This window comes from Psychroserpens ponticola, from assembly GCF_023556315.2.
Taxonomy (GTDB): domain Bacteria; phylum Bacteroidota; class Bacteroidia; order Flavobacteriales; family Flavobacteriaceae; genus Psychroserpens; species Psychroserpens ponticola.
In genome coordinates this window covers 576,716-692,058 of record NZ_CP116221.1, presented here as the reverse complement: position 1 = coordinate 692,058, position 115,343 = coordinate 576,716, and the positions used below count along the sequence as shown (strand labels likewise).

Sequence of the window (115,343 nt, the reverse complement as noted above, 5' to 3'; positions counted from 1 at the left end):
TTTCTAGTCGATAAAAGTCATTTTATCAAACTGTTTCTTTTGCAACTGATAAAGTGTTTACGATTCTGCTTGTAAACTTAATTCGGTCTTCACGACGTCATCTTGTGTAAGGTTCTCATTGACATCTAAAGAGTCATCTTGAGAGAACAGCAGAGTAGCGAACATTAAAGCAGCCACACTAAGTAGTAACTTTTTCATTTTTACAAAAATTGATTAATAGCACTACAAACTTAATCAATTATGCAGCTTAAAGTTAGGTGTTAACATCTTTTTCGATTAGTTGTAAAAATAAGGCGTTGAAATACCTCTTTTTTCCTACAAATAGGGTAGAATTACGTACATAAGCCTACTGTTTTAATACAAAAAAACCTACAAAACAATATAAATATATGGTCTTGTAGGCTGTGTTTAACTGAACGTTTTTTTTATTCAATCAATACATTCCAATAGGATTTGAATTAATAATACTTGATTGGTTTTTCTTAATTTTCTTTGGTGAGGATGAATTCTTATTCCCGAAATAAAAGTGTAATCCTAATAGAGCATTATAATATAAATGATCTGCGTCTTGCATAAGTTGAGACCCTTTTTGTTCATCATAAATATAATTAGCTTCAATTGAACCTGTAATCGCAATTTTATCAGTTATTAAATAATCTAAACCAAATCCTCCTTGAGTTTTATAGTTTTGATCTTTAAAATTATTTGAAGCAAGAATTCCTGCACCAAGATACATATATGGTGTCAATTTATTTTTTGGAAACACATACCATTCTAAATTTAAATCCCCAGAAAGAAACCCTTTGGTTTCAAAACCATAATCTTTGATATCAAATTTTTTGAAGTTTCCGTTAATATTTAAATTTGGAGTAATAAAACGTTTTAATTGAATTTGAAGGAAATTTTCAAATTCAGGAGAATTAGCATCTCCATTAAGAAGTGTACTACCTGCACCAACCATTATTATATTCTTGGTTCTTAAATTTGACTTTGAAATTGAATCTGAAGCTGGTCTTTCTCCAACGGTTACTAATTCTTGTGAGAAACTTTGCATTGAGAATAATAATATAACACTCAATATTACATAATTCATTGTAGTAGGTTTAATCATAATCACATTTTAGTTTGCATGCAATAACACACAAGTTATAAGGTTTAACTTTTAAAATGGATTAATTAAAAAAGAAGCAAATGTGTTGTTGAAATTGCAATACTCTCATTGAAAATCAATTATAGGGATGAGTATTACAAAACAATTGCAAGTCAAATAAATACAATTCTTTAACAGAATTAGTTATAAACTCGATTACTCGTTTAAAAAATAGTTGAAATGTGATTTTTCCACCAAAAAAGAAGCTCTATTTTGTAAAAAGAAGCTCTCTGTATTTTGTTAATGGCCAAAGTTCGTCATCAACTAAAAGCTCTAATTTATCACAATGGTACCTAATATCCTCAAATAAAGGTTTTACGATATTGCAATACGTAGTGGCCTTTTTTTCTAGATCTTCAATAACATTTGCTGTTTTACGCTCTTCTGTCATTTTTGTAACATTAGAGTTAATACCTTCAATATGATTAGAAATTTGCTCAATAAGATTAAGCTGTTCTTTTGCTAGTTTTTTAAAACCAGTTCCATAAATTTCCTTGAGCCCTTTTACATTATCAATTAAAATATTTTGATAACGAACAGCAGTAGGAACAACATGGTTTCGAGCAATATCACCTAGAACACGACCTTCAATTTGAATTCTCAACACATATTCTTCTACTTCAATTTCATAGCGAGATTCAGATTCAACTTTATTCATGACATTCATCTCCTCAAAGAGGCGAATTGCTTTTTTAGACACCTTAGCTTTTAATGCTTCAGGAGTTGTTTTATTATTACTCAAGCCTCTCTTTTTAGCTTCTTTTTCCCAAGCTTCTCCATAACCATTTCCTTCAAAAAGGATGTGTTTTGATTTTTTAATATATTCTCTTAGCACATTAAATATAGCATCGTCTTTTTTCATTGTTTTTTCAGAAATCAAGCCTTCAACTTCACCTCTAAAATCTACTAATTGTTTAGCTACAATAGTGTTTAAAACAGTCATTGGGTTAGCACAATTTGCAGTTGAACCTACTGCTCTAAATTCAAATTTATTTCCAGTAAAGGCAAAAGGAGAAGTACGATTTCTATCTGTATTATCTAATAATACATCTGGAATTTTACCTACAACATTTAACTTTAAATCTGTTTTTTCTTGAGGCGATAATTTACCATTGGTCACATTTTCTAACTCATTTAAAGTATGTGTTAGTTGCTCACCAATAAATACTGAAATGATTGCTGGTGGTGCTTCATTTGCTCCTAAACGATGATCATTACTAGCTGAAGCTATAGCTGCTCTTAATAATTCTTCGTTTTCATAAACCGCCTTAATTGTATTGATAAAGAAAGTTAAAAACTGAAGGTTACTCATTGGTGTTTTCCCTGGACTCAATAAGTTAACTCCAGTATCAGTGCTTAAACTCCAGTTGTTATGTTTTCCTGAACCATTTACACCTGCGAATGGTTTTTCATGAAATAAAACTTTAAAATTATGACGCTCTGCTACTTTATCCATTACATCCATCAACAATGAATTATGATCGACTGCTAAGTTAGCTTCCTCATAAATAGGTGCTAATTCAAATTGATTTGGAGCAACTTCATTATGCCTTGTTTTTACTGGAATTCCTAATAACATACATTCGGTTTCCAAATCGCGCATATAAGCCATTGCTCTGTTAGGAATGGTCCCAAAATAATGATCGTCTAATTGCTGACCTTTAGCTGGTGAATGTCCTAGAAGTGTTCTCCCAGTCAATGTAAGATCTGGTCTAGACATGGCTAAACCACTATCAATTAAGAAATACTCTTGTTCCCAACCTAAGGACGCATTTACTTTTTTAACATTCTTATCAAAATATTTACAAACAGCAACAGCTGCATTATCTACAGCTTGTAGTGCTCTTAACAAAGGTGTTTTATAATCTAGCGCTTCGCCTGTATAAGACACAAACACTGTTGGTATACATAAAGTTGTACCATATATAAAAGCTGGAGAAGTAGGATCCCAAGCAGTATACCCTCTTGCCTCAAATGTATTTCTTATGCCTCCATTAGGAAAACTGGATGCATCAGGTTCTTGTTGCACTAATTGACCTCCACCAAATTTTTCAATTGCTAAACCATTTCCAATAGTTTCAAAAAAAGCATCATGCTTTTCAGCAGTTGCTCCAGTTAAAGGCTGAAACCAGTGTGTATAATGTGTTGCTCCTTTTGAAATTGCCCACTCTTTCATACCCGTTGAGATGTGGTCGGCAACAATTCTATCAATTTTAGAACTTTTACTAATTGCATTCATGACACTTTCAAATGCTTCTTTTGTTAAATATTGGCGCATTGTTGTTTCATTAAAAACATTAGCACCAAAAATTTCAGATCGTCTAACATTCTCATCAACAAGAACTGGCTTATGGTTAAATACTTCTTTTAAGGCATGAAATCTAAGTGTGGACATAACAATTATTATTTATATAATTTATCAGGGCAAATTTAACCATTATTTGCATTAAATTCATTTTTACCCCTAAAAAAATAGGGCTTAAACAATTGTTAATAACATTTCATCTAAAAACCCCCTATTTTTTTTGACCAAAACATAAAAATCACAATATTTGTGTTTTAAATTAAAAAACTTAAAACAGCATGAGCAAATCAAAGCTAGAGTACATTTGGTTAGATGGTTACAAACCAACTCAAAACATGAGAAGTAAAACTAAGGTAGAAAATGACTTTAGTGGAAAATTAGAAGATTGCCCAATTTGGTCTTTTGACGGTAGTTCAACGAAACAAGCTTCAGGAGGAGCTTCAGACTGCCTACTTAAACCAGTAGCAATTTATCCAGATCCTGCAAGAAAAGATGGTTATTTAGTAATGACTGAAGTTTTAAATGCTGATGGAACTCCACACGAGACTAATGGTAGAGCAACTATTGATGATGATGATAATGATTTCTGGTTTGGATTTGAACAAGAATACTTCATTATGGATACACACACACAATTACCTTTAGGATTTCCTATTGGTGGTTATCCTGGTCCACAAGGAATGTACTACTGCTCTGTTGGAGGAAGACACACACACGGAAGAACTTTTGTTGAAGAGCATGCTGATTTATGTATCGCTGCAGGATTAAATTTTGAAGGCATTAACCAAGAGGTTGCTTCTGGACAGTGGGAATATCAATTATTTGCAGAAGGCGCAAAAAAAGCAGGAGATGAAATTTGGATCTCACGTTATTTATTAGATCGCTTAACTGAGCAATATGGTTACTATATTGAGTATCATCCAAAACCTGTAAAAGGCGATTGGAATGGTTCTGGAATGCACGCTAACTTTTCGAATTCAGTCTTAAGAACTTGTGGTTCTCAAGAAATATATGAAAAAATATGCGAAGCATTTAGACCTGTTGTAGATGAGCACATGGCTGTTTACGGAGAATTTAATGATGAACGACTAACAGGATTACATGAAACTGCTCACGTATCCGATTTCTCATATGGTATTTCAGATAGAGGCGCTTCAATTCGAATTCCTATAATTACAGTAGAAAAAGGCTGGAAAGGATGGCTAGAAGATCGTCGTCCAGCTTCAAATGGTGATCCTTATAAAATTGCAGGTCGCATTGTTAAAACTGTAAAATCTGCTAACATTAGCTAGATTATAAAATATTGTTTTGTTCAAAACGTCTTCTTAATTTACAAAGAAGGCGTTTTTTTTTCTTATGATTTAAAAGCAAAGAAGATAAATAAACCGTAAGCAACTACCAACAACAACCCTTTGTATCTTGATATATTCATTCGTTTAGGAATAATTATTAAGGGAATTAATATCGCAGAAAAGGCTAACATCCAATAAATATCACGAGATAAAATGGATGCATCTGTCACTTCAATAGTTTTTATAATTGAGGTTAAACCTAATACAGAACCAATATTAAAAATATTAGAACCTATTAAATTACCAAGCGACAAAGCTTTCTCTTTTTTTACAGCTGCAATAACTGAAGCAGCTAATTCTGGCACACTTGTTCCAATTGCAATAACCGTTGCAGCTATAACTGCATCACTAACTCCTAATGCAGCAGCTAATTCTTTAGCTCCATCTACCAACCAAACTGAACCAAAATATAATGCTATTGCACCAATAAGTAACCAAACAACTATTTTAAAATTTGAAACTACAGCAAGACTATCATCAACTTCTTCTAATACTTTTTCTTTTTTAGCCGCTTTAATTAATAAGATTAAAAACAAAATTAATGAACCAAATAAGACACCACCTTCAATAGATGAAAGCTTATTATCGTTAGCTAAAAAGTAATACAATGCCATTGAAAACAACATCATCACTGGCCAATTGAGCTTATAGAAGCTTTTATCTACAACAATTGAACTTACTAAAGCTGTAATACCTAAAACCAAACCTATATTTGCAATGTTTGAACCTATTACATTATTTAAAGCAATTGCAGGAGAACCAGTTAATGCAGCATTCAAGCTTACTAAAAGCTCTGGAGCTGATGTTGCGAAACTTACAACTGTCATTCCAATTACCATTTTAGAAATGTTCAGCTTAAAAGATAAAGCAACTGAAGAACGTACTAAAAACTCTCCTCCTACAACCAAAAGCATCAATCCTAAGATGATCCAAAGTAAACTCATGAAATCTATTTTTTGCGAAGATAGTACTTCATTTGATTAATCATAAAATTAGTTCTGAAAACTTAAGTTTTAGTTAAATAACTAAATTAATAGTTGTATAACTATAAAAATAGTTATACATTTGATTAAGGACTAATTAAAAAACAATCAGCGTGCAAAAACTCACTAACAAAGAAGAAGAGATCATGCATATTTTATGGAAGCTTGAAAAAGCATTTGTAAAAGATGTTTTAGTAGAGATTAAAGATGATAAACCACACTACAATACCTTATCAACTATAATAAGAAATTTAGAAGAGAAAAATTATGTAAGCTATAATGCTTATGGAAAAACACATCAATATTTCCCTATAGTAAGCAAAGAAGCTTATAAAGAGCGATTTATGAACACAGCTATTGAAAGCTATTTTAATAACTCATATAAAAATGTGGTTTCCTTTTTTGCTAAAGAAGAAAAAATTAGTGTTGATGAGTTAAAAGAGATTATTGCATTAATAGAAAAAAAGAAATAATTATGGATTATCTATTAAAATCGTCTGCCATTCTATTTATATTTTATGCGTGTTATAAATTGTTTTTACAACGAGATACTTTTTTTGAGTCTAACCGTTGGTTTTTGTTAATAGGAATAATTATTGCTTCAATCATCCCTTCAATAATCATCCCAATATATATTGAATATACACCTGTTTCTATTTCAGAATTTACTATCTCAAATACTAGTGAAATTACTTCTCCAATTATAAATGAACAGTTTAATTATTTACAATTAATAGTTTGGATATATGTCATTGGACTACTATTTTTTATTGGAAAATTGATAATTGAATTATTATCTCTTAAACGAATTTTAAAAAAAGGAAGTAAACAGTCTTTTGGGAAATTCAAACTGATCGAAACCAATAAGGAAATCGCTCCTTTTTCATTTTTCAACTACATCGTTTATAATCCAAATCAATTAAATGATACAGAATTACAACATGTGATTAATCATGAAAAAGCACATTCACAGCAGTTACATTCGATTGATACAATAATTGCGCAAATTGCCTCTGTAATACTTTGGTTCAACCCCTTTATCTGGTTATATAAAAGTGCTTTACAACAAAACCTAGAGTTTATTGCAGATAAAAAAGCACAGCACATTTCTAATTGCAAAAAAAGCTACCAAACTGTATTATTAAAAGCTAGCATAAAAAATCATCAACTCGTATTTACAAATAATTTTTACACTTCATTAATCAAAAAGCGAATTATCATGTTACACAAATCAAAATCAAAAAAACTAAATCAATTAAAGCTTTTTATGGTACTGCCTCTATTAGCCATTTTCATTATGAGTTTTAATACTGAAAACATATATATAGAAACAACTACAAATGAAAGCGAGGATACTAATCAGGTTGAAGATTCAGAAAAAAACATAGAGATAATCATCACAAAAAACACTAGTAAAGAAGATTTAAAATCAATTAAAGAAAAGTTAAAAAGCAATGGTATCCTTTTTAATTACAATAATGTAAAACGAAATTCAGAAGGCGAAATTACAAGTATAAATACCAAATTCAAGAATGACAAAAACTCTTCGAACTATAACATATCAGGAGAGGAAGGAATTAAATCATTCCATTTTAAAAGTAGTAAAGACACCTTTAGCGTTGGCACAATAGATAAAAAAACGTTCGTTTATGAAACAAAAGATGGCAATGTGAAACTGAAATCAGCAAAAAAACCAGGAAAAATAATTGTTATTGAAGAGGACAATAATGGCACATCTACAGTAGATGTTAGAGTTTTAAAGAATAATGATTCCGTATATTTTACTAAGTACAATAAATTTACATTTTCTACAGATGATAAAAACTCAAATGTTTTCATATCAGAATCTGAAGACCCTATATTTTTCATTAATGGTAAACAAGTTGAAAAATCTCTTTTTGAAGATGTAGATTCTGACGACATCAAATCCGTATTTATTTTAAAAGGTGAAAATGCTATAGAAAAATATGGTGCTGAAGGTAAAAACGGCGTCATAGTTATGACAAAAAAAGGGACTAAAAATTTATTATCTGAAGATAAAGACAATATCATATTTAACTCTAAAAATGTGTTTAAATACGAAACAGATAGAGAAGAGCCTATTTACATTTTAAACGGAAAACTTATTGACAAAAATCACATCTCAGAAATAAGTCCGAATGACATTGACAAAGTAGAAGTCTTAAAAGATGAAAGCGCTATTAAACTTTACGGCAAAGAAGCAAAAAATGGAGTGATTATAATTAATACAAAAATTGGTCGTCCTGTTGAAGTTAAAACCGAAATAACTCATGTTACATCAGAAGATGATAATGGTGAAGTAAATGTAGAATTTTTCATTTCAAAAAACTCAACTGATGCACATCTAAGCAAACAGAAAAATGATTTTAAAGCACATGGAATTGACGCAAAATTCACAAAAATAAAACGCAATAAAGCTGGAGAGATTACAAGTATTAAAATTTCATTAGATGATAATAATGGAAGAAAATCTAGTGCAAGTTGGAAAGAAAAAAGTCAAGCCATTCCAGATATTATAATGGGAATAACTAAAAGTAGCACGCTATTTATAAAAGCAATTGAAAATTAAAATAAAAAAGCCCAAATTTAGATTTGGGCTTTTTTATTAGTACTAATTAATAATTATCTTTTTGACGACCTGTTTATTATTTGAATACAGATTGAGCAAATAAATTCCGCTTGACAATTCTAAATCTATAAATGCATCATTTTGTAAATTGAAAGTTTTAATCTTGCGACCTTCAATGGATAACACTTCAATTTTAGTTTCATTTTTCAGGCCTTTTATAAACACACGATTTGATGTTGGATTAGGAAACACAGTAATACTAGTCATATCAAATTCAGAAACACTTAATTGCTGATCCCAATCCATACCAACTTGTGTTCCCCAAATATATTCAACTAAATCGGGTTGATCAATAAATGGATTTCTATTAAACTGCCATGTATACACCACATTATTTCGATTCATTTCATAATCATCTGGTGGATCATTTCTATGCCAATCTAGTAAAATTTCTAAGTCACCTAATTCTCCTGGATAGTCTTCTATATCTGATGGTATCACAGGATAACCACTAAGAACTGATAAATTATTATACCTTATAGCCATATATAAAACGCTTCTTGCGACATCGCCATAGAAACTGCCTGAAGTAGCTACAGGACCATCATAGGCTCCAAAAGCTGGATCACCATAATTTTTGTTGTTACGCGTACTGTTTTCTATAGCATCTGCTGGACGAAGTGCGTGAGCATCTGAATTCCCATGACGTGTTGAATCTGCTTTGGTTGTCCAAAAAACATCTCTTCCATCAGCTATATCATCTCCTTCAATATCACCAAAATTCCCTCTAGATCTTGGATAAGTATGTTCTCTATTCCATTTTTCAAAATTATCAGAATTGGTTTGCACGTCTAATTTTGAACGCCCTATTTCCTTATACACTAACCAAACTTGATTACTATGCAATGGATTTTCATCTGCTTCAACTAATATATCTAAGACATCAGCATAAGTTTGTGCTCTTACAACACTTGGATCAGCAATAATATCTTGTAAAGCTTGCCTTAACTCGTCATCTGCTAAGCCATCAAGTGAATCGTAGTAACCATTAGGCTGTGTACTTGCAACATTTCCATAGGTAGGCTCCAAAGGAGTTCCAAAACCAGCCATTGTAAAATCATTATCTACAATACGAAGTATTAAATTATTATTAAGAGCTAAATATTGAGAGGGCAAACTTTCAAAACGAATATTTGTTAGCTCATCGCCTTCATCATCAGAATCATCAACTAAAGTAATGGTTGTAGTAGCCGTAGTTTGGTTTAAAGGGATTGTAATAGAAGTGTTTCCTGTAAAATCTGTAGTATTAAATCCAAAATTATCGAGTAATATATTAAAATTCAATTCTTCTAAAACAGGAACTTCCGAAGTAAACGTAATATCAAAAGTATCAAACTCATCATACTGTTCTTGTGCAATTGACATACTAATACCATTAAGCATTACACCACTTCCATCATTTAACGCTCTTGGAGTTGGAGTTGTTGATGTGTAAGTTACTATTCCTTCCGTATCTACAAATCGCTGAATAGAATTTGAATTGTTTGCTGAACCTTCATTGATTTGTTGAATATTAGCAAACCTTGGATCATCATTAAAAATATCGATCATATCTATATCATCAGAATCTGAAGTATCATAAAGCAAAACATCTACGAGATTATCAATAGTTGCAACGGTTTCTTCAGGAAAATCAAAAAAACTTCCTTGATATATCGCAACAGCATCTGCTCCATTTTGAATGACATTCTCTCCAATCAAATATTGAGGGACAGGACTTACTGAATTACTACCTATCAGTAATAAGCCGTTTATATCTGTAACATAACCATCAAGATCTACGGTGAAGTAACTTGAATTGCCACCAGATGTAGAACCATTAAAAAACACAACTACATAACCATCTAATGGAAAGTTTGGAGTATCTGATAATAACTCTAAAAATTCATGTTTATCAAAATTGTCACCTTCAAAAGAAGTGTCACAATCTAATTCATTGATAACAACTTGAGAGAATAATGGATTTACCATTATAGCTAAAAAAATAAAAAGTATAAAAGATTTCATTTATAGTCTGTTTTACACAAATGTAATCATCAATTTAAGTATAATCGATTTTTAGGATTATTAAATGAATAATTTTAACAATAAAATCACCAAAACCACCCATCTCGAAAAATAAGTATTATTCACATTTTTAATTTTAAAAAAGATGAAATTGTTTAAAAAGGCCATTTTCAATAAAAAACTTCCCTTGGTTTACAAAAACACCACTAAAAAGCCCCTTGAATTATTACAATTTAAAACAAATAAACATTTTTTAAGTTTTAATTTAAAACCTTTTCAAAGACAGTCACATAAATAATGAAATATATTACGTCTTTTTAGTTGTAATATCATATTCAATTTTATGAATTTTAACAAAAACGTTTGGTTAAAGGTTTCTCAAGGTTATATATTGAAAACTCAATCAAAAAAATTAACCTTTAAAACCTTAAAATCATGATGACAATTGCAAAACTTATTATCGATATAATCTTTTCTATTTAATCGAATGAATCAATCCAAAACAATCAATACTAATCTTTAAAACCAAAAAATTATGATGACACTTGCAAAATTAATTATCGACTTAATCTTTTCTATTTAATAGAAATAAAGAAGAATTAAAATCAATCAAAAAACAATCAATCAAAAAATGTAAAACTTAGTCTAGATTAAGTTTTACATTCTCATTTAAGCACCAATTTGGTGGCCGTTTACAAAAGCTGTATTTTTAAGTTTCCATACAAAAACTCTTAATGAAGAAAGAGCTATTTAAAATATTAGCAAAAATCAACAAAACAGTCTTACCTAGTTATACAAAACGTAACTTAGACCTTAGTAAAGCAAGTAAGATCCAATTCGCAATTATTGGTTGGAGAGTTTACGTAACCAAACGCGCATTGGATTGAACCAAAAACTCTTAGCTTCATATTTAAATAAAAAAATAAGTGAAAACAATATTTTTAACAAAACCATAAAAACAAAAGAATGGGACTATTTGACCAATTTATAAAAAAACCAGAAATTAAAGACATCAATTATAAACCTCTTTCGGATTTTGAAGCTTGGATCGGAATCCTATATGCCTGCATGTCTTCAGACGGAGTTGTAAGTGATGTTGAAATTGATTCACTTTCTAGAATGATTGTACATAAACAAAAATTTTCAGGAATAGATATCGCACCACTTTATGATACAGTAGCAGAAGCTAAATTAAAAATCGGAGGAATTGGCTTGATTGAAGCTTGCTCTGAATTTGTTAATGAAAGCGATAAAGACACTTTATTTTCAATGGCAATAGAAATTGTATTAGCGGATGGAATTCTTGACATAGATGAACAAAAAGTGATAGAATTGATAGCTGACCGAATGAAAATCGACACGGAATTAGTTGAAAAAATAATACAGGTAATGTTAATTAGAAATAGAGGCAATGTTATAATTGTTGATTAAACACACAGCTAACAGCTTTTATTTTTAATTGATTACAAAGGCAAACCAACCATACAATCACAAGATTGACTTCGTCTTTCCTTGAATAAGCTCCGCTTTGAAAATAGTTTAATAAGAAAAAACGCTCAAGCTAGCTTTGGAAACTGAGAACTTTATATTTTACAAGATTGACTTCGTCTTTCCTTGAATAAGCTCCGCTTTGAAAATAGTTTAAACAAAAAAACGCTCAAGCTAGCTTTGGAAACTGAGAACTTTATATTTTACAAGATTGACTTCGTCCTTCCTTGAATAAGCTCCGCTTTGAAAATAGTTTAAACAAAAAAACGCTCAAGCTAGCTTGGCGTTTTTTCTTATTAAACTATTTATTCGTGACCTCGACAAGATTCAAACTTGTAACCTCTTGAGCCGTAATCAAGTGCGCTATTCAGTTGCGCCACGAGGCCTTTTTTGTGGATGCAAATATACTACATTTATTAAGTTAATACCAAACTATTTATTTCAAAATTTATACTTAAGGCTATTAAGACAACTATTTTAACAAAAATCACAAAGCAAATCAAAAGCTCTATCTATATTTGCATAAATTAAATCCGCATGGAACACTTATTACAGCCTTGGCCTTGGTACATTTCTGGTCCACTCATAGCATTAATCATGTTTTTCTTAATTTACTTTGGAAAAACATTCGGAATGTCCTCCAACCTGAGAACATTATGTGCAATTGGTGGCGCAGGAAAAAAAACTAAGTTTTTTGATTTTAATTGGAAAGCACAACGATGGAATCTTATCGTAGTATTAGGTGCTGTGATTGGAGGATACATTGCGCATCACCTTCTATCTGTACCTACAAATATAGAGTTAAATCCAAAAACAATTGAAGGTCTTTCTCAATTAGGATTCGAAAATCCAGGACAAACATTGTTGCCTGCTGAACTTTACAGTTGGGAAGCTGCTTTGAGTTTTAAAGGCTTTTTGATTTTAATCATTGGTGGATTTTTAGTAGGCTTCGGCACACGATATGCTGGAGGATGCACTTCTGGTCATGCCATAACTGGATTAAGCAGTTTACAACTCCCTTCCTTAATTGCTGTTATTGGCTTCTTTATTGGTGGACTTATAATGATTCACTTACTATTCCCTATAATATTTGGTTAATATGAAGTTTATAAAATTTTTACTTGTTGGAATTATTTTCGGAATTGTATTGGTCAAATCTGAAGCCGTATCATGGTATCGTATTTATGAAATGTTCAAGTTTGAATCGTTTCATATGTATGGAATTATTGGAACAGCAATTGGAACTGGAGTTATTTTACTCTTTTTAGCAAAAAAATTAAAACTAAACAATTTAGAAGGGCATCTAATGACTGTCCCAAAAAAAGATAAAGGTCTTTTTCGTTATATTCTTGGAGGAACACTTTTTGGATTAGGTTGGGCTTTAGCAGGCGCTTGTCCAGGACCTATGTATATTCTAGTTGGCACAGGAGTCTTTTCAATACTTATTGTTATAGCTGCAGCTCTATTAGGCACTTATGCATATGGTGTTATAAAAGACAAACTTCCACATTAGTAAAACCTGATTTATGTCAGATAACAAAAACGAAATACTTATTATCTTTGCAACATGTTTAAAACTCGACATTATAAATTTAAATGTCAAAACTAAATTGAAATTATTATGAAAATTGAACAAATATATACAGGCTGTTTAGCACAAGGTGCTTATTATATTGAATCTGAAGGTGAAGTTGCAATTATTGATCCTTTAAGAGAAACACAAGCTTATGTTGATAAAGCTCTTGCTAATAATGCAAGCATTAAATATATATTCGAAACACATTTCCATGCTGATTTTGTTTCTGGTCATGTAGATTTAGCTAAAAAAACAGGAGCCACAATTATTTATGGTCCTGGAGCAGAAACCACTTATGACATTCATTCTGCAAAAGACAATGAAGAGTTTAAATTAGGCAATATTACTATTAAAGCACTACATACTCCTGGTCACACTTTAGAATCTACAACCTATTTACTAATTGATCAAAACGGAAAAAATCACGCTATATTTTCTGGTGACACTTTGTTTTTAGGCGATGTAGGTCGTCCAGATTTAGCTATAAAATCAGATTTAACAAAAGAAGACTTAGCTGGCATGTTATTCGATTCTCTTCGTAACAAAATTATGCCACTTGCTGATGACATTATTGTATATCCAGCTCATGGAGCAGGTTCTGCCTGCGGAAAAAATTTAAGCAAAGAAACTGTTGGTTCAATTGGTGACCAAAAGAAAACCAACTACGCTTTAAGAGCAGATATGACCAAAACGGAATTTATTGAAGAAGTATTAGATGGCATTGCTCCTCCTCCACAGTATTTTGCAAAAAATGCCATGATGAATAAAACAGGTTATGATAGTTTTGAAACCGTTTTAAAATCTGGCGATTCTCCTTTAAGCCCTGAAGACTTTGAAGCTATGGCAAATCATGAAGAAGCTCTAGTTCTCGATGTGAGACCACAAAGTGATTACATTAAAGCGCATATACCGAACTCAATTTTCATAGGACTAAATGGACAATTCGCTCCTTGGGTTGGTGCATTAATTACAGACTTAAAACAACCTATTATTTTAGTTGTTCCTGAAGGAAAAAGCAAAGAAGCTGTAACTCGACTTTCTCGAGTTGGTTATGACAACACACTTGGGTATTTAGAAGGTGGTTTAGATGCTTGGATTACTTCTGGAAAAGATACAGACACTTTAGAATCTATTTCTGCTGAAACATTTGCTGATCGAGCAAAAAAAGAAGACCTTAACATTCTTGATGTTCGGAAAGATGGCGAATATAGTAGTTCACATATAGAAAATGCTCAACATTTCTCATTAGACTTAATCAATACTAATATGAATGAAGTTTCAAAAGACAAAACCTATCATATCCATTGTGCTGGTGGCTACCGAAGTGTGATTGCTGCTTCCATATTAAAAGCTAGAGGATTCCATAACTTAGTTGATATTGAAGGTGGTTTTGGAGCTATCAAGAAAACGGATTTACCAATGACAGATTTTGTGTGTCCATCAACTTTATAAATTATGGAAAGGACTTTAAATATTCAAAATTTAAAATGTGGTGGTTGTGCAAACACAATTACAACTCGTTTGGAAGCATTGGAAGGAATTTCTAATGTTTTCGTTAATAACGACACGAATTCAGTAGCATTTAGTTACTCTGAAACCAACGAATTAGAATTAGCTAAAACAGTATTATCTACACTTGGTTATCCTGTTGAAGGCGAATCTAACCCTGTAAGTAAAAAAGCGAAATCTTTTGTTAGTTGTGCTATTGGAAGACTAAACAATTAAATTATTTCGGCACTTAAACCTGCTTCCAACAACATAGAACAACGAGGTTCCAATTCTTTATACGCACCTGTTTTGACAGTACATTGTCCTTTATAATGAACTATAATTGAACATTGTTCAGCTTGTTCTGGTGTATGATCACATGCATAAATTAAGGTATCTATGACATGATCAAATGTATTGACATCATCATTATACACAACAATCTCATTAAGAGGCTGTTCTAGTGTATCGACTTGAACATCTTCTTTTGCTTTTTCTTTGGTACTCATTATTTGATGCATTGCAATTTATTTAATGAGGTTGGTTCGTTTTTATTAGTATAAATTTAAAGATTATTTTTCAAACTTTAAAGCTACCCAGTTATTTCTTTCTAGAGTCTCAACGTGTTTTAAACCGTATTTATTACACTCAGCTTCAATAATTGGAATGTCTTCATTATAAAAACCACTTAAGAATAGAGATCCATTTTCATTCAATGTATCTGTATAAGTTTTCAAATCATTAAGTAAAATGTTTCTATTAATGTTCGCAATTACAATATCATACTGTCTTCCTGGCAATAGATTTGCATCGCCTTCTAAAACGGTAATATGCTTAGCGTTATTTCGTTCAACATTCTCTAAGCTATTAAGGTAACACCAATTATCATAATCGATAGCATCGATAGGTTTTGCTCCTTTCTTTTCAGCAAGAATTGCAAGAACTCCAGTTCCGCAGCCCATATCTAGCACTGATTTACTAGTAAAATCATTTTTAAGTATATGCTGAATCATCATGTGTGTGGTTTCATGATGACCTGTACCAAAACTCATTTTTGGCTCGATAACAATATCAAAATCAGTTTTTGGTTTCTCATGAAAAGGCGCACGAACCGAACATGTATTGTCAACTACAATAGGATTAAAGTTCTTTTCCCATTCTGAATTCCAATTGGTTTGCTCGATCTCTTCTGAAGTAAATGTGATCTCAAATTCGTCAGAGTTTAAAATCTGAATATCTTCTAAAATAGTCTCATTCCATTCTTCTTTTTGAATGTAAGCAGTAACACCTTCTTCCGTTTCTACAAAACTTTCAAAACCTGCATAACCTAATTCTGCGATTAGAATTTCAACAGCTGGCTGAAGTGGTTTTACTTTAAAATAATAGCCTAAGTATATTGTGTTTGACATGGAACCTGATTAGGTTACAAAGATACGAGTCTAAATATTAAAGCAGTTGTTTTTCGATGGCAATCTTAATAATACCAACGCTATTTTTTGCACCGAGTTTACTCATAATATTCATACGATGCGTTTCTACCGTTTTAGGGCTAATGAATAGTTTTTCTGATATTTCTTGTGTGGTTAACTCTTCTGAAATTGCTACTAACACATCATGCTCTCTTCTTGTGAGTTTAGGGAGTAATCCGTTATTTGTTGCCTTTTTAGAAGTTTGATTGAATAGTTTTTTCTGAATATCCTTTTGCAAATAAACATCTCCAGAAAGTACAGTTTTTGTTGCTTCGATAAGTTCCAACTTATCAGTGTTTTTCAATAAATAACCAAGAACACCATTTTTAAGCATTCGTTTTACAAAAGTGATATCTTCAAAATTTGTAAGGGCGACAATCTTTAAATCAGGATACTTTTTAAGCAATTGTTTACTCAAATCGATTCCATTAATATCTGGCAGATTAATATCTAAAAATAACACATCTGGAAGATTTAAAGCTAAACCTTCGAGTGTTTCTTCACCATTATTGTATTCTCCAATAATTTTGATTTCAGGAGTGCTTTCTAATAATGAAACAATGCCTTTAAGCACCATAACATGATCGTCTGTAATGGCAATTTTAGTTGTTGTCATTTAATTTATTTATATCCATTTCGATGGTATATGATGTTCCATCTTCATTAGATAGTACATCCATAATTGCTTGTAAATAATTGACTCTAGATTGTATATTATTTAATCCAATTCCCTTTGATTTAACAGTCTTTGGGTCGAATCCAATTCCGTTATCTTCTATTGATAAAGATAACTGATTCTCATGACAACTTATCTGAACATTAATTTCATCTGCTTCTGCGTGTTTAATACTATTAGAAACCAATTCTTGTATAATTCTAAAAATATTAATTTCTGAACTCTTAGAAACACTAAAAGAATCTCCTAAATGCTGAAATACAATTTCTTGGGTATGCATTTCATTTAAATTAAAACAATAATCTTCTGCAGCCTCAATTAAGTTAAAATTATCTAATGTTGGAGGCACTAAATTATGTGAAATCGCACGTACTTGCCTACAAGAGTCATCAATCATTGAAACAGCTTCTTTTATAACCTTATTATTCATTTCTAATAAAGAGGATAGCTTGAGTTTAATTGCAGACAAATCACCATTAACACCATCATGCAACTCTTTTGCAATGCGCAACCGTTCTTTCTCTTCACCTTGCATTAAGCTTTCTAAAGTGCTTATTTGATGCTCTCTCTTTAGTGCAACAATTTCTTGACTTTTTCGTTTGTTTTTTTGTTGGTAAATTAACCACGTTAAAAGAGAAGCTACCAATAAAAACAACGAAATACCATATAATAATGTCATTTGATTATTCTTTTTTTGAATTTCATTTTCTTGTTTTTGTAATGCTAATTTCTGCACAAGAAGTTCTTTATCTTTCTTTTCGCTCTTATACTTTCTATCTGCTTGCGCTAGTAATGTTCTGTTTTTGGACAATCGAATGGAATCTCCAAAAGCGACATATTGATTTAGTAACTGATTCGATTTTCTATAATTACCTATTTTTCCTTCAGCAAGTGATCGGTTTTTATAAAAAATATTGGCATACACTATTGTTTCAATATCAAAAGAATCAATGTTTATAGAATTAAAAATTTGAGTCGACTTTTTATAATTATCTCTTTTAAATTCTAAATTTCCCAGTAGTATTTCACTTGCAATAATATCGTATTTTATTTTACGTTGGAGTGCAAATTCTTTTGCTTTTAACAAAGAGGCTTCAGCACCTTCAAAATTATCTATTTCTGTAAGTAACATTCCCGATGCCATATACATGTGATGACAAATTTCTGCAGAACTCATTTGTTCACATATCTCCTTACCTCTTATTAGATATTTTTTCGCCAATTCATATTCTTTATCATTTATAGCATAATAAGCAAGTAACTGCACTGAATAAGCCTCTATTCTAAACTCATTAGATCTTTCACTAATGTCCTTGGCCAACTTTAAATAATGTAATCCTTCGTCATGAAACCCTGCAGACTCATATATTAAAGAATGGTTATAATATAAAAAACAAAGCTCGACATCATTTTCTTTATTTAAATCGATTGCTTTTAAGCTATATTCTAATTGTTTTTCAAAATCATTTGACCTCTCATAAGAGGTTGAATAATTACCATAAATAAGACCTCTTAATGTTTTATTTTCTTTAATAGCCAATTCACCTAGCGCTTTTTCAAAATAAGCTCTTGCTTCTATATCCTTTCCGTTATTTAATTCACAAACACCTAGATTAGTATAAATATCTGCCAACTTATAATTTTGTGATTTTAGAGAATATTGTAATGCATCATTACCATACTTTGTAGCCATTTTTAAATCAAATTCAGAATAATTTGAACTCAATAAAAGATTTAAATTAACTTTTACAGTATCAATTTTCGTTTTAGCTAATTCAACTTTTAAACTATCAATTGTACTCGTTTGCGCAAAAGTGCTTAAAAAGAAAACTAAAAAAAGTAGTATAGAAAATGTCTTTTTCAAAATAATGATTGGTTTTACCCTCTAATTTAACAATAATCTTAGTCCTTTTTAAAAAGCGCCTTAATTTCTTCTATTTCCAGTCTAATAGCCTTTAATTCTTCTTTTTGAGCTTCAATAATAACTTGTTGCTCTTGCATTGCTTTCACCAATGGCACAACAAACTCTGAATAACGCAAAGCATAAGTGCCATCACTATCGTAAGGTTTAACGATTCCATGAAAATCGAAGCCTACTGCTTGTGCCGCAGCTTCAACTTCTTGAGCGATAAATCCCGTTTGTATTTCTTTTGCTTTTAATTGTTCTGCATCTCTTAGACGCAAACTGTCAGGTGTTTTCTCAAAACGAGCAATAGCTTCCATATCTAAATTGTAACTCACTGGACGCAATTTTTTTATAAAATCTAAACCTACAATATCTTCTTTGATATTGGTTTTTAATCGGCTATCTGAAAAGTTAGACCAATTTGCATAACCACCAATTACAGCAACACTTGCATTACCTAATCTAACTTGGTTTGGAGAATTGGGAGTAGCTCCAGCACCAATTGCTGAAGTATTATAAAAATTAGCAGCTAATGCTGTTGCTCCTTGACCAATAGCTGTATTACTACTTCCCGTAGTTATTATATAAGATGCAGCTCCACCAATAGCCACATTAGAATCTCCTGAAATATTATTTTGTAAAGCATGATAACCCATTGCGACATTATTACCTCCAGTACTATTATCTAACATAGAACGATAACCTATGGCCACATTATTGTCTCCATTGGTGTTTGATGATAAGGCTTGATTTCCTAAAGTCGTATTGCCATCACCATTTGTATTGCTTTGAAGTGCAATATAGCCAACTGCAGTATTATATCTTCCTGTATTTAGTTCCAACGTTGCATATCCAACTGCTGTATTTTGATTACCTACAATTGTTGAAAAAAGTGCCTTATTACCAATTGCAACATTATAATCAACCCTATTGTTTTGCAAACTCTGATACCCAATAGCTGTATTATTAGTTCCACTTAAGTTATCTTCCGAAGCCTGATATCCTATAGCCACATTTCTATTATCTGCACTATTATCTGTTAAGCCTGCATTGACACCTATAAAAATTGATGAGCCATTATTTGAACCATCGCTATCTGATTTACCATCTAATAAATCATCTATACGCTCAATGGTGCTCAATTTTTTCCAAGAATTAGTGCTGTTTCTCCAAAAATAAAACGTATTATCTGTATTTAAAAATACAAGCATTCCATTTTGAATTGCTGTTGGATTAGTCGCAGGAAAAGCATCAACTCTAGGGATTAAAATACCATCTGTATTTGTTGGTGTTGCGCTATTGGTTGCTTCAATATCCAATAAGGCATCTGGTGCAGTATCATTAATCCCTACTTTTCCATTCTTAAGCCAAGTCATGCGTTCTCCTTCATTACCTGTAAAAGTCCTTGACCATAAACTAAGCTTATCATCTGAACCAGTGTATAAAAATTCAAATCCATAATCGGCACCTTCCACTAAGGATAAAGAAGAAGAATTACCATCATTTGTTTTTACTTTTAAACTGGAATTGGTTGTTTTCACAATTTCTAAATCTCCGTTTACTCTCAATAAATCGTTATCAAACTCTCCGTAAACTAAGGGCGAAGTTGAAGATGAATTTTCAATATATAACCTGTTGCTATTTAATTCTGAAAAACCAGACTCATATCCTATAAACACATTATTACTTCCATTAGAATTCCAACCTGATCTTGAGCCAAGACCAACATTCCTACTCCCAGTTGTATTCATTCTAAGAGCTCGATTTCCAAATGCTGAATTATTACTTCCAGATGTATTGTCTGTTAACGCAGAGATACCAAAACCCGCATTATAGTTGTTAGTTTCATCATCATTAACTCCAGAATTAATTCCTAAAAAAATGGAAGATCCATTATCTGTGCCATCATTATCCGATTTTCCATCTATTAAATCATTAATTTTTTCAATGGAATTAGCTGCAATGGAAACCCAAGTTGTAGTCATATTATTCCAATAATAGAATCCTTTTACAACACTTCCGCTTCCCGTAACATATACTAACATTCCATCTTGTACAGAAGTTGGATTAACAGAAGGATAATCATCTATTTTAGGAATTAGAATGCCATCAGTATTATTTGGTGCTGCAGCATTTGAAGAGCGAATATCTAAAGATGCATTTGGAGACGTGGTATTGATACCAACTTGAGCATTTAAAAAGCAGGTTGCTAAAAGGGTAAAAAACAGAACTAGCTTGAACATTTTCATAACATCAACATTTTAGATGTATAACTATATGCAAGCTAACTACAAGCTAGAAAAAAAAAGTAAGGGCATTCCTTGATTTAAAAAAAATCAGGGAATACCCTTAGATATTTCGTTTAGTATATTTTTTAGCTAGAAAGCATTAACAATGGCATAAAAATCTTCAGCTTTTAAAGCAGCTCCACCAATCAAACCTCCATCAACATCTGGTTTTGAGAAAATCTCTTTTGCATTTCCTGGTTTTACACTTCCACCATAAAGAATCGTCATGTCATCAGCAACTGAATTCCCATATTTACTTTCTAGAGTCTTTCTAATAAATGCATGCATGTCTTGTGCTTGCTCTGGACTTGCCGTTTCTCCTGTTCCAATTGCCCAAACAGGCTCATAAGCCAAAACGATATGTTTAAAAGCTGACGCTTCTAGATGGAATAAAGCATTCTTAATTTGACTCTCAACGACTGCTTCATGGTTTCCCGATTTTCTATCAGCTAATTCTTCTCCAAAACAAAAAATAGTTCGCATATCGTTTGCTAATGCAGCATCAACTTTTTTTGCCAGAGATTCGTCTGTTTCATTGAAATAAGCACGTCGCTCACTATGACCTAAAATCACTGTTTGAATGCCGATACTTTTTAACATTTCGGCACTGATTTCACCAGTATAAGCTCCATTTTTAGAAAAGTGCATGTTTTGAGCAACTACTTCAATATCATCATGTCTTGTTGCTTCAAAAGCATGCCACAAATTTGTAAATGTTGGCGCAATCATGACCTCTGCATTAGAGGTTTTAGTTTGTTGTTTTAGTTCTGAAATTAATGACTCTGTTTGAGCTAAATCATTATTCATTTTCCAATTTCCTGCTACTATATGTTTTCTCATGTCTTTGCCTGCAAAAGCAGGAATATTTTAAGTTATACTTATTTTAATGTTTTTATAATTAAAGGATCGTCTGCTTCTATCGCTTCAAATAATTCTATTCGTCCATTGGAATTAACGATCATATATCTTGGGATCCAATCAATATCTACAAATCTCCCTAACGAACCTTTTGTTCCATTAAGCATAAAATAATGTTCACCTTCAATATTATGTTTTTTAATGGTACGCTTCCATGTCTTTAAATTTCTATCAGCAGATAAAAACAAATACACAACATCTGACTTTTCAGTTTGCAAGGCTCTTAATTCTGGTAAGCCAATAATACAATCTCTACACCAACTTGCCCAAACATCAATAACGATTTGTTTTCCTTTATGACTTGATAGAATATCTCTAAATGAAATTGAATCGCCTTCTAAACTCAAATATTCTTCATTTAAAACCTCTTCTGAAAGTTGTGTTTGAACCTCTTTTGAACAGCTTACAAACACCAGACAACAAACAAGAATGTAAGTTAATGATTTCATCTGTTATTATTCTAATTTCACTTTAGGATCAAGCCAACCATAAATAACATCTACAAAGATATTGATAATGATAAACAAAAGTGCTATTACTAACACAGAACCCATTATTACAGGCAAATCTAAAGTATTAAGTGAATTCACAATTTCCTTCCCTAAACCATTCCAACCAAAAATATACTCTACAAATACTGCTCCTGCTAACATAGAAGCAAACCAACCTGAAATTGCAGTCACAACAGGGTTTAATGCATTTTTAACAGCATGTCGCGTTATAATTTGGAATTCACTCAAGCCTTTTGCTCTGGCAGTTCTTATATAATCTTGATTAAAAACTTCTAATAAAGAGTTTCGCATTAACTGAATCACAACAGCTAATGGACGAATCCCTAATACGATTGCTGGCAGAATTAAATTCTTCCATTTGATTTGCATTTTTTCACCAAAATTATCAAGCTCGTATAAACTTCCTGTCATTTCAAGACTTGTATATTCATGTAAGATATACCCAAAAAACCAAGCAAATAAAATTGCGCTAAAAAACGAAGGAATACTCATACCAAGCGTACTAAATATTTGAATGGTTTTATCTAACCATCTGTCTTTAAACAATGCAGAAATTATTCCAAGAAAAATGCCTAAGACAATCGCTATAACAATTGCAGACACTGCTAAAACGGCTGTATTAGGAAGCGTCTCACCAATAACCTGAGACACTTTCTTTCCTTGTTTGGTAAAGGATTCTCTTAAATATGGAAATTTAAAAACGGTCGTAGTTGAACCAATCGTAAACAATGAGCTTGCACTATATTTCCCATCTTTTAGATGGGTATAGTCTTCAGAATTTGTAGAATGAAATGACAGAGGCGATACATCATTAAGGTAATATAAATACTGGGTTGAAATGGATTTGTCAAAACCATATTTTGCTCTAACAGCAGCAATCTGTTCGCTGTCTTCATTTTGTCCTAGCATCATTTGTGCAGGATCACCAGGCAATACATTAAATAAAAAGAAAATAACAGTGACTACTCCAAATAATGTGAGTATAGCGTAAAAGGCTTTATTTAGAATGTAGCTTATCAGATGGTATATGTTAGTTGTTAAAACTCTAATTCATCAATATCGTTCCAATGTACTTTTTGAGTAACGGTTCCTTTTTCAAGAACCACAACTCCTGGATTTGCACGAACAATGGTTTTGAGCACTTTTTCATCGCAGAGATAGAACTCAACATCTAAGTTATAAGTCTTTTGAATTTCTAGTTTCTTATCTGCTCCAGAAGCTGTTAAACCAATTACTGTGTATCCATTTTTTATAGCTTCATCTGCCATAGCTTTAAGTTTTATCATGCCATCAGATTCTGCCTTATCTAAATTATAGGATACAATCATGACTAACTTTTCGGTTTCTAAAAACTGTTGTGTTACATCCTCATCTTCAGATTCTATAGAAAAATCTTGAATTTTAGGCACATCACCTTCTTGTATGGTTTCCGTTTCAACTCCAATAATCTTATCATAAGTTTTTGGTCCACGACCACGATCTGTAATTACTTGTTCTTTACCATCCAATGTGTAGGTCCAATGGTAATCTATAATAGCATCTTTTGCATCAGCTGGTAATTTCATATTCTCTTGAAAATTGTCTCCAATCTTATAAGCTCTAAAATCAAACGTTGGCAAATGCATCAAAACATGATATCCAAACCAAAGGCAAACGATAAAACTCAACATCGCAGTAATTGTCAATCCCAATTTACTCAGAATTGGTTTTATATGTTTCTGACCAACAAATAGAATCAGAATTAAAAATAATAATATCAAATCTTTAGAAAATGATTCCCATGGCGTTAGCTTTAAGAAATCGCCAAAACACCCACAATCTTTTACTTTTTCAAAATAGGCAGCATAAAAGGTTAAAAATGTGAAGAATACAATCATTCCTAATAAGCTCCAAACCGTAAATTTGGGTTTATAGCCTATCAATAAAAACACACCTAAAACAACTTCAAAAACCACCACAAATATCGAAATTCCTAATGCATAAGGCATCAATACTGGAAGGTCTAATACGTCGTAACTAAAATATTCCTGAAGCTTATATGAAAATCCTAAAGGGTCATTCAGTTTTATAAATCCTGAAAAAATAAAAAGTGCTCCGACTAAAATTCTGCTAATATTTACGATAAACTTCATAAACTTCGTTTTGATTGTTATTCACTTAAATGAATCATTGCAAACACCGAGTAATTAATCATATCTTGGTAATTAGCATCAATTCCTTCACTTACAATTGTTTTGCCTGCATTGTCTTCAATTTGTTTAACGCGTAACAATTTTTGGATGATTAAATCTGTCAAACTACTCACTCTCATATCTCTCCAAGCTTCACCATAATCATGATTTTTATCCATCATTAATTGCTTTGTCGTAGCAATTTTATCATCGTAAAGTACTGTTGCTTCATCTACAGATAAATCAGGTTGTTCAACGACACCTTTATCCAATTGAATTAAAGCCATTGTGCAATAATTGATAATGCCAATAAACTCGCTTACTTCACCTTCATCAACTTTACGCTCATTATTTTGTTGCAATCCTCTAATGCGTTGCGCTTTGATATAAATTTGATCAGTTAACGATGGTAATCTTAAAATGCGCCATGCACTTCCATAATCTTTCATTTTATTAATAAAAAGACTTCTGCATTGCGTGATGACATCATCATATTGTTTTGAAGTATCTTGCATTTAAAACATTTAATTTTCCGTAAATTTCGCATAAATTAATCAGATTTAAAAACTTTAACCATACTATATAATTTTGAGCAAAACCATCAATTGTAAAGGGCAGATAATAGACCTCAGTCAGCCAAAAGTTATGGGCATTTTAAACGTGACACCAGATTCGTTTTATGATGGTGGTCGCTTTAGAAATTCGTCTGCAATAATGCGACAGGTGGATCAGATGTTGGAAGAAGGAGCAACCTTTATAGATATTGGAGCATACAGCTCAAAACCTAATGCAGAAGATGTAAGCGAAGCTGAAGAACTGCAACGTATTTTACCAATAGTTGATCTCATTATTAGAAATTTTCCTGACGTTCTGCTGTCTATTGACACCTTTAGAAGTAAAATAGCTAAACAATGTGTCGATGCTGGAGCGTGTTTGATTAATGATATTTCGGCTGGACATTTAGATAAGAATATGTTGAAAACTGTAGCAAAACTGAATGTTCCTTATATCATGATGCACATGAAAGGGACTCCAAAAACCATGCAACAGCAAACCAATTATGAAGATTTAGTAAAAGACATTCTCTTTTATTTTTCGAAGCGCATTGTAAAAGCTAGAGCCATAGGAATTATAGATTTGATTATCGATCCAGGTTTTGGATTTGCTAAAACTTTAGAACAGAATTTTGAACTTCTGAATAAATTAGAACTTTTAAAAATAACCGATTTGCCTATTTTAGCAGGTATGTCTCGAAAATCTATGATTTATAAAACACTTGACACTTCAGCAGAAGAAGCGCTAAACGGAACGACTGTTCTCAATACAATTGCACTACAGAAAGGTACGAATATTTTGCGTGTACATGATGTTAAAGAAGCAATAGAGTGCATAAAATTAACGCAACAATTACATAACTAATGAAACAGTTTTACACCATCATATTTGTGCTTTTACTTGTATCTTGCGGACAAGAGAAATCGGTATTATTACCTGAAATAGAAAATGCAAAAATCACAGAAATCCTTGATGTTTCTCCTGCATATCTTTTTTATGATGACACACAACCAGATAGCCTAGAACTCAATCGCAAAAACTTAATTGGCACGACTAATTGGTTATTTAATGTGGATAAGCGTCTAACTTTAAAACAAGCCATTCCAAAAATTAAATTTCTGCAAGAAAAAAAGCGTAATGCACAAATGCATAAAAATGAGAATGCAAAAAACTACTATACCTGTAATGATACGAGTATTAAAAATTTAGGCTTTATTGAATTTACTGATATTCATTATTGGGACGAAAAAGCCACAGATTTTTACAAAAAATCTTCTGATTTAACTTTTGTTGGAAGACATCGCATTTATATTGATTTTATTGATGAAAATCAAATTTCTGTAAACATTATGGAGTTACCAATAGACAATGAGAGTATGGATTTAAAATCGATTGTTAAAAACACCAATTTTTCATTTAAAGAGTATACAACTATTGAGTTTTCAAATTTTCTGAAATCATTTAAAAAAACTCCAACAATCGTACATTGCAGTTTCAACAAAAAACTAACTTTTCAAAATTACATCAGTTTTAAATCACTAATTGAAAAATTTGAGATTGAAGGCGTTGAAATAGACAACAACGAATTCATATATTAAGCATATTTTGTTAAATTTACAGAAACACCTTTGCATTGGATACATTCAAATTTTGGGATTTTGGAATTATAGATTTTATCGACGTTTTTCTCGTCGCTATCTTACTCTACTATATCTATAAGCTTGTAAAAGGAACCGTTGCCATCAATATTTTTATTGGAATTATTATCATTTATCTGGTTTGGAAAGTCACCGATTTGATGGAAATGCAAATGCTACACAATATTTTTGATGGCTTTATGAAGGTTGGTATTATTGCTTTGATTGTTGTCTTTCAGCCAGAAATAAGGAAGTTCTTATTGATGGTTGGATCTACAAACTTAAGTGGCAGAGGCAAACTTTTCAGTAAAATGAAATTCCTAAAAAGCGATATTGAAACAGAAACAAATGTAGATGATATTGTTGCTGCATGTCATAAAATGGGAAGCACAAAAACTGGAGCACTTATTGTTTTAGAACGCAATAACAACTTAGATTTCTTGGTAACTACTGGAGACGAAATGAATATTAAAGTCACACAACCAATAATAGAAAGTATTTTCTTTAAAAATAGTCCGTTACATGATGGAGCTATCATCATTGATAATAATATTGTTAAAGCGACACGTGTTATTCTACCTGTAAATAATGAAAAAAACATTCCGCAACGATTTGGTTTGAGACATCGAGCTGCTGTTGGTATTACTGAAAAAACAGACGCAATTGCCTTGGTCGTTAGTGAAGAAACTGGGCAAGTTTCTTATATTAAAAATGGGGAATTCGTCATGTTTGAAAACATAGATGAATTACTTAACCTTTTAAAAGCAGATTTGGTATAATATGAACTGTAAAAACTGTAATACCTCACTAAGTAAACTTATAAATTATTGTCCGTTATGTGGCGCAAAAATTGTAAAAAAGCGGCTGACATTTAAAAATCTTTCGGTTGATATCACAGAACAGTTTTTAAATATTGATAATAAATTTCTAAAAACCTTTTTACATCTATTTACAAAACCAGAACTTGTAATTGACGGTTTTATTAGTGGCACTCGAAAAAAGTATATTAATGTCATTCAATATTTTGCTGTTGCATTAACATTAGTTGGTGTACAAGTATTTTTAATGAACAACTTCTTTTTAGATGCGATGGAACTAGATAATGAATTTTTAAAAAAAGCGTTAGAAAACCAGTCTAATCAAGAAAATAACCCTTTTAGTTCTTTCTCATTCGAGGATTCTAATAATTATCAAAGTATCATATACATTTTAAGTGTTCCGATATCAACTATATCAACTTGGATAGCCTATTATGTAATTGGAATACGTCACTATAATTTCACAGAACATTTGGTTATTAACTTATATTATTCTGCACAAATTATTATCGTTTCAGCCGTTTTGAGTATTTTATTTTTATGTTTTGGGTTAGACTATTTGTTAATATCTGGCGTTATTTCGGTGTTAACTTTTGGCTATTTCTTTTTTGTTTTTAAACGTGTGTTTAATTCTTCATTTTGGGATTCTGTCTTACATTTTATTTTAATTATGGTAGCTTATTTTATTATATTTATTACGATCTTATTAATTGTAATTGCAATTGTAGCTGTCTATGCCATACTTAATAAAGATCAATTAGTACACACTGTATAATGAATTGTAAAAACTGTCATACTGAACTTCCTAAGAATAGTGATTTTTGCAATAACTGTGGTGGAAAAGTTATTAGAAATCGTTTGACTTTCAAGAACTTATTTGAGCATATAAGTGAAACATTTTTCAATTACGACAACAAGCTTTTACGAACATTCATTGATATGTTTAGAAAACCGGAAGTTGTAATTGACGGATACATTCAAGGTGTCAGAAAGCGTTACGTAAATCCTATAAGTTACTTTGGATTAGCTATAACGATAACAGGATTATATCTTTTAATCTTAAATAAGTTTTTTCCGGAATCATTAGATTATTCAAATTTTGCAGTTGAAGGTCAAGAAGAATTTCAACAAAGAAACATGAGCTTTATTCAAGAGTATATGTCCTTATTTATGATGCTGTACATTCCAATTTACGCTCTCATTGCTAGAATTTCTTTTGTAGGATTAAAAAAATTCAATTATACCGAGTTAATCGTTGTCTTTCTGTATTGGCAATCTCAGACCTCTATTATTTCGGCAATAATAATTGTAATAACTGCTATTTTTGGTGTAGCAAATGGTGTTGTTAGCATGATCTTTTTACCCTTAATGATACTTTATGCTGCTTATATTTTAAAACGAATATATCAACTTAGTTTGGGTCAGATTGTAGCAAGAACACTTCTGTTTCTTGTTGTTTTAGGAATAATTATGGTAATCTTTACCATAATTATTGTTATTATTATGTTTATTACTGGAGATATGCAAGAAATGATTGAAGCACAACGAGCTGCCATCGAAGCAGCTAAACAAGCAAAAGGCTAAACTGCTTCAGCCTTTAAAAATTGGACTTCATAAAGATTTCTGTAGTATCCATCTTCTTTTTTAAGAAGTTCATTATGTGTGCCTTTTTCAACAATATGACCATCATCCATTACAATAATCTGATCTGCTTTTTGAACAGTAGCTAAACGATGTGCAATCACTATTGACGTTCGGCCTTTGGTAATTTTATCTGTGGCATCTTGTATCAATTGTTCAGAATATGAATCTACTGAAGATGTGGCTTCATCTAAAACTAAAATACTTGGATTAGTAACATAAGCACGTAAAAACGAAATTAATTGACGTTGACCTGAAGATAGCATCACACCTCTTTCTTTCACATTATATTGGTAACCGTTAGGCAAACTCATTATAAAATCATGAATACCAATATCTTTTGCTGCCTGCTGAACTTGGGCTTCAGTAATATCAGGATTTTTAAGTGTAATGTTATTACATATGGTATCAGCAAAAAGAAAAACATCCTGCAAAACGACTGCAATCTGAGTACGAAGCGATTTTAATGTTAAGCTTTTTATATCTACATTATCAATACATATTGTACCTTTCTGAATGTCGTAAAAGCGATTTAATAAATTGATAATGGTCGATTTCCCTGCTCCTGTAGCACCAACAATAGCAACTGTTTCTCCTGCATTAACTTCTAATGAAATCCCTTTTAAAACTTCTTCATCATCTACATAAGAAAAGTGAACGTCTTTAAATGTAAGATTACCTTTAAATTCGGAAGCTATAGTACTACCCGAATCATCAATTTGAGACTTGGTATCCAACACTTTAAACACTCGATCTGCAGCGACCATTCCCATTTGAAGCGTATTAAATTTATTGGCAATTTGGTTTAACGGTCTGAATAACATAGGCACAAACATGATGAAAGCTGTTAGGTCACCAATTGACGCTGTTGTATTAAAAACAGCCATATATCCACCAACCCAAATGATAGCACCTAAGGTTATAGAAGATAATAAATCAGCAATTGGAAAAAACACTGAATTATACCACACTGTTTTTAACCAACCTTTCTTATGACGTTCGTTTATTTCTTTAAACTTTTTGTATTCAGTTTCTTCACGCGTAAATAACTGAAGGATTTTCATTCCCGTAACACGCTCTTGCACAAATGAATTTAAATTAGATACTTCTGTACGCACTTCTTCAAAAGCACGTTTCATATATCTCTGAAAAATTTTCGTTGCAAATAAGACAATTGGCATGGTTACAAAAGCAATTAAACTTAATTTCCAATTTAAATAGAACATTCCTCCAGCTACGACCAACATCTTAAGCAAGTCACTAAATATCATGAATAAACCTTGTCCAAAAATATCTGCGATACGTTCCATATCTGTGACTGTTCTGGTAATAAGCACACCAACTGAAGATTTATCATAATACTTCATTCTAAATCCAAGAACATGTTCATAAAGTTTTATTCTAATATCTTTCACTACTGACTGCCCTAACCAACTTGCATAATAAATAAATAATAATTGACTAGTTACCTCTAGAACAAGCAAAACTAGCATAGCAATAATATAAAAGAGAAAACCTTCGTATTCCTTTAATATGACATGATCATCAATAGCTTTTTGTAGCACTAAAGGTCTTAAAACTCCAAAAACAGCAAGACCAACGACACAAACTAAAGATATAAAAAACACCAACTTGTATGGCTTTATATATTGTAATAATCGCTTGAATAGCGATACATCAAAAACTTTTTTATTATCGTCTGCCATCTAACTATATATCGTATTTGGGTATTCAATTTTTGTCAAATATAAGCCATGTGCTGGAACTGAAAAACCAGCTTCTCCTCTATCTTTTGATTTAATAATATTATGCAATTCAGCTGCATTCATCTTTCCTAAACCAATATTTATCATGGTGCCAACAATTGCTCGAACCATATTTCTTAAAAATCGGTCAGCCTTTATTGTAAAAAGAACCTGATCATTTTCACATTGCCAATGCGCAGACATTATATTACAATTATACGTTTTTACATCTGTATGCACTTTAGAAAAACATTGAAAATCTTCATACTTCAATAGAATATCACAAGCTTCATTCATCGAAGCTAAATTTAATTGATTTTGAAGTGCATACACAAAATCAAAATTAAACACATTTTTTTTTTGCGAAATCTTATAGATATAAGTTCTACTTAACGCATCAAAACGTGTATGTGCTTCATCGTGAGCTTGAATGATATTGTGAATTGCGATATCATTTGGCAAAATAGAATTCAATTTAAAAACCAAATTATCTTCAATTAATTTATTCAAATCAAAATGGGCAAACATTTGCGAGGCATGCACACCAGCATCAGTTCTACCAGCTCCCATTACAGAAATATTAGATCGTAACACTTTAGAAAGCGCATTTTCTAAGACTTCTTGAACAGTTATAGCATTAGGTTGAATTTGCCATCCATGATATGCTTTTCCATTATATGATAATTCGATAAAATATCTCAAGTAAACCTGTATTTTTGTAAAAGCACAAAGATAAATAGTTTTAACTGTATTCATCTTAGATTAACATAATTAAAAGATTTCTGCATTTTAGCGGAAGACATTTATGACCAAAATCCTTTTACTTTCTGACACACATAGTTACATCGACGATGATATATTAAAATACGTCAAACAAGCTGATGAAGTTTGGCATGCTGGAGATATTGGTGATTTAAAAGTGTGTGATACTATTAAAAAACTAAAACCCTTACGTGCTGTCTACGGAAATATTGATGACGCAAAAGCTAGACTTGAATTCCCTGAAAACAATCGGTTTATGTGTGAGGGTGTAGATGTTTGGATGACTCATATTGGTGGTTATCCTCCAAAATACAATTTGAGAACTAGAGATCTTATTAAAGAAAATCCTCCACGAATTTTTATCAGTGGACATTCACACATATTAAAAGTGATGCCTGACAAACGTTATAATTTAATTCATATGAATCCTGGAGCAGTAGGCAAACATGGTTTTCATAAAGTAAGAACTATGCTAAGATTTACAATAGACAGGAACTCTATTGATAACTTAGAAGTTATTGAATTTCCTAAACGTTATTAAACTAAAAAAACCCAAGATCTTCACCTTGGGTTTACGCACTAAAATAATTAAGATAATAGGGTTTATCGCAATCTATCTACAGATTTCACGAGGTCTTCATCCTTTTTTATGGCTTTATTGGCCAAAACCAACAACACGATAGATAAAATAGGTATGAATATCCCAACACCTTTCTCTGAGATGTTACTCTCTCCAGGTGGCATTAATAATTGATACACAAAAAATCCTAATAAAATAAAGTTTAATATTATATTGAGTCGTCCCAAAACAAATTGAAACTTTCTATTTTTAAAACTAAAAATCGAAATTAAAGATAATAAAGCAGATCCTAAAAACAAACCTAAATACAAATATTCATCTTTTACATATACAGAAACATCTTGGCTATTAGTCCATAGATGCAATATAAATATTAAACCAGCTGATACAGCGGCAGATAATAATAGGTATACAGTTTGTATGCGTTGAATCATTCTTTTTTATTAATGAGGCACAAAATTAATAGTTTCTTTTTAAAAGATGTATTAAATTATTAAAAATAAAATTGTATTATTGCATATATAATTTGTTACCAACAGTGTAACAGTTTATTAAATCTTCAGATTTTTTTCAAATTTTTCCCAATAAACACATTTTTTTTTAGAAAAGTAAGGATTAAATCAATTTCAGTTTATAAAACTTAATTATTAAACATACATGTTCGAAATTTCCGAATTAAAAGCAAAAAAGCTTCCTGAACTTCAGGAAATAGCTCAAAAATTAAATGTTCCAAAATACCGCAGTTTAAAAAAATTAGACCTTGTTTATCAAATTCTTGATTTTCAAGCGGCTAATCCTGATGTGGTTAAAAAAGAAGTCATAAAAGATACTCCAAAAGCGGAACCAAAAAAACCTACACAACAAAATAAACCTGCTCAGGAAAGAAAACCTAGACAACGTGTTCAGAAAAAACCTGAACAAAATACGTCTCAACAAAAAATGGAATTAGATGTTAAAAAAGATGCTAAACCATCTAATACTGATTCCAATACTGAAAAAGAGAATAAAAATACTCAAAAGAACAATCAGAGTAACGATAATCGCTCTAAAAGCAGTAATGATAATAAGCCGAATCCGCGTCAAAAGGATGGCAATAAGCCGAATCCGCGTCAAAAGGATGACAGCAAACCAAATCCTCGCCAAAAAGACGGCAATAGACCAAATCCACGTCAAAAGGATGGTAATGTTCATAAAAATAACGGAAACAAAGACAACCGTAATCGATACAGAGAACCAGATTTTGAATTTGATGCTATTATAGAAAGTGAAGGTGTCCTAGACATCATGCAAGATGGGTATGGATTTTTACGTTCATCAGATTACAATTATTTATCATCACCAGATGACATTTATGTATCACAATCACAAATTCGCTTGTTTGGTTTAAAAACTGGTGATACAGTTTTAGGCCATGTTAGACCTCCGAAAGAAGGTGAAAAATATTTCCCATTAATAAAGGTGAGTAAAATAAACGGACAAAAACCTGAAGTTGTTAGAGATCGAGTAGCTTTTGAACACTTGACTCCATTATTTCCTCAGGAAAAGTTTAATATTGCTGAAAAGCAAAGCACGATTTCAACCAGAATAATGGATTTATTCTCACCAATTGGAAAAGGACAACGTGGTATGATTGTATCACAACCCAAAACTGGTAAAACAATGCTTCTAAAAGATGTTGCAAATGCAATTGCTGCTAATCATCCTGAAGTTTATCAAATGATCTTATTAATTGATGAACGTCCTGAAGAGGTAACAGATATGCAACGTAATGTTCGTGGTGAAGTTATTGCATCAACTTTCGACAAAGAAGCACATGAACACGTTAAAATTGCAAATATTGTATTAGAAAAAGCAAAACGTTTAGTAGAATGTGGTCATGATGTTGTCATCTTATTAGATTCTATTACACGTTTAGCAAGAGCATACAACACTGTTCAACCAGCTTCTGGGAAAATCTTAAGTGGTGGTGTAGATGCAAATGCATTACATAAACCTAAACGTTTCTTTGGTGCTGCACGTAATATTGAAAATGGAGGCTCATTAACTATAATAGCAACAGCCCTTACAGAAACAGGTTCTAAAATGGATGAAGTTATTTTTGAAGAATTTAAAGGAACTGGTAATATGGAATTACAATTAGATCGTAAAATATCTAACCGTAGAATCTTCCCAGCTATTGATTTAACATCTTCTAGTACAAGGCGTGACGATATCTTATTAGATCCTACTACAATACAAAGAATGTGGGTGATGCGTAAATACTTAGCAGATATGAATCCTGTAGAAGCTATGGAATTCATTAATGATCGTTTCAAACAGACTAGAAACAATGAAGAATTTTTAGTATCTATGAACGGATAAATTTTAAAACATATTAATATATTGTAAAAGCCTTGATTTAATTATCAAGGCTTTTTACTTTGCAATACGTTTTAAAGTTAAGTTTTAAAAACAAAAAAAGCTTCTCATTGGAGAAGCTTTTTCAAAATCTTAAGGAAAAACCTACTTTAATGTAGCAACATGCTTCACTAAGCTAGACTTTAAATTAGCAGCTTTGTTATTATGAATAACATTTTTCTTAGCTAATTTATCAACCATAGAAATAACAGAAGGTAAAAATGCATTAGCATCTTTAGCTTTTTCCATTTCACGTAATTTTTTGATAGCATTACGAGTCGTTTTATGCTGATATCTATTAGTTAAACGTTTTGCTTCGTTACTTCTTATTCTCTTTAAAGCTGACTTATGATTTGCCATTGTATTATTTTCTTATTAAAAATTGTAGCCCGTAGGGGAATCGAACCCCTCTTACATGGATGAAAACCATGCGTCCTAGCCGATAGACGAACGGGCCATTTGATTTAAATTCAATAGTAAATTTATAATTTATTAGACGATAAACTTACATTTCAAATGAACGTGCAATTATTCATTGCGGATGCAAAAATACAACTATTTTTAAATGTTGCAACACCTAGCTAAACTTTTTTGAAAAAAAATTAATATGCTTTAGCAAACAAGACTCTACGACTTGAAGAATCTCCAGTAAAAACGCACTTTCCCTCTTCATTTTTCGCATCAGAAGGAATACATCTTATTGTAGCTTTTGTTAATTCTTTAATCTTGAGTTCAGTTTCAGTCGTTCCATCCCAATGCGCAGATATGAAGCCAGTTTTTGTTACTAAAACCTTTTTAAAGGTTTCAAAATCATCAACTTCAGTAATATGTGCATCTCTAAAATTTAGCGCTTTAGTGAATAATTCCTCTTGAATCGTTTTTAATAAACTGTCAATTTTGGAAATTAAATCAGGCATATTAACAATTTCCTTTGTCAAAGTATCACGTCTTGCCAATTCAATAGTTCCGTTTTCTAAATCTTTAGGCCCAATAGCAATCCTCAAAGGGACACCTTGAAGCTCATGTTGAGCAAACTTTGCACCTGGTCTGTGAGTTGTTCTACTATCAAACTTGCAAGAAACACCTTTTACTTTCAAGTCTGCAATGATACTATTAGCTTTTTCTGTAATAATTTCTAATTGCTCGTTAGTCTTATAAATTGGAACAATAACCACTTGTGAAGGCGCTAAATTTGGTGGCAAAACCAAACCTTTATCATCACTATGCGTCATTATTAAAGCTCCCATTAAACGTGTTGAAACTCCCCAAGATGTAGCCCAAACATAATCAAGTTTTCCTTCATTATTAGTGAATTTAACATCAAAAGCCTTTGCAAAATTTTGACCTAAAAAATGTGATGTACCTGCTTGAAGCGCCTTACCATCTTGCATTAAAGCTTCAATACAATACGTTTCTAAAGCACCTGCAAAACGCTCACTTTCCGTTTTCACGCCTTTAATAACTGGAATAGCCATAAAATTTTCTGCAAAATCCGCATAAACGTTATTCATCAATTCTGCTTCTACAAGAGCTTCCTTTTTAGTTGCATGCGCTGTATGACCTTCTTGCCATAAAAATTCAGCAGTACGCAAAAACAAACGTGTTCTCATTTCCCATCTGACAACATTTGCCCATTGGTTTATTAGAATAGGCAAATCCCTATAACTTTGAATCCAACCTTTATAAGTATTCCATATAATTGCTTCACTTGTAGGTCTAACAACTAACTCTTCTTCTAATTTAGCTTCCGGATCTACGCGCAATTTTCCCTCATTATCAGGGTCATTTTGTAATCTATAATGTGTAACCACTGCACATTCTTTAGCAAAACCTTCAGCATTTTTCTCTTCAGCTTCAAATAAACTTTTAGGAACAAAAAGAGGAAAATACGCATTTTGATGCCCCGTTTCTTTAAACATTCGATCAAGCTCAGCTTGCATTTTTTCCCATATAGCATAGCCATAAGGCTTGATAACCATACAACCTCGTACGGCAGAGTTCTCTGCTAAATCGGCCTTTACAACCAATTCATTATACCATTTTGAATAGTCTTCTGCTCTACTTGTAAGATTTTTACTCATTTTTATTTTTTTGGCACAAAAATTGTGATTTTTAAATCAGAAATTAGTTTAACAAAACTAATTAATTTTTATAATGTTTAATAATAAAAAGCAAAGGATATGGAATTAAAAAACTACTTAAAAACAAAACCTCAATTTTTTATTGTACTTGGCCTAAGCCTTATTTTAGCATCATGCAGTTCCACAAGAGATTTCAACTCAAACTATGTAATAACTGATAATGAACTAGGGAATGATTATAAAAACTACTTTAATGATAAAGCAAAGGACTATGAGACCTCATTTAATTATGATGAATTATATTTTACAGACTTAAATACCTACACTGCAAAATACTTTAGCAGAACCACCCTTTTTGGACAGTATCAATACACAGGCCGTGGGAATAGATTTAACAATGTTACCATTGATAATATTGGTTTAAACATCTATTCAGATTTTGCAATAAATAATCTTGGAAGAACCAATTGGTCTTGGACTTCAAAGCAACTTCAATCTTGGGGTTGGATTAACAAAGGCTGGAACACTCCTTGGAATCAAAAAAACTGGAGATCTGTCAGCAATTCATGGAATGGTCCAATATGGAATTATTGGGGTTGGGATGGAGAACCTGAAAATAGTTTATATGATTATAGAGGTGAAAATTCTTGGAGAAATACGATGATATTTTTAAACCCTATAAGGAAGAAAAGACATTCTGCATATCAACAAGTAGTTCTTAATAGAATAAAAACTAGTCCAAAATATGCTTCAATTACCAAGCGTGCAACTAGTGATTTACCAAGATCTAGACCTAGATCAAAAGCAGTTAAAACAAGTAATCTTTCTTTATTATCAAAATCCTATATTAGTAGCAACAATTCTTCAACGCAATCAAATTCAAGAAGCAATTCAACATCTACTGTAAAAAGATCTAGTACTAATAGTTCTAGCTCAGGTTCTAATTCATTGGTTCGCAAAAGCACAAAAAATTAATAACTGTAAATTATCTTAACATTTACAAACAATAAAGCCTAGATATACAAAATGTATCTAGGCTTTATTAATTTAGAATCCTTTCAAGTCACTAATAACTCGATCAGAATACAATGTTTTGCTATCTATTTTAGTTGTAATGAATATATTTATAAGATTTTCAGCTAAATAGATAGTTTTGGCACAAATATTGTGATTATGTTAAATAAAAAAATAGTTCAACAAAACTAACTATTTTTGTAATGTTCAACAATAAAAATTTACAAACATGCAATTCAACAACTACTTAAAATCGAAATTGCCATTTTTTGTTGCACTTAGCTTCACATTTGTTTTAGCTTCTTGTGGTTCATATCAATATGTAGGTTATGACAGCGATGGCATCTACAGTAATAGAGAAAGTGATAAAGATGTCACCACATATGAAGAGGCAAGAACTATAGATTATGAAACTTCAGAAACTGCATCAGAAGACAATAGTTATTATAAAAATTATTTTAATGAAAAAGCTAATCAATATAATGATATTCCTGATGATGAGCGTGTAATTTTCACTGATATTGACTCTTATGAAGGTGATTATTCTGACGAAAATCAAGAAGAGGATGTTCAAAATGAATATGCTGGATGGGGACAAGCTAGTAACAACATAACTATTAACTATATAGATAATGGTTGGGGTTTTAATGATCCATGGTTATGGAATGGTGCTTGGGGATATCGTTATGGTTGGAACAGTTGGAGATACAACAATTGGGGCTGGAATACTGGATTTGGAGGTTTTGGCTGGGGCTGGAATAGTTGGGGTTATAATAATAGTTGGGGTTACAACAATTATTGGTGTCCTCCTGGATTCAGTGGATATTATTACAACAATCGCTACTTAGCATATAATTCTGGAAGAAGAGGTTCTCATTTGGCATATTCAAATAGAAACCCAAACTATAGAAGAAATAATTATAATACTACACGTCGTAATTCTACATCTGTCTCAAGGAGAAGTTCTGCAATTAGAAGAAATAATTCAGTTACTAGATCTACTTTGAGAAGAAATACCACTAGAACTAGATCTAATAATTCTATAAGACCAAGGTCAAATAGTAATGTTACTAGAACTCGTTCTAACAACTCTAGATCTAACACAAGATCATCAACATCTACAAGAAGGAGTAATTCTTCTTCTACAAGAAGTTCTAGAAGTAATTCAAGATCTTCAGGCTCTTCTAGGTCAACTAGTAGAAGTAGTTCAGGTCGTCGTAGGTAAATTTATAATAATTAAAAATTAAATATGAAAAAGTTAACTATACTAATGATAGGTGTCTTATCTATGTCTAATATTAACGCTCAAGATATTACTGATGCTCTTCGATATTCTAAAGACAACATACAAGGTAGTGCTAGATTTAGAGCTTTAAGCGGTGCTTTTGGTGCTCTTGGAGGTGATATGTCTGCTGTAAATTTAAATCCTGCTGGATCAGCAATTTTTAATAGAAGTCACGCTTCAATATCACTATCCTACCTTAACACCAATAATGATGTATCATACTTTGGTAAAAGAAATTCTACTTCAAACTCAAATATAGATTTACATCAAGCAGGTGGTGCATTTGTTTTTGCAAGTACAGATAAGGGTTCTTCATGGAAAAAATTTGTTATAAGTGTTGCCTATGATAAAACTGCTAACCACGAAGATCAATGGTTTGCTAATGGCAGTAACACTAATTCTATTGATAGCTATTTTTTAGAATATGCTCAAGGCTTAAGGCTTGATGAAATATCAAGATTTACAGGTGAGTCTATCTCTCAAGCTTATGCTGAAATTGGTTCTTTCTATGGCTCTAGAAATCAACAAGCTTATTTAGGTTATGAGTCATTTATAATTGAACCCGTTAACGAAACAAATGAAAATAGTATTTACACATCAAATATCGCTATAGGAACATTTAATCAACAGTATGACTACATAGCTCGAGGATATAATGGAAAAGTAAGTTTTAATGCCTCAGCTCAGTATGAAGATAGATTATATTTAGGAATTAATTTAAACACTCATTTTATAAATTATGATAAGACTACATACTTAAAAGAAACCAATTCAAATCCTGGCTCTTTAGTAACTAACGTAGGATTTGAAAATAACATATTAACTACTGGCAATGGGTTTTCTTTTCAATTAGGAGCAATTTTTAAGCTAACTACAGAACTAAGAGCCGGATTTACATACAATTCACCTACATGGTTTACAATAACTGAAGAAACTTCTCAAGGCATTTCAACTTTTGTTGATGATGTTGATGGTAGCTTTACAGTAAATGTAAACCCAAATATCATTAATGTTTTTCCAGAATATAGATTACGATCTCCTGGCAAAATTACGGGTAGTCTTGCATATGTATTTGGCGAAAAAGGATTAATAAGTTTTGATTATTCGAGAAGAGATTATTCGAATATGGAATTTAGTCCTAAAAATGACACTTTTTTTAGATCTCAAAACGAAATCATAAGTAATACATTCAAAGCTGCAAATACTTACAGATTTGGAGGTGAATATAAATTCAAGCAATTTAGTTTTAGAGGAGGATATCGTTTTGAGGAAAGTCCATACGTGGACGATTCTTTTGTTAGTGACTTAACAGGTTATTCTTTAGGCTTAGGATATAATTTTGGCAACACAAGATTAGATTTAACATTTGATCAAGCTGAAAGAACTATTAACAATCCTTTGTATTCTATTGGATTAACTAATGCTGCAACTGTAGATGCAGTAAATTCGAACATCACTCTAACATTAGCATTTAATCTTTAAAAACAAAAATACACTCCTAAATACAAGTGTAATAAAAAAAAGCTATATGAAATCATATAGCTTTTTTTTATTTTATATAAACTCATTTTATCTTTTCAGGGTGAAATGGGCTTTAAATTCTTTACGTTCTCCGGTATTAGGTTCATTGTACTCTACTACAAACCAGTAGTCACTCGTTGGCATTGGGTTGCCATTATAGCTACCATCCCAACCTTCACTCGTAGGACTTATCTGTTTTATTAGTTTTCCGTACCTGTCAAATATATAAATTTTTGCACTAGGTTGGTCGGCAATACCTTTTATGTTCCATGTATCATTATAACCATCATCATTTGGCGTGAAAAACGTTGGGTAATCCATAACTGTAACCTTATCACTAACATAACCACAACCGATCCTATCTCTTACATCTATATCATGCTCACCTGCAGAAACATCCACAAAGATATTGCTATCCTGCCATGTACCTCCATCCAAACGATATTCATAGTCTCCTAATCCGGTTACGGTAACAACTATAATATGTAACTCTGAAAAAGCATCTGTAGTCACATCTACAAGCGTAATGGTTGGTGGTGAACTCTCTATCACTTCTGTCATTACACTGCTTGAACAACCCGTAATTGCATCAGTCACTGTCACACTATACGTGCCACCTTCACTTGGCTCATAACTACCTGCTGTTGCTCCTGATATCACTGTACCTCCCAAACTCCACTCAAACTCATAGTTTGGTGTTGTTAGTTCTGTGTCTAATACTGGAACATTCAAGACTTCTGTTCCATTTACATCTACACATAATATATAACTATCATCTAAGCCAAATACTGGTAATGGATTCACCTGCAAGGTTAATGGGGCTACAGCATAACAAATTGAACTATCTATCATATTGCCTGTTCCATCATCTATCAGCGTATCATTATCTACTCTCACATAAATAATCTGTGGATTGACTATATTCTCATATAAAAATGGCAATGGATTAACGCCTAACTCGGCATCAGTCTCTGTCTCATAGTAAGTCAATATATAATTTGCTGGATCCTGACCATCTAAAACCTGATCCTGAACACTCCCTGGTATTAAATCAACAGCATCTGTAACTGGTGTTAAATCAAACTGAGCGCTATTATTACTTAAATCGCCATCATCATCCATCTGATCGTCACAAATCTCCTCTAAAATAGGCTCCATACCTGAGTTAGCCTCTGCTGCTTCCTGAACTTCAATATTAAAACTCGGCGTGCTTATTGAACAGCCTGTATCATTATTTGTAATCGCTATAAAAATCTGTTGTGGATTTGTGAGATTTGTATAAGGACTAACCAAGGCATTGATTAAATCATCTGCATCGGTTTGCGTCTCATGGTAAGTCACTGTAAACATTGTTGCATCTTGACCGTTTAAGATTTCAGCATCCTTAAGGGTCAAATCAAAATCGTCGATACCATCTGTATTTAACTCACAAAGTATAAAATCTGTAACGGCTACAACATCTGGTAATGGGTTTACGATTATATCAAAGGTTACTAATGTATAACACTCGGTTATATCATTTGTTACTCGTACATAAATCGTTTGTGGTGTACTTGTGTTGGTATACGCCATTGGAGCCACGATAGCATTCAATCCTAATTCGGCATCTTCCTCTGTCTCATGATACGTCGCAGTAACTCCTGATTCTCCATTGATGATATAAACCTCATTCTCTGTAAGATCAAACTCCTCTTCCATATCGCCTGGATTGATATCATCACACAACTCTAAATCATCTGGATCTAAACTAGGTGTTGGATTTGGTAATACACGAATCGTTAATGTTGTATAATCCACACAACCTGTATCTGTATCTGTAACAACAACATATAAAGTCTGTGGATTCGCCGCTGCTCCATTTACTGAACTATTACTATAAGTCTCTGCATCTACAGCATTAATCTCTGACTGTGCATCTGCATCTGTCTCATAGTAAGAAACACTCCAACTTGATTCGCCACCTGTAATCTCATTATCCTTTAAGGTCAAATCAAAAACGGTAACTTCATCTGCAATCTCATCATCACACAACTCTAATGGTGTTGGTTGGATAGCCTCTGGTGGTAACTCTACTCGGATATCAAAGAAACCTGTCGTTGTTACACAACCATTGAGAACGCTTACTAATCGAACATAAATCGTCTGTGGATTTAAAACATTAGTGTAGTTGGTTACATTTACTATTGGGTTATTTCCTGATTGAGCATCTCCAATAGTAATATGATAGGTCAGTATAAAGTCTGATGGAATCTGTGTCCCTAATATCTCTGAATCCTTAGTCGTTAAATCAAACTGTGCAAAACCATCATTATTGGTGTCACAAATTACATAGTCGTCAATATCTACTGGAACTTCTGGTGAAGGTAACACACGGATGATTAAAACCTCAGAGGTATTATAACAGCCTGTTATTATATTCTCTGCTCGAATGTAAATCATCTGCTCATCCATTACTATATTTGTGTATGGACTAACAAGTGCATTTAGATCCATATCTGCATCACTCTGAGTCTCATGGTACGTAATTGCAATATCTAACTCTCCATTAATGATCTCTAGAGTTTTACTCTCTAAATCAAAAACTTCAAAACCATCATTATCAGCATCACAAACCTCTAAATCTGTCGGAGGCGCTGGTGATGGAATAGGGTTAACTCTTAATAGTATCGTAGCGGTTGTACTTACAAAACATCCTGTAACATCATCTGTAGCTCTTACAAATACCGTTTGTGGATTGCTTGTATTCATGTAAGGACTTACAATTGGATTTGTGTCATTATCTGCATCCAACTGCGTCTGATAATATGTGAAACTAATTCCTGTCTGTCCATTTAACATCTCTGAATTGGAATCCTCTAATGTAAATGCCTCTATCTCATCTCCTGGATTATTATCATCACATAACTCTAATGGAACTGGTTGTAATAGCACTGGAAGGGCATTCACAATTAACTCTAAGGTTGTAATCTTATAACAGCCATTAACTGTATCCTCTACTCGAACCCATAACATTTGATTAAAGGCTGTCGTATTGGTATAGTTAGTTGGATTTAAAATAGCATTCATACCAGATTCTGCATTTGCCTCTATCTCATAATAAGTCACTAGATATTGTAAAGGGTCTAATCCATCTAATATCTCTAAATCTTTACTTCTCAAATCAAACTGCGCAAAACCATCTGCAGACACATCATCACATTCCTCTAAAGGAGTTGGATCTTCTATCTGTGGCGTTGGATGTACTATTAATATAAGTTCTACTATTGTCGCGCAATCTGTGGCGATTGTTGCGCTCTCAACGCGTACATAAATTGTTTGTTGATCTTCTACAATATTGTTATAAGGACTCCCTAATGCATTTACATTATTATCTGCATCTGCCATAGTCTCATGATAACTAACCGTTAAAGCCGGATCGCCTGAAGTAATCTCTGTATCTGCATCAGTTAAAGTAAAAACTCCAAAACCATCACTATCTGCATCACAATACTCTAAAGGAGTTGGCGTATTTGCAACTGGTGCTTGCTCTACAACCAAAGTTAAAAGCGTGGTAGCATAACATCCTGTATTTATATCTTGAACTCGTACAAATACGATTTGACCATTTACTATATTAGTATAAGGAATTGGTAAGGGATTTAATGCTAAATCTGCATCCATTTGAGTTAAATAATAACTCACAGAATAATTAGGATTAGGTGCTATCTCCTGATTCTTAATCGTTAAATCGATACTCGTTAAACCATCAGGAACGCCATCATCACAAACCTCTAATGCTGTTGGAACAACTATAGATGGTAACGGGTTTACTACCAATTCAAAACTCCCAGTTGCTACACAATTTGTCGTTGTACTTACGAGTGCATAGTAAATCATTTGGGGATTACTCGTATTACTATAAAGACCTACTATTGGATTAAGTAATCCTTCAGCATCTGATAAAGTCTCATAATAACTAACTGTGACCATTTGACCATCAGATATCTCAGCATCTTTCGTTGGTAAATCAAACTGCTCTATCTCATCGCCTGGTAAATCATAATCACACAACTCATAAGCCGTAACTGATAATGTATTGGGTATCGGATTTACTAGTAATATAAGCTCTACGGTATCATAACAACCCGTTGAACCACTCTCTACTCTTATGTATACGGTCTGAACACTTGGAACAATATTATCATATGGTATTGCCAAAACATTAACGCCATTAATCGCATCTGACTCGGTCTCATGATACGTCACAACCATACCTGTTTGAACTCCTATCGATTCTGAATCTTTTAAACTTAATTCAAAACTTGAAAATCCATCATTGTCATCATCACAAACCGATAAAGGTGTAACTATATTTGCTGTCGGATTACTTACAACCTCTAAATCTAAAGTAGTGGTGCTAAAACACCCATTTACAGAATCATCCAATCTTACAAAAACAGTTTGTAAGTTGGGAACAATATTAGTATAAGGTGAGAAAATTTCGTTAGTAGCAGTATTTGCATCTGCAAGAGTTTCATAATAAGTTACACTAACATTAGCTTGACCATTAATTATCTCAGTATTTGCATCAGATAATGTAAACATAGCAAAGCCATCAGTATCATCATCACACACAGATAAAGGTGTAGGTATAATAACTGCAGGTCCTGAATTTACAATTAAATCAAAAGTTATGGTTTCAAAACACAAAGTATTGGAATCATTTTCGGCTCTTACAAATATAGTCTGAGGATTAGTAAGGTTAATATAAGGACTCGTTAAACCATTAGTATTACTAACGGCATCTGCTTGAGTAGGATGATAAGTTAGTGTTACTCCTGTTTGACCATCAAGAATTGTAGCAGTTTGAGAGTTCAAATCAAAAGATTCAAAACCATCTCCAGAAACATCATCACAAACGACCATATCATCAGGCTGAGTTAAAACAATTCCTGACGCAACTAATAAATCAAAAGTCGTAGTTACATAACAATTAGGATTATTGGCGTTTACAATTCTAACAAAAATGGTTTGAGGACTTACCGTATTAGTAAATAAATCTGGTAAGGGATTTTCATCATTATCCGCATCATCTTGAGAAACATGATATGAAATTAACACATCTGTTTGTGCTCCAATAACCTCTGCATCTTTAGTAGATAAATCAAATTCAGTAAAATCATCAATAACAGCATCATCACACAACTCATAAATTGAGATCGGATTAATTAACGGGTTTGGATGAAATGTAATTACTATTTCTTCAGTAAGCGTACAACTTTGATCTGTTACTTCAACTAGATAAGTATCTGAATTTGGTGATGAAACAGTAAGCGTTGGGTTTATTTCTCCTGACATTAAAATACCATTAGCAAACCATTGATATGTAGCTGTGCCAGAAGCGATGTCTGCATCAAGAACAACATCAGCATCACCTTCACATAAATTTTGATCTGGACCTAAATCTACTGTAAAAGGCACATCTTTAGTAACTGTAACATCATCAGTTACAATAACTTCATCTCCATTACAATTTGTATATGTTACTTGAGCTGTATAAGTTGTAGTGCTTGTTGGACATACATTTAATGTAGGTGTTGTACCAATCACAGCTCCTGTATCATCTAACCAAGCAAAATCAATTATACTAGGACCAGCAGGCGTAAAACGCCAAGCTTCATCAGTTGCTTGCCATTGCCCTGTATTTCTTCCAGGCGGAACGAAAGCTGTTGTACCAGCATTATTTTGAATACCTACAGCGGCATTTCCATCGTTCCAACTTGTACATAACGGCTTATCCTTAATATAAATATCAATAACATTTGTTGTTTCATATAGCACTGCCATGTGTGTTGCAACTGAAGTCGTACATGAATACATAGGAACTTCAAAAAATGAAACTGCTAACACTCTATTTGGAGCAGTACCAATAATTTCCCAAGCAATTTCTTCAGCATTACCGACAGTGGGATCAATATCATGTGTAGGTGTTAAAATATTGGCTTCACCTAATGTATCATTTGAATTATTAGGTAAACTTTCAGTAAATTGCCAACCATTTCCGCCTGTGTTTTCATCAAAACTTATTACGCCATTTGAACCCACTTGAAATTGGGTTTCAATATTTGTAAAAAAACAAAAATCAAAAGGTAAATTCTCAACATCAGTCCATTGATCATCCGCATTTGGATTTAAAGAATTTGTTAATCCTTCAAAAGAAAAAGGAGGCACAAAAGGGATTGCAGATACCGTATACGTATTGGTTTCTCCAATTTCTAAAAACTCGGCAGTTATATCTGTACAATCATCTGCGCAATCAATAACAATATCATCTCCGGCTTCTACAAATGGATTACCTGGACCTGATGCTCCTATTTGAGCTGTTAAATCAATAGCATTAGTACTAGTACATCCTGCAGGATTAGTGTCTGTAATTATCAAGGTTACAGCATACAAACCAGCAGTAGCATATTGATGTGTTGTAGTAGCTCCTGTACCTGAATTGCTATCTCCAAAATCCCATGCATAAGTAGCTCCTGTTCCATCAATTGAAAAGGTTCCACTAGCATTAAAAGTTATCACTTCATTAACATCAGCAACAACAATATTATTTACATCAAATGCAGGATTAGTACTATCTAGGTTTGCAATAATAGATTGACAAGGAGTTAAACAAGCGATGTCTGATGCCCAACCAGTAGTTGTACCAGAACCATTAGAAACAAATTCTATTGTTAAACATCCAGAAGGTGTTGTAGCTTCAACCACACCAGGGTTGTTTCCTCCAGAAAATGAACCTAAAGATGGAAATGTATTATCTGGCCCATCATATATTGTCAGTACATCAATATTTAATTGTGTATTAAATTCAGTAAAACTTAACTGGATTGCATCACCTGTAGCCGTAGGACAAATTGTTAACGAAAAATTCTCGTCATTTGAATAAGTCCCAAACTCACCTCCCGAATCAAAAAATCGATCAGTACATTGATTTATAGTTCCATCTTGCATCAGAATATCCTGACCATATGAAAAAACTGAAAAAGCGATGAATAATAGTGTAATTATTTTTTTCATAATATGATGATTATTGTGGGTTTTGAGATTTGATGATTATTAAATATGGTGAATTATCAAACCTGTAAGTTTTTGAACCTTCTCTTGAATAAAAATTGAATTGATATTTTAAAGGATTAAATGTACTTGCATTGTATAATGCATCTCGATTAAGAGTCTTATTATAATGATTAAAAAGTGGCACAGTAGATAAATTTGTGAAACTTGATAAATCTTTGCCAAGATGTTCTATAACTTCAACGCGATTTCTAAGAATATGCTTGACGTCTTTTAAACGCTGTGGTTTACTTAAAATATCTTCCTCAGCATGTTCTCCGTAAACTTCTTTAATTTGCTTTAATTCTATTGAGGTAAGAGGAGCATCAACATTGCTATTATAAACAACATGTTGTAGCGGTTTTTGCTTTTGACTACTTTGAGAAAAAGACGTGTTTACCGTTAACACACTAAAAATGAATGCCAAAGGCAGAAGGAATTTTATATTCATAGCTTTCTATTGATTAAAAGACGTGAAATTTAAGTAAATTTTAATTAAAACACTGTTAATGTCAAATGGTAATTAACGTCCAATACTAACATTAACATAACACTACTATAACATTTGAGATTAAAAAACTCCTACCTCTGTTTTAACTTTTTTTAATTGTTTATCTTTGCAAACTCTAAAAGCAACTTTTTTAAGTTGATTTAGACGTTTTTAACTCCAAGCAGCTTTATTTAAATGCTTGATAAAAAATTTGAATTCAATGAGTAGCATTAAATTTTATAACTGAATTTGATACTATTCAGAAATATTTGATTAATGAAAATAGAAAAAGACTTGGAAGATTTTGAAGCCATAGGTGATGACCATATAAGCACTTCATCTGAAACACCATTACGTAATGATGCATTCAAACTTTCTAATGATGAAAAAATGGATATTATTAAAGATGATGTTCATCATATCATGGAAACTTTAGGACTAGACTTAACAGATGATAGCTTAAAAGGCACTCCTAATCGTGTTGCAAAAATGTTTGTAAACGAGATTTTTGGAGGATTAGATCCTAAAAGAAAACCTAAAGCCTCTACTTTTGATAATAAGTATAAATATGGCGAAATGCTAGTTGAAAAAAACATCACACTATATTCAACTTGTGAGCATCACTTATTACCTATTGTTGGCAGAGCACATGTTGCATACATTTCGAACGGAACTGTAGTAGGTCTTTCAAAAATGAATCGTATTGTTGACTACTATGCTAAACGACCACAAGTACAAGAACGTTTAACCATTCAAATTGTAAAAGAATTACAAGAGGTTTTAAATACTCAAGACGTAGCTTGTATTATTGATGCGAAACACCTTTGTGTAAATTCTAGAGGTATAAGAGATATTGAAAGCAGTACAGTAACATCAGAATTTGGTGGAAAATTCAAAGACAAAGATACCAAAAGAGAATTTTTAGATTATATCAAATTAGAAACCACGTTTTAATTTTAAAGACCTAATAAGTATTCAGCATGCAACGACACCAAGATCATACCATTCAAATTTATAATTCATTAAGCGGTAAAAAAGAAATTTTCAAGCCTATTGAAGCAGGTTATGTTGGCATGTATGTTTGTGGTCCTACAGTGTACAGCAATGTCCATTTAGGAAATGTAAGAACATTTATGTCTTTTGACATGGTATTTAGATACTTAAAACATATTGGTTATAAAGTTCGTTATGTAAGAAATATTACTGATGCAGGACATTTAGAAAATGATGCTGATGTTGGTGAAGATAAAATCACAAAAAAAGCACGTTTAGAACAGATTGAACCTATGGAAGTTGTTCAACGTTATACTGTCGATTTTCACAATGTATTACACACTTTTAATTTTCTTCCACCAAGTATTGAGCCAACAGCAACTGGACATATTATAGAACAAATTGAATTGATCAAAACTATTATTAATAATGGTTTTGGATACGAAGTTAATGGTTCCGTTTATTTTGATGTACATAAATTTAACGAAACGAATGAATACGGAAAATTAAGCAAGCGAAAGCTCGAAGACTTAATTCATAATACACGAGCACTTGAAGGGCAAAGTGATAAGAAAAATCCTCAAGATTTTGCACTTTGGAAAAAAGCCGAACCTCAACATATTATGCGTTGGCCGTCACCTTGGAGTGATGGTTTTCCTGGATGGCATTTAGAATGTACTGCAATGAGCACAAAATATTTAGGTGATAATTTTGATATTCATGGTGGTGGAATGGACTTGAAATTTCCTCATCACGAATGTGAAATTGCTCAAAGCGAAGCCGCAAAAGGCACCTCTCCTGTTAATTATTGGATGCATGCAAATATGCTTCAGTTGAATGGACAACGCATGTCTAAAACTACTGGAAACACAGTTAATCCAGATGAACTATTATCTGGAAACAACAAATTCTTCAGTAAAGCGTATTCACCAAGTGTAATTCGTTTTTTTAATGCACAATCGTCTTATAGAAGTGTTTTAGATTTAACTGATGATGGTTTATTAGCAAGCGAAAAAGGGTTTTTCAGATTAATGGATGCTATAAATAATTTAGACGAATTAAAAGCTGGAACAACATCTACATTTAATGTTTCTGAATGGAAACAGAAATGTTATGATGCTATGAATGATGATTTCAACGCTCCTATTTTGATTGCTCATCTTTTTGAAGCTGCAAAATTAATCAATCAAATTAAAGACAATAATGCGTCTTTAACTTCTGAAGATTTAGAAATATTGAAACAAACGATGAATGCGTTTACATTTGATGTTTTAGGTTTAAAAAATGAAACTAAATCTGATACAAGTACTGATAAACTTTCTGGAGCTGTTGATTTGTTGATTCAATTGAGACAAGAAGCAAGAGCTAATAAAGATTTTGCATTGTCTGATAAAATTCGTGATGAATTGGCTGCAAAAGGCATTCAGTTAAATGATGGCAAGGATGGTACAACATTTTCGACTAATTAAATCGTTTGTCTGTTCGAGCTCTTTCGAGAACTATGTATTGCGGACTATTTAATAAGGTTTCGACTGCGCTCAACCTGACACTCTAACTGATATTTAGTTAAAAATGAAAAAACTTCTAACATATCCTTTTCTCTTTTTTATAAAAATCTATCAAACTTTAATATCACCATTAACGCCTGCAACTTGTAGATTTGAACCTACGTGTTCACATTACGCAAAGGAAGCTTTAGAAAAACATGGTTTTTTTAAAGGTGGAAAACTTGCAATTAAAAGGATTTTTAGTTGTCATCCATGGGGACGAAGCGGTTATGACCCAGTCCCAGAAAAAGAAGATTAAAACTATCTTAACGTTTACTACCATTCAAGCATAAATAGTATCTTTACCCAACAAAACAAAACATATGTACGCTTTAGATATTGCATGGAACCCTTCTAAAGGAATTGATTTAGGTTTTTTTACACTTCATTACTATAGTGTAATGTGGATTGTGGCCTTTTTAATAGGCTTCTATATTGTAAAACGAATTTTCAAGAATGAAAACCAAACTAATGAAGCAGTAGATTCTCTTTTCATATATTCTGTAATTGGTATTATGCTTGGTGCACGTTTAGGACATGTCTTTTTTTATCAACCAGAATTAATCAATGATGATTTCTTTAGCATCTTCCTTCCGTTTAAGTTTAAAGGAGGTATTGAATTTACAGGTTTTCAAGGATTAGCCAGTCATGGAGCTGCAATAGGTATGATTATTTCAATGTATCTTTTTAACAAAAAAATAGTCAAAAAAAGTGTGCTTTGGGTTCTTGATCGCGTTGTTGTTCCAGTGTCATTAGGAGCTGTATTTGTGCGTCTAGGAAATTTCATCAATTCTGAAATAATAGGTAAAGTAACCGAATCTTCTTTTGGAGTACGTTTTATTCAAGATACATATAACAAATATGAAGTTGTAAGAATTACTGGTATTGAAAACGTAAAAGATGCTTATGTTGCCTTAGGTAGTGATCCTAAATATACAGAATTATTAGAGCAAGTACCTTTTAGACATCCTGCTCAACTGTATGAAGCATTTAGTTATGTCTTTGTGTTTTTCATATTAATGTATGTGTATTGGAAAACAGAAAAAAGCAAACAACAAGGTTTTCTATTTGGCTTGTTTTTAGTTTTATTATGGACTGTTCGTTTCGTGGTAGAATACGTAAAAGAACCACAAAATATTGAACGTACAGATTGGTTATTAAACACAGGTCAATTGTTAAGTATTCCATTTGTTTTAATTGGATTATACTTCATGTTTGTTTATAAAGCAAAACGAAAATTGAGCTAGTTTATGAAGCATCAATGGCTTAAACTACTTGCTGTTTCTTCATTTGGTATTCTCTGTTTTTATATTGTTTCATGCAAAGAACAAAAACAAAATTCGACAGTAAAAACTGTTACAATTTCTTTTAAAAAGGAAGGCGAACTTCAACTTAAAAAAGCAACTTCAGATTCTTTAATTGCTTCGCTAAATATTGAAATTGCTGATGATGACTATTCTACTCAAACCGGATTGATGTATCGCAAAAGTATGGAAGACAACCAAGCGATGCTTTTTATTTTTCCAGATTCTGATTACAGAAGTTTCTATATGAAAAACACTAAAATCCCGTTAGACATCATTTATATTTCAGAAGACAAACGCATTGTAAGCATTCAGAAAAATGCTAAACCAATGGATGAAACCTCTTTGCCTTCAGAAGCACCTGCAACATATGTTTTAGAAGTTAATGCAGGTTTAAGCGACACTTGGAATTTAGAAAAAGGAGATACAATTGAATTTAAGAGTAACTAACGTTTAATATCACTTAAAGAGGTTTCGACTTTAATTTATCTTGAGCGTAGTTTAAAGGCGCAACTTGACATTACAACATAATTAGCATATTAGATTTAGCTATACTGAACCTTGCGGTTTCTAGCCATTCATACTTCACAAACTTAGTCTTATTAAAATAATATCAATTTTAAAAGCTAACATATATCCTGAAAGATTTTAAGAACCTTGTAGATATTTATTTCTTAGTTTAAAACCTACAAAGCATCAAAAAAACCTCGCAGATTGCCTAACTAAAACAAAAAAGCCATTCAAAATTGAATGGCTTTTTTAATATCTATAAAATGATAATGTACTACTCTACTTCTTCAGGAGCATCACCTTTATCATTTAATGTGTCATACATAATTGGAGTTGCAATAAATACAGAAGAATATGTACCAACTACTACACCCACGATTAATGCAAATAATAAACCTCTAAGTGATTCTGCACCAAAAGCAAACATTGCAATTAACACCACTAACGTAGTTAACGATGTATTTAATGTTCTACTCAATGTACTGTTGATCGCTGAGTTAATATTAGCTCCACCTTTAAATCCTGCTCTTTCAGCAATTACTTCTCTAATTCTATCAAATACAACAACGGTATCATTTAGAGAGTAACCAATTACAGTTAAAATTGCTGCAATGAAGGCTTGATCAATCTCCATACTAAATGGCATGAACTTGTAAAGTAACGAGAAGATACCTAATACAATAATCACATCATGAAATACAGCGATAACTGCACCAATTGAGAATTGCCATCTTTTAAAACGACCTAAGATGTAAAGGAATACCACAACTAAAGATCCTAAAACGGCCCAGAATGATTCTTTTTTGATATCATCTGCAATTGTTGGACTTACTTTACTTGACAATACTTTACCTACGCCATTTGTAGCTTCAGAGAACTCTGTATAAGAAATATCTGCTGGTAAATACGATTTCAATCCATTAAATAACATGGTTTGAATTTCTTCATCTGCTTCAGCTGAATTTTCATTTACTTTATACTTCGTTGAAATTTTCAACTGATGATCTCCTCCAATTGTTTTTACCTCAGCACTTCCGAAGACAGCATTTAAATCTTTAGCCACATCTTCAGAACTTACAGCTTTATCAAAACGTACTTGATATGTTCTTCCTCCAACAAAATCAATACCTTGATCCAATTTATTAGTAAATAAAGATCCTAAACTCACTAAGATTAAAATACCAGAAACAACATAAGCAACTTTACGTTTAGCGATAAACTTAATATTCATATTCTTGAATAAGCCTTTTGTTATTGATGTAGAGAAATCTAAATTTTTCCCTTTATTAACATACCAATCTACTAATAAACGTGTAATAAAAATAGCTGTAAATAATGACGTTACAATACCAATAAGTAAAGTTGTTGCGAATCCTTTAATTGGACCTGTACCAAATACAAATAATATTAAGGCAGTTAAACCTGTAGTAATGTTGGCATCTAAAATTGAAGACAATGCATTAGCGAAACCATCTTTAACGGCTTCTTTCATTGTTTTACCCTTTCCTATCTCTTCACGAATACGCTCAAAAATAAGTACGTTCGCATCCACAGACATACCAATCGTTAACACGATACCAGCTAAACCAGGAAGCGTTAATACAGCGCCTAATCCAGAAAGCACGCCAAAGATTAATAAGATGTTTAATAATAAAGCGATATCAGCAAAGATACCTGCTTTGCCATAGTACATGATCATCCATAGTAATACAAGAGATAATGCGATTAAAAATGATTTTGTACCACTATCAATAGCTTCTTTTCCTAATGAAGGACCAACTTGATCCGCTTGAACGATATCTGCTGAAGCTGGTAATTTACCTGCTCTTAATACGTTTGCTAAATCGACAGCCTCATTCACTGTAAAGTTTCCAGAAATTTCAGTATTTCCACCAGAAATAGCTCCATTAGAAGCTGTTGGTGCAGAATATACGATATCATCTAAAACAATTGCAATTTGAGATTTGTTTGTAAATGCTCTACCTGTAATCTCTTCCCATATTTTAGCCCCTTTAGCATTCATCTGCATTGTTACCGACGGTTGGTTGGTAACACTATATGATTGACGTGCATCAGTAATTACTGCGCCACTCAATTCTGGTTCATTTGCTCTGTTTCCTTTTAAGGTATATAAATCTACATACTCAATTCCAGTTTCTGTATCTGCCGTTGGCAAACCAAAAGCGAATCTAATATTTCTTGCATCTGAAGGAAGGTTTGCTCGTACTTGTGGCATATTAAGGTAAGACTCAAACTTCTCTTTATCTTCTAATTTAATTCCGATCATTCCACCAGAACGTGGAGGTCCCATTAAATCAAATATTGGATTTACTTGACCAACGGTTGTTGAATCAGTAGAAGTTTCACCCAATAAATTATCAATAGTACTATCTGTGGACGTTGAATCTTGAGCCTCAGTCGCTACTACTTTTTCTTCAACACCTAAAACTTTTTTAAGTGTTTCATTTGATGCCACGAAGAAATCTCCAATAGATTGTCCGTTGTCAACATCCCAAAATTGTAATTGTGCAGTAGTTGTAATCAATTCTGTTGCACGCTTTACATCTTTAACACCAGGAAGTTCAACTAAAACACGACCTGTATTTCCTAAACGTTGAATATTTGGAGACGTTACACCAAACTGGTCAATACGTTTACGTAATACTTCAAAAGCAGAAACGATAGATTCATCTACTTTTTGATCAATTTCTTTTTTCACTTCATCATCAGTCATGTTAATGTTAATGACATCATCTAAATTTCTGTTAGCAAAAATATCTGGAGATGCTAATTTTTGATCACCTTTAGTCGCATCCCAAGCTTGGTAAAACGACTCTAAGTAAGATTCCTGTGCATCTTTTTGAATTTCTTCAGCATCAGCTAAAGCTTTATTGAAAGCTGGATCTTTACTTTTGTTTGCAAGACCTTTTAATATGTCTTTTACTGAAATCTCTAAAATCACGTTAAGTCCACCTTTAAGGTCAAGACCAAGATTCATCGATTTTTCTTTAACTTCTTTAAATGTGAAGTTAGCGACACCAATATCAAATACCTCTTGACTTGAAAGAGAATCTAAATAGTGAACTTCTGCTTCACTGATGTCTTCACTGGTTTGAAATTTACTTTCGGCATATGTTTTTGCCTCTTTTTCAATTTGGTTAGCTTTGAATGTAAATGATAATTGATAAATACTTACCAATCCAAATAACAGTGCAAAAAGCTTTACTAATCCTTTGTTTTGCATTACTTTATTTATTTAGGTCAAATTTTTAAAACGAGCAAATATATACTTTACGCGCGATTTGACAATTATTTTTAATGATTATATGCGTAATTACAATAGCTATTCAACATGACATGTTTAGCTATCTTTTAAATGTAATTTGAAGTACAATGGGAGGGAATAACTTAGCTTTTAGCTAAAATGAATAATCCCTTGACTGTTTGGTCCTGCACGAACCTCTGGGATTTTATTCGACTTGTAATCTATTGTTATTCCAGAATATTTATGGAATTTATAAGCCACCTTAACTTGCTGTTCAAAGCAACTATACTCAACTGCTTTGCTATCGGCATACGGATTTGTATTTGAAAAGCGATCGTTATCTCCTTTATGCTCTAAACCAAGTTTTCCTGAAAGATGAAATGCTGTATCATATCCATTTTGGATTTCGTACACATTTAAATCATAGGCAATAGGACTATCTTTATAAGGAATTTCAAAAGGAATATGATTTTCATCATTTCTAGTATCATTTAATTCGAGACTCTTTTCTTTTGAAAGTATTTTCTTGATACTAGCAATATCAGCTTTACTGAAGTATGTGATTTTTAACTGACCACCTTTATATTTAGTTACTTGAACATCATGAATACCTACAGTTTGCAACTGTTGTTTAACAGTAGCAATAGCATTTCGCGCTTCGTCACTTGATACAGCTTCACTAGCAAACTGTAAAATAATTTCCTGATTAGGTGCAATGTTCTGCTCTTGTGAAGCAATACCACCTAATAAAGCTAGAATTATGACTAAAGCACTAATGTACCATCTTTTATTCATGCGTCAAATATATAAAAAATAAAGAAAGTAGATTTAGAGTTCTTCGATTATAGCAAATGTGTTAACGAACTTTAGTTTAGGAATCCTTTTTTGAGAGCAAAAAATTAATGCCAAGTCTTGAGCTTCTTGTACTGTAAAATTTCCTGTTAACTCTGTATAACCTCCTTTTATTGCTCCTGAAGATGCTGTTGGAGCCGAATATACAATATCATTTAAAGTCATAGCGATTTGTGACTGTTTTTGGTATGCTATTCCTGTCATGCGTTCCCAGCGTTCTGCTCCTTTTTTATTCATTTCCATTGTAATGGATGGACGATTGGTAGTTGAATAACCTTGACGTGCATCAGTAATATGCGTTTCATTTATATATGCTACACCTTCAGTAGTGGTTTTAACGACATAAAATGGCAAAAAACCATCTTCATCTGGTAAACCGAATAAGAATTTTGATCGTTTTATTGATGTTGGTAATAAATGTTTAATCGCTTTGTTTTCCATAAGCGCTCTCATCTTAGCCGAATCTTGAACAGCTACAGAAAACAAACCAAAACTATAAGAATTAGGCTGTATCATATCAAATAGCGGATTAATAGAATCATTTTCTTTTTTATAAAAACTATTAGCTTCTATGATAAAATTCCCTAACTCTTCTCCTTTTATGACTTCCCAAAAATCTAGTCTACCAGTATTTGTAATTATTGCATTAACAGCTTCCAACTCAAAATTTGTACTCAATTTAATTTCAATTTGTTGCTTATTATTGAGTTTCACTTTGTAATTAGAAGCAAACTTATCTAACCTCCTATTTAAAACAGTTATAGTATTTTGTTTGTCAACAGCAGACAGATTATCAAAATCTTCAAATTCATATATTATGGCGAAGTTGTGTTTTGGTGTAAAATTTCCGCAGGAAAACAATACAGACAAGACTAATAAAACTAGTACATTTTTAATCATATTTAACTACTAAATTATCAAAAATAAAAAACGGAATCAAAAGCTTTAAGTTTTAAACTTGGAAAGCATTTTGACTCCGTTTAATGTGACAGGTTTAACTGTCATAATATATTATAAAAAGAGGAGATATTATAGCTCTAACAATCCGTTTGTTTTCTTAACACCTTCTGCACTTTCTATCATGTGTGCTTTTTCAGCTGCACTCAAAGGTACGTCAACGATACTTTCAATACCATTTCTACCAAGAATTACAGGAACACCAATACAAAGATCACTTAAACCGTATTCACCATCTAATAATGTTGAACAAGGGAACATTTTCTTTTGATCACAAGCAATAGCTTGAACCAAACCACTTACTGCTGCTCCTGGAGCATACCATGCTGACGTTCCTAATAACTTCGTTAATGTAGCTCCACCAACTTTAGTATCTTCTTTTACTTGATTTAATCGCTCCTCTGAAATAAATTCAGATACGTTGATGCTATTTCTAGTTGCATGAGATGTTAAAGGCACCATTCCTTTATCGCTATGACCTCCAATTACCATTCCGTCAATATCACTAATAGGTGCATTTAAAGCTTCAGCTAATCTATATTTAAAACGAGCAGAATCTAAAGCGCCTCCCATTCCAATAATTTTATGTTTAGGCAAATCAGTAGTTTTGTGAACTAAATACGTCATTGTATCCATAGGATTACTCACTACAATAAGGATTGTATTTGGTGAATGTTCTACTAAACTAGAAGACACAGACTTTACAATTCCAGCATTTATACCAATTAACTCTTCACGAGTCATACCTGGTTTACGAGGAATACCAGAAGTAATGACACAAATATCACTATTTGCAGTTTTAGAATAATCATTAGTACTTCCTGTAATTTTAGTATCAAATCCGTTTAATGAAGCACATTGCATTAAATCCATTGCTTTACCTTCAGCATAACCTTCTTTAATATCTAAGATGACTACTTCTGAAGCAAAGTTTTTAATTGCGATGTATTCTGCACAACTTGCTCCAACTGCTCCTGCTCCAACTACTGTTACTTTCATGTTTATTAAGTTTTTAAATATTTAAAATTGTGTTGTCTTTTGAAAGTGCAAAATTACGAATTTTTAGGGTTCTAATGAAAAAAGCGTAAGATTAAATCTTACGCTTTTTATGACACTTTTAATTTATTTATAGCTATCTAAAACTGAAAGCAATTCCAGCAGAAGCGGTATTATACTCTTGTAAGGTATAATCTGCAAATATTTTGAAAAACCCAATATTAAATCTAGTTCCAATTGTCGCTCTCATTCCATTGGCCTTAAAATCTAAATTTATCGGATCTTTTATAGATTCATCAACAGTGCCAATAACATTTCCATTACTATCTTCGACGTCATATGTTAATATGTATTTCCCTTTCATTTTCACTGTTGTTTTTCCATTATTATAACCTACACTTCCATAAAATGTAATAATTTTAAAATCCAATGAAGCAATTGCCTGTAAGGTCCATGTATTCATTTTAAATTCAGTTTCTCCATTTTTAACTGCGACCTCATCATTATTATTTTCATCATCAATATCGTACACAACTTTCATATTAGTAAAAGCTGCAAGAATCGAAACATTTAAAGGCAATTTCTCTAATGGACCAAAATACTGCATCAAATCATGTTGCAAACCAATACCTATAAGATTAGCTTTTACACTTTCATCAAAATTTAAACTAGGTAAAAGCCTTAATTTTATATCAGTTTTATAAGGCAGCCCAAATCCTAATTGCACCATAGGAGTTGGAACTGCATTAATAGGCAAATCATTAGCAATTCCTCCTGGCATGTCAAAACTAGTGACTTTGTAGGTTCCATTATCATAAGGTATTTTGATATCAACTACTGTTTCTGAATTATTGTCGCTCATTAGCGTATTTAATTCTCTTTCACCATTAGGCAATGACAAAAATGTATAATCATTTGGCACAAAAGCAAACATTTGTTCTTTACTAGGCACAAAAGAAGCATTAGCATTTATTGTAATATCGAAACCAAATTTTTTATGAGTTTTAGCAGTTGTATACCAACCTCCATTCATATCGTACATCAAGCCTTTTACGGCAGGATTTAAATAATTTTGAGTCAATAAACTGGCATCATCTGCAGCTAATATAATCGTTTCTAATTCTTGAGATTTAGACTGTTGAACTGAAACAAATAATATCAATACTATAATTAAGTTTTTCATAATAGACAAGGGTTAAACATTAAGGCAAATGTAGTAAAAAAAACAAAATACATGCACTTAATCGTTAAAAATTACATTTTATCGATATCTGTTAGATATTCAAAAGAAAAAAGCAGCTATAAAAATAGCTGCTTTTTTCTTTTGAATTTAAACTAAGTCGTGCTTTTACTAATTAAGCATCAATATTAGCATAAACTGCATTCTTTTCAATAAATTCTCTACGAGGTGGCACTTCGTCACCCATTAACATTGAGAAAATACGATCTGCCTCAACTCCATTATCAATTTGTATTTGACGTAATGTTCTAAACTCTGGATTCATTGTGGTATCCCAAAGTTGAACTGCATTCATCTCTCCAAGACCTTTATAGCGTTGAATTTTTGCGCCATCTCCATATTGCGCCATTAATGCCAAACGCTCATCATCATTCCATGCATATTCTTTTTTTGCACCTTTTTTAACTAAAAACAATGGTGGTGTTGCGATATAAATATGTCCATTTTCAATTAATTCTTTCATATATCTAAAAAAGAAGGTTAAAATTAGAGTTTCAATGTGACTTCCATCAATATCGGCATCACACATAATCACAATTTTATGATATCTTAATTTTGACAAGTTAAGCGCTTTACTATCCTCTTCAGTACCTATAGTAACACCTAAAGCAGTGAATATGTTTTTGATTTCTTCGTTTTCAAAAACTTTATGAGTCATTGCTTTCTCTACATTAAGAATTTTTCCTCTTAATGGTAAAATCGCTTGAAATGCTCTATCGCGCCCCATCTTTGCTGTTCCACCAGCCGAATCTCCCTCAACAAGGTAAATTTCACATTTTTCAGGATCTTGCTCTGAGCAATCACTTAATTTTCCTGGCAAGCCACCAATACTCATAACGGTTTTACGCTGAACCATGTCACGAGCTTTTTGAGCAGCATGACGTGCTTGAGCAGCAAGTATTACTTTTTGAACAATGGTTTTAGCATCGTCTGGATTCTCTTCTAAATAATCAGTTAACATTTCAGATACAGCTTGACTTACTGATGCAGACACTTCTCTGTTACCTAATTTTGTTTTTGTTTGACCTTCAAATTGAGGCTCTTGAACTTTTACAGAAATAATTGCAGTAAGTCCTTCACGGAAATCATCACCAGCAATATCAAATTTCAGTTTATCAAGCATCCCAGAACTATCCGCATATTTTTTCAAAGTATGTGTTAATCCTCTTCTAAATCCTGATAAGTGCGTACCTCCTTCATGAGTATTAATATTATTTACATAAGAATGAAGGTTTTCAGCATAAGATGTATTATAAATCATAGCAACTTCAACAGGCACTCCATTTTTTTCACCTTCAAAAGCGATTACATCTTTCATTAAAGGATCTCGAGTTGCATCAAGAAATTGGATAAATTCTTTAAGACCTTCAGTAGAATGGAATGTTTCACCTTCAAACTCACCATCTTCTTTTTTGTGTCTTCTATCTATTAAATGAATCGTAATTCCTTTATTTAAATATGCTAATTCACGTAAACGACTAGCTAAAGTATCATAATTATACTCCAAAGTTTGCGTGAAAATTGTAGAATCTGGTCTAAAAGTAACTGTTGTACCTCTTTTATCCGTTTCACCTACTTGCTTAACAGGATACATGGCTTTTCCACGCTCATATTCTTGCTCGTAAACTTTACCTTCTCTAAAAACAGTAGCTTTAAGATGTTCTGATAATGCATTCACGCAACTTACACCAACACCGTGTAATCCACCTGATACTTTATAAGAGTCTTTATCAAACTTACCACCTGCTCCAATTTTAGTCATTACAACTTCAAGCGCAGATACACCTTCTTTTTTGTGAAGATCTACAGGAATACCACGACCATCATCTTCTGTAGTTATCGAATTATCTTCATTTATTATCACTGTAATATTATCACAATGACCAGCTAATGCTTCATCTATAGAGTTATCTACAACTTCATATACTAAATGGTGCAAGCCACGAGTACCAACATCTCCAATATACATGGAAGGACGCATACGTACATGCTCCATACCTTCTAATGCCTGAATGCTATCTGCTGAATAGTTATGCTTATTAAATTCTTCTTTCTGATCGCTCATAAATTTTAATTCATTTTGATTTATATGTCGCATAAAAAAAGATGCCGTTTAGCATCCTTTTGAATACAAACAAATATAAGAAATTGAGTGCTTTTTTTTAAATATTTTATAAATTGAAAGTAATAATTGTCAACATTTGTTAATTACTTAAAACGTTCTTAAATCGAACAAAAAGCAGCTTAAAATTGATTTTTGTGATTTTTAACATCTTAGGAAACGTGCAAAAATCACAAAACCTCATAGAGGCGAGATTTTGTGATTGAATTTTTATTATTTATAAGCAATACTTACATCAATTTAGTACGCTTCATCATGAACATTTGCAATTGCTCTTCCTGAAGGGTCATTCATGTTTTTAAATGCTTCATCCCATTCTAGAGCTATTTTAGTGCTACACGCTACACTTGGTTCTTGTGGCACACTCAAAGCTGCTGTATCACTAGGAAAGTGATCTTCAAAAATTGTTCGGTAGTAATATTCTTCTTTGTTTATTGGTGTTTGTATTGGGTAACGGAATTTGGCACTTGCCATTTGCTCATCTGTCACTTCTGTTTCAACCAATTCTTTTAAGGTATCAATCCAGCTATAACCTACACCATCACTAAATTGTTCTTTTTGTCTCCATGCTACACTTTCAGGAATCATATCTTCAAATGCTTTACGAACAACCCATTTTTCCATACGCTCTCCGTTAATCATTTTATCTTTTGGATTAATACGCATTGCTACATCCATAAATTCTTTATCTAAAAATGGTACTCGTCCTTCAATTCCCCATGCTGCCAAACTTTTATTTGCTCTTAAACAATCGTACATGTGTAACTTATCTAGTTTACGGACAGTTTCTTCATGAAATTCTTTTGCATTAGGCGCTTTGTGAAAATACAAATAGCCGCCAAAGATTTCATCGGCACCTTCTCCAGACAATACCATTTTAATACCCATAGATTTTATCACTCTTGCCATCAAATACATAGGTGTTGAAGAACGTATTGTCGTTATATCATAAGTTTCTATATTATAAATGACATCTCTAATAGCATCTAAACCTTCTTGAATTGTAAATTTTATTTCGTGATGTACAGTACCAATATGATCGGCAACTTTTTTTGCTGCTTTCAAATCTGGAGACCCTTCTAAACCTACAGCGAATGAATGCAATTGTGGATACCAGGCATCCTTTTCATCATCAGATTCAATACGCTTTTGTGAATATTTTTTTGCAATTGCAGATACAACTGAAGAATCTAAACCACCAGACAACAAAACTCCATAAGGCACGTCACTCATTAATTGCCTGTGAACTGCAGCTTCAAGCGCTTCTTTAACTTCAGTTATGCTTGTTTCATTATCCTTAACAGCATCATAATCTGTCCAATCACGATTATACCATTGTACAAATTCTCCATCTTTACTACTCATATAATGTCCTGGAGGAAACAATTCAATCTTTGTACAAACGCCTTCCAAAGCTTTTAATTCTGAAGCTACATAAAAAGTTCCATTTTGATCCCAACCAATATATAATGGAATAATTCCCATATGATCACGAGCAATGAAATATTCATCGTTTTCAGCATCATAAATAGCAAATCCAAAAATACCGTTTAGTTCATCTACAAAATCGACACCTTTTTCTTTATATAAAGCTAAAATCACTTCGCAATCGCTTTCAGTTTGAAATTGATACGACGGAAATTGCTTTCTCAGTTCGCGATGGTTATAAATCTCACCATTAGCAGCTAAAACAAGTTGCTTATCATTACTCAATAAAGGCTGCTTTCCTGAAGCAGGATCTACAATTGCCAATCGCTCATGAGTCATTATAACTTTGTCATCGCTATAAATCCCACTCCAATCTGGTCCACGATGACGTATTCGTTTAGCCATTTCTAGCAATTGAGGTCTTAATTCCTCTGATTTCTGTTTTATATCAAACGCACAAACAATTCCGCACATAACTAAATTTCATTTTTGTTTATTAATAGGATACAAATATGAATTATAACTTCATAAACTGAAACATAAAGTGTAATTTTACTTACAATTTGAAACTAAAAACACTATTTTAATACAAAAAATAATTCTTAGACCAAAAAACAGATTCTTAACTTTGTGATTTGAAAGTAGAAATAAACATATGAAACTAGTAAAATTATTCATTCTATTATTTAGCATTAGTATAGGCGCACAACCCATTTGGCAACCAGCGCCAAACATTTACTCCAATCCAAATGGCCAACGTTTTGATGATGTGTTTTTTTTAAACGAAAATTTAGGTTGGGCAGCAAATGGCTACTATGCAAGAGTTTACAAGACTACAGATGGTGGTTTAAATTGGACTGAGCAACTCAATGAAAATGATATTACAGGAAATTATTATTTCAGAAATATTGAATTTTTAAATGAAGATATTGGCTTTATTGGCACTTTAAATGGTACGTTTTTTAAAACCATTGATGGAGGCGTAAACTGGACAGAAGTCACAAACATCAGCCCAAACCCTAACGCAATTTGCGGAATAGATGCTGTAGGTAATTCAACAATTTATGCATGTGGCGCTTATTTTACTCCTGCTCACATCATAAAATCTGTAGATAGTGGTGACACTTGGACATTTATTGACATGTCTAGTTATGCAAATGCCTTAGTTGAAGTTTTATTCTTAGATGAAAACATAGGATTTGCAGCTGGCAGAGATTCTAATGGTGGAATTATTTTAAAAACTATTGATGGAGGATCGACATGGACAGAAATTTACAATACCAATGTAAATGGCGAATATGTTTGGAAATTACAAACTCTTGTTGGCAACAATAGTATAATGTTTGGCGCTATTTCTTCTGTTGCCCCAAATAATGGAAAATTAATTAAATCTGTTGATGCTGGTGTGAATTGGCTGGATTTCGAATCTGTTGAAACTGAAATTCAAGCTGTTGGATTTATCACTGAAAATCATGGGTGGATGGGTGGACATACCACAGGTTTTCAAGAAACATTAGATGGTGGTGTAACATGGAACGACCTAAATATTGGTAATAATTTAAATCGCATTTTTATCATCAACTCTACTACAGCTTATGCGTCTGGAACAACGGTTTACAAATTCACTGAAGACACTTTAGGTGTTGAAGATTTAGGACAGATTGACAATCAACATTTAGACATAAAAATTCAAACAAACCCAGTGGAAACAAATTTAGAATTCACAATCAATTTTCCAAGCGATGATAATATTTTAATAGAATTGTATGACATAAACGGCAAATACATCAAACAATTATCACGTGATATTATTTTACAACCCATACTCAAAGGCTACAATTTTAATGTTTCAAATTTAACCTCTGGCGCTTATTTTATAGATTTCCATAACAATTCAGGACGATCTCATCTAAAGTTCATAAAAAAATAACGCTTCTTGTAAACTTTAACATCAAAGTCCGACATTTAATATAATATTAAGACCAAAAGGTTCTAATTTTAAAAAATATCAATAAATACTTAAAACTAATTATGAAAACATCAACATTTATTTCAACAATTACCATGGCATTTTTAATGTTAATCTCATTTAATGCTAATGCTCAAAAATTTCCAGATTTAGATAAAAGCCCAATGGATGCAGCATCGTTTCCTACAAATTATAAAGACTCTGAAAAAGTTATTAAAATAGTATATAGTAGACCTAATCTTAAAGATCGTGAAGTAGAAAAATTAGTAAAAAAAGATGACATTTGGAGAGTTGGTGCAAATGAAGCTGCTGAATTAACCTTATATAAAGATTTAATGTTTGGAGATACTGTTGTAACAGCTGGAACATATACATTTTACATAAAGTCGAACGGAAATGAATGGACTGCAATTATTAGTAAAGATTTAAATGTTTGGGGAAGTTACTTTTATAAACAAGATAATGATGTTGCTCGATTTACAACCAAAAAAACGGAATCAAAAGAGATTATAGAAGCGTTCTCTATAGTATTTGAAGAATCTAAAGGTGCCATTAACATGCATTTAGGTTGGGGAAATTCGAGAGCTACATTTCCTTTTAATCTAATAAAATAAAATTAACGATTTAAAAAAAGCGCTGTAGTTCAGCGCTTTTTTTGTTTATGGTATATTCAAATATTTATGGGTTTGTAATGAGACTTTCCATTTAGGGTTTTTCATCACATAATCAACAATTTGTGGCACTACTTTATCGCGCTTGCTCCATTCAGGTTGTAGATATAAAATACAATCTTTATTAACTTTTTCAGCTTGTTCTTCAGCGAATCTAAAATCGTCTTTATTATAGATAATACACTTGAGTTCATGTGCTTTTTCGCAAACTTCTTTTGTAGGCAATTTCATCTTTTTGGGAGACAAACAAATCCAATCCCAAGTTCCAGATAATTTATAAGCACCAGACGTTTCTATATGCGTTTGTACTCCTTTCGCTTTTAATTGTGAAGTTAACGGATTTAAGTCCCACATTAAAGGCTCTCCTCCTGTAACCACAATAGTATTACTATATTTTACAGCATTTTCTACAATTTTTTCAGCTTCTGTTGGTGGATGTAATTCAGCTAACCAACTTTCTTTAACATCACACCAATGACAACCTACATCACAACCACCAATTCTCACAAAATAAGCAGCTGTTCCTTTATGAAAACCCTCACCTTGAATTGTATAGAATTCTTCCATTAGTGGCAATAATAAGCCTTTATCAATCTGTTCTTGTCGTTCCCTTCTTGTCATAGCATGCAAAGATACTTCAAAAGTTATAAGTTAAAAGCAATTAGGCATAAGTTTTACTTTGTAGATATAACACTAATTCTGTTTCATTATTTTATGGATTACAAAATAACTTTTCGATGTAAAATACAGCGATATGTTTTTCATTTTAGTTCATTTTAAACTTGACTAAAATTACACTATTTTTATACAAATTTTGAATCATGAGTAGAGCGGACGATTTTTTAAAAGAAATCACAGACGGAAACACGAACAAAGGTGAATATATCACTTTAGGGTCTGCAATGTTAGATGGAGAAACACTAGCAAATGCATTTGTCAATGTGCCTTTAAAAACCATGAATAGACATGGCTTAATTGCAGGTGCAACTGGCACAGGAAAAACAAAAACTTTACAAGTTTTAGCTGAAAATTTAAGTGAAAAAGGTGTTCCTGTATTGCTGATGGATATCAAAGGAGATTTAAGTGGGTTGGCACAACCAAGTCCTGGACATCCAAAAATTGATGAGCGTCACGAAAAAATAGGTTTACCTTTTGATGCAAAGGCTTTTCCAGTTGAAGTTATGTCATTGTCTGAACAAGATGGTGTACGTTTACGAGCAACTGTTAGTGAATTTGGTCCTGTTTTGTTATCTCGAATTTTAGACCTTTCTGATGCTCAATCTGGTGTAGTCGCTGTGATTTTCAAATATTGTGATGATAATAAACTACCTCTTTTAGACCTCAAAGATTTCAAAAAGATATTACAGTATACTACTCAAGAAGGGAAGGTTGAATTTACGGAAGCTTATGGAAGAATTTCTACAGCTTCAACGGGAGCAATTTTGAGAAAAATTGTTGAATTAGAACAGCAAGGTGCTAATTTATTCTTTGGTGAAACATCCTTTGAAGTTGATGATTTATTACGTGTTAATGACGAAGGAAAAGGGTATATTAATATTATTAGATTAACCGATATACAAGACAGACCAAAGTTGTTTTCTACATTTATGTTGAGTCTTTTGGCTGAAATATATTCTACATTTCCAGAGCAAGGCGATAGTGGTCGTCCAGAATTAATTATGTTTATTGATGAAGCACATTTAATTTTCAATGAAGCCTCAAAAGCTTTATTAAATCAAATTGAAAGTATCGTTAAACTCATTCGAAGTAAAGGCGTTGGTTTATATTTTGTAACTCAAAACCCAACAGATGTTCCTGAAGCAGTTTTAGGCCAACTAGGTCTTAAAGTGCAGCATGCACTAAGAGCATTTACAGCAAAGGACAGAAAAGCAATCAAGTTAACAGCTCAAAATTATCCTGACACTAAATTTTACGATACTGCAGATGTATTAACCTCTTTAGGAATTGGAGAAGCACTCGTTTCTGCTTTAAATGAAAAAGGTAAACCGACACCATTAGCAGCAACAATGATGCGAGCTCCCATGAGCAGAATGGATGTATTAACTGAAAGCGAATTAGCTGCTCTTTTAGGAAAATCTAAACTAGCTAAAAAATACAATACTGATGTCGACAGAGAAAGTGCTTATGAACTACTCAATAAAAAAATTGAGATTGCTGAAGCTGAAGAAGCCAAAGAAAAAGCTCGCAAAGAAAAAGAAGATCTTAAGAAGGCAGAAACAAAACAACGAACAAGACGAGCGAGCACTAGACAAAACCCAATTATTAAAGTTTTAACAAGTCCAACTGTTATTAGAAGTGTTCTTGGTATCTTGACAAAATTATTAAAATAATAACACCCTATTTTTAAAATATATGAACAAATCCCTAGTTTCAGTATTACTAATTGCTATACTTATCGTTAGTTGTGCTAAAGAAAAGAAACAAGACCCATTTCAAGTTGGCAAACACCATATAGGTTTGCTCACTGATTCCACTCAAGTTAAAGATTTAGATTTAGCTTTCCCTATAGACTCTATTGTAAAAAATATTATGGGAGATGAGTTTACAGGAGACATCAATGACATAGAAATTTATGATACCACAACAGGCAAGCAACTGCTTACTCTAACTCCAACTCAATCCTTAGATTCAACTGCGCATATAAAAAGCATCCAAATTACAGATTCACGATATAAAACAGGTAAAAACATATCGACACTAAGCACATTTGCCGATATAAAAAACAACTATAAAATTTCCGGAATATCAACTCTAATTAATTCAATTGTAATTTCTGTAAATGAAATTAATGCTTCATTTACAATTGACAAAAAAGAACTGCCAGCCAATTTACAATTCAATATGGATTTAAAAATTGAAGCTGTACAAATACCAGATAATGCAAAAATTAAATATTTCATGTTATATTGGTAGCTGAACTACAGTCTTTGACTAACTGTAATTCAGAAAAATAATGAAAATAATGAAAAAATACACTGTACAACATTCCCCATTTATTGTACCTACTACTGATGGAAAAGTAATTAAAGAGCATTTTGGTCTTGCTACAAATGGCAATTCCGATATAAGCATTGCTCATATGATTGCGCCACCAGGTTGGAGTGAACCCTTTCAAACTCCCGAATTTGACGAATACACCTTTATTTTAAAAGGAAAAAAACAATTTATTATTGAAGGAGAAACCGTCATCTTATCGGAAGGAGAATCTATCAAAATAGAAAAAAACACCAAAGTTCAATACTCAAATCCATTTCAAGACGTTTGCGAATATATTGCTATATGTAAACCCGCTTTTTCAATGGAATTAGTTAATAGAGATGAGTAAATGAAACATATAATAGCAAAACTAATTGGTATTATTATCAATTTTATAAGCCTGTTTTCTCCTAGAACAGCTGGAAAAATGGCAATTAGATTATTTTCTTCACCAAAACGAAAAAGATTAAAAGAGGTAGAAAAAGACTTTTTAGAAACAGCGTTTATTGAAGATTTGAAATACAACGACATAAGAATAATGACTTACCGTTGGTTAGGAAAAAGAGACACCATTCTATTAGCACATGGCTGGGAAAGTAATTCTTTTAGATGGAAAGAATTAATTGTAAAACTTCGAGCATTAGATTACAATATCATTGCACTTGATGCTCCTGCTCATGGCAGATCAAGTGGAAAACGGTTTAATGCTGTGATTTATTCGGAATGTATTAATGTGGTAGCAAAGAAATTTAATGCAAAAATTATTATTGGACATTCGGTTGGCGGAATGGCAACAACGTTTTTTCAGCATAAATATCAATTGCCTACTATTGAAAAACTAATATTACTTGGATCGCCTTCAAATTTTGTATCTGTTTTTAGTAGATATGTTAATATGATGGGTTATAATATGCGAACATCAAAATCTATGGATGTAATTATTCAAGAGCGATTTAACAACAAACCCGAACACTTTAATGCTGCTAAGTTTTCTGAATCCATAACAGCCAAAGGGCTTTTAATTCATGACAAATTTGATGCTATAATTCCTTATAGTGATGCTGAAGATTTTAGAAATTTCTACAAAAACGCTAAATTAATAACTACTGAAGGGTTTGGTCATGGGCTAAAATCTGAAACTATTGATGATCATATTTTGGCATTTGTAAGTAATTAGATTGTTGTATTTTTGAATATGTCAGAACAATTAAAAAGAATCAATAAATACCTTAGCGAAGCTGGATATTGCTCACGACGTGAAGCAGATAAATTAATTGATGCTAAACGTGTAACTATTAACGGAGTCGTTCCTGAAATGGGAACAAAAGTCGCTATTAGCGATGAAGTACATGTAGATGGAAAATTAATTAAAAACACTAAAGAAGCATTTGTTTACCTAGCTTTCAACAAGCCTATTGGCATTGTTTGCACAACAGATACTAGAGTAGAAAAAGATAATATAATTGACTTTATTAATTATCCTAAGCGCATCTTTCCTATTGGACGATTAGACAAACCAAGTGAAGGTTTGATTCTCTTAACTGATGATGGAGATATCGTAAATAAAATTCTTCGCGCTAGTAATAATCACGAAAAAGAATACATAGTAACCGTAGACAAACCTATTTCTCAAACCTTCATAACACGTATGTCTGGAGGAATTTATATTGATGATTTAAAAAAGACCACTAAGAAATGTGAAGTTGAAAAACTGAGCAAGTTTTCATTCAGAATTGTATTGACACAAGGATTAAACAGGCAAATTAGACGCATGTGCGATTATTTAAACTACGAAGTACAAACTTTAAAACGTGTCAGAATCATGAACATTGCTTTAGACACTCCTGTTGGAGAATATCGTGAACTCACCCAAGATGAATTTAAAGAACTGAGTGCTTTACTTGAGAATTCTCAAAAGAATTATCAAGCAAAGTCAACTAGAACATAAAACCAATTGCTTTTAAAGCTAAAAGACATATCAAACTCTAAACAAAGTGTACTAATTATCGCTTTAATCATAGTAATTGCTATTACTTTTGAAACCTTTCAGCAACTGTATTACATTAAAAGGTTTCAGATAGCAGATGATATCACATTTTTTGATATTCTAAAAACACAATCTTATCGTTGGCTAATTTGGTTGATCTTTTCATTCATTTTAATCAAGTTTGTAAAAGCACAAACTACACGAAAAAAAACAACGCTTGGTCTTTTTAAACTTATCGGAATAATTTTTAGTCTGATATTCATAAATATGATTACCATTTCCTTGATACAAATGATGCTTTCAAATAATGAGTTTTCAATAACTGAATTGTTTTCAGAATATATTCCATTTTTCACTTATCAAAAAGCACCAATTTATACACTTGGCTACATCGCCATAAGTTTGATTCTATATTTATATTTTGAAAATGAAAAGCTTCAAATTGAAGTACAGCAACTTTCAGAATTAAAACTAACAAACAGTAAACTGTATCAGAAATTACGGTCTCAAGTTGATGAAAAATCAACCGTATTAAATATTAAAATCGGAAATAAACGTAAAATTATTCCTGTAGATCAAATTAGTTGGATTGAAGCAGACGATTATTGCGTGAAAGTTCATACGATCACAAACAAAACTTATACAATGCGAAGTTCTCTTAAAGCCTTAGAAGAAAAACTCAACACCAACTTTCTACGTGTCCACAGAAAAGCCATTGTAAACATGGATTTGGCAACAGAATTACATCTTGCAAATACTCCAAACCTTATTCTTCAAAATGAAACTGAAGTTCCTGTATCTAAAAGTAACCTAAAAACTGTTAAAGACTTTTTAAATAGTATTTAGATTTTCTTAACGCTCTTTACTGCAAATAAAACACCGCTCTCTGCAATAACTTAGCAGAACTCCCTTTTTTTTGTTTGATTTGAATTCAACCAAAAACGAACAGTTATGAAAACGACATTTATTATTTGCTTCACTTTATGCGCTTCAATTTGTTTTGGACAATATGATTATGAGGTTTCGAAAACAAACCCATTCGGACTTCCAAATCCGAAAGCACCTGAACAAATCACAGACTATAAAGCTATGATAGGTTTATGCAATTGCAAATCTACAACCCGAAAACAAGATGGCACTTGGAATGCTTCAGAAGACATCACTTGGGAATGGAAATATATTATGAATGGCACTGCTGTTCAAGATCAAACTTTAAAGCCTGATGGTTCGCATTCAGGAAGTATAAGACAATTCATTAAAGATAGTAGCAAATGGTATGTGCATTGGTTTTCTGCTAAAACACCTTCAACAAAATTTCCCATTTGGGAAGGCAATAAAATAGACGACAAAATAATATTGTACAAGGAGCAAAAAGCACCAAATGGAACAGACGGCTACTTCAGGCTAACGTTTTATGACATGAGCAAATCTGGTTATAAATGGATTGGCGAATGGGTAGATTTAACTGAAACCATTGTCTATCCAACTTGGAAAATCGACTGCACAAGGTAAATGGTTATATATACTTTTAAAGGTATCAATCAGGTTTTTCGAAATAAAAAAACAACACCTCCAATCTTGTTACAGATTAAAGGTGCTGAAGGTTGCTAAGAATCAATTATTCTAGTTGGTTATTTATCTAGAATAACTTTTTTGATTTTAGTTCCATCTTTGGTAATTACTTTTAAGTAATACACTTGACTCGCTAAACCAGAAAGATCAATATTAATTTTCTTATCACTAATCTTATTAAATGATTGACTAAATATTCTAGTCCCAATCAAGTCATAAAGCTCTACAATTGCATTATTATCAGTTAATCTATTAGTCTTGATAGTTAACTTACCTTTAGTTGGATTAGGGAATGTTTCAAAATTAAAATCATTATCTCTTCCAAACATGTTGTAATAATCTGACTTCGAACATGTAGAAGATAGCTGATAATCACACATTGTTGTACAACCATTAGCATCTGTAATTTCAACAGTAAACCTAACATTTTCAATACCTGTAAAATAGCTAATTGTTGAACCATCTATAGCTGAATCAAATGCCCAACCATGTATTCTTCCTACTTTATTTATAGTCCACTCATAAGTGTAGGGACCTGTTCCTCCTAAAGCAGCAACAGATAAAGTATTATCAAAACTCTCTTGACATTTAACTAAATCTCCACTTAATGGTGAACCAATTTTACAAATCAACTCATTTGGCTCTCCAATTACAACTAATTTCCCATCAACACATGGGTTTTGAGATCTAGTAGTTTCATTCTTTTTATCAAATGAACCATTTCTATTTAATGCATTATCAATTAATTTAGCTTCTACAACATAAGTTCCTGGAGAAAAATAATCTTGTCCGCTTAGATCTGAACCAATACCATTTAATTTAATTGTATAAAATGCACCTTCACTTAAACTTTCTATAGTTATCGTGCCATCATCAGCTCCAAAACAAGTCGCATCCGTAGAACTCACCTGTACATCAACTAATACTGGTTCTACAATTGTGACATCTTGAGAAATGATACAATCGTCATCGTCATTACCTTCAAAATAAGCCACAACAGTATAAGTTCCTGGCTCATAAAACATGTCAGCATCATACAGATCACCATTTACAGTTACTATTGCTCCTTCTGTTACATAACTTATAGTTATTGTTCCATCATCAAGACCAAAACATGATACATCTGTATAATCTACTTCTAACTCTATACAAATACAATCTGGAGAGATCACTTCAATATAACTAGTACATTCTACATCATTAGAAACCGTTGATGTTGTGGTTACAACAATATTATTATCTGTTGGAATATTAATAATAGTCCAAGAACCACCACCATTATCAACTGGAATCCCTAACGTACTTGAAACTGTTCCTTCTGAAACTTGAACATTTACTGTATAAGTTCCAATCTCTTCATCACATATTGGTTCACTAGCTGAAATTTCTAGATTCAATTCTTCAACTGTTATTGTTGCCATAGCATCAGGACAAGGATCAGTTCCTTGAACCGTGTAAGTATATATATTTGCCCCATTTGGTTCTGGACTCCATGTTCCACCTTCATCAGGATCACCTCCTAAAGCTTCAAATAACTCTTGAGCAGTAACTGTTCCATTTTCACAAATTGTAAGCGCTCCATTTCCTCCTGCATTTACAGACTCACGTCCTTCAACATTAAAAGTAGAACTACAACTTACACCATTTGGATGACAACGATCTGTTGCAACATAGTCAAATGATAAATCAATACTGGTGTCACAAACATAACTAGGTAAGCTTGGGAAGCTTCCTAAATTATCAGTTGCTTCACAGCCTCCTGTCATGCTGAATCCTAATTTCCATGCTGCATAGGCAGCTTCTATTTCTTGCTGTGTTGAAGAGGCATCTAAATTAACTGCTGTTGGGCAACTCACTTCTAATACTTCTGAAGGTGTAATCGTGAAACTTGCTGTATCACTACCATTCTCACATAAATCAGTGACATCATACGTTACGCTTACTGTTCCTCCAGCACATAAGTCTGGAGCACTATAAACACTTGCCAATTGTCCTGATGCATCACATCCTCCTGTATAACCAAACTTATCTAAAAACGTTTGGAAGGCTGCATCTACTCCAGTTTGATCTGCATAATCACATGACGCATAACTCTCGTCTGCTACTTCAGCTAACTCTAAAGTTGATTCAAAAGCTTTAACTGTAAAGCTACATGTTATAGCGGTTGTTTTTGCACAATCGTCACTAGCGTTTACATCTACTGATATTACTTGATCTGTTGTTCCACATTGTGTTGGTGCTTGTAAAGCAGATACATCTGTTGAATATTCAACCTCTGCATTACAACCTCCTGTGGCACTAAAATTAGCCAAAACTGCAGCTTTCCATATCTCAAACGCTGATGAAATCTCTGCATTGGTTGAACAGCCATCAACTTCATTAACTGTTGGGCAAGTACCTACTAATGTTAAGTCTGCTGCTGCTTCAACTTTAAATGTTGATGTACAACTTACGCCATTTGGATTACAAGTATCCGTTGCAGACAATGTAAATGATAAGTCTATTGCTGTTCCACACTCATAAGCTGGTAATGCTGGTATATCTCCAATATTAGATGTTGGACTATCGCCATTATTGACTCCAAATCCTGCTATCCATAAATTATAAGCCGTTAAGATATCTGCTGAACTTGTACATGAGTCTAAATTTACATCTGTTGGACAATTTACTGTTAATCCTGTTACTCCAGGAACATAGAATGTTGAACTACAAGTCACACCATTTGGATGACAACGGTCTGTTGCTCTATATGTAAAATTAAGATCTACTGCTGTTCCACAATTAAAATCTGGTAAGCTTGGGAAAGTTCCTAAGTTATCGGTTGCTTCACAGCCTCCTGTTTTAGTGAACTCTAATTTCCATGCTTCATAAGCATCTGATATCTCTTGCTCTGTAGAAGACGAATCTAAACTAACAGCTGATGGACAACTTACCTCTAATGCTGCTGATGGTGTAATCGTGAAACTTGCTGTTTCATTGTCAGATTCACATAAATCGGTTACGTTATACGTCACATTTACTGTTCCTCCAACACATAAGTCTGGTGCACTATAAGCACTTGCCAATTGTCCTGAAGCATCACAACCTCCTGTATAACCAAACTTATCTAAAAATGCTTGGAATGCTGAATCTACTCCTGACTGACTTGTATAATCACATGAATCATAACTCTCATCTGATACATCTGTCACTTCTAAGGTAGAATCAAAAGCTTTAACTGTAAAGCTACATGTTGTTACTGAAGTTTGTCCACATTCATCCTTAGCATTTATATCTACTGAAATGATTTGGTCTGCGGTTCCACATTGAGTTGGTGCTTGTAAAGCTGATACATCTGTAGAATATTCTACCTCTGCATTACAACCTCCTGTTGCACTAAAGTTAGCTAATACTGCTGCTTTCCATGTATCGAAAGCTGCTGAAATCTCTGCATTGGTTGAACAGCCATCTACTCCATTTTCTGTTGGGCAATCACCAATTAAAGCTAAATCATTTGAGTAAGCTGGAACTGTAAACGTTGCTGTTACTGGATTTGTTTCTCCACAATCATCCTTAGCATTAATATCTACTGATACGACTTGTGCTGTTGTATTACAATAGCCACTTACAGACAATGTTGCTAAATCTACTGAATACTCAACCTCAGCATTACAACCTCCTGATACTGTCATATTTTCTAAAGCTAAAATCCATGCTGCAAACTCATCTGCTGGATTTACACAGGCTGATGTAGTTACATCAGCTGGTTTTCTACTTAATCCTAATATTTCACTTGAATCAATTATAAAATCTGAACGACAATTTACTCCATTTGGATGACAAGCATCATAAGCATAAAAATTAAAGCCTAAAGATGTACCTCCATAACAATTCAATAATTGTGTGGTGTCAAAGGCTTCAAGTAAAGCAATATTTGATGTTGGATTATCTCCACCGTTGACAACAAAGCCTGCTTTCCATGCATTGTAGGCTTCTAAAATATCTGCATCAGAACTACATGCTGGTAAATTAACTGGATCTGGACATGTTACTGTCAAACCTACTATTCCAGGCACAAAGAATGTTGAACTACAACTTACGCCATTTGGATGACAACGATCTATTGCTGTGTATGTAAAACTAAGGTCTACAGCTGTACCACAATCAAAACTTGGTAAGCTTGGGAACGTATCTAAGTTATCGGTTGCTTCACAACCTCCTGTTTTAGTGAACTCTAGCTTCCATGCATCGTAAGCATCTTCTATCTCTTGTTGTGTTGATGAAGAACTTAAACTAACAGCTGTTGCACAACTCACTTCTAATGCTTCTGAAGGTGTAATCGTGAAACTTGCTGTTTCATTATCAGATTCACATAAATCGGTTACGTTATACGTCACATTTACTGTTCCTCCAACACATAAGTCTGGTGCACTATAAGCACTTGCCAATTGTCCTGAAGCATCACAACCTCCTGTATAACCAAACTTATCTAAAAATGCTTGGAATGCTGAATCTACTCCTGACTGACTTGTATAATCACATGAATCATAACTCTCATCTGATACATCTGTCACTTCTAAGGTAGAATCAAAAGCTTTAACTGTAAAGCTACATGTTGTTACTGAAGTTTGTCCACATTCATCCTTAGCATTTATATCTACTGAAATGATTTGGTCTGCGGTTCCACATTGAGTTGGTGCTTGTAAAGCTGATACATCTGTAGAATATTCTACCTCTGCATTACAACCTCCTGTTGCACTAAAGTTAGCTAATACTGCTGCTTTCCATGTATCGAAAGCTGCTGAAATCTCTGCATTGGTTGAACAGCCATCTACTCCATTTTCTGTTGGGCAATCACCAATTAAAGCTAAATCATTTGAGTAAGCTGGAACTGTAAACGTTGCTGTTACTGGATTTGTTTCTCCACAATCATCCTTAGCATTAATATCTACTGATACGACTTGTGCTGTTGTATTACAATAGCCACTTACAGACAATGTTGCTAAATCTACTGAATACTCAACCTCAGCATTACAACCTCCTGATACTGTCATATTTTCTAAAGCTAAAATCCATGCTGCAAACTCATCTGCTGGATTTACACAGGCTGATGTAGTTACATCAGCTGGTTTTCTACTTAATCCTAATATTTCACTTGAATCAATTATAAAATCTGAACGACAATTTACTCCATTTGGATGACAAGCATCATAAGCATAAAAATTAAAGCCTAAAGATGTACCTCCATAACAATTCAATAATTGTGTGGTGTCAAAGGCTTCAAGTAAAGCAATATTTGATGTTGGATTATCTCCACCGTTGACAACAAAGCCTGCTTTCCATGCATTGTAGGCTTCTAAAATATCTGCATCAGAACTACATGCTGGTAAATTAACTGGATCTGGACATGTTACTGTCAAACCTACTATTCCAGGCACAAAGAATGTTGAACTACAACTTACGCCATTTGGATGACAACGATCTATTGCTGTGTATGTAAAACTAAGGTCTACAGCTGTACCACAATCAAAACTTGGTAAGCTTGGGAACGTATCTAAGTTATCGGTTGCTTCACAACCTCCTGTTTTAGTGAACTCTAGCTTCCATGCATCGTAAGCATCTTCTATCTCTTGTTGTGTTGATGAAGAACTTAAACTAACAGCTGTTGCACAACTCACTTCTAATGCTTCTGAAGGTGTAATCGTGAAACTTGCTGTTTCATTATCAGATTCACATAAATCTGTTACATTATAAGTCACACTTACTGTTCCTCCTGAACATAAGTCTGGTGCACTATAAGCACTTGCTAATTGTCCTGAAGCATCACAACCTCCTGTATATCCAAATTTATCTAAGAACGCTTGAAACGCTGCATCTAATCCTGACTGACTTGTATAATCACATGAATTATAACTCTCATCTGTTACCTCTGTAACAAGTAATGTTGAAGCAAAAGCTTTCACTGTAAAACTACAAGTTGTTATTGATGTTTCTCCACAATCGTCCTTAGCATTGATATCTACTGAGATTATTTGATCTGTACTACCACACTGTGTAGGTGCTTGTAAAGCTGATACATCTGTAGAATACTCAACCTCTGCATTACAACCTCCAGTGGCACTAAAGTTTGCTAATACTGCTGATTTCCATGTATCGAATGCTGCTGATATTTCTAAATTTGTTGAACAACCATCTACTTCATTAGCTGTTGGGCAAGTGCCAACCAATGTTAAATCATTTGAATAAGCTGAAACAGTAAATGTCGCTGTTACTGGTGTTGTTTCACCGCAATCATCCTTTGCATTTATATTTACTGTAATTACTTGTGCTGTTGTATTACAGAATCCAGATACAGATAATGTATTTAGATCTTCTGAATATTCTACCTCTGCATTACAACCTCCTGTGGCACTCATGTTTTCTAATGCTAATATCCATGCTGCAAACTCATCTGCTGGATTCACACAAGCTGATGTAGTAACATCTGCTGGAGCTGCACTTAATGCTAATGCTGGAGCTGTAAACACAAAATCTCTTGTACAAGTTACTCCTTGAACATCTACTGTATCATCAGTTAAATAATAAGTTCTAGTAATAGTTGTTCCATTACAAATATCTCCTGGATTACTATCTTCATGTCTAATTCCTGCTGTTCCACAAGTTAATACATCTGAAAATACATCAGCTAATTCGCCATCTGTATCACCAGCATCAAAATTAGTTGGAATCGTTGCAGTACAAGTTTCTAATAGTACATCTGCTAAATTATTACAAGTAGCATCAGGAGTATCAACTCCAATAGTTACAAACACACTTCCTTCTTCATAGCATCCATCATTAGATTCTACTTTAACTTTATACGTTCCTGCAGCAAGATTAGATACAGAAAAATTTGTTTGAGAAGTAGAAAATGGACTAACACTCGTTGGCCCATTTGTTACTGTTACTGTAAAAGGCCCAATAGCAAGTGTTGTTAATGTAATATCAATAACTCCATTTGTTTCTCCCTGACATACAGTAGAACCTACACTTTCAACTATAATAGAACATAAATTATTAGCTATATTACGAAAACAAGCTGCTAGATTAGCAAAATTAGGATCAATTTCATAATCTGAATTAGAAATTAGATCTCCATCTGATGGATTATATTCATTTGTCCCTGTTATACTTGGAATATAAGTAGAAGAAGCATTTCCAATACCTAAAACAAACATGTGTGTATCTTTAGCTTTTAATAAGTTTGCCACAATAGCAGCATTATATATTTCTGCCTCTTCTGTGTCACTACCACTATCACAAAAATCATAACTAGATCCTGGATTATTAGCATTTGGAGAATATGCTGTTGGTTTTCCATCGGTAAACATTAATAACAAATCTGCAGTTGGTAACGCATTAGCTCTTAATAAAGCTGCCTGCCAATTGGTACCACCTAAATTATTATTAGAAAAATTATCTGGTGTATAGGTATTACCATTAAAACCAACATTATCATTAAAATAATTTGTAATATCAGTAGTAAGCGAGGTTCCAACTGCTCTATAGGTTGGAACGACATAATTAGCTACTGATCCAAATTCTATCAATGCCACTCTCACTGGTTTACATTCAAGTTCACCTAAAAATGCTAACACACCATCTCTAACATTATTTTCTAAAGTTTGAGAATCTATAGAATTAGATTCATCAATAATTAAAATAATATCAATTGAGTCTTCGCAGTTCACTAACATATCTGGATTAGGACTTACAGGAATCGTTGGACAGTCATCACAATTTCTCCCTGCAATATCTTCACAATACGTTTGAGCTTGAATTGAGAAAAGACTAAACAATAAAAAAGTCAAAACGAGCAATACTTGCCTTTTGACTTGAAGTTTTAAAAAAATATTGTTGAAAAAAGCGCAACAAATTTTAATTGAATTAATAGCTACAGCATTCATAATGATTGGTTTTTTTTAGTTAAACCAAACATAGATTGATTACATGATTATAATGTAAATTTGGGTTGATAGGCTATTAATCAACCGAAATAAAAAATGCCATTGTAAACAAATAATATCTGTAGGGAAAATGTGATATTAAATCGGACGAAATGTACAAAAAAATGAATATGTTGAATTGACTTTTAGACAACTCCCAAAAAAAAGAAGTTTAAAAGATTTAGGTTGTAAGAAAAACCTTAGTCATAATTGTTTAAGGTTAAAATACTGTTATACAATATTATACACCAAACCCAATCAACGCTTTTTTTTGAAACAAATAAAATTAAACCCTAAATAAATAATAAAGAAGAAAGGAATAATTATTAATTGAGTAATTATTATGTAATATGGCCATTCTCCAAAATAATCTAAAAGTGACGCAGATTCTGGTTTCTGATTAAGATAAAAATAATTGGCATCGAGTACAAAATTTATAATTACCATAAAAACAACATACAATTGAAGTGCAAAAAAAGAAATAAAAACACTATTAAATCTAGGCTTCATTTCAAAAACAAAAACAGCATAAAAAATTATTGATAATAGTCCTAAGTGCACAATCCAATATCTAAAATAATCAAAACTTGGAAAACCTTCGACTATGTCTGGAGTTATAACGCCTTGTAATGTACCTGCAATTATCCAAAACACAAGTATTTCAAACATCCAATACTTTCTGTTGTAAGAGAATATAGGTATTAATAATGCTATTAGGCTACATAAATAAAGAGGCAAATCTGTTTTAATATTATAGGACTCGAAGCCAAAATAATACAGATGAAAACTAAAAACACTTAAAGACACAAAAACAGCTAAACCATTAAATAGTCTTACTTTGATATTTTGATTGGAAGATTGTTTAGCAAATCTAATAAATAGAACAGAAAAAACAATAGCAATTCCAATTGGAATAAGATGTTCTAATGAACCAATTGCAACCCTTTGTAGTAATAAAGTAGTTAAAAAATGCATCTAGCAATATAACTAAACTGATTTACATACGTTGCTCTCTTGCTAGTAAGGTGTTTTTAAGAAGCATAGCAATAGTCATGGGACCAACACCTCCGGGAACAGGAGTAATATAACTCGCTTTTTTACTTACATTTTCGAAATCAACATCTCCAGTAATTATATATCCTTTTGTAGAACTTTCATCAGGAACTCTAGTAATACCAACATCAATAATAACGACATCATCTTTAACCATTTCAGCTTTCAGAAAATTTGGAACGCCTAGTGCTGAAATGATAATATCTGCTTGAGACGTAATTTGCGTAATGTTTTTTGTATGACTATGTGTTAATGTCACTGTTGAGTTCCCAGGAAACCCTTTACGTCCCATTAAAATACTCATTGGTCGTCCAACAATATGACTTCGTCCAATAACAACCGTATGCTTTCCTTGTGTATCAACTTCATAACGATCTAGTAATTCAAGAATCCCAAAAGGTGTAGCAGGAATAAAGGTACTCATATCTAATGCCATTTTTCCGAAGTTTTCTGGATGAAATCCATCAACATCTTTACTAGGATCTACAGCCATTAGCACTTTTTGAGTATTGATTTGTGGAGGTAATGGCAACTGAATAATGAAACCGTCGATATCATCATTTTGGTTTAATTCTTCTATTTGATCTAGCAGCTCTATTTCGCTAGTTGTGTTAGACATGCGAACCATTGTAGATTCAAATCCTACACGTTCACAAGCGCGAACCTTACTACCAACATACGTTAAACTTGCTCCATCATTCCCAACAATAACTGCAGCTAAGTGTGGTACTTTTTCGCCTTTAGCTTTCATTTTTTTGACTTGTTCAGTAATTTCATCTTTGATATCATTACTAACTTTTCTTCCGTCTAAAATTGTCATGTTGGTGTTGTTTGTTAGGTCGAGCTCAGTCGAGACCTAATTAATATTTCTATTATTTTAAAGACCTCTCGACTGCGCTCGAGGTGACTAATTTATTTTTATTAAAAAGCAATAATAAATTATTTCATACCTTTCATGGCTTGCATCATTGCTTTTCCTTTTCCGCCTTGCATCATCTTCATCATTTTACTCATTTGGTTGAATTGTTTCAACAATTGATTCACTTCTTGAACTGATGTTCCAGATCCTTTTCCTATACGTTTTTTTCTATTAGAATCTATAACTGCAGGATTAGAACGTTCATCAGGTGTCATAGAATGAATAATAGCTTCAATTCCTTTAAAAGCATCATCATCAATATCAACATCTTTCATCATTTTCCCAGCTCCAGGAATCATTCCGATAAGGTCTTTCATATTACCCATCTTCTTGATTTGTTGAATCTGCTTTAAGAAATCATCTAAGCCAAATTGATTTTTAGCAATCTTCTTCTGAATTTTTCTCGCTTCTTCTTCATCATATTGTTCTTGCGCTCTTTCAACAAGAGACACAACATCTCCCATTCCTAAGATACGATCTGCCATACGTGATGGATAGAACACATCAATAGCTTCCATCTTCTCACCTGTACCAATAAATTTAATTGGTTTATTAACTACAGATTTAATAGAAATGGCAGCTCCACCTCGAGTATCACCATCTAATTTAGTCAAAATAACACCATCAAAATTTAGGATGTCATTAAATGCTTTTGCTGTATTTACAGCATCTTGACCTGTCATAGAATCGACAACAAAAAGTGTTTCTTGCGGTTGAATTGCTTTATGAATGTTAGATATTTCGGTCATCATTGCCTCATCTACAGCCAAACGACCAGCTGTATCAATAATAACGACATTATGTCCATTTGCCTTTGCATGAGCAATACCTGCTTGAGCAATAGCAATTGGATCGCTATTTCCTTTATCACTATAAACCTCAATTCCTATTTGATCTCCTACAACATGTAACTGATCTATTGCTGCAGGACGATAGACATCACAGGCAACTAACAATGGTTTTTTAGTTTTTTTGTTTTTTAAATAATTCGCTAATTTTCCTGAAAAAGTTGTTTTACCAGAACCTTGAAGACCAGACATTAAAATTACACTTGGAGTTCCTGAAAGATTAATTCCTTCAGCATCACCTCCCATAAGCTCAGTAAGTTCATCCTTTACAAGTTTCACCATTAATTGTCCTGGCTGTAAACTTGTTAAAACATCTTGACCTAAAGCTTTCTCTTTAACTTTATTAGTAAACTCTTTAGCAATTTTAAAGTTAACATCGGCATCTAATAATGCTCTACGAACTTCCTTTAAAGTTTCTGCAACATTAACTTCTGTTATGCTTCCATGACCTTTTAAAACATGTAACGCCTTATCTAACTTTTCACTTAAATTATTAAACATAGTCTTTCTTCAGATTAATTAATACACACTATTTATTATAGGCATATTTGGAAAAATGCAAATTTAAGTATTTGTGATGTATTTATAAAGTGATGCACTATAAATTAAGCATAAAAAAAGGATTGCTATGACAACAATCCTTTTTTTCCAACTAAAAACTAAAACTAAAAACCAAGCGGTTCAGTTTTACTAACTATTATATGAATTCTCAAACAACAGTTCATTTATATCAATTTTGTTTTCTAAAGAACAGAAATAATATTCTTACTATTGTTTTATTATATAACAGCTAAATCTAAAAATCCCCTACCTTTACCTAAATTTCAAACTTAGTTTCAAGTAACAAACTATGTCAAAACCGCTTAAAGACAATATTTGTGATGAACGGTTATTTTCATCACTATTTAATAAATATTCTGAAGATCTAACTAACTTCTTATTTTATAAGTTTGGTGGCACTCTAGACCCTAAAGACAAAGCTCAGGAAGCTTTTGTAAAGCTTTGGGAAAACTGCGGAAAAATAGCACCAAATAAAGCCAAAAGTTTTCTGTTTACCACTGCAAATAATTTAATGCTTAATGCCTATGCACATCAAAAGGTAGTCCGAAAACATGAGCAAATAAAACCTAAATTTAGTACAAACGAAACACCTGAATTTCTATTACAAGAAAAAGAATATCAAAAAAAATTGAATACTGCAATTTCAAATTTAACCGATGCGCAACGTGTGGCTTTTTTAATGAATAGAGTCGAAGGAAAACGTTTTAAAGAGATTGCACAATTACTAGATATTTCGACTAAAGCTGTTGAAAAACGAATCTATGGCGCGTTAAAAAAATTAAGAGAAGATATTGATGAATTATAATAATAAATAAAAGGTAGGAATTTTTATAGTATAACTGTTATATAAATGTAAACCAAATCATGAATAAAGAAGAACTCATACAAAAGTGGTTAGATCATAACCTTAATGCACAAGAACTTGAAGCTTTCAAACAGCTTGAAGATTATGAAGCATTAACGAAGCTAGACACTAATCTTAAACACTTCAAAGCTCCAGAACACAATACTTCTGAGAGTTTAGAACAAGTATTGAGTACTATTAAATCGAACCCTCTAAACAAAACAAATTGGATCTCAACTGCCATGAAAATAGCAGCTGTTTTTGTGATATGTTTTGGCGTTTATTTTTATACAACAACTTTAGATACTACATTTAATACCATTGCGTCTCAAAAACAATCTATTGAATTACCAGACACCTCAGTAGTTGAACTTAATGCGATGTCTACACTAGCATTTAATAAAAGTAATTGGACAAGTAAAAGAGAGGTAACTTTACAAGGTGAAGCATTTTTCAAAGTCGCAAAAGGCTCACAATTTGATGTAAAAACTGAAGATGGTATCATTTCTGTTTTAGGAACACAGTTTAATGTAAAACAACGCGACAATTATTTTGAAGTAATTTGTTACGAAGGAAAAGTTGCCGTTACTTATAAAGCTAACACAGCCAAATTATTACCTGGAGATTCATTCTTCATATTAGATGGGAAATTATTTACTACTGAAAAAGAAAATCAATCTACTCCATCATGGTTACAAAACCAAAGTCGTTTTAAAAGCTTACCATATAGAGAGGTTATTGCTGAGTTTGAAAGACAACACGACGTACTTATTTCACTTGAAAATATTGACGATTCGCAATTATTCACAGGAAGTTTTACTCATAATGATATTGAAATTGCCTTAAAATCCATTACTTTACCGTTACATTTAACGTACAGTAAAACTGACAATATCATTACATTAAAACGTGAGTAAGAAAGGTGTCATTTATCTTTTTATCTTTTTAATTTTCTCTAGTATAAACAGCAGTATTGCTCAAAATACATCTAAAGAGATACAACCTCTTACCGACATTTTAACAGGATTAGAAGCTCAATACAACATAAACTTCACCTATGTTGATCAAACGATTGAAGACATCAGCATTATAAGGCCAGATAAAAACTTCTCCTTAGAAGAACTTTTAGACTACTTAAAAACGTATGCAAATCTAGATTTTATTCTCATTGACAATTATAATGTTGTCATCTCAAAACGGATTAATCCATTGAGTAAATTTATCACACAAAAATTAGAAGAAATCGTTATCACCAATTATTTAACTAAAGGAATTTCTAGAAAAAGTGATGGAAAAACAACTATTAAAACTGAAGACTTCGGAATCCTTCCAGGACTGATTGAACCAGATATTCTACAAACCATACAAGCACTTCCAGGAATATTAAGCGTTGATGAAACTGTTTCAAATATAAACGTTAGAGGTGGCACACATGACCAAAACCTTATTCTTTGGGATGGCATAAAAATGTATCAATCTGGACATTTTTTTGGCTTAGTATCTGCTTTCAATCCATATCTTACAACAGATATAAATGTTTCAAAAAATGGGACTAGTGTTATTTATGGTGACGGTGTTTCAAGCGTCATTGACATGCAACAAACCAATAGCCTAGATCAAGACTTTAAATCTGGAGCTGGTTTTAATCTTATTCATGCTGATGGCTTTGCAAAAGTACCATTAACTAAACAAGCTGAAATTCAATTATCTGCAAGACGGTCGGTTACAGATTTCATTTTCACACCAACTTACGATCAATATTTACAACGTGTATTTCAAGATTCAGATTTTTCTAATTCACCACAGAATTCAACTCAAATTGTGTCAAATAACGAGCGGTTTTATTTCTATGACATCGCAGCGAAGCTGTTATATGATATCACAGATCAGGATCAAATTCGATTTAATTTTTCGACAATAAATAATAGTTTGACTTACGATCAACTTTCTATTGCTGACGAAAATGTATCCTTAACAAATACCTTAGAGCAAAATAATTTTGCTGCAGGAGTACAATATTTAAAGTATTGGAATAGCAAACTCACAACTACAGCACAAGTTTACATTTCAAACTATGATCTCATTGCGACCGATTTTGATGTTATAAATAATCAACGTCAAAATCAAGAAAACAAAGTAAAGGATTTGGGCATAAAAATAAATGCAACTAATCATATTGATGACAACTTAAAATTACATGGTGGCTACCAGTTTAATGAAGTTATTATTAGCAATTTTGAAGAAGTAGACTTTCCTGACTTTACTAGTTTTGTTAAAGAAGTTAATCGAACACATTCTATTTATGGTGAAGCTGAATTTACTTCAGCAGATAAAAACACTTATGCTAGAATAGGTATAAGAACTAATTTTATTGAAAAATTTTCAGAGTTTTTTACAGAGCCTAGATTATCAGTAAGTCACAAACTAAGTAACAACTTTAGATTGGAGTTTCTGGCAGAATTTAAAAGTCAAACGACCTCACAAATTATAGACCTTCAAAATGACTTTTTAGGCATTGAAAAACGACGTTGGATATTATCAAACAATGAAGACATTCCAATTATTAAAAGTGCTCAAGGCGCTTTCGGCATTCATTATAACAAAAACAAATTGTTCATAAGTGCTGAAGCATTTATTAAAAATGTTAAGGGAATTACGAGTAGAAGTCAAGGATTTCAAAATCAGTTTCAGTTTGTAAATGACATTGGCAAATATCAAGTTTTAGGTATTGATTTTTTAATCAATAAACAATTTGAAACTTTCAGTACTTGGCTGAGTTATTCATTTAGTAATAATAATTACACCTTCGATAATATAAATAACAATACTGCTTTTAGAAACAATTTAGACGTAAGACATGCTGTTACATTTGCGAGTACATATGCAATCAACAATTTAAATCTAGCTCTGGGTTTTAATTGGCATTCAGGCAAACCAACTACATTACCTACAGAAGTTCAAAACACCGCTAATTCTAGCATTGAATACAAATCACCAAATAGCACTAATTTGAGTAGTTATTTTAGAACAGATATGTCTATAACATATAAATTAAAATTCGGAAAAAAACTAGATGCTTCTATAGGTGCTTCAATCTGGAATGTGTTTGATCGAAGAAATATTATAAATACTTATTTTGCTGAAGACGAAAATGGCGAGATTGTAAGCATCGATAATTTATCTTTAGGTGTGACACCAAATATTAGCTTTAGAGTACGCTTTTAATTCTTTAAAAACTACATACGTTCTGGCACAGCAACTCCTAATAAACCAAATGCATTTTTAATAACGTTTGCAACGGTTTGAGATAGCTGTACTCTAAATGTTTTTTCATTATCATTATCTGCACCTAAAATAGATACATTTTGATAAAATGAATTGAATGCTTTTACCAATTCATACGTGTAGTTTGCTATAAGCGCAGGACTGTGATGCTCTGCTGCATTTTGAATCACTTCTGGAAACAACTCTAATTGTTTAAGCAGTTCTTTTTCTTTAGGATGTAAAGATACTTCGAATGCACTCAATGTGACATTAGAATTCGTATTCGACTTTCTAAGTATGGATTGAATTCTAGCATAAGTATATTGAATAAAAGGCCCTGTATTTCCTTGAAAATCGATAGACTCTTTTGGATCAAATAAGATACGTCTTTTCGGATCTACTTTTAATATGTAATATTTTAAAGCTCCCAAACCAATCGTTTTATAAAGCTCTTGTTTTTCATCATTTGAATAACCATCTAGCTTGCCTAAATCTTCTGAAATTTCTTCAGCAGTTTGAGCCATTTCAACAATTAGATCATCAGCATCTACAACAGTTCCTTCTCTACTCTTCATTTTTCCTGAAGGTAAATCTACCATTCCGTAACTTAAGTGAAATAAATTTTTAGCCCATTCAAAACCTAGTTTTTTTATGATTAAAAACAACACTTGAAAATGATATTCTTGCTCATTTCCCACAGTATACACCATTCCACCAACATCTGGAAAATCTTTCACACGTTGAATCGCTGTCCCAATATCTTGAGTCATATACACTGCTGTACCATCACTACGCAAAACGATTTTTTCATCCAAACCATCTTCGGTTAAATCACACCAAACAGAACCATCTTCTTTCTGAAAAAAGACACCAGTTTTTAAACCTTCAGAAACAAATTCTTTTCCTAATAAATAGGTTTCGCTTTCGTAGTAGAGTGTATCGAAATCGACACCTAAGTTTTTATAGGTTTCGTCAAAACCTTCATACACCCAACCATTCATCGTTTTCCATAATGCTACAATCTCATCATCTCCTGCTTCCCATTTTTGAAGCATTTGTTGTGCTTCTAATAATAATGGTGCATTCTTTTTAGCTTCATCTTCATTTTGTCCTTCTAAAACTAACTGCTGAATTTCTTTTTTATACTCTTGATCAAACTTCACGTAATAATTCCCAACAAGTTTATCGCCTTTCAAACCAGTCGATTCTGGAGTTTCTTCATTTCCGTATTTTTTCCAAGCCAACATACTTTTACAAATATGAATCCCTCTATCATTAATAATCTGTGTCTTATAAACGGTCTTTCCAGAAGCTTTTAAAATTTCAGAAACACTATAACCTAATAAGTTATTTCTAATATGACCTAAGTGTAATGGCTTATTTGTATTAGGCGAAGAATATTCAACCATAATAGCTTTATCAGAAGCTTTAGGTAACACAAATCCGAAGTCTTGCTGATCTTTTATTCTGTTGAAAAAATCAATATAATAAGCATCATCAATTTCAACATTCAAAAACCCTTTAACGACATTAAATCCTTTAACTTCAGAAACATGTTCAACCAAATAATTACCAATTTGCTCACCAATCTGAACAGGATTTCCCTTAACAACACGCAACATAGGAAACACTACAACGGTTATATCTCCTACAAACTCTTTACGAGTGGCTTGAAATTCAACCGATTCTAATTCAGCACTATAAATTGAATTTATAGCCTGTTTCACATGCTTTGAAAGTGTATCCTGAAGATTCATTTTTATCTTATTTTATAAGTCTGCAAAGATAGGTTTTTTATTATTTTTTTAGGAGTATGACTCGCTTTAATTGATTATTTTAGAGTTTATAAACCTATTGTCCATTTTGACGAAATTCGTCAATTCGAGTAAATTTTACGATTGAAAATGAGTAAAATTTGTATCGAGAATATGAATTTTTACTTTAAATTAGTCCTCGACACAATTTTTCGTACCTCAAAATCACTCGAACTAACGTTTCATTGTGTTTTTGAAATCAAGTTCTAGACAACAATAGAAACAGGATTAAATTCGGCAAGAATTAAATAAATGAAACACCTTAAACTGATTGCATTACTTTTTTTAATAGTGAGTTGTAGCAATTCCGACGATTCAAAACAACAAAACAATCCACCAGAAGACACTTCTATCTTTTATAAAGGCATGGATTTATCCTTTCAATCTGAATTAGAAGATTACAACATCAACTACAAAGATGAAAACGGAGTTCCTGTTGAACTTCTAGATTTTGTTTCGGAAAATGGAACCAATCTTATACGTCTTAAATTATGGCATACACCTCAAGATGGAGAAAATAGCTTAGAAGATGTTAAAGCCTATGCACAACGCATCAAGACAAAGCAAATGGATTTTTTATTAGATTTTCATTATAGTGATTTTTGGGCAGATCCAGGAACGCAAACACCTCCTTTAGCTTGGCAAAACATGACCAGTGAAGAGGTAAGAGTTGCTATTTACGACTACACAAAAGATGTCGTCACACAATTAAAAAATCAAAACACGCTTCCTGATATCATTCAAATTGGCAATGAAACTGACAGTGGTTTTTTATGGAATTATGGAAAAGTTTGGGATGATTTTTCAAATAACTGGAGTAACTATGCACTATTAGTTAACGAAGCCATAAAAGCGATAAAAGATGTAGATACTGATGGCTCGATTAAAATTATGCTGCATCATTCAAGCGTTGAAAATGCTATATACTTTTTTAATGAACTAGAACCTTTTAATGTTGATTTTGATATTATCGGTTTGTCCTATTATCCTCAATTTCAAATTAAAAACTTAACGCTTGTTCAAACTAAGATGAATGAACTCGCTACTACTTTTGAAAAAGAGATCCTCATGGTAGAAGTTGCATATCCTTTTACATTAGCTTGGGATGACAACTACACAAACTATATTGGAAGTAATGATCAAATTTTAGCTGAATTTCCAGCTACACCTCAAGGGCAAAAAGCTTATTTTGAATGGTTGGTAAACGCCATACAAAGCATCCCAAATAAGCGAGGAATCGGATTTTGTTATTGGGCTCCAGATTGGGTTGCTTTTACTGGAAATGAAAACACCTCAACATCAGGAAGTTCTTGGGAAAACCAATGTCTATTTGATTTTAATCATATTGCATTGCCTGTTTTTGATGTTTACAAACATAATTAACTAATAATCAACATGTTAACAATACGCGTGCATTTCATCGACAAAAGTGTTGTTTTTCTATGTTTTTTGCCGTTCATCTATTCGTCGATTTTTTCATAAAATCTAATGATCACTTTAACTAATTTTTAGGTATTAAAACCCGAAAATTAGCATTTTAGAACCCTTTTATACATTTTTGGTAAGCTATTAATCAAGAGTCCCAAACATTGATGAAACTTAATACTCAATCATTATTAAGGTTGACCTTGACTTTTTTAAACTTGTTTTTCCTTTCCCTCAAAGCCGAAAAGTGTTTAATTAACTCGGTAACTTTTAATACAACGCTATGAAGCAGTTAATCACATTAGCTGTTTTGTGTTCGTCGCTTTTTTGTTTTTCCCAAACAAATGAGATCGATAGTCTCACTATACAGTTAGCTTATCAAAAACAAGATTCATCTAAGGTGGATACATCTTTGTATTTGATTAAATCATTGTATAAAAGCAAGAACTATAAAAAGGCGCTATTGTATATTGACCAAACTGAACGACTTTCAAAGTTTTTGAATCACACCAAAGGTATTGCAGATGTTAATTATTACAAAGCATTAATCTACTCTCAAAAAGATGATTACTACAATGCAATTGATGGCTACAACAAATCAAGAAAATACTACAGACAACTTGGAGACACTTTAGGAATTGCTAAAGTGAATAATAGTATTGGTCTTATTGAAATTAAGCGTGGTAACTATCGTGTTGGACTTGAAAACTCATTATCAGCTATACAAACATTTGAAACCAAAAACCTTTTAGATGAACTTAGTTTAGCTTATAATAATTTAGCAGAAGCCTATTACAATACACATCAAGTCGATAAAGCCTTAGAATTTAATATCAAAGCTTTAAATGTAAGAAATCAACTTAATGATAGTTCTGGAATAAAAACCTCAACTAAGAACATAGCGGCCTTATATTCAGATAGAAAAGAACACAGAAAAGCAATTGAGTATTACGAAAAAGTTTTAAAGCTATTAAACCCAACAAAAGATCAAGCTATTAGAGGAGAAGTACTCCCAAGAATTGGTAGCGAATATTTACAGTTTAAAGACTATAATAAAGCTGCAGAATATTTAGTAGAAGGGTTGAAATTTAATAGAAGAACTAAAAATGACGATGGCATTTTAAGAACTTTGAATGCTATTGGAGAACTCAACATGCAACAAAAAAAGGTTAAGCTTGCTGAAATTCAACTTAATGAAGCCTACACAATTGCTTCAAGAATTAACAACAAACCTGAGCTTCTAAAAAACTACAGATTACGTAAGGAACTAGATTCTACAAATGGAAAGTTTCAAAATGCATTCTTTTGGCAAAGCAAATTCTATGATTTAAAAACAGAATTAGATATAGCAAAACAGCCAAAAATTCCAGTAAACACTGAAGTTATTAAAAATGTAGTAATTGACACACCTGATGATGAAGAATTTAATTCTATAGCAAAACATGAAGAAGATCAAAAAAACCAAGAAGAAGTAAAACGATTAAAAGCCATTTCATATGTTTTAATTGCAGCATTTTTAATTGTATCTACTATTTTGCTTCTTATTTATTTAAAGCGCAAAAACACCTTAAAGTTTAACAAAGAATTAAAAGATAAAAACGAACAAATACAATTACAAAACGAAGTGTTTTCTGAGCAAACTCAAAGCTTAGAAGAAATCAATAAAGTAAAAGATCGTTTGTTCTCAATTGTTTCTCATGACTTGAAAGACTCTATCTCATCAATTAAAGCATTTATTGATCTTTTAAAAGAAGACAGCATCTCTACAGAAGAGTTTTATAATTTGATTCCAGAGCTGAGTGAAAATGCAGATAATGCATCGTCATTATTATACAACCTATTAAACTGGTCTAAGTCTCAAATGCAAAACCTTAATCCGAAAGCGGAACTATTCAACATTCAGGAGGTTTTCCAAAACAAGATGGCTCTTGTAGAACAAAAAGTAGAACAAAAACGCATTGTACTTATTGATGAATCAAATAGAGACTTTGTCTATGCAGATAAAAGTATGATTGAAATCGTGGTTCAAAACTTAATCACTAATGCTGTAAAATTTACTCGCGTTGGAGATGTGATTACTGTGTCTAATAACGATCATAACGGAAAAACTCTAATCTGTATTGAAGATACTGGTGTTGGAATTTCACGCGAAAACGTTGATAAATTATTCCAAAGCGGAACGTTCACAACCAGAGGAACCAACAACGAAAAAGGAACTGGATTAGGACTTAGTATTTGTAAAGAATTAGTAGAATTAAATGATGGTCGCATTTGGGTTGAGAGCACACCAAATGTTGGAACTAAATTCTATGTTGAACTTCCAAAAAATAAGCCAACAGAGTAATTGCTTTTTTGTTTATATTCGTTAAAAGCAATTTCCAATGAAATATTTTATCCTATCACTTGCTATTCTCGCAACACTATTTAACTGTAAAAATGCTGAAACAAAAACGGAAGACACAAAACAAGTAGACAAAGCAAATCATCTGCAAGATTTATTTGGCATGATGCAAGGCTCTTTTAGTTCTGAAATTCAAGCAGAAAATGATTCCACATATTTCAATATATCACTCCATATGTACCCAATTTGGGAAGACAAAGGGAATTTTTTATATGTAGAGCAAGCATTAACTAAAAAACAGAACAAACCTTACAGACAACGTGTTTATGAAGTAACCCAATTAAATGACAGTATGTTCAGTTCTGCTATTTACACGATAGAGCATGATTCATTATGGATAGGAAAATGGAAAACTCCAGAAACATTTGATACTTTAACAATGGAGCAAGTTTCTAAAAAAGAAGGCTGTGAAGTAGTTCTTAAAAGAATTAAATCTGATTACTTTAAAGGTGAAACAGGGAACAAAACTTGTGAAAGCACTTTATATGGTGCTTCATATGCTACAAGTGAAGTTGAAATTTTATCAGACAAAATTATTTCTTGGGATCGTGGATTTGATGATAAAGATGAACATATTTGGGGAGCAGAAAAAGGAGGTTATATTTTTAATAAAATAGATTAAACTCTAGGCAAAAACACTTCAGCCATCATACAACGAGCACTTCCGCCTCCACAAGTTTCTATAGTTTCTAGAGAACTTGACAAAATAGGACAATGCTTTTCTATAGTTGCAATTTGATTTTGAGTTAAACTATCATGTGCAGTTTTACTCATTACTAAATAACGCTGACTATCGTGTCCTTGAACTTGCAACATATTACCTGCAAACTGATGCATTTGTTTTTCTGTAATTTCTATGATTTCTTTACCATCTTGTTTAAGATTTTTAATCACATTTTTACGTTCCTTTTTGTCATCAATACTGTTCAAACAAATCACAGCAAATTTTTCTGCCAAACACATCATTACATTGGTGTGATAAATAGGTAAACGATTACCTTCAACGGTTTGATTTGCAACAAAAATAACAGGTGTGCATTCAAAATCCTCACAAAACTCAATAACTAATTCTTCATTAGCACGTGCAGATAATGCACAATATACTTTAGAGTTAATACGATCTATGAGCAAACTCCCTGTACCTTCTAAGAATATACCTTCATCTTCTGCACTGGTATAATCTATAATGTTTTCAATTTTAAAGCCTTCTTTCTCAAGGCGAATAAACACCTCATCTCGACGTTCTTTCCTCCTATTTTCAGCAAACATAGGATACAAACCAACATCTCCATTTTTATGAAAACTCACCCAATTATTCGGAAAAATAGAATCTGGAGTATCCAGCAATTTATCATCCTGCTCTACAATAACATTCACACCAACAGCTCTTAATTTTTCAACAAAAGCATCAAACTCTACTTGCGCTTTTGCGTTAATTTGAGCATTTTTAATCTCTAAATCTTCTTGAAAATAATTATTAATTGCTGTTTGCTCATTCATCCTAAAATTTATTGGACGAATCATGAGTATGGTATTTGTAGTTTGTTGCATATTACTTAAAAAATATGCGTAAAATTAGCATTTTTTATAATTGAAAAGTATAAATATCAAAACAAAATTAATGTTGCCAAAAATCAAATTACGGCCTTCTTATTTTGTTGATCACTAAGCCAGGTTAAAGCTTCTTCTCTGGTAACAAAAATTTTAATATTTTCTCTATCTTTTAAGCTAATTATAGTCTTAGTTGCTAAAGTACTTCCTAGCGTACCTACCAAAACCGCCATATAATCAATCTCTTCAATATTAGCTATGATTTTTTGAGCCTCAAACGTATATGAATAGGAAAACTTTTTATTTATTAATAAGGAGAAAGGAGCTCTTAGATGTGATAATAAGAAATCATGATAAGTATCTACTAACTCCACGTTCATCTCAACTTCTTCATCTATAATGACTTCAGCAAGCTGATTATTTATAATAATGATTGTTCCAAAGGACAGTTTATAAACATTTTCACTTTGTTTCATTTGGTCTTATTTTAAAGGGATATCTAAAATTATAACAAAAAAAAGCATCTACTACACTTTCTTAATAAAACAATTCACAACATATTAACATTAATTCTTAACTATCTAAATAACAGACATTATTTTAATTAATTTTGATAAAAAATAATTTAAAACATGAAAAACATCGTTTTATTACTGATAATTCTAACTTCTTGTACATCAAAAAAGAATACAAGTCCTATCGATTTCACAACTGTATTTGAAACTTCAAATGGTAAAGAGACAGCAACTTATGCACAAACAATAAGTTTCTACACTAGTTTAGCTGAAACATATTCAGAAATTTCTATCCAAGCTATAGGTGAAACAGACTCTGGTAAGCCTCTTCATATGGTAACTCTTAATCCTGATTTAAATTTTGATTTTCCTGATATAAGAAAAAACAAACGTATTCTACTTATCAATAATGGAATTCATCCAGGAGAATCTGATGGAATCGATGCAACAATGTTATTATTTCGTGATATCGTGCAAGGAAAAATCGACATGCCTAAACAAACTGCTTTGGTTACTATTCCTATTTATAATGTAGGTGGAAGTTTGAATCGAAATTCTACAACAAGAACCAATCAAAATGGACCAAAAGCATATGGTTTTCGAGGCAATGCTCGAAACTATGATTTGAATAGAGATTTTATAAAAAGTGACACAAAAAACGCGAAGACTTTTGCAAAAATATTTCATTTAGTAAAACCCGATATTTTTATAGATAACCATGTCAGTAATGGAGCTGATTACCAATATACGTTAACACATTTATTTACACAACATGATAAATTAGGTGGAAGCTTAGGTGATTTTTTACACGCCAAAATGATGCCACAACTTGAGCAAAAATTAGAAGAGAAAAATTGGGACATCACACCATATGTGAATGTATTTAATAGAACTCCAGAAAAAGGCTTTAGCCAATTTATGGATTACCCGAGATATTCAACAGGTTACACAACACTTTGGAACACCTTAGGAATGATGGTCGAAACTCATATGTTAAAACCTTATAAGCAACGTGTTGAAGGCACTTACGAGCTCATGAAAAGTATGATTGAAATCATAGAAATCGAAGGTGATAATATTTCAAAATTAAGACAAAATGCCGTTGAAGAGTTTCAAAAAAGCAAGACCTATCCAATTCAGTGGACTACTGACACAACGCAATCAACAACACTTCAGTTTAAAGGCTTTGAAGGCCAAATGATGCCAAGTAAAATAACTGGAGCACAACGTTTAAAATACAATACAACAAAGCCGTTTACAAAAGATATCATGTATAGAAACCATATGAAACCTACTTTAGAAATTGACATACCAAAAGCATATGTGATTCCTCAAAATTGGTGGGCAGTTTTAGATTTACTAAAACTTAATGATATCGAAATGACCACCTTTCAAAACGACACAACATTACTCGTAAAGTCTTACAAGATAAAAAACTACGAAACTAGAACTCAGGCTTACGAAGGTCATTATCCGCATTACAATGTGGATCTAGAGAATTCAGAAGAACAAGTCACTTTTTCAAGAGGCGATTATTTGATAACCACAAACCAAAATGGCTTTAGATATATTATTGAAACACTAGAACCACAAGCTCCAGATTCATTTTTTAATTGGAACTTTTTTGACACCATTCTACAGCAAAAAGAAGGCTTTTCACCTTATGTATGGGAAGATCAAGCGAGTTTCATTTTAGAACAAAATCCAGAACTTGAAAAAGAATTCATCTTAAAAAAGACAAACGATCAAGATTTTGCTTCAAATTGGTATGCTCAATTAGATTGGCTACACAAACAAAGTGATCATTATGAAAAAGCACATTTACAGTACCCAGTGTATCGGGTTCAATAAAACTTGCTGTTCAGATAAAAATATTCGAACTTCGTAGCTGATTTTTAATTCAACGTATAAGCACAATTATTAAATGAAAAAATTCGGAAGTATTAAACTAATACTCAGAACCTACGCACTAGTAATAGGTGTGTTTTTTGTATTTCGATGTATTTTATTCTTTACTGAACTGGATAGAATAGATTTTCAAGAGGTAAGCATGTTTACTATTATAAATTCATTTATAATGGGAATTCGTTTCGACACTGTAATTTCAAGCTATATTTTAATTCTGCCAGCTTTAGTACTTTTCGTAATGGAAATCCTTAATAAGAAAAGTTCTCTCATAAAAACCATAATATTCTATTGGATAGCTCTATTATTCACTATAGCCTTCATTATTTCTACCATAGACATCCCATATTTTAATCAGTTTTTCTCAAGATTATCCGTTGGTGCTTTAGCTTGGGTTGATAGTTTTGGTTTCGTCTTTAAAATGATATCTCAAGAACCTAAACAATTGTTATTTGCTATTCCATTATTAACCTTGTTGTATTTATTTTATTCTAAACTGCGAAAAATTTTCAGAAAAGATCTATCAAAAAATGATGCTCATATTGTCATTAAAATTTCCACTTTCATTTTTTGTCTTGGGCTTATATTTCTTGGAATAAGAGGACGATTAGAAGAAAAATCTCCAATACGAATTGGCACTGCTTATATTTCAAACCATTCATTTCTGAATCAAATGGGATTGAATCCTGTATTTACGTTAATGAGAAGTTATATTGATAGCCAAAATAATGAAAACGACACCATTCAAATGATGGATGATCAAGTCGCTATTGCTAAAGTTCAAAACGCTTTAGGCCTTACAAATCTTAATCAATATGAATCACCAATTGCAAGAAAAATTATTCCTGATTCAACACAAACTAACCAACCCAATATCGTATTAGTGATGATGGAAAGCATGAGTGCTTCAAAAATGAAGCGTCATGGCAATACTAGAAATCTTACACCTTTTCTTGATAGCTTATCTCACAAGTCTATTTATTTTGAAAACATATATACTGCTGGAAAACACACTTTCAATGGAATTTTTGGCACTATGTTTTCGTTTCCAGCAATTTATAGACAACATAGTTTAAAGAGTATGAATAACTATCATGGATTAAGCACAGTGCTTCGAAAAAAAGGATATTCAACTACATATTTCACTACACATGACGGACAATTTGATAATGTTGAAGGCTTTCTAAAAGATAACGCCTTTGAAAATATTTATACGGAAAGTAAATATCCATCCTCTGAAATCAAAACGATATTAGGAGTTCCTGATGACTTTATGTTTAGGTTTTCAATTCCAATCATTAATGATTTACATAAAGAAAACAAACCATTTTTTGTAAGTTTTATGACTACTAGTGATCATATGCCGTTTTACATTCCTGAATATTTTGAAGCAGATAATGAAAAAAATAGACATAAAATTGTAGAATATGCCGATTGGTCTTTACGTCAATTAGTCCAAATGTCTTCAAAAGAAGAATGGTTTGATAATACAATCTTTATTTTTGTAGCAGATCATGGAGCACCAATTTCTGCTCCTTATGATATTTCGTTAGACTATCATCATGCGCCATTATTGTTTTACTCACCTAAACTTATTAAAACACCACAAACATATACTCAAATTGGTGGTCAGATTGATGTTTTCCCTACACTTATGGGCTTATTAAAACAACCTTATATAAATAATACTTTAGGAATAGATTTATTAAAAGAACAGCGACCTTATATTTTTATAAATGACGATGATAAAATTGGTGTTCTTAGTGATAGCTTATTTTTAATACTCAAGGAAAAAGAAGCGCCAAAATTGTATAAATACAAGAACAATAATACCACAGATTATTCTAAAGATTACCCTGAAATTATTAAATCTATGGAAACATATACTAAAGCGAATCTTCAAACTTTTCAGTATATGCTATTAAATAAAGAAACATTAAAATCTCCAGAATAAGATATTAAACCAAGATTTTAATATTAGCATAGCTATTTTCTAGCGCTTTTGTAGACGCATCAGAATTTAACCATTCAACCTTAGTTATACCTTCCTTTTCTTGAGGAAATAAGGGTCCAGAATAAGACGTTTTCATTTCAAACCAATACGTAATTTTAATTTTATGTTTTCCATTACGCTTGAAAATATGAAACGTGGTTTCAATTGGTTTTACTATTGATAAACCAGAAACGCCTGTTTCTTCTTCAACTTCGCGCAACGCAGTTTCATTAATCGTTTCGTTCTGTTCAGCTTTCCCCTTTGGTAAATCCCATTTATTATTTCTATAAATAAAAAGTATCTCACCATTATCATTAATTACTTTTCCACCACCTGCAATAACATTAGGAAGTTTTTTTAAGAATTGATTAATAAGACGATCCTCTTTTTTACCAATAAGTCTAACTTCTTTTAAAGTTGTTGTGTTTAACTCTTTTATAACCTTACCAATATTTACTGTTGACAAAAGGTAATTTTTAAAATTACGCTCAGGACTAACTTGAGTTGTTAGAATTATAGGCTTATCATTTACAAAAACGCGATACATTAGTTTAGTCATATAGTATTTGGAAAGTAAAAGTATCATTTTTTTAAACTACAAGACTCAATTTTAAAATTAATTTTATTTAAAGTTTAAAATTAAATTAGGCTAAAATTATGTAATTTTGCATCATGATTTTTGACAAAGAAACCGCCAAACAAACCGCTGAAGTTCTACTTCAGATTAATGCAATAAAATTGCAACCTAACAATCCCTTTACTTGGGCTTCAGGCTGGAAATCTCCAATATATTGTGACAATAGAATTGTACTCTCATTTCCTAAAATTAGAAATTACATTCGTACAACAATGGCTAAGCAAATTGAAGTAAAATATGGTAACATCGATGTTATTGCAGGTGTTGCTACTGGTGCTATTGGAATTGGTGCTTTAGTTGCTGAAGAATTAGGTTTACCTTTCGTTTATGTTAGACCAGAAGCTAAGTCCCATGGTCGTCAAAATAAAATTGAAGGCTTTGTTGAAAGCGGACAGAATGTAGTAGTCGTTGAAGATTTAATAAGCACAGGAAAAAGCAGTCTTAATGCTGTAAAAGCATTAGAAGAAGCTAAAGTAAATGTTAAAGGTATGGTTGCTATTTTTTCATACGGATTTGAAGTCGCTAACACTAATTTTGAAAATGCAGAAGTTGAGTTACACACCTTAAGTAACTATGAAAATTTGTTAGAACAAGCACTTGATACAAAATATATTACTTCAAAAGAACAGGACATTTTAGCACTTTGGAATGCCAATCCAAGTGAATGGAACGGATTTTGAATGCATACTTAATAATTAATATAAATAGTTAAAGAATGAATTTAGAATCACCAAAAACAATCACTCCAAAATCTGCAAAAGACACTTTTGATTTTTTATCAGATGTGAAAAATTTCGAAAAGTTAATGCCAGAAAATATCAGCAAATTTGAAGTTCTTGAAGATGACAAATTTTTATTTGCATTAAAAGGAATGCCAGAAATCGTGCTCAAAAAGAAAGAAGCCATGTCTCCAAACAAAATTGTATTAGGTGCTGCAGGTGGAAAATTAGATTTCTCTCTTACAGCAAATATAACTGCAATAGACGACAACACTAGTGAAACTCAACTAACCTTTGAAGGCGAATTTAATGCCATGATGGCCATGATGATTAAAGGACCGATTACAAAATTCATTGAGACCTTAGCTACTAATATTCCGGAAGTTATCTAAAACAGTAATTGCACCTCTTTGAGCTCATACAACTTCACAATACCATCTTCAATTAACACCTTGAGATGACCAGAATTACTTACGCCTTTAATGTATCCAGAAAACAAATTACCTTGTTTATCTTTAAAAGTTGAGGGCTTATCTTTTCTGAATAAATTATTTTCATAAGCTTGCTTTAATAAATCATATGATTTTGAATCTAAAAAAGAAATATAATGCTTCAATTGATTTAAAACCTCTTGAAGCACTTGATCTCGATTAAAATGAGTTCCAGAAATTAACTGCATAGAAGTAGCATTTGGCAAATCATTAAATATAGTTTGATTCACATTGATACCAATTCCTATAATTGAAGATTGTAATTGATTTTGTTTAATGACATTTTCTATCAAAATACCACATACTTTTTGTTGGTCTGACAAAATGTCGTTAGGCCATTTAATTTTAAGCGAAGTAATTTGAAACGACTTTAAAGCTTCAAAAACGGCTAATGACACAGCCATACTTAAATAAAAATGACATTCAACATCAAGAACACGCGTATCTTTAAACACACTAAACATAAGGTTTTTAGCGCTTTGAGATTCCCATTTCGTTCCCATTTGTCCACGACCACCTGTTTGGTGCTCAGCTGTAACTACAGTAAAATCTTCAACTGTTTCTTCAGCACTAAGCTGTCGTAAAAAAGAATTCGTAGAGTCAATGGCATTAAGTTTGATTGTACGCATAGTATTGTGTTGAAAAACTTTAAGATTTTCTTATCAAGAATTAAACATAATAAGAGTAAAAAAAATAATAACTTTGCACAAAATTAAATCAATTTAATGGCGAAAAAAAATACGAGCCCAGACGAACTTATAGCAACAGTAATTTCTGGTATTGAGGATGTAAAAGGAAAAGAGATTACAATTCTGGATTTAAGAGAAATTGAAAATACAGTCTGTGACTATTTTATAATATGTGAAGGTACTTCAAATACACAAGTAAACGCCATTGTAAATTCCATACAGAAAAAAGTAAGCAAAGAACTTAAAGACAATCCTTGGCATGTTGAAGGTGTTGATAATGCTGAATGGGTTTTAATGGATTATGTAAATGTAGTTGTTCATGTGTTCCAAAAACATATCAGATCTTACTACGACATTGAAAGTCTTTGGGGAGATGCGAAGACTACAGTTATTGAAACTAGTTACTAACAAAATTAGCCACTTTGTGGCATTTAAATAATGGCAAAAAACAATAAAAATACAAATAAGAAACCAAAAATAAATCCGTTCTGGATTTACGGAATTATCATTGCTGCTTTTTTGGGTATCCAATTATTTTCTGGAGGATTTGGTGATTCTACTACTAAAAAAATAAACCCTTCTGAGTTTTTTAAATATTTAGACAAAGGTGATGTCGCTAGTGTCGAGGTTATAAATGGTAGAGAAGCTAGAGTATATTTAACAAAAGAAGCTGCAAAACTAGAAATCCATAAAAAATCAAAACCAAATACCCTATTACCTTCCGTTGCACCACAACCTAATTACACTTTTGAGTTTGGTGAATTAGAATTATTTCAACGAGAAATTGACACTATAAAAGAAAACAACCCTAGCCTCAATGTTCCTGTATCCTTTAAAACCGAAGAAAATCATTGGGGAAATTTTTTATTTTCATTATTACCTTTCATTCTAATTATTGGCGTTTGGATCTTTATTATGAGACGTATGTCTGGAGGTTCTGGAGGTGGTGCTGGCGGACAGATTTTCAATATCGGAAAATCTAAAGCAAAGCTGTTTGATGAAAAGACTGACATAAAAACATCGTTTAAAGATGTAGCTGGCCTTGAAGGTGCTAAAGAAGAAGTACAAGAAATTGTTGACTTCCTTAAAAACCCAGAAAAATACACGTCTCTAGGAGGAAAAATACCAAAGGGAGCCTTATTAGTAGGACAACCAGGAACTGGTAAAACCTTATTAGCTAAAGCTGTAGCTGGAGAAGCAAAAGTACCTTTTTTCTCATTATCTGGTTCAGATTTTGTAGAAATGTTTGTTGGTGTTGGTGCATCTAGAGTTCGCGATTTATTCAAACAAGCTAAAGAAAAATCACCAGCTATTATATTTATTGATGAGATTGATGCTATTGGTAGAGCTCGTGGAAAAAACAACTTTTCAGGTTCTAATGATGAGCGTGAAAATACTTTAAACCAATTGCTTACAGAAATGGATGGTTTTGGAACTAATACTAACGTCATTGTATTAGCAGCAACCAACAGAGCAGATGTTCTTGATAAAGCTTTAATGCGTGCTGGACGTTTTGATAGGCAGATTTTTGTCGACTTACCAGATGTAAGAGAACGTAAAGAAATCTTTGAAGTTCACTTAAGACCAATTAAACAATCAGAAAAATTAGATATCGATTTCCTTGCAAAACAAACACCAGGTTTCTCTGGAGCTGATATTGCAAACGTTTGTAATGAAGCTGCACTTATAGCTGCTAGAGGTGGAAAAAAAGCTGTCGGTAAACAAGATTTCTTAGACGCTGTAGATAGGATTGTTGGAGGTCTTGAAAAGAAAAACAAAATTATAACTGTTGAAGAGAAAAAAGCAGTTGCATATCATGAAGCTGGTCACGCAACAGTAAGCTGGATGCTTGAACATGCTGCGCCTTTAGTAAAAGTAACAATTGTTCCTCGTGGTCAATCCCTTGGTGCTGCTTGGTATTTACCTGAAGAACGCCTTATTGTTCGTCCTGAGCAAATGCTAGATGAAATGTGTGCTGCTCTTGGTGGTAGAGCTGCTGAAAAAGTAATTTTTGATCAAATATCTACAGGAGCATTGAGTGATCTTGAAAAAGTTACGAAGCAAGCGAGAGCTATGGTCACAATTTATGGCTTGAGTGACAAAGTTGGAAACCTCACCTATTATGATTCTTCAGGGCAATCAGAATATGGCTTTTCAAAACCATATAGTGAAAAAACAGCAGAGTTAATAGATAAGGAGATTTCAGATATTATCGAAGAGCAATACCAACGTGCAATTACATTGTTGGAGCAACACAAAGACAAACTAACTCAATTAGCAGAAGTACTACTAGAAAAAGAAGTCATCTTTAAAGATAACCTTGAAAAAATATTTGGCAAACGTCCTTTTGAAACGCGTGAACTTGTTGAACCTAAAACGACTATCGTTACAGAAGATCTTCAAACAGCACAGTCGGAAGAAGAGTAATCTTATAAAAAACTTAAATTAACTAATCATTAATTTAAGTTTTTTTATATTTGATAAATACTATTATAAAAATAGGTTAATAGCAATTTCTTAAATGAGTCTATTTCGTAAAATTTTCGGTTTAAAAGACACTCCCGAAGATCACATACAAAGCGAAGAGAGAGGCAAGTATATGCCTGAAATAAAGCTGCCTATTGATGAGCAATTCACAATTAATTTTAAAGCTAATGGTGGTAAATTTTTGTATTGTGAAAACATACACGATGTCAATACTAATCTAAACAATATTTTAAAAGAAAATAATTGGGAAGATGATAATGTATTAATTTTCGATGAACGCCTTAATCAGATGTTCAAAGATTATAAATTTAAGACTTCCAAAAAGGTATCTGAAAGCACTTACTTTTTATCTACGTGTGAGTACTTAATTTCAGATGATGGATCACTTTTAATATCTTCAAATCAAATCGCAGAAAAGAAGCTAAAAGAACTCCCAGCTAATTTCATCATTTACGCAACAACCAGTCAATTCGTTCAAAATATTGGTGAAGGTTTAAGAGGTATTAAAGGAAAAAATAAAGATAAAATACCTACAAATATCACCACAATTAAACACTTTAAAGCTATTGAAGATAAAGATTTTCTCACCTATGGAAGTAGCTCAAAAAACTTGTATTTGCTGCTCCTAGAAGATTTATAAATGAAAGAAATCCTAACAAGAGCATTCTCCGGACTATTATATGTTTCACTTCTTATTGCTTCTCTATATTGGCAAAATGCGCTAATTGGACTCTTTTTTGTTTTCGGGCTCATTTCTATAGCAGAGTTTAAAAAACTCATTAACTTAAAAAATATTTTCCCTTACGTCGTATTTGTCATTTTATATTTAGGTTTTGCCTATTGGGAAACCCTATCAAACACTACCAAAGGTTTTGATGAAGCTAGTCAAATTTTTTTGGTAATTACAATCTTTGTCCTGCTTATTTTAATGAAAGATTTATTTTCTGAAAAAACCATTCCGCTATTTGAATCAAAACGATTTATCATAACCACCTTTTATTTATCAAGTGGTTTTGTGTTTTTAGTTGCTATTGCAAATTTTGAACAAACCTTTACACCTCTTCTATTACTAGGATCATTTATATTAGTTTGGGTTAACGATACGTTTGCTTTTCTAGTTGGTAAAAAATTCGGAAAACAAAAATTATTCCCTAGTGTCTCACCTAAAAAAACGGTTGAAGGTTTTCTAGGTGGTTTATTCTTTTCATGTATTTCAAGTTATTTTATTGCTGAATATACCGAAACTTTAAGTTTTACAATTTGGCTTATCTTAGCTATTATTATTAGTGTATTTGGCACCATTGGCGATTTGATAGAATCAAAATTTAAGCGTCAGGCCAATGTAAAGGATAGTGGCATGATTATGCCTGGACATGGAGGTTTACTAGATCGTTTAGATAGTATTATCTTTGCTGCACCATTTATATTTTTATTTTTAAGACTCGTATCATATGTTTCATAAAGAAGGTTATAAAATTATAGTCATCACACTAGTTGTGGTAATCGTTTCAATTCTGGCTATTGATTGGTTTATTGATATTGAATGGCTTAGACTATTGCTATCAATTACACTACTTGTTTTTCTATTTCTAATCTTGCAATTTTTTAGAAATCCGAAACGTCATACCAAACTAGAAGATCATACTGCTGTTTCTCCTGTTGATGGTAAAGTTGTTGTCATTGAAGAAGTATTTGAAAAGGAAGTCTTTAACGATAAACGCATTCAGGTATCTGTGTTTATGTCACCTATTAATGTGCATGTAACACGATATCCTATCAGTGGAAAAATTAGTTACAGTAAATATCATCCAGGAAAATACTTGGTAGCTTGGCATCCAAAAGCTAGTGAAGAAAACGAACGTACAACTGTAGTTGTTGATAATAAAAATTTTGGCCGAGTTTTATACCGACAAGTTGCAGGTGCTCTAGCTAAACGAATTGTCAATTATGCTAAAACTGAAGATCAAGCTGTTCAAGGAAGTGATTCTGGGTTTATTAAATTTGGAAGTCGTGTAGATTTATATTTACCTTTAGATGCTGATATAAAAGTAGAGCTTAACCAAAAAGTAAAAGGAGGCGAAAGTATTATCGCCGAAAAATCATGACTTCAGAGGAATTAGACATAACATTTCAAGAATCTGTTGCGCGTATCAATGCACATACAGAACCTTTTCCTGCAGATTTTCTTCTACGTTTATATGCTTACTACAAAAAAGCGACTAATAATTACGGTCGTCCAAGTAGTAGTAAAGCTATAATCAATGCATTTAAAACAAATGCACTGTTTCAAGTTCAAGATGTCACTGAAGATGAAGCCAAACAAGTGTACATAGATTTAGTCAATAATTACTTCTTATATAGAGAATAACATCAAATTATCTTAGTCATCGCCCAATGAAAAAGTTTGCTATATTCTGTTTAGTTTCGGTAGTTTCATTTTCTACATATGCACAAACATTTAATTCGTTTTACTCGACCATTCTTGAAAACACGTCCCAAACTAACATTTTAAACGACTTAACAACTTTTGAAAGCTTCGGAATAAAAAATGTTGGTTCTACTCGTCTTACAGATACTGAAACCTGGATTACTTCACGTTACCAAAACTTAGGTTATACTGATGTTGTTTTGCAACCCTTTAGCTATTCGGCTGGAACAAGTAATAATATCATTGTCACCAAAACAGGAACTGTCTATCCTAATACCTATCTAATTATTGATGGCCATTACGATACAATCAATGGTGCAGGAACTAACGATAATGGTTCTGGAACAGTGTTAATCCTAGAATTGGCACGTTTACTTAAAGACATTAATACTGAATACTCTATTAAATTTATTCACTTTTCTGGTGAAGAAGATGGTCTTATAGGAAGTAACTATTATGTTAACAATACAGTAATTCCTCAAGATTTAGACATTAAATTGGTGCTTAATATTGATGAAGTTGGCGGACTTGCAGGAACAAATAACAATACTATAGTTTGTGAACGTGACCTAAGCTCTCCTTCTTCTAACAATGCTGCATCAAATGCATTTACCAATGATTTAGCAACGCTTATTGAATTGTATACTAACCTGAATACCGAAATCTCAAATGCATATGCTTCAGATTATATTCCTTTTGAGAATAATGGTGAAATCATCACAGGTTTGTATGAAAAAAACGAAACTCCATATGCGCATACAGCTAACGATCTTTTAGTAAATATGGATGTGCCTTATTTATATGAAGTCACAAAAGGTACAATTGGAGCTGCTTTAGAATTTGCAGTAGCATACGAAACGTTAAGCCTTGAAGAAGCATCTAACTTAGATCATTTAATTAGGATTTCACCAAATCCTTCTGATAATTTTTTAACCATTTCATTTTCAAAACCGTTAGATCAAGTGGTCGATTTTAAAATCATTGATATGCTTGGTAAGCAAGTTTATAAAAGTACACTTAGAGAGCAAACACAGAATATTGCTATTGATAATTTGGTTGCAGCACACTATTTAGGAGTGTTTAAAATCAATAACAAACGCCTTATTAAAAAGCTCATTATAGAATAATAGTCCTTTTTCGGTTATTTACTTTGTTTCTGATTAAAGTTTTTGCATTTTTAGTTAGCTTAAATTTTAACTTATGAAACGCATCATTTTACTTCTTTTCTTTTTAAGTTATAATATTAATTATAGTCAGGATAACATAAATGCTTTGGTTGAAAGTGGCATTGGTTTTCATGATAAAGGCAACTTTGAAAAAGCTATTGAAACTTATCAAAAAGCACTTGATATAGACAGTAAATCTTCCTTAGTGAATTATGAAATTGCACTGAGTTATTTTTACAACAAAGATTTCAAAAATGCAATAAAGCATTGTGATATAGTCTTAAATAACAAAGACCAATACATTAAAGAGGCATATGTCACAAAAGGATCTTCCCTTGATAATTTAGGAAACACTAAAGCGTCAATTAAACTTTTCAAAAAAGCCATCAAAACGTTTGACAATGATGTGATGTTATATTACAACCTCGCCTTAAACTATTATAAACTTCAAGATTTTGAAAACGCAGAAAACTATGTAACAAAAGGCATTGCTTCTAACAGCAATCATTCAAGCAGTCATCTTATTTTAGCATACATTAATTATAACAATAATAAACGTACACAAAGCCTTTTAAACTTGCATTATTTTTTGTTTTTAGAACCGAATTCTAGACGTTCAGCAGAAGCTGGTAAATTGATTCAAGAAATAATGAGAAGCAATGTATCTCAAGATCCAAATAAACCAAACACTATAAATTTAACATGGTCTGTTCCTGATAAAGACAATGAATTTGGTTCTACAGAATTAATGCTGTCTATGTTAGAAGCTTCAAAAACCCTAAAAGAGAATATAGATAAAACAGAAGATGAATTATTCATCAAGAACACAACGTCATTTTTCAAAATTCTTGGAGAGCGCAAAAACAAAAACAAGGAAAGTATTTATTGGGATATCTATATTCCTTTTTTCAATAATCTTGCGCAAAGTGAACACATGAATGCCTATTGCTATTTCGTGATGCAAGCTATTAATCCATATTCTAAAGCTTGGATGGAAGTCAATACAGACCAAGTTGATGCATTTGATTTATGGTTGCAAAAAAATTAACAACCTATGTACAAATCTTCAAAAAATCTACTCAAATTTTCTTGTGGAGCAGAATTAAAAAATCGTTTCATGTTAGCGCCAATGACAAATACCCAAAGTCATGAAGACGGCAAATTATCTGACGATGAATACAATTGGCTAGTTATGCGAGCTAAAGGTGGATTTGGCTTAACAATGACTTGCGCATCACATGTACAAGCTGTTGGAAAAGGGTTTCCTGGACAGTTAGGTATTTTCTCAGACACACATATTGATGGTCATAAACGATTAGTGAAAGGTATTAAATCTCATGGTAGTTTGGCTGTAATACAATTACATCATGCTGGTATGCGATCACCAGAAGACATCATTGAAGGGCAACCAGTTTCTGCATCTGATATGAAAAAGTACAATGCTCGTGGCTTAACACTTGAAGAAGTACATCAACTCAAAGACGATTTTATTTCCGCAGCATTAAGAGCACAACAATGTGGGTATGATGGTGTTGAAGTACATGGTGCTCATGGTTATATTTTGACACAATTTTTAAGTTCAGATATTAATACGCGAACAGATAATTATGGTGGAAGCTTAAAGAATAGAGCTCGTCTTTTATTTGATGTTACTAATGGCATAAGAACTGCTTGTGGTCCAAAGTTTTTATTAGGTGTAAGGCTATCTCCTGAACGCTTTGGAATGAAATTACAAGAAGTAAAAACTGTTTGTCAACGTTTTATTTCTGAAGGTCAAATTGATTTTTTAGATATCTCACTTTGGGATTGCTTTAAAGATCCCGAAGAAAATAAATATAAAGACCAAAGTTTATTAGAACATTTTACTAGTTTAGATTATAAACATATAAAGCTTACTGTGGCTGGAAACATAAGAACTGGAAACGACGTTACTAAGATACTAAATGCAAAGGTAGATTTTGTTTCTATTGGTCGTGCAGCTATTTTACATCATGATTTCCCAGAGCAAGTTTTAGCAAATCCAAACTTTAAACCAACTCCAACTCCAGTTACTGAAGTCTACTTAAAGAAGGAAGGCTTAAGCGATAAATTTGTTACTTATATGAAACGTTGGCCAGACTTTGTAGTTGACTAATATAATTTCTATACGTAGAACTACGTATTGACTTTATTATTTTTATTCGCTATTTTAGATAAACATTTTTTTATAGTCATTTTTGAAAAACATTATGTAGAAAAATCAATCGTTCAAAAAAAAAACTATCTAAATAAAATAGCTAAAGTCACTCACTTAAAAAGAGATTGAACTTTGAAAAGCAAACAGAATGAAGAAGTTAATGACTATTTAGAAATCAAATACTAATCGCTCAGAAGCTTAATAGAGCTTAATAAATTAAACATTATGAAAAAATTTATTCGATTATCAACCATGCTCTTAGTAGTAACTGTTTTTGTTGTTAGTTGTCAATCTGACACAAATGATATAGACAATAATACAAACTTGAAACTGATATCTCCTAAAGGAAATATTTTAGCTAAAAATTTAAATGATTTAGAAAACATCGTTAAATCAACATCTAAAAATCAGATAAATAATATTGTTTTTCAAAATATCAAATATATTGAAAAACAAAAGTATACGCTAGGTGTTATAAATTACTATGAAGATGATAAATTTGTATCATTATTAAAAGTTATTGAAATTGACAAGGATTATATTTTACTGAAAGACAAACACAGTGTTCAAATTGTAAAGGGTAATTCAAATATCGATGATAAATCAACCATTACCTACATTGTAAATAGAGGTTCTGCTAGCTGTAGTGGAGGTAACTGTTGTCAATGGAAAGAAACAGGATCAGATAGATATAACTGTGGATGTCCACCTACAGATCCTTCAACATCTGTAATAATTACAACAAGTGACGGTTGCGAAGTTGAACTATAATAGTGACATTTAAAATCGTTTAAAAATAATTGCGATTTAATATTATATTAAATAATAGATGTAGGTTTGTTGAAGTTGATTTTCTACAGACAATCTTCTAATATTAGCCTACAACTATTTTTACATGATTTCTAAATAAAATTTCTTACTAGCAACAACAGCTAAGGAAGGCTTAAGCGATAAATTTGTTACTTATATGAAACGTTGGCCAGACTTTGTAGTTGACTAATATAATTTCTATACGTAGAACTACCTATTGACATTACTACAATTATTTTCTAAATTAGATTAACTATTGTTCTTAGTCATATTTGATAAACATTACGCATTAATATTATAACATCTTTCCCTAATCCCTTATCAAAGGCATCGTACTACAACGCAATAAACCTTCTTGTTTTGCTATTTCAGCATAAGGAACTTCTTCAACTGTAAATCCGTTGTCACGAAGCCACGAATTTAATCGCGTAAAATTGCGTTCAGAAATAATCACCTCTTCAGATATTGAAAAGATATTACTATTCATATTGTACATTTCATCTTTGGTGATTTCAAAAACATTTTCTTTTCCGAAGAAATCAACTAACCATTGGTATTCACTTTCAACTAAAAATCCATTTTTATGAATAATGGCTTTATCTTTTCCGATAGGTTGAAAACAGCAATCTAAATGCAAAGCATTGTCTTTCGGTTCTGTATTTGATTTACGCAACTCAAAGGATTTCACTGTTTTATGAGGAAACAACTCTTGTAAGGCAATCACAGCGTCCATATTAGTACGAGCAGTAATATAATCGGCATAATCGTCACCAGAATACGTACCAATAAAAACATAATCATTCCATGGCATTACATCACCACCTTCAACATGACATTCTTCAGGCAACACAATACGGTTTTCTTTTGGTACATCTTGCCAAATATATTTGGTTGCTTCTACTTCTCGCTCACGATCTGGTAAAATATTAGCGATAATAATTTTATCTTCTATTACAAACGAAATGTCTCTAGCAAAAATTTGATTGTAATCTTTGATGATTTCTGGTCGATATACTTTTACATCATACTTTTTTAAAACATCAGCAACTGCTTCCATTTCTTTAATCATATCAGCTTCTTTTGGATATGTTCCAGCTTTGATATGTTGCACTGATTTTGGGTCGTAAGCATCTTCAATTTTAGGTGTTGGACCATTACTTTCGGCTGTACCTAATATAACGGCTCTAAGACGAGACGTTTCGTTTTGTATGTGTAGTTTCATATATTACAAATATAAAAAAAGCTCCATAATTACTTATGAAGCTTATTAATCTTTATATTAAAAGACTTATCTATTTGAAATGTCTTTAAATGGTCTGTACGTTTCACCTGTATATAACTGACGTGGACGACCAATTGGTTCTTTACGCATACGCATTTCTCTCCATTGTGAAATCCAACCAGGCAAGCGTCCTAAAGCGAACATTACTGTAAACATTTCCGTAGGTATTCCCATGCCTCTATAAATGATTCCTGAGTAGAAATCTACGTTTGGATATAACTTTCTATCCACGAAATATTGATCTTCTAAAGCTTCTTTTTCTAAACCTTTAGCAATATCAAGAATAGGGTCTTCTACTCCTAAGTCTGATAATACTTCATCAGCAGCAACTTTAATTATCTTAGCTCTTGGATCAAAGTTTTTATAGACTCTATGTCCGAAGCCCATTAAACGGAAAGGATCCTCTTTATCTTTAGCTTTCGCCATATATTTCTTCGTATCACCTCCATCTTCTTTAATAGCTTCAAGCATTTCTAAAACTGCTTGATTTGCTCCACCATGCAATGGTCCCCAAAGTGCAGAGATTCCAGCAGATAATGAAACAAATAATCCAGCATGTGATGACCCTGTAATTCTTACAGTAGATGTTGAACAGTTTTGCTCGTGATCTGCATGAAGAATTAATAATTTATCTAAAGCATTTACTAAAATTGGGTTTTGCTCATAATCTTGATCTGGACGTTTAAACATCATTTGTAAAATATTCTCTACATATCCTAAAGATGAACTTCCATAGTCTAATGGCATTCCATGTTTTTTACGCATTGTCCATGCTACAAGAATTGGAAATTTTCCTAGAATTCTAACGATAGCATTGTACATTTCTTCTTCAGAATTCACATCTACTGACGTTGGATTAAATGCCGTTAGCGCACTAGTGAGTGATGCTAAAACACCCATTGGATGTGCCGATTTAGGAAATGCATCTAATATTTTCTTGATATCATCATCAACAACAGCGTGTTTTTTGATATCTGAATGAAATTGATCCAATTCATCTTGAGTTGGCAACTCACCAAAGATTAACAAATAGGCTACTTCTAGAAAATCTGCTTTTTCAGCTAATTCCTCGATAGAGTATCCTCTATATCTTAAGATTCCTTTTTCTCCATCTAAAAAAGTAATAGCACTTTCACAACTTCCTGTATTTTTATATCCAGGATCAATAGTAATAACTCCTCCAGTAGCACCTCTTAAAGTTTTTACATCTATCGCAACTTCATTTTCTGTACCTACAACTATAGGAAATTCATATTTTTTACCATTAATTTCTAATGTAGCTTTATCTGACATTTGTTGATGTTTTATATATTAATTTAAGTCTTGTAAAATTACAAAATATCTAAGGATTTATAAAGTCTATTTATAATGGTTTTAACAATTATGATATTCATAAAACAGATAGCAAAATAAAAGTATACTAGCGATGGTCAAAATTATGTTTTACAAATTGACTTCTTGATTTTTAGGAGTTAAATGGTATTTTTGTTTCTAAATACGATTCATATGTTACGCTTTTTATTTGTATTATTTTTTATAACGTCTATTGCTAATGCTCAAGTTATAAATGTAGAAACCCTTCGAAAACCTACAGATTCGACAAAATGGACTGGAGCTACAAGTTTAAATTTATCCTTGATTAAGAATACCAATGATATTTTCAAAATTGAGAATAAAGCACACATTCAGTATAAAGATTCAAGTAATTTATGGTTGTTTGTTAATGATATCAATCTCCAAAAAATTGAAGGCAATTCTTTAGTTAATAGAGGCACACAACATTTAAGATACAACAGAAAACTCACAAAGAGCATAAAATGGGAAGTCTTTACCCAAGCTCAGTACGATGCGGTTTCTAATATAGATCTACGGTTTTTATTAGGAACTGGTCCACGTTTTAAACTAAGCGAAAACGACAAGTATAAGTTTTACTTGGGCACATTAATAATGTATGAACATGAAAAAGCTTCAGATGAAATAACAGATCGACTTCAAGAAGATATTAGAGGAAGTATCTATCTATCGTTTAGTTTATATCCTACGGAAACATTAAGCATCATTAGCACGAGCTACTTTCAGCCTAAAATTGATGCTTTAAAAGATCATAGATTATCAAGTAATACCTCTGTACTACTTAAAATCTTTGATGACTTAGCTTTTAAAACTACATTTAATTATTTCTTTGATGCATTTCCTGTGAGTTCTTCGATTCCGAAGACTCAATATGAATTGACTAATGGCTTGCTATACACGTTCTAAACTATCAGTCTTTAATTATTTTTTTAGTGGACTTTCCTTTAACCGAAGTAATTTCTAGGAAGTAGACTCCTTTAGAAACGCTTGATATATTGAGCATATTTGTTTCAGAGACATTAAAACCTTCAACCTTTCGTCCCTGAATATCATATAGAATTATATCATCAATTTTATAAGT

General features: G+C 32.2%; 96 protein-coding genes and 2 tRNA genes (1 of these 98 cut by a window edge). 54 read left to right on the top strand and 44 right to left on the bottom strand.

Annotated features, from left to right (window positions below; genetic code table 11):
• Positions 1-57: 57 nt before the first annotated feature.
• The 3 genes from MUN68_RS03005 to MUN68_RS02995 all read right to left on the bottom strand — a co-directional run bounded on the left by MUN68_RS03005 (position 58) and on the right by MUN68_RS02995 (position 3,545).
• Positions 58-198, bottom strand: a complete 141-nt coding sequence (locus MUN68_RS03005; protein WP_249995237.1) for a hypothetical protein — start codon at positions 196-198, stop codon at positions 58-60.
• 235 nt (positions 199-433) lie between these two features.
• The gene (locus MUN68_RS03000; RefSeq protein WP_249995236.1) at positions 434-1,111 is read right to left on the bottom strand and encodes a hypothetical protein; all 678 of its coding nucleotides are present in this window, start codon (positions 1,109-1,111) and stop codon (positions 434-436) included.
• 247 nt (positions 1,112-1,358) lie between these two features.
• On the bottom strand, positions 1,359-3,545 hold the full coding sequence (locus MUN68_RS02995; protein ID WP_249995235.1) for a glutamine synthetase III family protein: 2,187 nt from the start codon (positions 3,543-3,545) through the stop codon (positions 1,359-1,361).
• 188 nt (positions 3,546-3,733) lie between these two features.
• Between MUN68_RS02995 and MUN68_RS02990 the strand changes: the two genes are divergently transcribed.
• The gene (locus MUN68_RS02990; RefSeq protein WP_249995234.1) at positions 3,734-4,747 is read left to right on the top strand and encodes a glutamine synthetase beta-grasp domain-containing protein; all 1,014 of its coding nucleotides are present in this window, start codon (positions 3,734-3,736) and stop codon (positions 4,745-4,747) included.
• Between the two features lie 62 nt (positions 4,748-4,809).
• Here MUN68_RS02990 and MUN68_RS02985 read toward each other — a convergent pair whose 3' ends face one another.
• Positions 4,810-5,751 carry a calcium/sodium antiporter gene (locus MUN68_RS02985; protein ID WP_249995233.1) on the bottom strand — a complete coding sequence of 314 codons (942 nt, stop codon included), beginning with the start codon at positions 5,749-5,751 and terminating at the stop codon, positions 4,810-4,812.
• 152 nt (positions 5,752-5,903) lie between these two features.
• On the opposite strand from MUN68_RS02985, the gene MUN68_RS02980 reads away from it, so the two are divergent.
• Positions 5,904-6,263, top strand: a complete 360-nt coding sequence (locus MUN68_RS02980) for a BlaI/MecI/CopY family transcriptional regulator (protein ID WP_249995232.1) — start codon at positions 5,904-5,906, stop codon at positions 6,261-6,263.
• 2 nt (positions 6,264-6,265) lie between these two features.
• A complete protein-coding gene (locus tag MUN68_RS02975; protein WP_249995231.1) occupies positions 6,266-8,380 on the top strand; it encodes a M56 family metallopeptidase in 2,115 nt (704 codons plus the stop codon).
• A gap of 42 nt (positions 8,381-8,422) precedes the next feature.
• Here the strand turns inward: MUN68_RS02975 and MUN68_RS02970 are convergent, their stop codons facing one another.
• Entirely contained in the window at positions 8,423-10,447 is a 2,025-nt protein-coding gene (locus MUN68_RS02970; RefSeq protein ID WP_249995230.1) for an endonuclease, read from the bottom strand.
• Positions 10,448-11,181: 734 nt separating this feature from the next.
• Here MUN68_RS02970 and MUN68_RS02965 point away from each other — a divergent pair.
• Together MUN68_RS02965 and MUN68_RS02960 are read left to right on the top strand one after the other, a co-directional pair.
• Positions 11,182-11,334 carry an SsrA-binding protein gene (locus MUN68_RS02965; protein WP_249995229.1) on the top strand — a complete coding sequence of 51 codons (153 nt, stop codon included), beginning with the start codon at positions 11,182-11,184 and terminating at the stop codon, positions 11,332-11,334.
• Between the two features lie 79 nt (positions 11,335-11,413).
• Positions 11,414-11,878 (top strand): tellurite resistance TerB family protein, encoded by a 465-nt coding sequence (locus tag MUN68_RS02960; protein ID WP_249995228.1) that lies wholly within the window; start codon positions 11,414-11,416, stop codon positions 11,876-11,878.
• Positions 11,879-12,247: 369 nt separating this feature from the next.
• On the opposite strand, the gene MUN68_RS02955 is transcribed toward MUN68_RS02960, so the two are convergent.
• A tRNA-Arg gene (locus MUN68_RS02955) sits at positions 12,248-12,321 on the bottom strand.
• Between the two features lie 151 nt (positions 12,322-12,472).
• Between MUN68_RS02955 and MUN68_RS02950 the strand changes: the two genes are divergently transcribed.
• The 4 genes from MUN68_RS02950 to MUN68_RS02935 all read left to right on the top strand — a co-directional run bounded on the left by MUN68_RS02950 (position 12,473) and on the right by MUN68_RS02935 (position 15,236).
• Positions 12,473-13,033: a YeeE/YedE family protein gene (locus MUN68_RS02950; protein ID WP_249995227.1), complete on the top strand. Its 561-nt coding sequence runs from the start codon at positions 12,473-12,475 to the stop codon at positions 13,031-13,033.
• 1 nt (position 13,034) lies between these two features.
• A complete protein-coding gene (locus MUN68_RS02945) occupies positions 13,035-13,448 on the top strand; it encodes a DUF6691 family protein (RefSeq protein WP_249995226.1) in 414 nt (137 codons plus the stop codon).
• A 108-nt stretch (positions 13,449-13,556) separates the two neighbouring features.
• Positions 13,557-14,963, top strand: coding sequence for an MBL fold metallo-hydrolase (locus MUN68_RS02940; RefSeq protein WP_249995225.1), 1,407 nt, complete (start codon positions 13,557-13,559; stop codon positions 14,961-14,963).
• 3 nt (positions 14,964-14,966) lie between these two features.
• Positions 14,967-15,236, top strand: coding sequence for a heavy-metal-associated domain-containing protein (locus MUN68_RS02935; RefSeq protein ID WP_249995224.1), 270 nt, complete (start codon positions 14,967-14,969; stop codon positions 15,234-15,236).
• Here the strand turns inward: MUN68_RS02935 and MUN68_RS02930 are convergent.
• From MUN68_RS02930 to MUN68_RS02885, 10 genes are all read right to left on the bottom strand, one after another.
• Positions 15,233-15,508 (bottom strand): ATP-dependent Clp protease adaptor ClpS, encoded by a 276-nt coding sequence (locus MUN68_RS02930; RefSeq protein ID WP_249995223.1) that lies wholly within the window; start codon positions 15,506-15,508, stop codon positions 15,233-15,235. The genes MUN68_RS02935 and MUN68_RS02930 overlap by 4 nt on opposite strands.
• Positions 15,509-15,571: 63 nt before the next feature.
• The gene (prmA, locus tag MUN68_RS02925) at positions 15,572-16,408 is read right to left on the bottom strand and encodes a 50S ribosomal protein L11 methyltransferase (protein ID WP_249995222.1); all 837 of its coding nucleotides are present in this window, start codon (positions 16,406-16,408) and stop codon (positions 15,572-15,574) included.
• A 37-nt stretch (positions 16,409-16,445) separates the two neighbouring features.
• Positions 16,446-17,084: a response regulator gene (locus tag MUN68_RS02920; RefSeq protein WP_249995221.1), complete on the bottom strand. Its 639-nt coding sequence runs from the start codon at positions 17,082-17,084 to the stop codon at positions 16,446-16,448.
• Positions 17,071-19,008, bottom strand: a complete 1,938-nt coding sequence (locus tag MUN68_RS02915) for a tetratricopeptide repeat-containing sensor histidine kinase (RefSeq protein WP_249995220.1) — start codon at positions 19,006-19,008, stop codon at positions 17,071-17,073. The genes MUN68_RS02920 and MUN68_RS02915 overlap by 14 nt, the downstream gene beginning before the upstream one ends.
• Positions 19,009-19,046: 38 nt before the next feature.
• A complete protein-coding gene (locus tag MUN68_RS02910; protein ID WP_249995219.1) occupies positions 19,047-21,299 on the bottom strand; it encodes a tail fiber domain-containing protein in 2,253 nt (750 codons plus the stop codon).
• Positions 21,300-21,428: 129 nt separating this feature from the next.
• A complete protein-coding gene (tpiA, locus tag MUN68_RS02905; protein WP_249995218.1) occupies positions 21,429-22,178 on the bottom strand; it encodes a triose-phosphate isomerase in 750 nt (249 codons plus the stop codon).
• A 38-nt stretch (positions 22,179-22,216) separates the two neighbouring features.
• Positions 22,217-22,705 (bottom strand): TlpA family protein disulfide reductase, encoded by a 489-nt coding sequence (locus MUN68_RS02900; protein WP_249995217.1) that lies wholly within the window; start codon positions 22,703-22,705, stop codon positions 22,217-22,219.
• Positions 22,706-22,711: 6 nt separating this feature from the next.
• Entirely contained in the window at positions 22,712-23,788 is a 1,077-nt protein-coding gene (locus tag MUN68_RS02895; RefSeq protein WP_249995509.1) for an ABC transporter permease, read from the bottom strand.
• Positions 23,789-23,805: 17 nt separating this feature from the next.
• Entirely contained in the window at positions 23,806-24,900 is a 1,095-nt protein-coding gene (locus MUN68_RS02890; protein WP_249995216.1) for a BT_3928 family protein, read from the bottom strand.
• Positions 24,901-24,917: 17 nt separating this feature from the next.
• Positions 24,918-25,454, bottom strand: coding sequence for a DUF1599 domain-containing protein (locus MUN68_RS02885; protein WP_249995215.1), 537 nt, complete (start codon positions 25,452-25,454; stop codon positions 24,918-24,920).
• Between the two features lie 130 nt (positions 25,455-25,584).
• Here MUN68_RS02885 and folP point away from each other — a divergent pair, with 130 nt between their 5' ends.
• From folP to MUN68_RS02860, 5 genes are read left to right on the top strand one after another with little or no spacing between them, the layout of a single operon-like run.
• Positions 25,585-26,358, top strand: coding sequence for a dihydropteroate synthase (folP, locus tag MUN68_RS02880; RefSeq protein WP_249995214.1), 774 nt, complete (start codon positions 25,585-25,587; stop codon positions 26,356-26,358).
• Positions 26,358-27,092: a hypothetical protein gene (locus tag MUN68_RS02875; RefSeq protein WP_249995213.1), complete on the top strand. Its 735-nt coding sequence runs from the start codon at positions 26,358-26,360 to the stop codon at positions 27,090-27,092. Before folP ends, MUN68_RS02875 begins: the two co-directional genes overlap by 1 nt.
• 35 nt (positions 27,093-27,127) lie before the next feature.
• Positions 27,128-27,910 carry a diadenylate cyclase CdaA gene (cdaA, locus tag MUN68_RS02870; protein WP_249995212.1) on the top strand — a complete coding sequence of 261 codons (783 nt, stop codon included), beginning with the start codon at positions 27,128-27,130 and terminating at the stop codon, positions 27,908-27,910.
• 1 nt (position 27,911) lies between these two features.
• Positions 27,912-28,724, top strand: coding sequence for a DUF3667 domain-containing protein (locus MUN68_RS02865; RefSeq protein ID WP_249995211.1), 813 nt, complete (start codon positions 27,912-27,914; stop codon positions 28,722-28,724).
• Complete coding sequence (locus MUN68_RS02860; RefSeq protein ID WP_249995210.1) at positions 28,724-29,533, top strand: DUF3667 domain-containing protein; 810 nt, start codon at positions 28,724-28,726, stop codon at positions 29,531-29,533. The genes MUN68_RS02865 and MUN68_RS02860 overlap by 1 nt, the downstream gene beginning before the upstream one ends.
• On the opposite strand, the gene MUN68_RS02855 is transcribed toward MUN68_RS02860, so the two are convergent.
• On the bottom strand, positions 29,530-31,296 hold the full coding sequence (locus MUN68_RS02855; protein WP_249995209.1) for an ABC transporter ATP-binding protein: 1,767 nt from the start codon (positions 31,294-31,296) through the stop codon (positions 29,530-29,532). The two genes, MUN68_RS02860 and MUN68_RS02855, sit on opposite strands and share 4 nt — an antisense overlap.
• Positions 31,297-32,037 (bottom strand): tRNA pseudouridine(38-40) synthase TruA, encoded by a 741-nt coding sequence (truA, locus tag MUN68_RS02850; protein WP_249995208.1) that lies wholly within the window; start codon positions 32,035-32,037, stop codon positions 31,297-31,299. It abuts the gene before it with no gap.
• A gap of 103 nt (positions 32,038-32,140) precedes the next feature.
• Between truA and MUN68_RS02845 the strand changes: the two genes are divergently transcribed.
• Entirely contained in the window at positions 32,141-32,638 is a 498-nt protein-coding gene (locus tag MUN68_RS02845; protein WP_249995207.1) for a metallophosphoesterase family protein, read from the top strand.
• A 62-nt stretch (positions 32,639-32,700) separates the two neighbouring features.
• Here the strand turns inward: MUN68_RS02845 and MUN68_RS02840 are convergent, their stop codons facing one another.
• Entirely contained in the window at positions 32,701-33,111 is a 411-nt protein-coding gene (locus MUN68_RS02840) for a DUF4293 domain-containing protein (RefSeq protein WP_249995206.1), read from the bottom strand.
• A gap of 223 nt (positions 33,112-33,334) precedes the next feature.
• Here MUN68_RS02840 and rho point away from each other — a divergent pair, with 223 nt between their 5' ends.
• On the top strand, positions 33,335-35,038 hold the full coding sequence (rho, locus tag MUN68_RS02835; protein WP_249995205.1) for a transcription termination factor Rho: 1,704 nt from the start codon (positions 33,335-33,337) through the stop codon (positions 35,036-35,038).
• Between the two features lie 141 nt (positions 35,039-35,179).
• Here the strand turns inward: rho and rpsT are convergent, their stop codons facing one another.
• The 3 genes from rpsT to proS form a co-directional block, all read right to left on the bottom strand.
• On the bottom strand, positions 35,180-35,434 hold the full coding sequence (gene rpsT, locus MUN68_RS02830) for a 30S ribosomal protein S20 (protein WP_249995204.1): 255 nt from the start codon (positions 35,432-35,434) through the stop codon (positions 35,180-35,182).
• 25 nt (positions 35,435-35,459) lie between these two features.
• Positions 35,460-35,531, bottom strand: a tRNA-Glu gene (locus MUN68_RS02825).
• A 145-nt stretch (positions 35,532-35,676) separates the two neighbouring features.
• A complete protein-coding gene (proS, locus tag MUN68_RS02820) occupies positions 35,677-37,155 on the bottom strand; it encodes a proline--tRNA ligase (RefSeq protein ID WP_249995203.1) in 1,479 nt (492 codons plus the stop codon).
• A gap of 99 nt (positions 37,156-37,254) precedes the next feature.
• Here proS and MUN68_RS02815 point away from each other — a divergent pair, with 99 nt between their 5' ends.
• The 3 genes from MUN68_RS02815 (at position 37,255) to MUN68_RS02805 (ending at position 40,936) form a co-directional block, all read left to right on the top strand.
• Positions 37,255-38,130 (top strand): hypothetical protein, encoded by an 876-nt coding sequence (locus MUN68_RS02815; protein WP_249995202.1) that lies wholly within the window; start codon positions 37,255-37,257, stop codon positions 38,128-38,130.
• 268 nt (positions 38,131-38,398) lie between these two features.
• Positions 38,399-39,394 (top strand): hypothetical protein, encoded by a 996-nt coding sequence (locus MUN68_RS02810; protein ID WP_249995201.1) that lies wholly within the window; start codon positions 38,399-38,401, stop codon positions 39,392-39,394.
• 24 nt (positions 39,395-39,418) lie between these two features.
• Positions 39,419-40,936 carry an OmpP1/FadL family transporter gene (locus MUN68_RS02805; RefSeq protein WP_249995200.1) on the top strand — a complete coding sequence of 506 codons (1,518 nt, stop codon included), beginning with the start codon at positions 39,419-39,421 and terminating at the stop codon, positions 40,934-40,936.
• Positions 40,937-41,023: 87 nt separating this feature from the next.
• Here the strand turns inward: MUN68_RS02805 and MUN68_RS02800 are convergent, their stop codons facing one another.
• Both MUN68_RS02800 and MUN68_RS02795 read right to left on the bottom strand, forming a co-directional pair.
• Positions 41,024-48,031 carry a T9SS type B sorting domain-containing protein gene (locus tag MUN68_RS02800; protein ID WP_272792395.1) on the bottom strand — a complete coding sequence of 2,336 codons (7,008 nt, stop codon included), beginning with the start codon at positions 48,029-48,031 and terminating at the stop codon, positions 41,024-41,026.
• Positions 48,032-48,041: 10 nt separating this feature from the next.
• On the bottom strand, positions 48,042-48,518 hold the full coding sequence (locus MUN68_RS02795; RefSeq protein WP_249994802.1) for a hypothetical protein: 477 nt from the start codon (positions 48,516-48,518) through the stop codon (positions 48,042-48,044).
• A 315-nt stretch (positions 48,519-48,833) separates the two neighbouring features.
• On the opposite strand from MUN68_RS02795, the gene folE reads away from it, so the two are divergent.
• The 5 genes from folE to MUN68_RS02770 all read left to right on the top strand — a co-directional run bounded on the left by folE (position 48,834) and on the right by MUN68_RS02770 (position 52,851).
• The gene (gene folE / locus MUN68_RS02790) at positions 48,834-49,511 is read left to right on the top strand and encodes a GTP cyclohydrolase I FolE (RefSeq protein ID WP_249994804.1); all 678 of its coding nucleotides are present in this window, start codon (positions 48,834-48,836) and stop codon (positions 49,509-49,511) included.
• 26 nt (positions 49,512-49,537) lie between these two features.
• On the top strand, positions 49,538-51,019 hold the full coding sequence (gene cysS / locus MUN68_RS02785; RefSeq protein WP_249994806.1) for a cysteine--tRNA ligase: 1,482 nt from the start codon (positions 49,538-49,540) through the stop codon (positions 51,017-51,019).
• Positions 51,020-51,122: 103 nt separating this feature from the next.
• A complete protein-coding gene (yidD, locus tag MUN68_RS02780) occupies positions 51,123-51,356 on the top strand; it encodes a membrane protein insertion efficiency factor YidD (RefSeq protein WP_249994808.1) in 234 nt (77 codons plus the stop codon).
• A gap of 64 nt (positions 51,357-51,420) precedes the next feature.
• Positions 51,421-52,344, top strand: coding sequence for a prolipoprotein diacylglyceryl transferase (gene lgt, locus MUN68_RS02775; protein ID WP_249994811.1), 924 nt, complete (start codon positions 51,421-51,423; stop codon positions 52,342-52,344).
• A 3-nt stretch (positions 52,345-52,347) separates the two neighbouring features.
• A complete protein-coding gene (locus MUN68_RS02770; protein WP_249994813.1) occupies positions 52,348-52,851 on the top strand; it encodes a DUF192 domain-containing protein in 504 nt (167 codons plus the stop codon).
• Between the two features lie 334 nt (positions 52,852-53,185).
• Here the strand turns inward: MUN68_RS02770 and secDF are convergent, their stop codons facing one another.
• From secDF to asnB, 7 genes are all read right to left on the bottom strand, one after another.
• Complete coding sequence (secDF, locus tag MUN68_RS02765) at positions 53,186-56,155, bottom strand: protein translocase subunit SecDF (RefSeq protein ID WP_249994814.1); 2,970 nt, start codon at positions 56,153-56,155, stop codon at positions 53,186-53,188.
• A gap of 171 nt (positions 56,156-56,326) precedes the next feature.
• On the bottom strand, positions 56,327-56,971 hold the full coding sequence (locus tag MUN68_RS02760) for a hypothetical protein (RefSeq protein WP_249994815.1): 645 nt from the start codon (positions 56,969-56,971) through the stop codon (positions 56,327-56,329).
• 33 nt (positions 56,972-57,004) lie between these two features.
• The gene (locus MUN68_RS02755) at positions 57,005-57,928 is read right to left on the bottom strand and encodes a SecDF P1 head subdomain-containing protein (protein WP_249994817.1); all 924 of its coding nucleotides are present in this window, start codon (positions 57,926-57,928) and stop codon (positions 57,005-57,007) included.
• 129 nt (positions 57,929-58,057) lie between these two features.
• Positions 58,058-58,984, bottom strand: a complete 927-nt coding sequence (locus tag MUN68_RS02750) for a malate dehydrogenase (RefSeq protein ID WP_249994818.1) — start codon at positions 58,982-58,984, stop codon at positions 58,058-58,060.
• A gap of 133 nt (positions 58,985-59,117) precedes the next feature.
• Positions 59,118-60,164: a DUF6588 family protein gene (locus MUN68_RS02745; protein WP_249994819.1), complete on the bottom strand. Its 1,047-nt coding sequence runs from the start codon at positions 60,162-60,164 to the stop codon at positions 59,118-59,120.
• A gap of 172 nt (positions 60,165-60,336) precedes the next feature.
• Positions 60,337-62,286 (bottom strand): DNA topoisomerase (ATP-hydrolyzing) subunit B, encoded by a 1,950-nt coding sequence (gene gyrB / locus MUN68_RS02740; RefSeq protein WP_249995193.1) that lies wholly within the window; start codon positions 62,284-62,286, stop codon positions 60,337-60,339.
• Between the two features lie 297 nt (positions 62,287-62,583).
• Positions 62,584-64,245 (bottom strand): asparagine synthase B, encoded by a 1,662-nt coding sequence (gene asnB / locus MUN68_RS02735; protein ID WP_249994820.1) that lies wholly within the window; start codon positions 64,243-64,245, stop codon positions 62,584-62,586.
• Between the two features lie 181 nt (positions 64,246-64,426).
• Here asnB and MUN68_RS02730 point away from each other — a divergent pair, with 181 nt between their 5' ends.
• Together MUN68_RS02730 and MUN68_RS02725 are read left to right on the top strand one after the other, a co-directional pair.
• Positions 64,427-65,701 carry a YCF48-related protein gene (locus MUN68_RS02730; RefSeq protein ID WP_249994821.1) on the top strand — a complete coding sequence of 425 codons (1,275 nt, stop codon included), beginning with the start codon at positions 64,427-64,429 and terminating at the stop codon, positions 65,699-65,701.
• 101 nt (positions 65,702-65,802) lie between these two features.
• The gene (locus MUN68_RS02725) at positions 65,803-66,354 is read left to right on the top strand and encodes a DUF2911 domain-containing protein (RefSeq protein WP_249994822.1); all 552 of its coding nucleotides are present in this window, start codon (positions 65,803-65,805) and stop codon (positions 66,352-66,354) included.
• 45 nt (positions 66,355-66,399) lie between these two features.
• Here the strand turns inward: MUN68_RS02725 and MUN68_RS02720 are convergent, their stop codons facing one another.
• Positions 66,400-67,032, bottom strand: coding sequence for a 7-carboxy-7-deazaguanine synthase QueE (locus MUN68_RS02720; protein ID WP_249994823.1), 633 nt, complete (start codon positions 67,030-67,032; stop codon positions 66,400-66,402).
• A gap of 200 nt (positions 67,033-67,232) precedes the next feature.
• Here MUN68_RS02720 and MUN68_RS02715 point away from each other — a divergent pair, with 200 nt between their 5' ends.
• From MUN68_RS02715 to MUN68_RS02685, 7 genes are all read left to right on the top strand, one after another.
• On the top strand, positions 67,233-68,762 hold the full coding sequence (locus MUN68_RS02715; RefSeq protein ID WP_249994824.1) for a helicase HerA-like domain-containing protein: 1,530 nt from the start codon (positions 67,233-67,235) through the stop codon (positions 68,760-68,762).
• A 22-nt stretch (positions 68,763-68,784) separates the two neighbouring features.
• Entirely contained in the window at positions 68,785-69,345 is a 561-nt protein-coding gene (locus MUN68_RS02710; RefSeq protein WP_249994825.1) for a hypothetical protein, read from the top strand.
• A gap of 49 nt (positions 69,346-69,394) precedes the next feature.
• Entirely contained in the window at positions 69,395-69,757 is a 363-nt protein-coding gene (locus tag MUN68_RS02705) for a cupin domain-containing protein (protein ID WP_249994827.1), read from the top strand.
• A complete protein-coding gene (locus tag MUN68_RS02700) occupies positions 69,758-70,585 on the top strand; it encodes an alpha/beta hydrolase (RefSeq protein WP_249994828.1) in 828 nt (275 codons plus the stop codon).
• A gap of 18 nt (positions 70,586-70,603) precedes the next feature.
• The gene (rluF, locus tag MUN68_RS02695; RefSeq protein ID WP_249994829.1) at positions 70,604-71,356 is read left to right on the top strand and encodes a 23S rRNA pseudouridine(2604) synthase RluF; all 753 of its coding nucleotides are present in this window, start codon (positions 70,604-70,606) and stop codon (positions 71,354-71,356) included.
• A gap of 6 nt (positions 71,357-71,362) precedes the next feature.
• A complete protein-coding gene (locus MUN68_RS02690; protein WP_249994830.1) occupies positions 71,363-72,241 on the top strand; it encodes a LytR/AlgR family response regulator transcription factor in 879 nt (292 codons plus the stop codon).
• 105 nt (positions 72,242-72,346) lie between these two features.
• Positions 72,347-72,907 carry a hypothetical protein gene (locus tag MUN68_RS02685; protein ID WP_249994831.1) on the top strand — a complete coding sequence of 187 codons (561 nt, stop codon included), beginning with the start codon at positions 72,347-72,349 and terminating at the stop codon, positions 72,905-72,907.
• Between the two features lie 119 nt (positions 72,908-73,026).
• Here the strand turns inward: MUN68_RS02685 and MUN68_RS02680 are convergent, their stop codons facing one another.
• The 4 genes from MUN68_RS02680 to ffh all read right to left on the bottom strand — a co-directional run bounded on the left by MUN68_RS02680 (position 73,027) and on the right by ffh (position 84,252).
• Positions 73,027-80,805 carry a T9SS type A sorting domain-containing protein gene (locus tag MUN68_RS02680; RefSeq protein WP_249994832.1) on the bottom strand — a complete coding sequence of 2,593 codons (7,779 nt, stop codon included), beginning with the start codon at positions 80,803-80,805 and terminating at the stop codon, positions 73,027-73,029.
• Positions 80,806-81,189: 384 nt separating this feature from the next.
• A complete protein-coding gene (locus MUN68_RS02675) occupies positions 81,190-81,906 on the bottom strand; it encodes a YwaF family protein (protein ID WP_249994833.1) in 717 nt (238 codons plus the stop codon).
• A gap of 22 nt (positions 81,907-81,928) precedes the next feature.
• Positions 81,929-82,804 carry a bifunctional 5,10-methylenetetrahydrofolate dehydrogenase/5,10-methenyltetrahydrofolate cyclohydrolase gene (locus tag MUN68_RS02670; protein ID WP_249994835.1) on the bottom strand — a complete coding sequence of 292 codons (876 nt, stop codon included), beginning with the start codon at positions 82,802-82,804 and terminating at the stop codon, positions 81,929-81,931.
• A 119-nt stretch (positions 82,805-82,923) separates the two neighbouring features.
• A complete protein-coding gene (ffh, locus tag MUN68_RS02665) occupies positions 82,924-84,252 on the bottom strand; it encodes a signal recognition particle protein (protein WP_249994836.1) in 1,329 nt (442 codons plus the stop codon).
• 349 nt (positions 84,253-84,601) lie between these two features.
• Between ffh and MUN68_RS02660 the strand changes: the two genes are divergently transcribed.
• From MUN68_RS02660 to MUN68_RS02650, 3 genes are read left to right on the top strand one after another with little or no spacing between them, the layout of a single operon-like run.
• Positions 84,602-85,117 carry an RNA polymerase sigma factor gene (locus MUN68_RS02660; RefSeq protein ID WP_249994837.1) on the top strand — a complete coding sequence of 172 codons (516 nt, stop codon included), beginning with the start codon at positions 84,602-84,604 and terminating at the stop codon, positions 85,115-85,117.
• Between the two features lie 59 nt (positions 85,118-85,176).
• Entirely contained in the window at positions 85,177-86,073 is an 897-nt protein-coding gene (locus MUN68_RS02655; protein ID WP_249994838.1) for a FecR family protein, read from the top strand.
• A complete protein-coding gene (locus tag MUN68_RS02650) occupies positions 86,066-88,381 on the top strand; it encodes a TonB-dependent receptor plug domain-containing protein (protein ID WP_249994839.1) in 2,316 nt (771 codons plus the stop codon). The genes MUN68_RS02655 and MUN68_RS02650 overlap by 8 nt, the downstream gene beginning before the upstream one ends.
• Before the next feature lie 11 nt (positions 88,382-88,392).
• Here MUN68_RS02650 and argS read toward each other — a convergent pair whose 3' ends face one another.
• Complete coding sequence (argS, locus tag MUN68_RS02645; protein WP_249994840.1) at positions 88,393-90,177, bottom strand: arginine--tRNA ligase; 1,785 nt, start codon at positions 90,175-90,177, stop codon at positions 88,393-88,395.
• 309 nt (positions 90,178-90,486) lie between these two features.
• Here argS and MUN68_RS02640 point away from each other — a divergent pair, with 309 nt between their 5' ends.
• From MUN68_RS02640 to MUN68_RS02630, 3 genes are all read left to right on the top strand, one after another.
• Positions 90,487-91,617 carry a glycoside hydrolase family 53 protein gene (locus MUN68_RS02640; protein WP_249994841.1) on the top strand — a complete coding sequence of 377 codons (1,131 nt, stop codon included), beginning with the start codon at positions 90,487-90,489 and terminating at the stop codon, positions 91,615-91,617.
• Positions 91,618-91,942: 325 nt separating this feature from the next.
• On the top strand, positions 91,943-94,003 hold the full coding sequence (locus tag MUN68_RS02635; RefSeq protein ID WP_249994843.1) for a tetratricopeptide repeat-containing sensor histidine kinase: 2,061 nt from the start codon (positions 91,943-91,945) through the stop codon (positions 94,001-94,003).
• Positions 94,004-94,040: 37 nt separating this feature from the next.
• On the top strand, positions 94,041-94,682 hold the full coding sequence (locus tag MUN68_RS02630; protein ID WP_249994844.1) for a chromophore lyase CpcT/CpeT: 642 nt from the start codon (positions 94,041-94,043) through the stop codon (positions 94,680-94,682).
• On the opposite strand, the gene ctlX is transcribed toward MUN68_RS02630, so the two are convergent.
• Both ctlX and MUN68_RS02620 read right to left on the bottom strand, forming a co-directional pair.
• Positions 94,679-95,611, bottom strand: coding sequence for a citrulline utilization hydrolase CtlX (gene ctlX, locus MUN68_RS02625; protein ID WP_249994845.1), 933 nt, complete (start codon positions 95,609-95,611; stop codon positions 94,679-94,681). The genes MUN68_RS02630 and ctlX overlap by 4 nt on opposite strands.
• 83 nt (positions 95,612-95,694) lie before the next feature.
• Positions 95,695-96,087: a hypothetical protein gene (locus MUN68_RS02620; protein ID WP_249994846.1), complete on the bottom strand. Its 393-nt coding sequence runs from the start codon at positions 96,085-96,087 to the stop codon at positions 95,695-95,697.
• 156 nt (positions 96,088-96,243) lie between these two features.
• Here MUN68_RS02620 and MUN68_RS02615 point away from each other — a divergent pair, with 156 nt between their 5' ends.
• Positions 96,244-97,977, top strand: coding sequence for a M14 family metallopeptidase (locus MUN68_RS02615; protein WP_249994847.1), 1,734 nt, complete (start codon positions 96,244-96,246; stop codon positions 97,975-97,977).
• Between the two features lie 73 nt (positions 97,978-98,050).
• Positions 98,051-99,985: an LTA synthase family protein gene (locus tag MUN68_RS02610; protein WP_249994848.1), complete on the top strand. Its 1,935-nt coding sequence runs from the start codon at positions 98,051-98,053 to the stop codon at positions 99,983-99,985.
• Positions 99,986-99,989: 4 nt separating this feature from the next.
• Here MUN68_RS02610 and MUN68_RS02605 read toward each other — a convergent pair whose 3' ends face one another.
• The gene (locus MUN68_RS02605; RefSeq protein WP_249995194.1) at positions 99,990-100,571 is read right to left on the bottom strand and encodes an NUDIX hydrolase; all 582 of its coding nucleotides are present in this window, start codon (positions 100,569-100,571) and stop codon (positions 99,990-99,992) included.
• Positions 100,572-100,696: 125 nt separating this feature from the next.
• Between MUN68_RS02605 and pyrE the strand changes: the two genes are divergently transcribed.
• Both pyrE and MUN68_RS02595 read left to right on the top strand, forming a co-directional pair.
• Positions 100,697-101,341: an orotate phosphoribosyltransferase gene (pyrE, locus tag MUN68_RS02600; RefSeq protein WP_249994850.1), complete on the top strand. Its 645-nt coding sequence runs from the start codon at positions 100,697-100,699 to the stop codon at positions 101,339-101,341.
• A gap of 35 nt (positions 101,342-101,376) precedes the next feature.
• Positions 101,377-101,772 (top strand): SRPBCC family protein, encoded by a 396-nt coding sequence (locus MUN68_RS02595; RefSeq protein ID WP_249994851.1) that lies wholly within the window; start codon positions 101,377-101,379, stop codon positions 101,770-101,772.
• Here the strand turns inward: MUN68_RS02595 and MUN68_RS02590 are convergent.
• Entirely contained in the window at positions 101,769-102,500 is a 732-nt protein-coding gene (locus MUN68_RS02590; protein WP_249994852.1) for a biotin--[acetyl-CoA-carboxylase] ligase, read from the bottom strand. The genes MUN68_RS02595 and MUN68_RS02590 overlap by 4 nt on opposite strands.
• A 96-nt stretch (positions 102,501-102,596) precedes the next feature.
• Here MUN68_RS02590 and rsfS point away from each other — a divergent pair, with 96 nt between their 5' ends.
• The 10 genes from rsfS (at position 102,597) to MUN68_RS02540 (ending at position 111,588) form a co-directional block, all read left to right on the top strand.
• The gene (gene rsfS, locus MUN68_RS02585) at positions 102,597-102,968 is read left to right on the top strand and encodes a ribosome silencing factor (protein ID WP_249994853.1); all 372 of its coding nucleotides are present in this window, start codon (positions 102,597-102,599) and stop codon (positions 102,966-102,968) included.
• A gap of 30 nt (positions 102,969-102,998) precedes the next feature.
• The gene (gene ftsH, locus MUN68_RS02580) at positions 102,999-104,987 is read left to right on the top strand and encodes an ATP-dependent zinc metalloprotease FtsH (protein ID WP_249994854.1); all 1,989 of its coding nucleotides are present in this window, start codon (positions 102,999-103,001) and stop codon (positions 104,985-104,987) included.
• A 94-nt stretch (positions 104,988-105,081) separates the two neighbouring features.
• Entirely contained in the window at positions 105,082-105,687 is a 606-nt protein-coding gene (locus tag MUN68_RS02575) for an LUD domain-containing protein (RefSeq protein ID WP_249994856.1), read from the top strand.
• The gene (locus MUN68_RS02570; protein ID WP_249994857.1) at positions 105,688-106,509 is read left to right on the top strand and encodes a phosphatidate cytidylyltransferase; all 822 of its coding nucleotides are present in this window, start codon (positions 105,688-105,690) and stop codon (positions 106,507-106,509) included.
• Positions 106,499-107,152 carry a phosphatidylserine decarboxylase family protein gene (locus MUN68_RS02565; RefSeq protein ID WP_249994858.1) on the top strand — a complete coding sequence of 218 codons (654 nt, stop codon included), beginning with the start codon at positions 106,499-106,501 and terminating at the stop codon, positions 107,150-107,152. The genes MUN68_RS02570 and MUN68_RS02565 overlap by 11 nt, the downstream gene beginning before the upstream one ends.
• Entirely contained in the window at positions 107,149-107,415 is a 267-nt protein-coding gene (locus MUN68_RS02560) for an acyl-CoA-binding protein (RefSeq protein ID WP_249994859.1), read from the top strand. Before MUN68_RS02565 ends, MUN68_RS02560 begins: the two co-directional genes overlap by 4 nt.
• 26 nt (positions 107,416-107,441) lie before the next feature.
• A complete protein-coding gene (locus MUN68_RS02555) occupies positions 107,442-108,602 on the top strand; it encodes a M28 family peptidase (RefSeq protein WP_249994860.1) in 1,161 nt (386 codons plus the stop codon).
• A 73-nt stretch (positions 108,603-108,675) separates the two neighbouring features.
• Entirely contained in the window at positions 108,676-109,689 is a 1,014-nt protein-coding gene (locus tag MUN68_RS02550; RefSeq protein WP_249994862.1) for a tetratricopeptide repeat protein, read from the top strand.
• A 6-nt stretch (positions 109,690-109,695) separates the two neighbouring features.
• Positions 109,696-110,775: an NADH:flavin oxidoreductase gene (locus tag MUN68_RS02545; protein ID WP_249994863.1), complete on the top strand. Its 1,080-nt coding sequence runs from the start codon at positions 109,696-109,698 to the stop codon at positions 110,773-110,775.
• 267 nt (positions 110,776-111,042) lie between these two features.
• Positions 111,043-111,588, top strand: a complete 546-nt coding sequence (locus MUN68_RS02540; protein WP_249994864.1) for a flagellar basal-body rod protein FlgG — start codon at positions 111,043-111,045, stop codon at positions 111,586-111,588.
• Positions 111,589-111,937: 349 nt separating this feature from the next.
• On the opposite strand, the gene MUN68_RS02535 is transcribed toward MUN68_RS02540, so the two are convergent.
• On the bottom strand, positions 111,938-112,849 hold the full coding sequence (locus MUN68_RS02535; RefSeq protein WP_249994865.1) for a dimethylarginine dimethylaminohydrolase family protein: 912 nt from the start codon (positions 112,847-112,849) through the stop codon (positions 111,938-111,940).
• Between the two features lie 66 nt (positions 112,850-112,915).
• Positions 112,916-114,202 carry a citrate synthase gene (locus tag MUN68_RS02530; protein WP_249994866.1) on the bottom strand — a complete coding sequence of 429 codons (1,287 nt, stop codon included), beginning with the start codon at positions 114,200-114,202 and terminating at the stop codon, positions 112,916-112,918.
• Positions 114,203-114,415: 213 nt separating this feature from the next.
• Here MUN68_RS02530 and MUN68_RS02525 point away from each other — a divergent pair, with 213 nt between their 5' ends.
• The gene (locus MUN68_RS02525; protein WP_249994868.1) at positions 114,416-115,168 is read left to right on the top strand and encodes a DUF481 domain-containing protein; all 753 of its coding nucleotides are present in this window, start codon (positions 114,416-114,418) and stop codon (positions 115,166-115,168) included.
• 4 nt (positions 115,169-115,172) lie between these two features.
• On the opposite strand, the gene MUN68_RS02520 is transcribed toward MUN68_RS02525, so the two are convergent.
• On the bottom strand, positions 115,173-115,343 hold the 3' portion of the coding sequence (locus MUN68_RS02520) for a T9SS type A sorting domain-containing protein (protein WP_249994869.1). The gene runs 639 nt beyond the window's last position; the window shows 171 of its 810 coding nt (coding positions 640-810); the start codon falls outside the window, past its right edge; it ends in the stop codon at positions 115,173-115,175.

What these genes read in the sequence shown, in the direction of transcription:
- prmA (WP_249995222.1), bottom strand. Translation starts at nt 16,408, where the DNA reads ATGTCAAACACAATATACTTAGGCTATTATTTTAAAGTAAAACCACTT.
- cysS (WP_249994806.1), top strand. Translation starts at nt 49,538, where the DNA reads ATGCAACGACACCAAGATCATACCATTCAAATTTATAATTCATTAAGC.
- MUN68_RS02700 (WP_249994828.1), top strand. Translation starts at nt 69,758, where the DNA reads ATGAAACATATAATAGCAAAACTAATTGGTATTATTATCAATTTTATA.
- MUN68_RS02965 (WP_249995229.1), top strand. Translation starts at nt 11,182, where the DNA reads ATGAAGAAAGAGCTATTTAAAATATTAGCAAAAATCAACAAAACAGTC.
- MUN68_RS02840 (WP_249995206.1), bottom strand. Translation starts at nt 33,111, where the DNA reads ATGATTCAACGCATACAAACTGTATACCTATTATTATCTGCCGCTGTA.
- MUN68_RS02795 (WP_249994802.1), bottom strand. Translation starts at nt 48,518, where the DNA reads ATGAATATAAAATTCCTTCTGCCTTTGGCATTCATTTTTAGTGTGTTA.
- tpiA (WP_249995218.1), bottom strand. Translation starts at nt 22,178, where the DNA reads ATGAGAAAACATATAGTAGCAGGAAATTGGAAAATGAATAATGATTTA.
- folP (WP_249995214.1), top strand. Translation starts at nt 25,585, where the DNA reads ATGGGCATTTTAAACGTGACACCAGATTCGTTTTATGATGGTGGTCGC.
- MUN68_RS02975 (WP_249995231.1), top strand. Translation starts at nt 6,266, where the DNA reads ATGGATTATCTATTAAAATCGTCTGCCATTCTATTTATATTTTATGCG.
- MUN68_RS02655 (WP_249994838.1), top strand. Translation starts at nt 85,177, where the DNA reads ATGAATAAAGAAGAACTCATACAAAAGTGGTTAGATCATAACCTTAAT.
- MUN68_RS02715 (WP_249994824.1), top strand. Translation starts at nt 67,233, where the DNA reads ATGAGTAGAGCGGACGATTTTTTAAAAGAAATCACAGACGGAAACACG.
- MUN68_RS02590 (WP_249994852.1), bottom strand. Translation starts at nt 102,500, where the DNA reads ATGCGTACAATCAAACTTAATGCCATTGACTCTACGAATTCTTTTTTA.
- asnB (WP_249994820.1), bottom strand. Translation starts at nt 64,245, where the DNA reads ATGTGCGGAATTGTTTGTGCGTTTGATATAAAACAGAAATCAGAGGAA.
- MUN68_RS03005 (WP_249995237.1), bottom strand. Translation starts at nt 198, where the DNA reads ATGAAAAAGTTACTACTTAGTGTGGCTGCTTTAATGTTCGCTACTCTG.
- secDF (WP_249994814.1), bottom strand. Translation starts at nt 56,155, where the DNA reads ATGCAAAACAAAGGATTAGTAAAGCTTTTTGCACTGTTATTTGGATTG.
- MUN68_RS02595 (WP_249994851.1), top strand. Translation starts at nt 101,377, where the DNA reads ATGAATTTAGAATCACCAAAAACAATCACTCCAAAATCTGCAAAAGAC.
- MUN68_RS03000 (WP_249995236.1), bottom strand. Translation starts at nt 1,111, where the DNA reads ATGATTAAACCTACTACAATGAATTATGTAATATTGAGTGTTATATTA.
- MUN68_RS02615 (WP_249994847.1), top strand. Translation starts at nt 96,244, where the DNA reads ATGAAAAACATCGTTTTATTACTGATAATTCTAACTTCTTGTACATCA.
- argS (WP_249994840.1), bottom strand. Translation starts at nt 90,177, where the DNA reads ATGAATCTTCAGGATACACTTTCAAAGCATGTGAAACAGGCTATAAAT.
- MUN68_RS02950 (WP_249995227.1), top strand. Translation starts at nt 12,473, where the DNA reads ATGGAACACTTATTACAGCCTTGGCCTTGGTACATTTCTGGTCCACTC.
- MUN68_RS02890 (WP_249995216.1), bottom strand. Translation starts at nt 24,900, where the DNA reads ATGAAGTTTATCGTAAATATTAGCAGAATTTTAGTCGGAGCACTTTTT.
- MUN68_RS02730 (WP_249994821.1), top strand. Translation starts at nt 64,427, where the DNA reads ATGAAACTAGTAAAATTATTCATTCTATTATTTAGCATTAGTATAGGC.
- MUN68_RS02630 (WP_249994844.1), top strand. Translation starts at nt 94,041, where the DNA reads ATGAAATATTTTATCCTATCACTTGCTATTCTCGCAACACTATTTAAC.
- ctlX (WP_249994845.1), bottom strand. Translation starts at nt 95,611, where the DNA reads ATGCAACAAACTACAAATACCATACTCATGATTCGTCCAATAAATTTT.
- folE (WP_249994804.1), top strand. Translation starts at nt 48,834, where the DNA reads ATGAAAATAGAAAAAGACTTGGAAGATTTTGAAGCCATAGGTGATGAC.
- rpsT (WP_249995204.1), bottom strand. Translation starts at nt 35,434, where the DNA reads ATGGCAAATCATAAGTCAGCTTTAAAGAGAATAAGAAGTAACGAAGCA.
- MUN68_RS02705 (WP_249994827.1), top strand. Translation starts at nt 69,395, where the DNA reads ATGAAAAAATACACTGTACAACATTCCCCATTTATTGTACCTACTACT.
- MUN68_RS02540 (WP_249994864.1), top strand. Translation starts at nt 111,043, where the DNA reads ATGAAAAAATTTATTCGATTATCAACCATGCTCTTAGTAGTAACTGTT.
- MUN68_RS02860 (WP_249995210.1), top strand. Translation starts at nt 28,724, where the DNA reads ATGAATTGTAAAAACTGTCATACTGAACTTCCTAAGAATAGTGATTTT.
- MUN68_RS02760 (WP_249994815.1), bottom strand. Translation starts at nt 56,971, where the DNA reads ATGAATAAAAGATGGTACATTAGTGCTTTAGTCATAATTCTAGCTTTA.
- MUN68_RS02570 (WP_249994857.1), top strand. Translation starts at nt 105,688, where the DNA reads ATGAAAGAAATCCTAACAAGAGCATTCTCCGGACTATTATATGTTTCA.
- MUN68_RS02565 (WP_249994858.1), top strand. Translation starts at nt 106,499, where the DNA reads ATGTTTCATAAAGAAGGTTATAAAATTATAGTCATCACACTAGTTGTG.
- MUN68_RS02930 (WP_249995223.1), bottom strand. Translation starts at nt 15,508, where the DNA reads ATGAGTACCAAAGAAAAAGCAAAAGAAGATGTTCAAGTCGATACACTA.
- proS (WP_249995203.1), bottom strand. Translation starts at nt 37,155, where the DNA reads ATGAGTAAAAATCTTACAAGTAGAGCAGAAGACTATTCAAAATGGTAT.
- yidD (WP_249994808.1), top strand. Translation starts at nt 51,123, where the DNA reads ATGAAAAAACTTCTAACATATCCTTTTCTCTTTTTTATAAAAATCTAT.
- MUN68_RS02990 (WP_249995234.1), top strand. Translation starts at nt 3,734, where the DNA reads ATGAGCAAATCAAAGCTAGAGTACATTTGGTTAGATGGTTACAAACCA.
- ftsH (WP_249994854.1), top strand. Translation starts at nt 102,999, where the DNA reads ATGGCAAAAAACAATAAAAATACAAATAAGAAACCAAAAATAAATCCG.
- MUN68_RS02575 (WP_249994856.1), top strand. Translation starts at nt 105,082, where the DNA reads ATGAGTCTATTTCGTAAAATTTTCGGTTTAAAAGACACTCCCGAAGAT.
- MUN68_RS02985 (WP_249995233.1), bottom strand. Translation starts at nt 5,751, where the DNA reads ATGAGTTTACTTTGGATCATCTTAGGATTGATGCTTTTGGTTGTAGGA.
- rsfS (WP_249994853.1), top strand. Translation starts at nt 102,597, where the DNA reads ATGGCGAAAAAAAATACGAGCCCAGACGAACTTATAGCAACAGTAATT.
- MUN68_RS02770 (WP_249994813.1), top strand. Translation starts at nt 52,348, where the DNA reads ATGAAGCATCAATGGCTTAAACTACTTGCTGTTTCTTCATTTGGTATT.
- MUN68_RS02725 (WP_249994822.1), top strand. Translation starts at nt 65,803, where the DNA reads ATGAAAACATCAACATTTATTTCAACAATTACCATGGCATTTTTAATG.
- rho (WP_249995205.1), top strand. Translation starts at nt 33,335, where the DNA reads ATGTTCGAAATTTCCGAATTAAAAGCAAAAAAGCTTCCTGAACTTCAG.
- lgt (WP_249994811.1), top strand. Translation starts at nt 51,421, where the DNA reads ATGTACGCTTTAGATATTGCATGGAACCCTTCTAAAGGAATTGATTTA.
- MUN68_RS02805 (WP_249995200.1), top strand. Translation starts at nt 39,419, where the DNA reads ATGAAAAAGTTAACTATACTAATGATAGGTGTCTTATCTATGTCTAAT.
- MUN68_RS02545 (WP_249994863.1), top strand. Translation starts at nt 109,696, where the DNA reads ATGTACAAATCTTCAAAAAATCTACTCAAATTTTCTTGTGGAGCAGAA.
- MUN68_RS02750 (WP_249994818.1), bottom strand. Translation starts at nt 58,984, where the DNA reads ATGAAAGTAACAGTAGTTGGAGCAGGAGCAGTTGGAGCAAGTTGTGCA.
- MUN68_RS02635 (WP_249994843.1), top strand. Translation starts at nt 91,943, where the DNA reads ATGAAGCAGTTAATCACATTAGCTGTTTTGTGTTCGTCGCTTTTTTGT.
- MUN68_RS02855 (WP_249995209.1), bottom strand. Translation starts at nt 31,296, where the DNA reads ATGGCAGACGATAATAAAAAAGTTTTTGATGTATCGCTATTCAAGCGA.
- MUN68_RS02865 (WP_249995211.1), top strand. Translation starts at nt 27,912, where the DNA reads ATGAACTGTAAAAACTGTAATACCTCACTAAGTAAACTTATAAATTAT.
- MUN68_RS02535 (WP_249994865.1), bottom strand. Translation starts at nt 112,849, where the DNA reads ATGAAACTACACATACAAAACGAAACGTCTCGTCTTAGAGCCGTTATA.
- MUN68_RS02885 (WP_249995215.1), bottom strand. Translation starts at nt 25,454, where the DNA reads ATGCAAGATACTTCAAAACAATATGATGATGTCATCACGCAATGCAGA.
- MUN68_RS02935 (WP_249995224.1), top strand. Translation starts at nt 14,967, where the DNA reads ATGGAAAGGACTTTAAATATTCAAAATTTAAAATGTGGTGGTTGTGCA.
- gyrB (WP_249995193.1), bottom strand. Translation starts at nt 62,286, where the DNA reads ATGAGCGATCAGAAAGAAGAATTTAATAAGCATAACTATTCAGCAGAT.
- MUN68_RS02640 (WP_249994841.1), top strand. Translation starts at nt 90,487, where the DNA reads ATGAAACACCTTAAACTGATTGCATTACTTTTTTTAATAGTGAGTTGT.
- MUN68_RS02970 (WP_249995230.1), bottom strand. Translation starts at nt 10,447, where the DNA reads ATGAAATCTTTTATACTTTTTATTTTTTTAGCTATAATGGTAAATCCA.
- pyrE (WP_249994850.1), top strand. Translation starts at nt 100,697, where the DNA reads ATGATTTTTGACAAAGAAACCGCCAAACAAACCGCTGAAGTTCTACTT.
- MUN68_RS02710 (WP_249994825.1), top strand. Translation starts at nt 68,785, where the DNA reads ATGAACAAATCCCTAGTTTCAGTATTACTAATTGCTATACTTATCGTT.
- MUN68_RS02525 (WP_249994868.1), top strand. Translation starts at nt 114,416, where the DNA reads ATGTTACGCTTTTTATTTGTATTATTTTTTATAACGTCTATTGCTAAT.
- MUN68_RS02660 (WP_249994837.1), top strand. Translation starts at nt 84,602, where the DNA reads ATGTCAAAACCGCTTAAAGACAATATTTGTGATGAACGGTTATTTTCA.
- MUN68_RS02940 (WP_249995225.1), top strand. Translation starts at nt 13,557, where the DNA reads ATGAAAATTGAACAAATATATACAGGCTGTTTAGCACAAGGTGCTTAT.
- MUN68_RS02675 (WP_249994833.1), bottom strand. Translation starts at nt 81,906, where the DNA reads ATGCATTTTTTAACTACTTTATTACTACAAAGGGTTGCAATTGGTTCA.
- MUN68_RS02550 (WP_249994862.1), top strand. Translation starts at nt 108,676, where the DNA reads ATGAAACGCATCATTTTACTTCTTTTCTTTTTAAGTTATAATATTAAT.
- MUN68_RS02620 (WP_249994846.1), bottom strand. Translation starts at nt 96,087, where the DNA reads ATGAAACAAAGTGAAAATGTTTATAAACTGTCCTTTGGAACAATCATT.
- MUN68_RS02810 (WP_249995201.1), top strand. Translation starts at nt 38,399, where the DNA reads ATGCAATTCAACAACTACTTAAAATCGAAATTGCCATTTTTTGTTGCA.
- rluF (WP_249994829.1), top strand. Translation starts at nt 70,604, where the DNA reads ATGTCAGAACAATTAAAAAGAATCAATAAATACCTTAGCGAAGCTGGA.
- MUN68_RS02960 (WP_249995228.1), top strand. Translation starts at nt 11,414, where the DNA reads ATGGGACTATTTGACCAATTTATAAAAAAACCAGAAATTAAAGACATC.
- ffh (WP_249994836.1), bottom strand. Translation starts at nt 84,252, where the DNA reads ATGTTTAATAATTTAAGTGAAAAGTTAGATAAGGCGTTACATGTTTTA.
- MUN68_RS02875 (WP_249995213.1), top strand. Translation starts at nt 26,358, where the DNA reads ATGAAACAGTTTTACACCATCATATTTGTGCTTTTACTTGTATCTTGC.
- MUN68_RS02745 (WP_249994819.1), bottom strand. Translation starts at nt 60,164, where the DNA reads ATGAAAAACTTAATTATAGTATTGATATTATTTGTTTCAGTTCAACAG.
- MUN68_RS02920 (WP_249995221.1), bottom strand. Translation starts at nt 17,084, where the DNA reads ATGACAACAACTAAAATTGCCATTACAGACGATCATGTTATGGTGCTT.
- MUN68_RS02530 (WP_249994866.1), bottom strand. Translation starts at nt 114,202, where the DNA reads ATGTCAGATAAAGCTACATTAGAAATTAATGGTAAAAAATATGAATTT.
- MUN68_RS02555 (WP_249994860.1), top strand. Translation starts at nt 107,442, where the DNA reads ATGAAAAAGTTTGCTATATTCTGTTTAGTTTCGGTAGTTTCATTTTCT.
- MUN68_RS02845 (WP_249995207.1), top strand. Translation starts at nt 32,141, where the DNA reads ATGACCAAAATCCTTTTACTTTCTGACACACATAGTTACATCGACGAT.
- MUN68_RS02605 (WP_249995194.1), bottom strand. Translation starts at nt 100,571, where the DNA reads ATGTATCGCGTTTTTGTAAATGATAAGCCTATAATTCTAACAACTCAA.
- MUN68_RS02720 (WP_249994823.1), bottom strand. Translation starts at nt 67,032, where the DNA reads ATGACAAGAAGGGAACGACAAGAACAGATTGATAAAGGCTTATTATTG.
- MUN68_RS02670 (WP_249994835.1), bottom strand. Translation starts at nt 82,804, where the DNA reads ATGACAATTTTAGACGGAAGAAAAGTTAGTAATGATATCAAAGATGAA.
- MUN68_RS02800 (WP_272792395.1), bottom strand. Translation starts at nt 48,031, where the DNA reads ATGAAAAAAATAATTACACTATTATTCATCGCTTTTTCAGTTTTTTCA.
- MUN68_RS02945 (WP_249995226.1), top strand. Translation starts at nt 13,035, where the DNA reads ATGAAGTTTATAAAATTTTTACTTGTTGGAATTATTTTCGGAATTGTA.
- MUN68_RS02610 (WP_249994848.1), top strand. Translation starts at nt 98,051, where the DNA reads ATGAAAAAATTCGGAAGTATTAAACTAATACTCAGAACCTACGCACTA.
- MUN68_RS02685 (WP_249994831.1), top strand. Translation starts at nt 72,347, where the DNA reads ATGAAAACGACATTTATTATTTGCTTCACTTTATGCGCTTCAATTTGT.
- MUN68_RS02900 (WP_249995217.1), bottom strand. Translation starts at nt 22,705, where the DNA reads ATGAAATCATTAACTTACATTCTTGTTTGTTGTCTGGTGTTTGTAAGC.
- MUN68_RS02910 (WP_249995219.1), bottom strand. Translation starts at nt 21,299, where the DNA reads ATGAAAATGTTCAAGCTAGTTCTGTTTTTTACCCTTTTAGCAACCTGC.
- MUN68_RS02995 (WP_249995235.1), bottom strand. Translation starts at nt 3,545, where the DNA reads ATGTCCACACTTAGATTTCATGCCTTAAAAGAAGTATTTAACCATAAG.
- MUN68_RS02560 (WP_249994859.1), top strand. Translation starts at nt 107,149, where the DNA reads ATGACTTCAGAGGAATTAGACATAACATTTCAAGAATCTGTTGCGCGT.
- MUN68_RS02755 (WP_249994817.1), bottom strand. Translation starts at nt 57,928, where the DNA reads ATGATTAAAAATGTACTAGTTTTATTAGTCTTGTCTGTATTGTTTTCC.
- MUN68_RS02815 (WP_249995202.1), top strand. Translation starts at nt 37,255, where the DNA reads ATGGAATTAAAAAACTACTTAAAAACAAAACCTCAATTTTTTATTGTA.